The sequence below is a fragment of the Streptomyces sp. NPDC048506 genome, assembly GCF_040651315.1.
Taxonomy (GTDB): domain Bacteria; phylum Actinomycetota; class Actinomycetes; order Streptomycetales; family Streptomycetaceae; genus Streptomyces.
The window spans coordinates 1-115,343 of the sequence record NZ_JBEZIX010000005.1 but is presented as its reverse complement, the minus strand read 5'-3'; the positions used below and the strand labels follow the sequence as shown (position 1 = coordinate 115,343).

Genomic DNA, 115,343 nt, shown 5'->3' with positions numbered 1-115,343 from the left:
ACGGCTGGGAGGTCCCCGGACTGCGCACCACCCGCACCCGCGAGGCGCTGGCCGCGGCACACGCCGCCGGGCTGATCGACACCGAGGACGCCCAGACCCTGGACGAGGCCTGGGTGCTGGCGGCCCGGGTCCGCAACGCGGTGATGATCGTCCGGGGCCGCCCCGGCGACACCTTCCCGGTCGACGGCAGGGAGCTGGCCGCGGTGGGCCGCTACCTCGGCTACGAGGAGGGCCACGTCGGCGAGATGATCGACGACTACCGTCGGGTCACCCGGCGGGCCCGCGGCGTGGTGGAGCGGATCTTTTACGGGGCCTGAGCCGGGCCGGTCGGGTACCTCACCCACGCCGGCCGACGGCTCGTCACCGCACCCTACGCATGGCGGGTCATCCGGTGCGGCAGCGCCCCGAACCACAGGTACGCCAACCCGAAGCCCAGGCTCAGGCAGAGCATCCCGCCGACCGCGTCCAGCCAGAAGTGGTTGGCGGTGGAGACGATGACCAGCAGGGTCGCGGTCGGGTAGAGCATGCCGAGGACCTTGCACCACACCGGCTTGGCCAGCAGGGCGATGGTGATGCCGCACCACAGCGACCAGCCGATGTGCATCGACGGCATCGCCGCGTACTGGTTGGACATCGAGGCGAGGTTGCCGGACGCCATCGAGCCCCAGGTCCCGTGGTCGATCAGGGTGTCGATGAAGCCGCCGTCCGGCATCAGCCGGGGCGGCGCCAGCGGGTAGAAGTAGTAGCCGATCAGCGCGACGCCGGTGGTGGCGAACAGGGCCAGCCGCGCCGCGGCGTAGCGGCCGGGATGCCAGCGGTAGAGCCACACCAGCACCCCGATCGTCACGATGAAGTGCAGTGTCGCGTAGTAGTAGTTCATCGACACGATCAGCCACGTCACCGAGTTCACGGCGTGGTTGACGGTGTGCTCGACGGCGATGCCGAGGGCGTGCTCCGCCTGCCAGATCCAGTCGGCGTTCCGCAGCGCCTTCGCCTTCTGCTCCGGCACCGCGTTGCGGATCATCGAGTAGATCCAGTAGCTGACCGCGATCAGCAGGATCTCGAACCAGAGCCGGGGGGTGCGGGGGGAGCGCAGACGGGCCAATCGGCCCTCGCCCTCCGGCTGCTCGGCAACGTCCCCCTTGGGTGGCGGGGTGGTCGGCAGGCCGTCCAGAGTCCTCGTGTTCGCATCACCCATAGGCAGACAGTCTGCCAGAAAGGGGTGTCCCGGCGATCATCCTTCGGTCGGGTATTCGACCCTTTGTATCGGTCCTGAGACGGACACCGCCGCCGTACTTCTGAGGGGTGCGCCCTAGGGGAGACACCCCTTGGGTCCGCCGGCCCTCACGTGGCGCGCAACGGGCGGGGAATCCGGACGGCCTTCGGTACCGAGGCGGTCGAGCCGCGGACCACCAGCTCGGGGTGGAAGACGAACTCGCTGTGCGGCGTCGGGGTGCCCCCGACCTCCTCCAGGAGTGCGCGCACCGCGGCCTGCCCCATGGCCGTGACCGGCTGACGGATCGTGGTCAGCGGCGGGTCGGTGAAGGCGATCAACGGGGAGTCGTCGAAACCGACGACGGAGATGTCGCGCGGGACGTCCAGCCCGCACTGCCGGGCCGCCCGGATCGCCCCGAGCGCCATCATGTCGCTGGCACACACGACGGCCGTGGCGCCCCGCTCGATCAGCGCACTCGCCGCGGCCTGCCCGCCCTCCAGGGTGAAGAGGGAGTGCTGGATGTACGGCTCCGCCTCGGCCGGACCGATGTCCAGCCGCTCCTGCATGGCCCGCACAAAGCCCTCGATCTTGCGCTGGACGGGCACGAACCGCTGGGGGCCGAGGGCCAACCCGATCCGCCGGTGGCCGAGCGCGCTGAGGTGGGTGACGGCCAGGTCCACCGCGGCCCGGTCGTCCGGTGAGACGAACGGCGCCTGCACCCGGTCGGAGAAGCCGTTGATCAGGACGAACGGCACGCCCTGGCCGCGCAGCTGCTCGTAGCGCTGCATATCGGCGGAGGTGTCGGCGTGCAGTCCGGAGACGAAGATGATGCCGGCCACCCCTCGGTCGACCAGCATCTCGGTCAGCTCGTCCTCCGTGGAGCCGCCCGGAGTCTGCGTCGCCAGGACCGGGGTGTAGCCCTGGCGGGTCAGCGCCTGCCCGATGACCTGGGCGAACGCGGGGAAGATCGGGTTCTCCAGCTCGGGGGTGATCAGCCCGACCAGGCCCGCGCTGCGCTGCCGCAGACGTACCGGGCGCTCGTAGCCCAGTACGTCGAGGGCGGCAAGCACGGACTGGCGGGTGGTGGCGGAGACGCCGGGCTTCCCGTTGAGAACCCGGCTGACGGTGGCCTCGCTGACACCCGCCTGCGCTGCGATGTCGGCCAGCCGGGCGGTCATGAAGGGGACCTTACCGTCCGGCTGTCAGATTGCCCACCAGGTGCAGCTGTCACCGGGCAGCGCGGTCGTCGTGCCGTTGACGGTCACCGGCGCGGTGGAGAGCAGCGGGGTGCCCGAGGGCGGGAGTTCCACGTCGTGGCTCCGGGTGTTGACGGTGCACAACAGTCCGGGACGGGTGAACGCGAGGACGCCTTCGGGGGCCGGCTGCCAGGTCATCTCGCCGTCGCCCAGGCCCGGCAGACGGCGCCGCAGCCCGAGGGCGGTGCGGTAGAGCTCCAGGGTGGAGGCGGGGTCGCCGGTCTGCGCCGCGACGGTCAGGCCGCGCCAGTCGGCGGGCTGCGGCAGCCAGCTGCCGCCGGGCCCGAAGCCGTACGGCGGCGCCTCGCCGGACCAGGGGAGCGGGACCCGGCACCCGTCACGGAAGCCGTCCTGGCCGCCGGCCCGCCGGCCGCGGAAGAACGCCGGGTCCTGGCGCGCCTCGTCGGGCAGGTCGGTGACCTCCGGCAGGCCCAGCTCCTCGCCCTGGTAGAGGTACGCCGAGCCGGGCAGCGCCAGCATCAGCAGGGTGGCCGCACGGGCCCGGGCGAGGCTGCCGCCGAGTCGGGTGGTGTGCCGCACCACGTCGTGGTTGGAGAGCACCCAGGTGGTGGGGGCGCCGACCGAGGCGGTGGCGGCGAGCGAGGCGTCGATGACCGAGCGCAGCGCGTCGGCCCGCCAAGGGGTGTTCAGGAACTGGAAGTTGAAGGCCTGGTGCAGTTCGTCCGGGCGGACGTACAGGGCGAGGCGCTCGGCGGTGGGGGCCCACGCCTCGGCGACGCCGATCACCTGCTTGTCGTGGGTGTCGCCGTAGCCGTCCAGCAGGCGGCGCCAGGTGCGGTGGATGGCGTGCACCCCGTCCTGGTCGAAGAACGGCAGCACCTGGTTGCCGATCAGCTTGGCCTGCTCGCCGTGCCCGATGTCCGGCAGTCCGGGCGCCTTGACCATGCCGTGGGCGACGTCCACCCGGAAGCCGTCCACACCGAGGTCGAGCCAGAAGCGCAGGACGGCGGCGAATTCGTCGTGCACGTCCGGGTTGTCCCAGTCCAGATCGGGTTGTTCGGGGGCGAAGAGGTGGAGGTACCAGTCGCCGCGGTCGGTACGGGTCCATGCCGGGCCGCCGAAGACCGACTCCCAGTCGTTGGGCGGGAGTTCGCCGTGCTCGCCCTTGCCGGTGCGGAAGACGTAGCGCTGCCGGGCCAGCTCCGGCTCCTGGAACCACGGGTGCCGGTCGGAGGTGTGGTTGGGCACGATGTCGACGATCACCCGCAGGTCCAGGTCGTGGGCGGTGCGGATGAGGTCGTCGGCGTCCTGGAGGTTGCCGAAGAGCGGGTCCACGGCGCGGTAGTCGGCGACGTCGTAGCCGCCGTCGGCCTGCGGGGAGGCGTAGAACGGCGTGAGCCAGACGGCGTCCACGCCCAGGTCCTTGAGGTACGGCAGCCGCGCGCGGACCCCGCGCAGGTCGCCGACGCCGTCGCCGTCGCTGTCGGCGAACGAGCGGACGTACACCTGGTAGATGACGGCGTCGCGCCACCACCGCGGACCTCGGTCCGGTCCGGGCTCGTGGGGGGCGGGGCTGGGGGATGTGAGCTCCTGGGTCATCTGCCGTCCCTGTCGAGGTCAAGAGGCGAGGCCGTGTCAGAGGTGTGGACGCGGGGATGTGCGTTCACGGGGTCAACGCTCGGGCGGTCACGGGGTGACGGTGCCGCCGGCTCCTCCAGGGTCCCGTTCGGGCCAGCTCGCTGCAATTCCTTCCAGCAAACTTGCAGCAATTTGCCGCAAGGTCTTTCGGTTTGTTTGCTGCGCTGTTACGTTCCTGACCGCCATCTGAGGCATTTCCCTAAGGAGTTCACATGCGGCGTGGCATACGGGGCGTTACCGCCACCGCGCTGGTAGCGGGCCTGGCACTGGCGGCAACGGCATGCGGTGGCGGAGGTGACAACGGCAGCACCGACAGCGGCGGCGAACTCTCCGGAACCGTTACCTTCTGGGACACCTCCAACGACGCCGAGAAGGCGACCTACCGCAAGCTTGCCGAGGGTTTTCAGAAGGAACACCCCAAAGTCCACGTTCAGTATGTGAACGTCCCCTTCGGTGATGCCAACGCCAAGTTCAAGAACGCCGCCGGCGGCAACTCCGGTGCCCCGGACGTGATGCGCACCGAGGTCGCCTGGACCGCCGACTTCGCCAACCTCGGCTACCTGGCCCCGCTCGACGGCACCCCCGCCCTCGACAAGACCGACGACTACCTCCCGCAGGCCGTCGGCTCCACCAAGTTCAAGGGCAAGACCTACGCCGCGCCCCAGGTCATCGACACCCTCGGCCTCTTCTACAACAAGAAGCTCCTGAAGGACGCCGGCGTCGAGGTGCCCAAGACCTTCGCCGAACTGTCCACCGCGGCCAAGAAGATCAAGGCCAAGACCGGCGCCACCGCCCTCTACCTGCGCGGTGACGACCCGTACTGGTTCCTGCCGTACCTGTACGGCGAGGGCGGCGACATGGTCAACGCCCGCGACAAGGTCGTCCAGATCGACGACGGCGCCGGTGTGAAGGCGTTCAAGACCATCAAGGACCTGGTCGACTCCAAGGCCGCGGTCACCGACGCCACCGACGGCCAGGAGAACCAGCTCAAGGCCCTCAAGGACGGCACCGTCGCGATGGCCGTCGACGGCCCCTGGGACATCGAGGGCGCCCGCGCCGGCAAGGCCTTCAAGGACAAGGAGAACCTCGGCGTCGCCCCGGTACCCGGTGGCAGCTCCGCCCAGGGCTCCCCGCAGGGCGGCTGGAACCTCTCCGTATACGCCGGCAGCAAGAACCTCCGGGCCGCGTACGCCTTCGTGAAGTACATGAGCTCGGCCAAGGTGCAGCAGGAGACCACCGAGAAGCTCAGCCTGCTGCCCACCCGCACGTCCGTGTACGACGTACCGGCCGTCAAGAAGAACGAGATGGTCAAGTTCTTCAAGCCCGCCGTCGACGGTGCCGTCCAGCGCCCCTGGATCGCCGAGGGCAACTCCCTCTTCGAGCCCATCAAGGTCCAGATGAACAAGGTGCTCACCGGCTCCGCCACGCCCGAGGAAGCCGCAAAGGCGACCGGCGACGCCTACCGGAAGCTGCTCAAGGACTACAAGTGACCCTTGCCGTACGGGTGCGCCGGACGCTCGGCACCCACTGGTACGCATGGACGATGGTCGCCCCGGTGGTACTGGTCATCGGGGTGATCATCGGCTATCCGCTGGTGCGCGGCGTCTTCCTCTCCCTCACCGACGCCAACGAGGCCAACGTCGAGCGGAACATCGGCGTCAACCACATCCCCGCCACCTACACGTTCACCGGGCTGGACAACTACCAGGCGGTGCTCACGGACGGCGTCTTCTGGGACCGCCTCGGCTGGACCGTCGCGTGGACCGTGGCCTGCGTCGGCCTCACCTTCCTGATCGGCCTGGCGCTGGCGAACATGCTCAACCGGACGCTGCGCGGCCGCACCTTCTACCGCCTCGCGCTGATCCTGCCCTGGGCCGTCCCCGCGTTCATCTCCGTCTTCACCTGGCGGATGCTCTACAACGAGAAGAACGGCATCCTCAACAAGCTGCTGGCCGGCGGCGGCATCGACGCCGTCCCCTGGCTGAACGACCCGACCTGGGCCAAGCTCTCGGTCATCGCCGTCAACATCTGGCTGGGCGTGCCGTTCATGCTCGTCGCCCTGCTCGGCGGCCTTACGTCCATACCGGGCGAGCTCTACGAGGCGGCCGAGATGGACGGCGCGAGCGCCTGGCAGCGCTTCCGCAACATCACCCTGCCCGGCCTGCGGTCGGTCAGCAGCACCGTGATCCTGCTCTCCGCCATCTGGACCTTCAACATGTTCCCGGTGATCTTCCTGCTGACCCGGGGCGGCCCCGGCGACTCCACCGAGATCCTGGTGACCTACGCCTACCGGCTCTCCTTCGTCGACAGCCCCCGCAACTTCTCCGAGTCCGCGACCTGGGGCGTCCTGATCCTGGTCCTGCTCTCGGTCGTCGCGGTGGTCTACCGCCGGGCGCTGCGCAAGCAGGGAGAGGTGTGGTGACCACCATGAACCGCAAGCGCAACCAGCGGTCCCGTCCGGCCTCGGTCGGCCTGCACGCGGGCCTGCTCATCGCCGCCGTGGTGGCGGTCTTCCCGCCGCTGTGGCTGCTGGTGACGTCGTTCAAGCCGAAGAACGACGCCTTCTCCACCAGCCTCGTCACCCACTTCACCCTCGGCAACTACACCCACGTACTGGCCGACACGGAGTTCCTGACCTGGTTCAAGAACTCCGTGATCATCGTGGGGCTGACCACCGTCCTGGGCGTCTTCATCGCCGCCACCACCGGATACGCCGTCAGCCGCTTCCGCTTCCCCGGAATGCGTCCGTTGATGTGGCTGCTGCTGATCACCCAGATGTTCCCGGTCGCGGTGCTGATCGTGCCGCTCTACAACCTGCTGGCGAGTCTCGGCCTGCTCAACCAGCCGGCGGGCCTGGTCATCACCTACCTGACCATCGCCGTCCCGTTCTGCGCCTGGATGATGAAGGGCTTCTTCGACACCATCCCCGTGGAGATCGACGAATCGGGACGGGTCGACGGGCTCAACCCGTTCGGCACCTTCTGGCGGCTGGTGCTACCGCTGGCCCGCCCGGGCCTCGCCGTCACCGGCTTCTACACCTTCGTCACCGCCTGGGCCGAGGTCGCCTACGCCTCCGCCTTCATGACCGGCGAGGAGAACCTGACCCTCGCCGGCGGGCTTCAGACCTTCGTCAACCAGTACACCAACGACTGGGGTTCGATGACCGCCGCCGCCGTGATCATCGCCGTACCGGCCGCGCTCGTCTTCGCCTTCGCCCAGCGCCACCTCGTCGCCGGACTGACCGCCGGCACCACCAAGGGATGAGATGACCCACCAGCACAACGTCACTCCCGCCACCGACTGGTGGCGCGATGCGGTGATCTACCAGGTCTATCCGCGCAGCTTCGCCGACGGCAACGGCGACGGCATGGGGGATCTGGCCGGCGTCCACAGCCGGCTGCCGTACCTGCGCGACCTGGGCGTGGACGCCGTCTGGCTCAGCCCCTTCTACGCCTCCCCGCAGGCCGACGCCGGCTACGACGTCGCCGACTACCGCGCCATCGACCCGATGTTCGGCACCCTGGCCGACGCCGAGGCGGTGATCACCGAGGCCCACCGGCTGGGCCTGCGCATCATCGTCGACCTCGTCCCCAACCACTGCTCCGACCAGCACGAATGGTTCCGCCGCGCACGGGCGGAGGGCCCCGGTTGCACGGCCCGCGAGCGCTTCCACTTCCGCAAGGGGCGGGGCGAGAACGGCGAACTGCCGCCCAACGACTGGGAGTCCCTCTTCGGCGGCCCGGCCTGGACCCGGGTCCAGGACGGCGAGTGGTACCTCCACCTCTTCGCCCCCGAACAGCCCGACTTCAACTGGGACCACCCCGCCGTCCAGGACGAGTTCCGCTCCATCCTGCGCTTCTGGCTGGACCTGGGCGTCGACGGCTTCCGGGTGGACGTGGCGCACGGCCTGGTGAAGGCCCCCGGCCTGCCCGACATGGGCCACGCCGGGCAGCTGAAGCTCCTCGGCAACCAGTCCCTGCCCTTCTTCGACCAGGACGGGGTGCACGCCGTGTACCGCTCCTGGCGCGCCGTCCTGGACGAGTACTCCGGCGAGCGGATCGCGGTCGCCGAGGCCTGGACGCCCACCGCCGAGCGCACCGCGCTCTACCTCCGCCCCGACGAGCTGCACCAGGCCTTCAACTTCCACTACCTGAACACGGGTTGGGACGCGGCCGCGCTGCGCGAGGCGATCGACTCCTCGCTCGACGCGATGCGCCCGGTCGGCGCCCCGACGACCTGGGTGCTCTCCAACCACGACGTGGTGCGCCACCGCACCCGCCTGGGCGGCGGCCCGGACCGGGCCCGTGCGGCCACCCTGCTGATGCTGGCGCTGCCCGGCTCGGCGTACCTCTACCAGGGCGAGGAGCTGGGCCTGCCGGAGGTCACCGACCTGCCCGACGAGGTCCGCCAGGACCCGTCCTTCTTCCGGGACACCGGCCAGGACGGTCTGCGCGACGGCTGTCGGGTGCCCCTGCCGTGGTCCGGCGAGGCGCCGCCGTACGGCTTCGGCGCCGGCGGCAGCTGGCTGCCCCAGCCCGCCGACTGGGCTCCACTCAGCGTCGCGGCGCAGACCGGCGACCCCGCCTCCAGCCTGGAGCTCTACCGCAGCGCGCTGTCCCTGCGGCGTACCCACCCCGGCCTGGGCGCCGGTGACGCGGTCGGCTGGTTGGACGCCCCGGACGGCGTCCTGGCCTTCCGCCGGCCCGGCGGCCTGGTCTGCACCGTCAACACCACCGCGGCCCCGGTCCGGCTGCCGACGCCGGGACGGCTGCTGCTGTCCTCCCGCGAGGGGTTCGCGCAACCGGACGCCTCCGCGGGCGAGTTCACCCTCCCCGCGGACACCACCGCCTGGTGGGAGGAGTGACCCTGCCCGGTCCCCATCCGGCCCCCCGGCTGTCCGACATCGCCGCCCAGGCGCAGGTCAGCGAGGCGACCGTGAGCCGGGTCCTCAACGGCCGGGCGGGCGTGGCGGCGAGCACCCGGCAGCGGGTGCTCGCCGCGCTCGACGTCCTCGGCCACGAGCGGCCGGTGCGCTTACGGCGTCGCAGCGCGGGCCTGGTCGGGCTGGTCATCCCGGAGCTGACCAACCCGATCTTCCCGGCCTTCGCCCAGATCATCGAGCAGTCGCTGGCCGGCCACGGCTACACCCCGGTGCTGTGCACCCAGATGCCGGGCGGTGCCACTGAGGACGAACTGGTCGAGCAGCTGGAGGAGCGGGGGGTGACCGGCATCGTCTTCCTCTCCGGGCTGCACGCCGACACCCGCGCCGACACCGGGCGCTACGCCCGGCTGACCGCCCGCGGCGTCCCGTTCGTCCTGATCAACGGCCACAATCCGCGGATCGACGCGCCGTTCGTCTCGCCCGACGACGGCGCGGCGGCCCGGATGGCGGTGCGGCACCTGGCCGAGCTGGGGCACGAGCGGATCGGGCTGGCCGTCGGGCCGGCCCGTTACGTGCCGTCCCGCCGCAAGGCCGAGGGCTTCGTGGCGGCGCTGGGGGAGTCGTTCGGCCTGTCGAGGGGGCAGGCCGAACGGCGCATCCAGCACACGCTGTTCAGCGTCGAGGGCGGCCATGCGGCGGCCGGCGCACTGCTCGACGAGGGCTGCACCGGCATCGTCTGCGGCAGCGACCTGATGGCGCTCGGCGTCGTCCGGGCGGCCCGCGGGCGCGGGCTGGACGTACCGGGGCAGCTCTCCGTCGTCGGGTACGACGACTCCCAGCTGATCGCCTTCACCGATCCGCCGCTGACCACGGTGCGCCAGCCGGTCCAGGCGATGGCGACCGCCGCGGTGGGCGCCCTGATCGAGGAGGTGCACGACCGGGCACAGGGCCGGCGCCCCACCCAGCGGACGGAGTTCATCTTCCGGCCGGAACTGGTCGTCCGGGGGTCGACCGGTCCGCTGCGCGAATGACCTCCGGCGCCGGGCCGGCTCCTGCCACACTGGGTGCGCTGTGGTGTACGACCGGTGACCGGGAGTGGGTGTGTGATGAGCGACGAGGCGCGTCCGTACACGAGGGAAGAAGTGCTGCACGGCGTGGCGCTCATCCAGGCACACCTCGCGGAGGACGAGGACGCGGTCGCCGCTCTCTACGACGAGGACGACGAGGACGCGGCGGTGGAGGCCGCGCGTGCGATGTTCGCGATGGCCCACATCATCGTGCACGGGCTGATCATCCCCGAGATGTGGGTCATCAAGAAGGGCTTCAGCTACGGCGACACCCGCAACGTCCCGGAACTGAACCTGGCCCTCCATGTTGTCAAGAACATGGCGGAGCGGGTGGAGATCGCCAAGGTCTGGCCCATGGTGATCGCGGTGTCGGCGGGTGAGGTGATGGGCCTGATCGTGCAGTGCACCGACACCCCGATGGAGGAGGTGCCGGCGTTCCTCGACACGGTGCGGGAGCGGGTGTTGCTGTCGATGGCGCCGTGACGCACGGCCCGCGGCCGGCTCCCGGCCGGCGCGGGCCGCGCGTCACGGACCGGTTCAGACCGCGGTGCGGCGGGCGTGGAAGAGGCCCCAGCGCAGCAGCCCCCGGCGCGTGATGTCCGTCCACAGGGGAAGGTTGGCCAGCAGGTCGTCGACGTAGGCCGGGCTGATGGTGCGCCGCAGCTCGGCCGCTCGGCGGTGCACCTCCGCGTCGAGGCGCGCGTAGTGGGTGGCGACGTCCCCGGTGCGGTCGTCGAAACGGGCCTTGAGGCCGAGCTCGGACAGGTGCTCCAGGTAGCGGGACGGCGTCGCCAGGGTCTGGACGCCGAGGCGGGACAGCGCCGGCCGCACGGCCTCCACCGGTGCCTCCTCGGCCACCATGATGTCGGAGAAGACCAGGCCGCCGTCCGGCTTCAGCACGCGTACCGCCTCGTCCAACGCGGCCTCGCGGTCCGCCACATGGCACAGGACCTCCAGGGACCACACGACATCGAAGCGGCCCGCCTCGTAGGGGAGGTCGAGGAGGGAGCCGGTGACGACGTCGATCAGGCCGTCCAGTCCCCGCCGGGCGTTGGCCGCGCGGTGGCGCCCGTTGTGCTCCTCGCTGAGGTCGAGGGCCACCACGCGGCAGCCGAAGCGCTCGGCGAGCGCCCGGGCCGAACCGCCGTACCCCGAGCCGAGGTCGAGCACCGTGGCGTCCGGGCCGAGCAGGTCGGCGACCTGGTCCGCCGTGTGCTGCACGGTGCGGTGCGAGGCGTCCGCGACCGCCTCGTCGGCATGGGCGTAGATGCCGATGTGGATGTCCTCACCGCCCCAGACGGCGTCGTAGAAGGCGTCGACATCGCCGGTCTCGTAGTAGCGCCGGGTGGTTTCGTCGCGGTCGGACGGGCTGGTCTCGTCCCTGGTGTTGTCGGCCATGGCGGGTGGATTCCCCAGATCTCCGAGGTCGATTCGTCCCACCTGTCGGTATCGGTGACTATCCGCCAGACGGCCGCGGGGTCGGTGACCGGGGCGGTCCGGCCGGCCGGGCGCGTAGGGCCCGTTGTGGCGGACCGACGGCCGGCCGGACCTGCTCCTACGGGAACGTAACACCGTTGCAATGTCTTGCGAAAGGTCTTGCAACGAGGAATCGCCCCGACTAGAACCATGACCCATGTCCTCCACCACCCGCCGGTCCACCCGGCGCCCGGCCGCGGCCCTCGCCCTGACCCTCGGCGCGGCGGCCCTGCTCGTCCCGTTCCCGCAGCAGCCGGCCCAGGCCGCCCCGTCCGCCCCGGGCCAGGCCCTGGCGCAGTGGATCGACCGCGACACCGTCGTCTGGAAGGGCGCCGAACGCGCCGACGTCCAGCTGGAGTTCGGGGACCCCGGGTCCCCGACGGCCGGCCGCATCCGCCTCACGCCCGGCTCCCTCACCCCGGCCGAACGCAACGCCTTCCCCCACCTGACGGGCTATCCGGCCTTCACCGTCGCCCCCGGCGACCGCGACCTGGCCCGCACCGCGCTGCGCGGCCCGCTGACCGCCGCCCAGCGCACGGCGGACGGGCGGCGCACCACAACCGGCGTACAGATCCCCGGAGTCCTGGACGACCTCTACGGCGCCCGCGCCCAACACACCCGACTCGGCCCGGTCTTCCACCACGGGCGCCCCACGCTCTCCGTCTGGGCCCCCACCGCCCGCACCGTCGCCCTCGAACTCGACGGCCGCACGGTCCCGATGACACGGGACGACGCGAGCGGCGTCTGGCGGGTGCGGGGCGCGCGCGACTGGGCCGGCAAGCCCTACCGCTACCGCGTCACCGTCTGGGCCCCCACCGTCGGAAGGACCGTCACCAACGAGGTCACCGACCCCTACTCCACCGCGCTCACCGCCGACTCGGCCCGCAGCCTCGTCGTCGACCTCGACGACCCGGGGCTCGCCCCCAAGGGCTGGGCGGACCTGCGCAAGCCGGCCGCCGTGCCGCTGCGCCGGGCCCGCATCCAGGAGCTGCACATCCGGGACTTCTCCGTCGAGGACCGCACCTCCCGCCACCCCGGCCAGTACCTCGCCTTCACCGACCGCCGGTCCGACGGCATGCGCCGGCTTGCCTCCCTCGCCGCGGCCGGAACGTCGTACGTGCACCTGCTGCCGGCCTTCGACGGCGCCACCGTCCCCGAGAAGCGCGCCGACCAGCAACGCCCGGACTGCGACCTCGCCTCCTACGCCCCGGACTCCGAGAACCAGCAGCAGTGTGTGACCCGGACCGCCGCCCACGACGCCTACAACTGGGGCTACGACCCGCTGCACTACACCGTCCCCGAGGGCTCCTACGCCTCCGCCCCCGAAGGACCCGCCCGCACCGTCGAGTTCCGCCGCATGGTCCAGGGCCTGAACGGCGCCGGACTGCGCACCGTCATGGACGTCGTCTACAACCACACCGCCGCGAGCGGCCAGGACCCGCACTCCGTCCTCGACCGCATCGTCCCCGGCTACTACCAGCGGCTCCTCGACGACGGTAGCGTGGCCACCTCCACCTGCTGCTCCGGTACCGCGCCCGAACACGCCATGATGGGCAAGCTCGTCGTCGACTCCGTCGTGACCTGGGCCAAGGAGTACAAGGTCGACGGCTTCCGCTTCGACCTCATGGGCCACCACCCCAAGGCCAACATCCTCGCCGTCCGCAAGGCCCTGGACGCCCTGACCCCGCGCAAGGACGGGGTCGACGGCAGGTCCGTCATCCTCTACGGCGAGGGCTGGAACTTCGGCGAGGCCGCCGACGACGCCCGCTTCGTCCAGGCCACCCAGAAGAACATGGCCGGCACCGGCATCGCCACCTTCGACGACCGGGCCCGCGACGCGGTGCGCGGCGGCGGCCCGTTCGACGCCGACCCCCGCCTCCAGGGCTTCGCCTCGGGCCTGTTCACCGACCCCAACTCCTCACCGGCGAACGGGGATTCCGCCTCCCAGCGGGCCCGCCTCCGCCACTACCAGGACCTCATCAAGGTCGGCCTCACCGGCAACCTCGCCGACTACACCTTCACCGACAGCGACGGCCGCCGCGTCAAGGGCTCCCAGGTCGACTACAACGGCGCCCCGGCCGGCTACGCCGCCGCCCCCGGTGACGCCCTCGCATACGCCGACGCGCACGACAACGAAACCCTCTACGACGCGCTCGCCTACAAACTCCCGCAGGGCACCAGCGCCGCCGACCGCGCCCGGATGCAGGTGCTGGCACTCGCCACCGCAACCCTCTCCCAGGGCCCCGCGCTCTCCCAGGCCGGCTCGGACCTGCTCCGCTCCAAGTCCCTGGACCGCAACTCCTTCGACAGCGGCGACTGGTTCAACGCCCTGCACTGGAACTGCGCCGACGGCAACGGCTTCGGCCGCGGACTGCCGCCGGCCGCCGACAACAAGGACAAGTGGCCCTACGCCCGGCCCCTGCTGGCCGACCCCGCCCTTCGCCCCGGCTGCGCCGCCATCGACGCCACCGCCGCCGCCTACCGCGACCTGCTCCGCATCCACGCCACCGAACCGGCCTTCGGCCTGTCCACCACCGCCGCCGTCCAGTCGGCGCTCTCCTTCCCGCTCTCCGGCACGGACGAGACCCCCGGCGTGCTCACCATGCGCCTCGCCGACCTGGTGATCGTCTTCAACGCCACCCCGCACCGGCAGGACCAGGCCGTCCCCGCCCTCGCCGGTGCGCCCTACCGCCTCCATCCGCTCCAGGCCCACGGCGCGGACCCCACCACCGCCACCGCCTCGTTCGCCCGCGCCACCGGCACCTTCACCGTGCCGGGCCGCACGGTGGCGGTCTTCCGTCGGGGCTGAGGCGGACTGGCGCCCTCACACCAGCCGCTTCTCCAGCAGGGTGACGGCGTACGGACTGCCGCCGCCGTCCGTCTTGGCGGACTGCTCCCCGACGACGGCGTACCCGGCACCCTCGTAGTACGTGCGCAACCGCGGGTTGGACGCCACGCAGTCCAGCCGGGACCACTCCCTGCCCGCCGCGGCGATCCGCCGCTCGGCGTGCGCCAGCATCGCCCGCCCGGTCCCGGCCGGCGCCCGCCCGCGGTCCACCATCAGCCGGTGCACATACCCCGCCTCCGCCGGCCGCGGTCCCCACGCCGGCTCGTCCCGCCACCACAGTTCGAAGGCGCCCACTATGTGCCCGGCCGCCTCCGCCAACCAGACCTCACCCTCCGCCATCCGCTGCCGGAAGTGCTCCACGCCCTTCCCGCCCGGCTTCCACTGGTCGATGCCGGACTCCTGCATCCACCGCGCCGCGGCGTCGTACAACTCCACCAGAACGACCGGGTCGGTGTCGTCGGCCAACCGAAACATGATCTCTTCCATACGGATCATTCTGGCTTCCCACGCTTTCGTCTGCGGCGCCGCGCTTCTTCTCGCCGTGGCCTTGGCGGCCGGCGTTCTCCGCACGTTGTTGGCTTTCCCGCCGTGTGTCGTCTCGCCGTGGCGCCTGCGGCGGGCGTGGGTTGTTGGGTGCGGTGACGGTCCTGCGGGGCAGGGGTGTGGGACTGCTTCGCTTTACGTCCCACACCCCTGCCCCTCCGGCCCGTCCCCTCCCGTGAGTGGGAGGAAAAACGGTGGTGGGGGCGGGCGCGAGTGGTCCACTGCGCGCAGTCAAAGACGGCCCTCGCCCAGATCAAACGGGTTGCGGCAATGCCATGAGTCGGCCCACGAGGTCCGCGAACATGCCGTCCGCCGGTTCGTCCACGAGCATCTGTCGGACCACCTGGGCCATCCGCTCGTCGTACGCGGCGCTCACCGCGGCCAGTGCCGCGAAGTCGTGGACCAGCTGGCGTTCCAGCTCGGCGCGGGGTACCCGGCGGCCGTCCAGCCAGAGCAGTGCGGTGGTCTCGGCCAGCGAGATCCACGAGCGGACCACCATCTCCAGCCGCGGGGGCGGGTCACAGACGCCGAGGTGGGCGACGATCTGCTCGAAGGCGGCCTGCCGTACGCCGTCTATCATCGCGCTGGTCCGGCTCGAACCGATCGCCGGGCCACCGCGCATCAGCGCCGCGAAGCCGGGCCCGTGCTCGTCCACGAAGTCGAAGTACCGCTCCATGACCCGCAACAGTCGGGCGCCGAGCGGGCCTTCGTGCGGCTCCACGAACCGGGCCGTCAGCTCGTCCGCGGCGCGTCGCAGCGCGGCCTCGTACAGCTGCTGCTTGCCCGGGAAGTAGTGGTAGACCAGCGGCCGGGAGATGCCGGCCGCCTCGGCGATCTCGTCGATCGAGACGTCCTCGGGGGAACGGTGGCTGAAGAGGTCGAGGGCGACCGCGATCAGCTGATCGCGCCGTTCCTCGACGCCCATCCTGCGGCGCGCCCCGGTCGTCATGCGCACCACCCTAACGACCCGGGGCGCGGCGCGGAATCACAGATCCAGCACGAGCCCGCCGTCGCCCCGCGCCCGCGAGACGCAGATCAGCATCGAGTCCGCGCGCTCGGCGTCGGTGAGCAGTTCGTCGCGGTGGTCCACCTCGCCGGCCAGCACCCGCTGTTGGCAGGTGCCGCAGAACCCCTGCTCACAGGAGTACGGCAGATCCGGCAGGGCCTGTTCGCGCAGGGCGCGCAGCACGCTGGTGTCCGCGGCCACCGGGACCGTGCGGCCGGTGCGCCGCAGCTCCACCTCGAACGCCGCGTCCGCACCGGACCGCGCCGGGGTGGCCGGCGCGAACCGCTCGGTGTGCAGGGTCAGGCCCTCGGGCCCGTCCGGCAGCAGCGCGGCGACCGCGTCCATCAGCGGCTCGGGGCCGCAGCAGTAGACGGCCGCGTGCGGCGGCGCGTCGGCGAGGGCGGTGGCCAGATCGGGCCGGCCGTCCTCGTCCTCGGCGACCACCGTCACCCGCGGTGCACCGGCCCCCGCCAGCTTCTCGACCTCCGCCAGGAACGGCATCGAGGCCCGTGACCGGCCGGCGTACAGCAGCCGCCACGGCACCCCCTCCCGTTCGGCCTGCCGCACCATCGGCAGGATCGGGGTGATGCCGATGCCGCCCGCGACGAAGAGGTAGGCGTGGCTGTCGCGGAGCGGGAAGCGGTTGCGCGGTCCGCGGACCGCCACCTCCGTCCCCTCGTGCAGCTGCTCGTGCACCTCGCGCGAGCCGCCCCGGCCGTCCTCGATCAGCCGGGCGGCGATGGTGTACGAACCGGACGTCGCGGGGTCGCCGCACAGCGAGTACTGGCGCACGGCCCCCGACGGCAGCACCAGGTCGACGTGGGCGCCCGGTTCCCATGCCGGCAGCCCCGCGCCCTCCAGACGGAGCCGTACCACCCCGTCGGCCTCCTCCGTCCGATCCACGACCAGCAGGTTCCGGACCGCCTCCGGGCCGCCCGCGCCCCGGCGACCCCGCCCCGAGAGGGGCTCCTCCAGCGCCGGCATCGGCCACAGCGGCGACGCCGCCACCCGTCGGCGCATCGCCCGCCGGACGACCAGCGCCGCCGCGGCAACCACCACGACCGTCCGCATTCGGGGCATCTCAGGCACCTCCGGCGGTACGGGCCTCGGCGGCCGTCGCGGCGGGGGACCCGGCGAGATAGGCGACGGCCTGTGCGGTGTCGCCGTGCCGGGAAGGGTGGTACCGGCGGCTGAGGTACTGGGGGATGGAGCGGGCCATGGCACCCGCGGTGGGCAGCACGCCCTGCCGTCCGGCGCGGAAGAACTCCCGGAAGCTGGCCCTGCCGTCGATCAGCGAGGGGTCGTGCGTCATGAAGAAGCGGGTGCCGCGCTGCCAGAGGAACACCAGCGCGGTGAACGCGGTGGCCCAGGTCCGCACCCGCCGCCGGTAGTCGCCGTCGAGGTGCATGAACAGGTCGAACGCGACGGAGCGGTGCTCGACCTCCTCGGCGCCGTGCCAGCGGAGCAGGTCGAGCATCGTCGGATCGGCGCCCCGGGCGTCCAGCGCCTCGGCGTTGAGCACCCAGTCGCCCAGGAACGCGGTGTAGTGCTCGATGGCGGCGATCATCGCCACCCGCTCCAGCAGCCACCACCGGCGGGCCCGGCCCGGTGGCAGCGTGCGGTCGCCGAGCAGCTTCTCGAACAGCCAGTCCACCTGCGCGGTGTACGGCGTCGGATCCAGCCCCTGCGCCTTGAGGTGCGGCAACACCTCGTCGTGCGCCTGCGAGTGCATCGCCTCCTGACCGATGAACCCGATCACGTCCTCGCGCAGCCGAGGGTCGCGGATTGCGGGCAGGGCCTGCTTGTACACATGCACGAACCAGCGTTCGCCGGCCGGCAGCAGCAGGTGCAGGACGTTGATGGTGTGGGTGCTGGCGGGATCGCCGGGTATCCAGTGCAGCGGGGTGTCGGACCAGTCGAAGGCGACGTTGCGGGCCTTCAGCGGGGTGTGCTCGGACGCGACCGGCTGGGGCCGCAGCGAGGCCGTATTAGACATGGCGTCAATGTACTGGTGGGTAAGGAATGTCGATACCCCTCGGACGTGGAAAGGCGCCCTTTCCGAGTCCGAGGGGGCGGCGCCTCCTAGCGCAGTGCCCCGATCCGCCCGCCGTTCGCCAGGCGTCCCGCCAGCTCCGCCCGGTCGCCCGCCTTCGCCGGCAGCGACACGAAGCGCCCCGGTGTCCGCCCGTGCACCCCGCCGGTCGCGGTGATCGACGTGACCTGGTCGCTGCCCGCGGCGAGCAGCCACCACTGTCCGCTGCCGGCCTTCCACAGCACCCCGGCCAGCGCCCTGGGCGACCGCGGGCCGCAGGCCGTGCCGCCCTCGGCGCGCGCCGCCACCGCCCCGGCCGCGAACGGCTGCCCGCTCGGCGCCGGCGGCTGGATCTGGGCCGTGGCCCGGCTGCCCGCCCCCCGCCAGGTCTCGGCGCGGGTGCACAGCCAGGCCGCGCTGCCCGCTCCGCCGGGGAGCGGCTGCCGGGCGAATTCCCAGGCGTTCACCGTACGGACGCCCCGCCCGCGCATCTCGGTCAGTTGGCAGCCCGTCCGCGCCCACGCCCCGGTGGCCTGCGGACCGCTCACCTCGCCCGGCCTGCGCGGGGAGCCGTACGTCAGCCGGGCCGGGGTCAGCTCGCCCAGGTCGGTCAGCAGATGGCCGCCCATCCGCAGCGCGGGCCAGGCCGCGCACGTCTCGGTGGGCCGCGGCGTCGGCACGGGAGCCGTCAGCCCGCTCGCGTCCAGGTGCACCGGCTGGCCCACCACGTTCGGCTTCAGCAGATCCACCAGCCCCGCCGACTTCACCCACGGGGCCGTCAGATAGCGGACGTTGGCCTGGGTGCGGCCCACCACCAGCGCACTCGCCGAGTCGACCGCCGCCCCGTCCGTCCGGGCGAAGTCCAGCGCCGCGCCGGTGCCGGGGGTCTGGCCCTCGCCGTCCGCCGCCTCGGCGTAGCGCACCACCCGCAGGCCGTCGTGGAGGAGCACCACCACGGCGTGGTCCACCACCCCCGCGAAGAGCAGCTGCGCCGGCCCGGCGGCCGGGCCGGTCGCGGTGCCGGGGGTAGCCGAGACCGGCACCCCGGCGCCGGGCCTGGCCCAGACCGCGAGCGCACGACGCAGCAACGCCTTGTCGTGGACGCGATTGCCGCGGGCCGGCCACACGGAGAAGTCCTGCCGGGCCGCCGACTTCCAGGCCGTCGCCGGGGCCGTCGTCACCTTGCCGGGATCCAGGGCCGCCTCGGCCGCCGCGTTCTGCGCGTACGGCGGGGCCGCCGCGCCGTCCGGGCCCCAGCCCTCGCCCGGCAGCCCCAGCAGCGCCCCGCACACCAGCACCGCCGCGCCCGCCGCCAGTACCGCCCGCCCGTGCTGCCGCCGCCGGATCAGATCCGTCGGCCGGGCCTGGAGTGCGCACGGGTCGAACTCCGGCGACTCCAGCAACAACCGGTCCCGGCTGCCGGCCGGCGTCTGCGCCTGCTCCGCCTCCTCCAGCGCCTCCCGAGGGTGCGCCACCCCGGCGGACTCCAGCAGCCGGCGCGTCTCGGGGGCGCTCAGCCGCTCCAGGTCGCGCAGCACGAACGCCGCTCGGGCCGGCGCGGACAGCGCCGACAGCGCTTGGTCCAGGGCGAGTTCATCGGCTCCGCCGGAGCGGGGGAACATCCGCAGGCCCCACACCTGGGGCAGCGCCGGTGGTAGCGCCCGTCGGCGGCCGGTGGCCAGCGCGGTGCGCAGGACCCGTAGCCGTACGAAGGCGTAGCCGGGGTCGATGGCGGCTTCCGTGCCGGTGCGCTGGGCGGGCAGTCCGAGGCCGCGGGTGGAGGTGCGCTGGCGCGGCAGGGTGCGCTGCACCACGCCGTGGGCGGCCAGCACCCGGCGGCTGCGGCTCTGCCCGGGCGGCAGCACGAGGTAGGCCAGCCGGACCAGCCGGGGGTAGTGCTCGACCAGCGCCGCCTCGGCCTGTTCGACGTCGATGACGTCACTGGTCCCAGTGACGTCGTCGACGCTGCCGGGAGCGGCGTGGTCCGGACGCTGCGGTGTCGCCTGCTGCTGTGTCACGTTCGGTGAAACGAGTGAATCCTGTGCGGGTCACCGACGCGCCCGGAGCCCTGACGGGTGACGCGCTACGTGAGGTCGAACTCGCCGTCCCGCGCGCCGAGGACGAACGCCCGCCACTCCGCCTCGGTGTAGCGCAACACCACATCCGGGTCGGTGGAGTTGCGCATCGCCACCGCCCCGCGCTCCAGGAAGGCGACCTCCACGGCCTCCTCGGCCTCGCCGGGGGCGCGCTGCCAGGTGGCGTCGGAGATGTCGAGGGCGTAGAGCCACTCTTTCTCGGCTGCGGCACTCATCCGTCGTTCCCCTCGCTCGTGATCCGTTCCGGCACTGGCCGGTCGGGTCAGCGTACGCGTCGGCCAGGTGTGCTGCCAGTGAGCGACCAGTGGCGGAACGCAGCCGTACCGCGGTTCCCGGCAGCGGAGTTGGCGGCGGACTGGTGCAGCCCGGTGTCCTGTCGGGCGGCGGCCCCGGGGACGCCGACGGTGCCGATCTCGCGCCAGCTCGCGCCGCCGTCGATGGAGCAGGAGCCGGTGTACGTACCGGAGTTGGCGCCGTCCGGGCCGCGGGACAGCCGCAGCAGGACGGGTGCGGTGATGTCGGCGAGCCGCCGGTAGGTGTCCAAGGTGCCGTCGCCGTCGGCGTCGTAGGACAGGACGATGCCGTTGCCGGGCGTCGCGGAGAGATTGAGGAAGCCCCGGGCGTCCGACGAGCCGGGGGCGGGGGCGGCGAGGCGGTTGCGGACGACGATGCCGGCGCGGGCCCAGGGGCCGGTCGGGTCCTGCCGGGTCACCTCGACGACCACCGTTCCGCCGGCGGCCAGTGCGCCCGGCCGGTAGACCGCGCCGAACTCGGTGGTGGCCCGCCACAGGTCGGCGCCCGCGCCGTTGATCGCGAAGCGGTCGTCCAGCTGACCGAAGACCGCCTCGTTCGTCGTCACCGTCCTCAGGCCCGGGGCCAGTGGCCCGGCCACGAACAGCGTGCCGTGCTGCGCGGCCGTCACCCGCGGCTCGCCCTCGGGGCCGTAGGCGACGCTGAGGTCGTAGGGGAGGGGCCGCAGCGGTTCGTCCGGGGGACCGGCCGGTGCGGTGACCCGCCAGCGGGCCGTGCCGGTGCCGCCGGGCGGGACAGCGGGCAGGGACAGCGGCCCCGAGGCGGTGGCGTCCAGGCCCGTCAGGGCGAAGTCGACGCGGCCCGTCGCGCGCAGCCCGTTGACGTTGCGCAGCGCCGCGGTGACGGTGCCCCGGCCGCCCGGCGGCAGCGCGGACGGGGCGGCGGTGACCGTGACCTTGCCCTGGTAGGGGGCCGTGGCGAGGACGTCGTGGACCCGCTGTGCGGTGCGGTGCGGATCGGCGGTGGGCCGCAGGGGATGGTCGTTGCGCGCGTGGGTCCAGGGCTCCTCCGCGGCGTACCAGTCGAAGGCCCTCGGCGGCCGGTCCGCCGCCAGCGCGTCCGCGAGCTCGTCCAGGTACGCCTGCCACTGCGGGAGGTGGACATCGCCGATCAGGCCGTGCCAGTCGCGGTTGGCGTAGTTGGCGAGGTGTCCGCCGTCCGCGGTGTCCCGGTCCGCCCAGGTGGTGATCAGCGCCCGGGCGCTGTGCTCCAGCCGGGCCGCCTCCTCGTCGTCGGACGCCATGGCCCGGGCGTCCGCCAGCCACGGCCCGAGCAGGAACTGCCGGTGCGCGCCGGTGACCTCCTCGCTCAGCCGCATCAGCCGCAGCCACAGCCCGGACAGCGCCCGGAACGTGGACAGGTCCCGGCGCCGATGGGCGGTGTACAGCTGGGGGAGCAGCTGCCAGGACCGGTTGGCGAGGGACTGCCGTGCGGCGTCGACGAGGTCGTGCCGGTAGGCGTCGCTGCCGCGCAGCGCGGGGCGGACGGCGAGCAGCGCGGCGAAGGCGGTGTCGAAGGCGGCCGGGTCGAAGGCCGGGGTCTGGGTGGCGTACGTGGTGCCGGCGCGCGCGGTCAGGCTGGGGCGGGCGGCGAACAGCGAGTCGTGCGGCCGGCCGTCCTCGCTGGTGATCTCGTACGCACTGGTGCGCAGCGCGGCGAACGCGGCACGGGCCTGCCCGTCGCGTCCGCCGTAGCGCAGATCGGCGTAGCGCGCGAACCACGCCGCGCGGTCCACCGGGCGCTTCCGCCAGGCCAGTTCGCTGAACAGCTCGAAGGCCGCCGGGTCCCGTTCGGCGGCCTCCGGCATGTACGCCGTGCCGACGAGCCGGCTGCCCGGTCTGTCGCGCCAGACCGGGAAGCGCTCGGCCCAGACGTGGGTCTTGGCGCCGATGGTGGTGCGGCCCCCGAAGTTGGGGATGGAGCCGAAGGCGTACGGCACCCCGCCCCAGTCCCGCTCCCGGTCGGTGACCGTGTCCAGGTCGCTGAGGCCGTCCACGATCAGCATCCGGTCGTGGTCGACCGCGTCCAGCAGATCGCGCCGCGGGTTCTGCTGCCAGCCCAGGATCACCCAGGTCGCGCCGGGGCGGGCGGTGCGCAGCGCCTGTTCGACGGCGCGGGCGGCGTCCGGCACCGGAACGTCGCCGGGGTCGCCGCCCTCGTGCAGCAGGTCCATCTTGAAGTGGTCGGCGGGGCCCAGCAGGCGGTGCTGGTGGCGGTAGAAGGCGGCGGCCACCTCGCCGAAGACCGCGGTCCGCGGATCGAGCCAGTCCGGGCGCGGCAGGCCCGACCAGGTGCCCTGTGGCACGGTCCGGGCGCCGGGGTTGCGGGCGGCGAATCCGTCCGGGACGGTGCCGAAGTAGCCGGGCAGCACCGGACGCATGCCCAGTTCCCGCAGCCGGTCGCAGATCCTTCGCCCCAACTTGGCGCGTTTGTCGAGGAGTTGACCGCTGACCGGGCCGCCGTAGCGGCTCATGTTCTGTAGCAGCCACCACGGCTGGTGCGAGGGCGCCGGGAGCCAGGCGCGGGCCTCGGCGTCGGAGTAGCCGAAGTCGGTCAGCAGCCGGTGGTAGACGGCCTCGGTACCCGGGGTGACCAGCACCTCGTTCACGCCGTGCAGCGCCAGGACGTCGATCATCCGCTCCCAGCGCGGCCAGTTCGCGTAGGGGGCGGTGTAGCCGTCGTGGGTGTCGTTGAGGGCGAAGCGGTGCGGCAGGGCGGTGGCCCGCTCGACCGGGGAGGCCGGGGCGGGCAGTCGCTCCGGCAGGTCGAGCTGGTCGCCCGCCCAGGAGACGTGGGCCCGGCAGGTGTACTTGAGATACCAGTGGACGCCGCACAGCAGCACCGCCGGAGTGGTCCCGGCGACCGTGATCCGGCCCGCCGTGCCCTCGACGCGGAACCGGTCGGTGGAGCCGTCCGCGGCCAGCGGGACGAGCCGGAACTGATCGACGTGGTCGGGCAGCACCCGGGCCAGCGCCGCCCGGGCCGGAGCGGTGTCGTACGGAGCGCTCCGCGCCGGCCCGCGCAGGGGAATCCCGGTCGCAGCGGCCCCGCCGAGCGCGGCCCGCGCACCGAGCGCTCCGGCGGTGCCCAGCAGGTTGCGTCGACTCACGTCCACGTGTCCTCCCACGTTGTCGTCTGCGGCGGGCGTTGTGCGTCGTCTGCGGTGCCACTCCTTTGGACTTCGTCCTGCGGAGCGGCGCCTCCCGTGAGTGGGGTGATCTTCTCCTGGTGCGGGTGCGGTCTGTCCACTGACGCGCACGTGACCCTTGGCGGTTACCCCCACCGGTCTTCTTCCACCCACTCACCGCACCCGACAACACCACGCCCGCCGCGTGGGGGTACCTCCCACGCCCTTTAGGGGTGGGAACCGCATACGCCAGGAAGGGGCCGCGGTGAGGTTCCGGTGCTGGTCAGGGCCGGTCCGTGGTGGGACTGACGCGGATCGGACCGCTAAGAGGTCGCGCCGAAAGGTGATTGTCAACGGCGTCGGTCAGGCCGGTTGGCCCAACGGTAGGTCGACCAGGCTTGGCGGATCAGACTGCGGATCGTGATGATGGTGTCGGCAAGGTCGAAGAACGCATCGACGATGGTCATTTGGCGTTCGTAGCAGCGGGCGAGTCGGCCAAAGGCGTTGTGCCAGGCGTTGGTCCGCTCGATATGCCAGCGCTGACCCGCTTGAACGGGGGCCTGGTCGCCCTTGTGTGCGATCTCGCCGGTCAGGCCGCGGCGGTTCAGTTCATCGCGGGTCTTGCCGGAGTCGTAGCCGGCGTCCAGGTGGACTGTGATGTCAGCGGGCAGCGGGCCGAGGTCGTCGATCTTGTCGAGGGTGGGCGCCAGCAGGGGCGAGTCGTTGCGGTTGGCCGGCGCCAGCACTCGACCGAGCGGGATGCCGTAGCCGTCCACCAGCAGCGAGCGTTTCATCCCCTGCTCACCCCGGTCCACCGGGGACCGTCCGGCTAGCTCACCTCCGCCGGGTGCCTTGGTGATGCAGCCGTCTACCGCGATGTGCTCCAGCAACAGCCCCACGACCCGGTCGTAGGCATTCAGGGCGATCTGCTTGAGCTTCGTAAACACGCCGGTTTTGATCCACTCATCGCGGCGGTTGCGGATCGTGGTCGCCGAGCAGGTCGAGTCGGCGATCGCCTCGTACGAGCAGCCGAACCGCAGCAGCTGGATCAGCTTGTCGAACACGACCCGGTCGGCGATCCGCCGCCTATGGCAGCCCAGCGGATGCGAGAGGGCATACGGCGGCCGAGCGGGAATGAAGGGCCTCGAACTGAGCCCATAACGGGTCGACCAGCCAAGCTGGAAGCGCAGGCACTCACGATCCTCGTTCTTGATCACAGGTGTGGACGGTTCGGTGATCTTTTAGTTGCGCCTGCGCAACTCCTCGCGTCGGCCTGCGGCCTGTCTGGCCGTCTGCATGGACGGGCTTCGGGGCGGTGGTTGTGCGTCGGTGGCCGGCTTCACCGGGAGGCTGGTCGGAGCCGTCCCGGCAACGGGGCGCGGACTCCAAGCAGCCTGGCCGCCAGCAGTAGGGCGGCGGCGAACACCAGGGGGCCGATCGTCTGAGGGACCTGATGGTGGGCCGCGCCGATCACCGCGTCGGCTAGCTGGACCACTCCGTTCAATGCCAGTAGCAGGCCGAGCGGTCGCCAGGCGCGTACGACCAGCAGCCAGACCATTCCGCCGAGCAGCACGATGCTGCGGGCGGCCAGGTAGGCGGCGTAGGTCCTGGCCGCGGCCTGGTCGCCCCCGTGCACCAGCCCGCCCGGGTCCACCAGGCCGGATACTGCGAAGTAGCCGGACGCGACCGTGGTGAGGAGTGCGACAAGCCCGCCGAACCGACGGGCATTTAGTGAGGGGGCCATATTGTTCGGTTGCCGAATCATATGGCTAGGCTAACGTTGACCACGTGGCGACGGAAGAGTCTTTGACCAACACAGTGGGTTTCTTGTTGGGCAAGCTGGGCCGGGAGGCGAACGGGCGGTACGCGGAGCGGCTGGCCCCGCTCGGTCTGCGCCCCCGGCACTGTGCCGTCCTGGAGCTTCTGTCCAGCGGGCCACATGCACAGCTCGAACTGGCCAAGGCCGTCGGTGTGACCGCGAGTGTGGTTGTCGACATGCTCGACGAACTTGAGGAACTCGATGCCGTACGACGGGTACGGGATGCCGCCGACCGTCGGCGTCAGCTCATCGAACTGACGCCGACCGGCCGGGAACTACGGCGCCAGACGCTCTCACTGGCACGGCAGAACGATGAGGACCTGCTGAGCGCGATCGGCCCCGCCGAGGCGGCGGCCCTACGCCAGACCCTCAGCCGGATCGCCACCGCGACCGGCCTCATTACGAAGTGACGCCCACTGGAAGGTCAGTGTTGGCGCCATCATCACGATCCGCAACCTGATCCACCTGGCCTGACCACCCATCGCTGGGGCACCCGCCCCGAACGACGCCGCTGACAATCACCTATCTGCGCAACCTCTAAGCGGCGTCGGCAGGCCGTGCGTGAGCATCTGGGCGTGAAGTATGAGGCGGCGGCTCTCCCGGCGCGGGTGCGGCAAGCGTTGCCGGCAGGGACGTCGCGTTGCGGGCAGGGGTGGCGTTCGACCGCGGCCGCGGCATCTTTGGGTCCGAGTCGCGTACCTCCGGTCTCTCAGAACTCTGCCAAAACGAGGGGAAGTTGTGAGAGGTGTTGTGCGAATCGCGACATGATGAGTTGAGACATCTATCCCGTTGTGCGAATCGACATTTTATGACCTCTGCCAGGGGTCAGTACGGTCGGATTCATGGAGTGGAACTTTCAGACGGCAGAAGAACTCGCGGCTGCCTTGCGTGCCGGTGAAGTGACCTCGGCGGAACTGACCGACGAGGCGATTGCCCGTATCGAGCGCGACGACAAGGCGATCAACGCGATCTGTGTGCCGGACTTCGACCGTGCGCGGGCCGCCGCGCGCGGTGCCGACCAGGCGCGCGCCCGCGGCGAGGACCGGCCGCTGCTGGGTATTCCGGTGACGGTCAAAGAGTCCTACAACATCGCCGGGCTGCCCACGACCTGGGGCATGCCGCCGCAGGCGAACTTCATGCCGGCCGAGGACGCGGTCCAGGTGTCGCGGCTCAAGGCCGCGGGCGCGGTGGTGCTCGGTAAGACCAATGTGCCGGTGGGGCTGCAAGATATCCAGAGCTTCAACGAGATCTACGGCACCACCAACAACCCGTGGGATCACGGTCGCACGTCGGGTGGGTCCTCGGGCGGATCAGCGGCGGCCCTGGCGTCCGGGTTCGGCGCGCTGTCCATCGGCTCCGACCTCGCCGGCTCGTTGCGCACCCCCGCGCATTTCTGCGGCATCTACGCGCACAAGCCGACGCTCGGACTGGCGGCAACCCGCGGCATGGTCGCGCCGCCGGCACCGCCATTGCCGGTCGACCTCGACCTCGCCGTCGTCGGTCCGATGGCGCGCACCGCCCGCGACCTCACGCTCCTGCTCGACGTCATGGCCGGACCGGACCCGCTGACGCACGGTGTGGCGTACGACGTGACGCTGCCGCCCGCGCGCCACGAGCGGCTCGGCGACTTCCGAGTCCTGGTGATCGAGGAGCATCCGCTCATTCCGACCGGGTCCGCCGTGCGGGCGGGCGTGAACCGGGTGGCCGACGCGCTTGTCGACGGCGGCGCCCGCGTCGAACGGCACACTCCGCTGCTGCCCGATCTGACCGAAGCCGCCATGCTTTACAGGCAGTTGCTTTTTTCGGGCTCTGTCGCACGTTTTCCCGTCGACTCCTACGAGCAGCTACGGACCCGCGCCGCCGGACTGAGCGCAGACGACCAGAGTCTGGATGCGGCGGTGCTGCGCGGGATGGTGTCGAGCCACCGCGACTGGATCGAGGCGAACAGCCGTCGCGAGCTCCACCGTCACGGCTGGCGGCAGCTCTTCGCCGAGTTCGATGCCGTGGTGTGTCCGATCACGCCGACTCCCGCGTTCCCGCACGACCACAACCCCAATCCGCTGGAACGCCGGATCGGCATCGACGGCGTCGAGTACCCGTACTTCGACCAGCTCGTCTGGGCCGGTCTGGCCACCATGCCCGGCCTGCCCGCCACCGCCATACCAGCGGGCCGGTCCCCCGAGGGTCTGCCGGTGGGAGTGCAGCTCATCGGTCCGATGTTCGAGGACCGCACCCCGCTGCGGCTGGCCGAACTGCTTGAGCAGAAGATCGGCGGCTTCCAGGCACCGAGGTAGGGCGTACTACCGGGTGTCCGTCGAGGACGAGGTGCGGATGACGAGCGAGGGCCGGGGCCTGGTCCTGACGCTCGCGGCCTGGCACGCGGGACCGGCCATGCCGGCTGTCCAGTCGCCTCGACAGCCGGATCGTGTTCGCATCAGACGCGAAGCCTTCGCGTCTGATGCGAACACCGAAGGTCCACCAAAGATGTTGTCTCTCCACTGACCAGCGGGAACAACCGCCACGGCCCCTTTCTCGTGTATTCGGTTCCCAGCCCCTTTGGGCAGTGGGGGAGCGACGGCGAGACACCACCACGGCGGGAGAGCCGAAAACGTGGGGAGACGGTCATCCGCTCGCCCCCTGGGCGTTACGTGCCCGGCCGTCCCCCCGGGGAACAGTCTGCCCCGGAGAGAAGGGCAGGAGGGCTCCCATGAGCATCGCACCGACCGCGTCCGGCACCGTCCCCGAATCGCCGGCGGCGCCAGCCGCCACCGCTCCCACCACCGGATACACCGCGCAGATCGCCGACACCCTGACGCAGATCCGCGCCGCCCAGCGGCTGCGCCACCAGGTCTTCGCCGGAGAGCTGGGCGCCACCCTGCACAGCCCGTTGGCCGGCCACGACATCGACGCCGTCGACGAGCTCGCCGACCACCTCGTCATCACCCACACCGCGACCGGTGACGTGGTCGGCACCTACCGGCTGCTGCCGCCCGGCCGCAGCTCCCGGCTCTACTCCGACGGGGAGTTCGACCTCGGCGCCCTGGAGGCGCTGCGCCCCTCGCTCATCGAGGCCGGCCGGTCCTGCGTCCACCCCGACCACCGCGACGGCGCGGTGATGACCCAGATGTGGGCCGCGCTCGCCCGCTACACCCTGCTCTCCGGCCACCGCTACCTGGCCGGCTGCGCCTCCGTCCCGCTCGCCGACGGCGGCACCGCGGCCGCCCACGCCTGGGCGCTGGGCCGCACCCGCTATGCCGCACCGCCGGAGCTCCAGGTCACCCCGCACCACCCCTGGCACGCCACGGTCCCGGTCCCGGAGCGGCCCAGCGTCGCGCAGCTGCCCCCGCTGCTCCGCGGCTACCTGCGCATCGGCGCCGTCATCTGCGGTGCGCCGGCCCACGACCCCGAGTTCGACGTGGCCGACTTCTTCGTGGTCCTGGACATGGAGCGGCTCGGCGACCGCTACCGGCGCTACTTCCTGGGGGAGCGGTGAACGGCCCCTTCGACATCTGGTCCGACTGCACCCCGGGCTGCGCCGCGCACGCCCTGCCGCAGATGCCGGCGGCCGGTATCGCCCGGCGCTCCGCGGTCTTCGCCCACCGGGTGCGCCGGGCGCTGACCGACGGCGAGCGGATGGCCGATCCGGCGCGGCTGCGCGCCCACGCCGGGGCGCTGCTCGACGCGCTGGACATCCGCCGGGAGGGCCCGGAGCCGGGTACCGGCGCGCTCACCGCCCCGGGCGACGGGCCCGGCACCCTCGTCGTCGTCAACCATGTCTCCTGGCTCGACATCCCGGCCCTGCTCGCCGTCGAACCGGTCACCCTGCTCGCCAAGCGCGAGGTCGGCGGCTGGCCGGTCGTCGGCGGGCTGGCCCGCCGCGCCGGTACGCACTTCATCGACCGCACGAACCCCCGCCAACTGACCAACTCGGTACGGGAGTTGGCCGAGCTGCTGGGGTCCGGGCGGTCGGTGGCGGTCTTCCCGCAGGCCACCACCTGGTGCACCCCGGACCAGGGCACCTTCCGCCGGGCCACCTTCCAGGCCGCCCTCGACGCGGGCGCGCCGATCCGGCCGGTGACCGTCGAGTACGCCCAGCAGGGCCGGCCCAGCACGGTGGCCGCCTTCTGCGGCGAGGACACCTTCCTCGCCTCGCTGCGCCGGGTGCTCGCCGCCCGCGCGCTGACCGTACGCCTCACCGCCCATCCGCTGCTGACGGCCGCGGAGCGCGATCCGCGCCTGGGGCGGCGGGAGTTGGCGGCGCTGGCGGCCCGGGCGGTACTGGGCGGCCGGCCGTCGGCGGGCGCGGCGGTACCGGCCCCGGAGGGGCGGCACGCGCCGGTGCCCGCCGTGGATGCACGGGACGCCCCGGTCCATGTTTGATCAGCTGGACCAGTTCGCCGAGCCGCTGCGGGGCATGGTGGGTTCGCCCTGGTTGTGGCTGGTCGTGCTGGTGGTGTCCGGGCTCGATGCCCTGTTGCCGTTCATGCCGAGCGAGACCACCGTCGTGCTGGTCGCCGTGCTCATCGGCCCCGACCTGCCGTTGCTCGCCCTGTTGGCGGGTGTCGCGGCGGCCGGGGCGCTGGCCGGTGACTGCCTCGGCTATGCGGTGGGACGGTACGCCGGCCCGCGGGCGATCGCCCGGCTGCTGCGCGGGGAGCGGGGCCGGGCCCGGCACGCCAGGGCCCGTGCGCGGGTCGAGCGGCACGCCGCGCTGCTCGTCGTCGCCGGTCGTTTCCTGCCCGGTGGCCGGGTCGTCGCCGCGCTGTCGACCGGCAGCGTCCGCTTCCCGCTGCGCCGCTTCGTCCTGCTGGACGCGGTCGGTGCGGGTCTCTGGGCGCTGTGCAGCGCGGCGCTCGGCGGCCTGGGCGGCGCGGCGCTCACCGACTCCCCGGCCAGGGGCATGCTGCTGGCCTCCGGGATCGGGCTCCTGGTGGCCGGCGGTGTGGGGTGTGCGCAGCGGTGGGGCACCGGCACCCTCCCGCGCCCGAACGGGCGGGAGGGCGCCTGCCCGCGGTAGTCCGGCTCAGGCGCTCGGCACGTACTTGTAGCCGACCCGGCGCACCGTCACGATCGACGACCGGTGCGCGACGCCCAACTTGCGGCGCAGCCGGGCGACATGGACGTCGACGGTACGGCCGTCGCCGACGTGGCCGTAGCCCCACACCGTGGTCACCAGCTGGTCACGGGTGTGCACCCGGTGCGGATGCGCGACCAGGTGGGCCAGCAGCTCGAATTCGAGGTAGGTCAGGTCCAGCAGCCGGCCCTGGACCCGCGCGGTCCGCTGCTCGGGGTCGATCCGGACGATCGCGTCGCCGGTCGGTGCGGGAGCCGCGGGTCCGGCGTCCGGCTGCGGGTCGGCCGCGGCGACCTGCTCGGCCGGTACCAGGACGAGGTAGCCGACCATCGGCGGCTGGCCGGGCAGGACCGGCAGGCTGTGCTGGGGCGCCGGGAGCCAGGTCGCCCCGGAGTTCAGCAGCTCGGCGACCTGCTCGACCGTGTGGCGGGCGGGGAGCCCTCCCGGACGGAGCCCGGGGGAGCCGCCGCCCGGGGGCGCGGCGGGCGACGGGAGGGCCTCGTCGGGGGCCACGGCGCGCAGTCGGTGGCGGTGCGGGGGAGGGGTGGTGCGGGTGGAGAGGGGAGCCGTCGTGGAGTCGGCGGTCAGGGTACGGACGTTCGTCATGGGGAGTCAGCTCTTTCGCGCAGAAGGGGCGTCGGGGACGTCGTGCGCGCGGGCAGGGCTGGGGACGCCGGTCAGCGGCGTCGGTGAGGAGTGTGCGGGCCCGCGCTCAGTGCGCGCGGCAACACAGACGATCGAATGCGTGCGCCTGCCGGGACGGCCAGAAAGGCTCAAGGTCGCTGCGACCCGTCGCGGTGTCTGTAAGGCTGGCCATGCCCCCCATTGAACCAGACAGTCGGTGATCTGTCCCCGGTGTGGGTGCCGCGGTGACGGGATTCGGCCGGGCCGGTGATGCGCAGGCGGTGGGACCGGCGGTGATCCCGTTCCGACTGGGCCTCGGCGCAACGGAGTTGGGGAGCCGAGGGAAGGCGGAGGGGACGCGGAGGGCGGGCGGACGGTGACCGGAATCCACTCCGGGAAGGGAATCCACTCCGGGAAGGGAATCCGCTCCGGGACGTATCCGGCCCGCCGCCCCCCTGCTGCGTCGGTCGCCCCCTCACCCCGCCGTGCTGCGGTGACCGCGCCCGGCCGCCCGCATTCCGTGCCCCATCGCCACGCCGAGCGCCAGCGCCACCAGATGTCCGGTGTCGGTGAACGTCCGTCCGCGTCGCAGCACGGGACGCGCCCCCAGTGCCAGCAGCCCGGCCGTCGCCGCCGCCCGGGCGCCGCGGTGCGGGACCGTCGCGGCGAGGGCGCCCAGCGTCGCGTTGAAGCCGTAGCTCGCCCCGACGTCTATGGCGCGCGCGGTGGCGTCGGGCGGGTCGGTCCGCACCCGGCCGCGCAGCCCCGCGTAGACCAGCAGGCTGGCGCCTATGTGGCCGGTGGCGAACACCCCCGCGGCACGCGCGGTGCCCCAGCGGACCTCGGCCGCACCGAGGGCCGCGAGCAGCCCGGCGCCGTACGGCAGCGGGAGCGGCTCCTCAACGAACGCCGCGCTGGTGATCAGCGTCGCCCACCGACCCGCGCGCAGATTCGCGACGTTGGTGGAGTTCCGGCGCAGCAGCTCCGTACGCTCCGGCTGCGGCAGCCGGGCGGTGGCACGGGCGGTGAGCTGGACGGCGCCGACGTACAGCGGTGCGGCCCAGGGAAGGCGGAGCGGCATCTCAGGCCCCCGTCGGCAGTCGCTTGCGCCAGTCCAGCGGGGAGACGTCGATCACCCGGTCCGGGTCGCCGTCCCACTGCACCGGCAGGCCCGCCGCGGTGAGCGCCGCCACCGCCGTCCGCCCGACCGCGGTCCGCGCCTCCGCTGAGGCGTCGTCCTCCCCGGGCTCGGCATAGGCGCCGTACCGGACCGCCAGCCCGTGGCCCTCCGCGGCAGCCTCGGTGTCCTGGTAGTGGAAGAAGACGAAGCCCCGGTCGCCCTCGGCCCGTTCGGCGGCTATCTCGCCCAGTGCGCAGCCGCTGCAACAGCTGAAGTTCATCCGGGCGGTCAGCCCCTTGGCCGCCAGCGCGGCGAAGGCCTGCGCCACCCGGTCCGGGTCGGTCACCTCGGGCCACTCGGCCTGTTCGGCGAGCCGCCGCTCCCACAGGCCCGCGACGATCCGCCGTGCGTCGTCCAGCGATATCTCGGTGTCCTTGGGGTCGAAGGAGTCGCAGACGCCCTGCGCCACCTCGTGGACGTCCCAGAAGCCGGACCGTATGTCCTTGCGGGCCTGCTCCTCGGCGGCCTTCCGGGTCTCCGGGTCCAGCGCGGGCGTGGAGTACAGGTCCGCCGGCCGCCAGTCGAGCGCCGTACGCCACGACTCCCCGCCGTGCGCCCAGTCCACGAACACCTCGACCACCCGCTCGACGTCCTCGGTCTCGGTGGCGAAGTGCCGCTCGGGTGCGCCGTCGCGGTACTCGACCCGGAACGGCCCGGCCCCGTCCCGCCAGGTCTGCACGTACACGTGCGTCTCGTCGGGCAGCCGCTCGGCGACCACGAAGTGGTCGTCGTCGGCGCCGATACGGCGGAGCAGTCCGGCCAGTTCGGCGGCCGTCGGGCGCGAACGGCCCGGCCCGGTCTCGGTCTTGACGCTGATCGCAAGCATGTCCCCCAGCGTGCCAGGCGCCACTGACAATCTGCCGCGCGGCTCGTGCACCGAGCGGCGCCGGACGCGCGAAGGGGCCGGACCCGCCCGGTCCGGCCCCGTCGGGGCGTGCTCCCGCTCGTCTCAGACCTGCTCGCGCCGGGCCAGCTCCGTGCAGCAGGTGTCCACGATCAGCCGGGTGACCACGTACGGGTCGACGTTGGCGTTCGGCCGCCGGTCCTCGATGTAGCCCTTCTTCTCCACCTCGACCTGCCAGGGGATGCGCACCGAGGCACCGCGGTCGGAGGCGCCGTAGCTGTACTCGTCCCAGGGCGCGGTCTCGTGCGCACCGGTGAGCCGCTCCTCGATGCCGGTGCCGTACTGGCGGACGTGCTCCAGCGGCTTGCCGTCCGCGCCCAGCGCCTCGCAGGCGGTGATGATCGCGTCGTAGCCCTCGCGCATCGCGCGGGTGGAGAAGTTGGTGTGCGCGCCCGCGCCGTTCCAGTCGCCCTTGGCCGGCTTGGCGTCCAGCGACGCGGTGACGCCGAACTCCTCCGCGGTGCGGTGCAGCAGCCAGCGCGCCACCCACATGTGGTCGGAGACCTCCAGCGGCGGCAACGCGCCGACCTGGAACTCCCACTGGCCCGGCATGACCTCGGCGTTGATGCCGGACAGGCCGAGACCGGCCGCCAGGCACAGGTCGAGGTGCTTCTCGACGATCTCCCGGCCGAAGATCTCGCCCGCGCCCACGCCGCAGTAGTAGTCGCCCTGCGGGGCCGGGTAGCCGCCGCCCTCGGGGAAGCCGAGCGGACGCTCGCCCTTGAGGAAGGTGTACTCCTGCTCGATGCCGAAGATCGGCTCCTGGCCGGCGAACTTCTCCGCCACCGGGCGCAGCCGCGCACGGGTGTTGGAGGAGTGCGGGGTGAGGTCGGTGTTGAGCACCTCGCACAGCACCAGCAGGTGGTCGCCGCCGCGGATCGGGTCCGGGCAGCTGAACACCGGCTCCAGGACGAGGTCCGAGGAGTGGCCCTCGGCCTGGTTCGTGCTGGACCCGTCGAAGCCCCAGCGCGGCAGCGTGGAACCATCCGCGAGGATCTTGGTCTTGGAACGGAGCTTGGCGGTCGGCTGGGTGCCGTCGATCCAGATGTACTCGGCCTTGATGGTCACGGGGTCCTCTTATACGGGTCGGTGCGGGTACGCGTGCGGGGCGTACGTTCGCACTCTCGCAACGGGCCATTTCCCGTCCGTTGCCCATATGTGAACCACAGGTTACTCAGTCGGACATCCTGTCGATCCAAGGGTGGTGTGCCCTATATGCCTTGGAATGCATGGATGTGAAATGCGGCATTTGGGTGGCTATGACCCTCGCGCTGTGGCGCAGGACTCACCCGTTCCGCTTCAGCAGCCCCTCGAATCCGAGGTGGTGGACGCGCCGCACCAACTCCTCGCCGCCGATCCCCATCGCCTCCGCGGTGCGCCCCACGTGCCAGTCGTGCGCGGCGAGCCGGTGCAGTACGTGGCCGCGCCGGACCTGCTTGTCGCTCAGCCGGAAGGTCTTGAGGTAGCAGACCCGCCCCTTCCCGTCCGTGATCATCTCGCCGATGTGCTGGGTGCGGTGCAGCGCGAACGGCGGCAGGAAGCGCGACAGCCGGAACCGCCCCATCCGGTACACCTGCCGCACGTCGTAGGACGCGTCCAGCAACTCCGCCGCCATCAGGCCGTCATGCTGCGCCTCCCACTCCTGCGCCTGCCGCACGGCGGCGGACCGCAGCTCCGCGAGCGAGGTGACGTACTCCGCCGCGATGCGCGCCGTGAACTCCGCCACCGGCCCGCCGTAGAGGGCGTACTGGTACATCAGCTCGCCGTACAGGTCCTGGAGCAGCGACGGGTGCAGCGCCCGGTAGTCCTCCGGATGCGGCACCACGAAGGCGGCGGCCAGCGCATCGGCGACGTACACCATCACCCCGCACTGCCCCGGATGGATCTCGAAGATCCGCAGCGCATCGTCGAGCCCGGGCATGCGCTCGCCCCGGTACGCCCGCTCCGCGCGCGGCGAGAGCCCCGCGCGCACCGCCCGTCGGGTCCACTCCTGCCACACGATCGACGGCCCGCCGAAGTGCAGCGCCAGATAGCCGTCCAGCGCCAGATGGAGCGGCAGGAAGCGCAGCCCGCCCGAGCCGCCCCCGGACGCCCGCCCCTTGCCGCGCTGCCTCTGGACGAGCTTGCGCGGCAGGTGCAGCGGCGCATGGGTCACCGGGCCGTGCTCGTCGCTGAGCTGCGAACCGTATGCGGCGGCCGGCGACCCGTCACCCGTCCAGTTCGCCACGAAGCCGTGCGGAACGTACGCGGTGTAGGACGCGCCCCCGCCGGCCCGCACCGTCACCGGGCCGGCCGGCGCGGCGGAGCCGATCGCCCCCTCCTCGAACAGTTCGCGGTGCAACCGCAGGTCCTCGATCGGCTCCGCGCGCACCAGCGGCACCAGCCGTACCGCGCCCCACACCTGTGGCGGGCGGGCGGCCAGCCCGCTCAGGTCCAGCCGGCTCATCCCGTGCCCCCCGTCCGCTCCTGGTCGTCCCCCAGGAACTGCCGCACCCGGTCGTCCAGATGGGCCCGCAGCTCCGCGAGCCCTGTCCGCCCCTCGGCGAACCGCGCCAGCTGCACCAGCGCCGGCAGGTCCTCCGCATCGCGCACCCCGGCGGTCGGCACCGCGGCCGAAAGCCGGCGCACCGTGAAGTCCCCGGCGTCGTATACGGGGTTGAGGTGCACCACGGAGGTGCGGTGTTCGGGGTCGAGCCGGGTGCGCCACACCCGGAGCACCTCACCGGCCAGCCCGGGCGGCGCGTTGTCCCACCCGTCCGAGACGATCACCAGCCGGTCCGGCGCACCCTCCAGCGCGTCCACCAGCCGCATCCCCAGCGGCGTCGGACCGAACGGGCGGGCCAGCAGAGCGTCCTGCCGCCCCGACGTCCACAGCGGCAGGTACCACCCCGCCAGCGCCTCCAGCAGGAAGTGGCAGGCCAGCGCGGTCGCCAGCGGCCGGTGCCGCTTCTGCCGGGACCCGGAGGCGGAGAAGCTGTCGTCCAGCACCGCCGCCACCCGGCCCCACGTCCCGGCCTGCGCACCCGCCGTGCGCCGCGCCGCCGCCCGCAGCGCACCGGTCAGCTCGGCCCGCCGCGCGACCCGCTCGTCGAGCGAGCACCCCAGCACATACGAGGCGAGCCGGGTCAACGGCATCCCGGCGAGGTCGACGGCCACCGTGGCGCGCCGGGCACCGGCCGACTCCTGGAGCCGCAGCCGCTCCAGGCGCGTCATCCGCGGGGCGATGCGCTCCAGGAACGTCCGGCGCCCGATGCCGTGCGCCGCCGCGAAGCCCTCCGCGACCGTGAACGGCAGCTCGTACAGTGCGCGCTGTTCGTAGTGCGCCCGGCGCCAGGCGTCCAGCAGCGGGGTGTCGAAGTGCGTGCGGCGGCCCGGCGCGAAGAGGAAGTCGCCCAGCTCATCGCCGGCCTGCCCCGGACCGTCCCACGACAGATGGGCGTGCCGCGCCGCGCACTTGAGGCCGGCGCGGTACTTCACCGCGTCCAGGGCCGGGTCCGGGCGCCCGGCCAGCCAGTCCCGCATGATGGCACGGGTGCGCCGGTTGTTGACCCGGGAGGTGCGCAGCGCGCGGAACAGCCGGTAGACGCGCGGGGCGGGCAGCCGCGCCAGCCGGGCCGCGATCAGCCGCCCCTCGGCGCGCCGCTCCTCGGCCGTGGCCTCGCCCGCCGTCTCCAGCAGGCGGCGCACGATCAGTGCCGCATTGTGGTCGTTGATGTCCAGCGCGAGCGAAGCGGCGTACAGCGGGCGGTAGTTGATGCGCACATACGTGTGCAGGAAGTCCAGCGACAGCTGCTGCTCGTGCTCGTCGGAGTGGAATTCGCGCTGGCCGGTGGCGGTGATCGCGGCGTTCACGAACAGCAGCACGTCCTCGGCCGCCATCAGATCCCGGTGGCTCTCCACCCCGTCCTCCCCGTCGATCGGATGCCGGCCGGGGAATGGGGGCACGAGCAGCGAATCGTTGCTTTGCAGAGCAGGTCCGGAAGTCGCACCGGAGTCCCGCGGCCGGCGGGGGAAACGTAACACCGGCCGGACCGACGGGGCATGCGGATTACCCGCGGGCGCACGGCCGGGGCACGGCGTCCGGCACCACCCCCCGCGGGAGACTGGCCCCATGACGACCACGCGCATCGGACTCCTCGGCACCGGCCCCTGGGCGCGCAGCGTGCACGCCCCCGCGCTCGCCGCCCACCCGGGCGTCGAGCTCACCGGCGTCTGGGGGCGCAGACCGGAGGCCGCGGCCGCGCTGGCCCAGGTCCACGGCAGCCGCCCGTACGCCACTCCCGGCGAGCTGTTCGCCGACTGCGACGCCGTCGCGTTCGCCCTGCCGCCGTCCGTCCAGGCCCCCTTGGCGGTACGGGCGGCCGCGGCCGGCTGCCACCTCCTCCTGGACAAGCCGGTCGCCACGTCCGTGCCCGAGGCCCGCGCCGTCGCCGATGCCGCCGATCGCGCCGATATCGCCTCGGTGGTCTTCTTCACCGCGCGCTTCGGGGAGCAGGAGGGCGAGTGGATCGCCGCCCAGGCCGCCCTCGGCGGCTGGTTCACCGCACACGCCGACTGGCTCGCCCCGGTCTTCGTCGAGGGCACCACCAGCCCCTACGCCCACTCGCCCTGGCGCCGCGAGAAGGGCGGCCTGTGGGACGTCGGTCCGCACGCGCTGTCGGTGCTGCTCGCGGTCCTCGGTGACGCGGAGGCGGTCACCGCCGCCCAGGGGCCCGCGGACACCGTACTGCTGACGATGCGTCACAGCAGCGGTGCGGCGAGCTCGGCGACGGTCGGCCTGACCGCGCCCGCCGCCGCCTCCGGCGTCGAGGTCACCCTGCGCGGCACCGCCGGCACCACCTCCCTGCCCCGCCGTCTGCACGGCCCCGAGGTGGCCTACCACCGGGCCGTCGAGGCCCTGCTCGCCGCCGCCCGGAGCGGCCTGCCGAACGCCTGCGACGTCCACTTCGGCCTGCGGGTCACCGAAATCCTGGCCGGTGCGGAGGAGAGCCTGCCCCCGGTCATGCCCCGGGAGTCATGACCACATGGCGGATTTGGTCGTGGAAGGCATGAGCGAACGCCCGTAGCGTCAAAGTCATCGCCGGGCCCCGCACCGGCCCGCGCACCGGCCCGCCAGCGCACCAAGGGAGCACCACCGCCATGACGCCCGCCACCGGCTTCACCAGCTACGTCGACACCGTCCTCGCCGCCCTCGCCCGCGACCCGGACCGCCCGGCACTCACCGGCCCGGAGCCACTCCCGGGCACCGCCGGCACACCGGGAGCCGGGGCCCGCCCCGAGATCACCGCCGGCGCCTTACACGCCACCGTCCACCGCATGGCCGCGGTGCTCGCCGACCGCGGCATCGGCCGCGGCCGCACCGTCTGCCTGCTCAGCGGCAACCGCCACGAGGTGCTCGCCGCCCGCTACGCCACCAACCTCCTCGGCGCCCGCGTGGTCTTCCTCTACGACGGCATGGCCGCCGAGACCCTGGCCCGGATCGCGGAGAGCGTCGAGGCGGCCCTGCTCCTCGTCGACCCCGACCTGCACGACACCGCACGGACCGTCCTTGCGCACCTGGAGGGCCCGCTCCCCGAGGTGATGACCTTCGGTCCGGCGCCCACCGCCCTCGGCCCCGACCTGCTGGCCGCCTGCGCCGCCCTGCCCACCACACCCACCGTCCCGAGCGCCGCCGGCCCGGAGGACGACTGGTGCATCCGGCACACCGGAGGAACGACCGGCATCCCCAAGGGCGTCCGGATGGCGCACGCCCCGTACGCCGCGATGATCGCCCAGCAGCCGCCGACCGCGGCCGGCGCCCCGCCCCGCTTCCTGGCCTGCACCTCCCTCGCCCACCTGGCGGGCATCCTCGCCGACGTCGCCCTCGCGGCCGGCGGCACCGTCGTCCTGCACCGCGGCTTCGTCCCCTCGGCGGTGCTCGCCGCCATCGCCCGGGACCGGATCAGCCACCTCTGGCTGCTGCCCCCGCTGCTCTACCGCCTGCTGGACGACCCCGCCCTGCCCACCACCGACCTCGGTTCGCTCACCAGCATCACCTACGGCGGCTGTGCCGCCTCGCCCTCCCGGCTGGTGCAGGCCGCCAAGGCCTTCGGCCCGGTGCTGTACGGGATGTACGGCATGTCCGAGGCGATGTCGATCACCGTGGCGCTCCCGGAGGACCACACCCCGGCCGGCCCCGACGGCCGGATCACCGTCGGCCGTCCCCTCCCGGGCGTCGAACTGGCCATCCGTGACGCGGACGGGCGGGAGGTGCCGACGGGGGAGCAGGGCGAGATCCATGTGCGCTCGGCCGGCGTGATGTCCGGCTACTGGAAGCAGCCCGAGGCGACCGCCGCGGCGCTGCCCGGGGACGGCTGGCTGCGCACCGGCGACGTGGGCTGCCTGGACGAGGAGGGCCGGCTCTACATCGTCGACCGGGTCAAGGACCTGATCATCGTCGTGGGCGGCCATGTCCACCCGGCGGACGTCGAGGACCTGCTGCACACCCACCCCGCGGTCGCGCTCTGCGCCGTCTTCGGGGTGCGGACGGCCGACGAGGCGGAGGAGGTGCACGTCGCGGTGGTGCCCGCCGCGGACCACACCGTGGACCCCGATGTGCTCCGCGCCTTCGTCACCGAGCACAAGGGCGCCATGTACGCCCCCACGGGCGTCCACGTCGTCGACGCGATCCCCCTCACCCCCGTCGGCAAGCCCGACAAGACCCTCCTGCGGGCGACGGTCCAGGCCTCCTGAAGGAGCCTTGGGCCAGCCCGTGAACGACACCCTGGCGGGGGTCCAAATCGCCTCTGGCCAGGGGCTTTTGTCAGTGGTGGCCGGTAGAATGGGAACCAGTCAGTGAGGGTTTTTCCACGCTCCAGGAGGTCGCCGATGGCCGCTGCCACACTCATGACGAAGCCTCTCCCGGCCCACCCGCTGCCCAAGAAGCCGCTGCCCGCCGGGTGGCCGCGCGAACGGTACGAATCGCACAACCGCCGCCTGAAGGCCATGCGGCTCGCCATAGCCCTGCTCGACACCGGTGTCTACCGCCCCGAGCAGGCCACCAACCGCACGATCCGCAGCACCGCGACGCTGATCGGGGTGCACATCCCCTCCGAAACGACCTGCCGCCTGGTGCGCGCCCTGCTCTACGACAACTGCTGAGGCCCGACGACCACCGCCGGAGGTCCGCGTCGACCGCTGACCGACCGCTGACCGACGGCTGCTGACGACGCAACGGCGGGCGGCCCGGGATCACTCCCCGGGCCGCCCGCCCTCCGCCTTGTCCTCGACCTCCGCCATGTCCTCGACCTCCGCCAGGGCCTCCTCCAGCCACTGAACCCAGAAGGTCTCCAGCCCGATCCCGGCCCGCAGCACGAGCCGCCGCAGCCGGTCCTCCGGCTCCGCCGCGGCACCGAAGTCGCGGTCCTCGATCCCCTCGTACTCCGCCAACTGCCGCTGGTGCAGCGCGAGATGGCGCCGCAACTCGGTGTCCAGCCCGGCCCGCCCGACCACCGCGGCCGCCCGCAACCGCAGCACCAGCGCATTGCGGATCGGCTTGGAGTCCTGCTCGCCGGACGCCCATGCGGTCAGCTCCGCACGGCCCGCCGGCAGCACCTCGAACTCCTTCTTCTGCCCCCGGGACGGCTGCTCGGACGGCAGCGCCCGGATGAACCCGGCCTGCTCCAGCTTCCCCAGCTCGCGATAGATCTGCTGGTGCGTGGCCGGCCAGAAGTACCCGATCGACCGGTCGAACCGGCGGGTCAGCTCCAGCCCCGACGACGGCTTCTCCAACAGGGCGGTGAGGATCGCATGGGGGAGTGACATGGGCGGAAGCCTAGGGCCTGTCCCATGGGGCAGGGCCGGGTCCGCGGGACACGACGCCGGCCCGGCCGCCGGTCACAGGGCCGCCGCCAGCTCCGTGCCCTGCTTGATCGCGCGCTTGGCGTCCAGCTCGGCGGCCACGTCCGCCCCGCCGATCAGGTGCACCGCCCGCCCCTCGGCGCGCAGCTCCTCGTACAGGTCCCGCCGCGGTTCCTGCCCCGTGCACAGCACGACGGTGTCCACGGCCAGCGTGCTGGCCACGCCGTCCACCGTGATGTGCAGCCCCTCGTCGTCGATCCGGTCGTAGGTCACCCCGGCCGTCATCGTCACGCCCCGGTGCCGGAGCTCCGTGCGGTGGATCCAGCCCGTGGTCTTGCCCAGTCCGGCGCCGACCTTCGACGTCTTGCGCTGCAACAGGTGGACCCGGCGCGGGGCCGTGGGCCGCTCGGGCGCCCGCAGCCCACCGCGCTCGCCGTACGCGGTGTCCACGCCCCAGGAGCGGAAGTACGTCTCCGCGTCCTGGCTCGCCCCGTCGCCGGCGTCGGTCAGGAACTCCGCGACGTCGAACCCGATGCCGCCGGCCCCGATGATCGCCACCCGCTCGCCGACCTCCGCGCCGTCCCGCAGCACGTCCAGGTAGCTGACGACGCTCGGGTGGTCCACGCCCTCGATCTCCGGCACCCGCGGTGTCACGCCCGTGGCGACCACGACCTCGTCGTAGGCGGACAGATCACCCGCCGCCACCGGGGTGTTCAGCCGGACCTCCACGCCGCGCCGGGCGAGCTGGGTCCGGTAGTAGCGCAGCGTCTCGTCGAACTCCTCCTTGCCCGGCACCCGCTTGGCGATGTTCAGCTGCCCGCCGATCTGCTCCGCCGCGTCGAACAGCGTCACCTGGTGCCCGCGCTCGGCCGCCGAGACGGCGCAGGCCAGCCCGGCCGGTCCGGCGCCGACGACCGCGAGCCGCTTGCGCAGCCGGGTCGGCGCCAGCACCAGCTCGGTCTCGTGGCAGGCCCGCGGGTTGACCAGGCAGGACGTGATCTTCCCGCTGAAGGTGTGGTCGAGGCAGGCCTGGTTGCAGCCGATGCAGGTGTTGATCTCGTCGGCCCGCCCCTCCTTCGCCTTGTCGACGAAGTCCGGGTCGGCGAGGAAGGGCCGGGCCAGCGACACCATGTCGGCCCGTCCGTCGGCGAGCAACTCCTCGGCGACCTCGGGGGTGTTGATCCGGTTGCTGGTGACCAGCGGCACCGAGACCGACCCCATCAGGCGCTTGGTCACCCAGGTGTACGCGCCGCGCGGCACGGACGTCGCAATGGTCGGGATGCGGGCCTCGTGCCAACCGATGCCGGTGTTGATGATCGTCGCACCCGCCGCCTCGATCTCCTTGGCGAGCGCGACGACCTCCTCCAGCGTCGAACCGCCCGGCACCAGGTCCAGCATCGACAGCCGGTAGATCAGGATGAAGTCCGTGCCCACCCGCTCCCGGGTCCGCCGCACGATCTCCAGGGGGAACCGCACCCGGTTCTCGTACGACCCGCCCCACCGGTCCGTGCGGTGGTTGGTCGCGCCGGCGATGAACTCGTTGATCAGGTACCCCTCGGAGCCCATGATCTCGACCCCGTCGTACCCGGCGGCCTTGGCCAGCTCCGCCGCCCGTACGTAGTCCTCGACGGTCTGCTCCACCTCGTCGTCCGACAGCGCATGCGGCGTGAAGGGGCTGATCGGCGCCTGGATCGCACTGGGGGCCACCAGGTCGGGGTGGTAGGCGTACCGCCCGAAGTGCAGGATCTGCATCGCGATCCGCCCGCCCGCGGCGTGCACCGCGTCGGTCACGGTCCGGTGCTGGGCCGCCTCGGCCTCGGTGGTCAGCTTGGCCCCGCCGTCGTACGGCCGTCCCGCCTCGTTCGGCGCGATGCCGCCGGTCACCATCAGGCCGACGCCGCCCCGTGCCCGGGCGGCGTAGAAGGCGGCCATCCGCGCGAAGCCGTTCTCCGCCTCCTCCAGGCCGACGTGCATCGACCCCATGAGCACCCGGTTGGGGAGCGTGGTGAACCCGAGGTCGAGCGGGCTCATCAGGTGCGGGTAGGGGTTCACGGGGCTCATCGGGCCTCCTAGCGCGGTGGACGTACGCACCGTTGTAGACGAGCCGCACGCCGTTATGCAACAAGTTGCAAAAACTGTGAGCGAGGCGACGCCGGGCCCCGCCCCTGCCGGGCCGCCCGCGGTGAGGTGGCCCGACCGCCACCGGCGCCACGACCTCCCTCCCTCCTTACTTCCCCCCGAGCCGCCGGGTGGCCCGCTGTACCGCCCTTCCGCGTACCCACCGTGTGTCGTGTCACAGACAACCCCCCAGTCCCTGTGGCAGCGTCAAATCCACTTCCTGTCAAGGAAGTTGATGCACGTGGCCAGGTATGCGGAAAGGAACCAATGAGCACCTTGGAAGCCATGACGCTGGACCAGGTGGTCGACACGGCCCGGTACCCCCTGCTGGAGCCGGAGGGCGCACAGGCGCAGGCGGTGGTGTCCCGCGCCCGCCACGAGCTGTCCACCCACGGCTGTACCGTCCTGCGTGACTTCGTCCACCCCACGCAGCGCGACGTCCTCCAGCAGGAGTGCGCCGCCCTCGCGCCCCGCGCCCACTTCGACGTCGAGACCGTGAACGTCTACAACATCGCCGTCGACCCGTCCCTCCCGGCGGACCACCCGGGCCGCACGCCCTTCGCGCGCGGCAACGCCTTCGTTGCCCGCGACCGCATCCCCACCGGCGCCCTGATCAGCCGGCTCTACCGCCACGACGCGTTCCAGCGCTTCCTCGCCCGCTGCTTCGACCTGCCACAGCTGCACGAGCTCGCCGACCCCTACTCCGGGCTGGTCCTCAACGTGATCGAGCCCGGCAGGGAACACCCCTGGCACTTCGACACCAACGAGTTCACCGTGAGCATGCTCACCCAGGAGGCACAGGCCGGCGGCGTCTTCGAGTACTGCCCGCACATCAGGTCCGCGCAGGACGAGCGCTTCGACGACGTCCGGGACGTGCTGGCCGGCCGCGGCGAGCGGCTGATCCGGCGCCTCCCGCTCCGGCCCGGCGACCTGCAACTCTTCAAGGGCCGGTACGCGCTGCACCGGGTCGGCCCGGTACGGGGCGGGACCGCCCGCCACTCGGCGATCTTCGCGTACAGCGAGCGCCCCGGCGTCATCGGGAGCGTGGCCCGCACCCGCCAGCTCTTCGGCCGGGTGGACCCCGCCCACCTGGCCGCCGAGGGCCGGGCCGTACGGGGCGACCGCTTGCTCGACTAGCCGGGCCCCGGAGCTCGCGCAGCCCCGGAGCCGCCGCAGCCCCCATGGGCTGCGGCATGGCACGCCCACCCCGCGCGCACCGCAGCCCCCACGGGCACCGCAGTCCCCGCCCCACCCCGCATCCAAAACCTGTTCAAACGCCAACGTTCCGCCTCCCGCCGGAGGCAGGCTCTGGTAGATCCCCCGGGGTGTCCTCCGTGTCCCCCAGGGGCGTTGCCCCGCACCCGTACGCACCGACGACCCGAATCGAGACCGGACGTGACCCACAGTCAGGGCTCTTCCGCCACCCCGACGACCCCCGCTGCCCCCACCCCTCCCGACACCCCCACCTTCGCCCTGGAAGACACCCTCCCCCGCGTACCGCTGCCCACCCTGGAGGAGAGCTGCGCGCGCTTCCTCGCCTGGTGCGCGCCGCTGCTGACCGCCGACGAGCTGGCCGCGACCGAGGCCGAGGTCACCGCGTTCCTCCGCCCCGACGGCCCCGGCCGCACCCTCCAGGCCGCCCTTCAGGAGTACGACGCCACGCCCGGCGTGCACAGCTGGCTCGACACCTTCTGGCCGTACCGCTACCTCGGCCGCCGGGACCGCATCGCCCTCAACGCCAACTTCTTCTTCCTCTTCCAGGACACCGGGCAGCCGCAGCTCACCCGGGCCGCGGGCCTGATCACCGCCGCCCTCCACTACAAGCGCCGACTGGACCGGGAGGCGATCCCGCCCGTGGTCCAGCGCGGAGTGCCCCAGACCATGGAGCAGAACAAGTTCCTGTTCTCCACCACCCGCATCCCGGGCCGGGAACAGGACACCGTCCGCGCCCCGTACGGCGACGACCGGCCCGGCCCGTCCGACGCCCGCCACATCGTCGTCTTCTTCCGCGGCGGGATGTCCAAGCTGGACGTCCTCGGCCCCGACGGCGTACCGCACAGCCCCAAGGACCTGGAAGCCGGCCTGCGCGCGGTCATCGAGACCGGCACCGGTGCCCGGCCGGCCGGCGCGGACGCCCCGGTCGGCCACCTCACCACCATGGCCCGCGCCGAATGGGCGGAGGCCCGCGCGTCCCTCCGGGACCTCCACCCGCACAACGCCGCGGCCCTCGAAGACGTCGAAACCGCCCTGTTCTGCCTCTCCCTTGAGGACTTCGCCCCCGCTGACACCCAGCGGACCTGCGACGAACTGCTCTACGGCGACCGCGGCAACCGCTGGTTCGACAAGGCCGTCACCTTCGTGGTCTTCGCCGACGGCCGCGCCGGCATCAACGTCGAACACTGCGAGCTCGACGGCACCACCATCCTCAGCTTCGTCGACACCCTGCTCGCCACCCCCACCGAGGAGCACGCCCGACGGTCCGGCGCCCGTTCCCAGGGTGCCCCGGTACCGGAACCCCTCACCTTCCACCTCGACGACGCCCTCCGCGCCCGCGTGCACTCCGCCGCGACCGCGTTCGCCCAGTACGGCGCCGACACCGCCACCCGGACCGTCTCCTTCGACGACTTCGGCGCCACCACCGCCAAGTCCCTCCGGATCTCCCCGGACGCCTTCGTCCAACTCGCCTACCAACTGGCCCACCAGCGCGCCAAGGGGCACCTCGGCGCCACCTACGAGTCGATCGCCACCCGCCAGTGGCGCCGCGGCCGCACCGAGGCGATGCGCGTCGTCACCCCCGAGATCGTCGCGTTCGTCGCCGCCATGCAGGACCCGACCGAGGACGCCGACACCCGCCGCACCGCCCTGCGCACCGCGGCCCGGGCCCATGTCACCCGCGCCAAGGAGTGCCAGGCCGGCGACGCCCCCGAACAGCACCTCTGGGAGCTCGAACTCATCCAGCGCCGCCGCGGCCCGGAACTCGGCGTGACCGAACAGCCCGCCCTGTACCGCACCCCCGGCTGGCTGACCATGCGCGACGACTACCTGAGCACCAGCTCCGCCCCCTCCGCCCACATCCAGTACTTCGGCTTCGGCTCCACCAGCAGCCGTTGCATCGGCGTCGCCTACGTCCTGCTCCCCGACCGCTTCAACGTCTACCTCTCCACGCCCCGCCCCGTGGCCGCCCCGATGCACGCCTTCGCCGACCACCTCCGAGCGGCGGTCGACGAACTCCGCGAGCTGCTGGCGTCGGACCGCACCGCGGACTGACGCCCCACGCCCGCACCGGCCGGGGGCCGCCGCCCGGCGGCGGCCCCCGGGACCGCTCGACGGTTTCGGGAAGGAAATGTGGAATCCGATCCCCGGCCCCGCACCGTGGATTACCTTTCCTCCGTGGACCAGTTGATCTCCTCAGACCCGACGCACATAGGCCCGTACCGCCTGATCGCCCGCCTCGGCGCCGGCGGCATGGGCCTGGTCTACCTGGGCCGCTCCGAGGCCGGGCGGACCGTCGCGGTCAAGGTCGTCCAGGAAGAGCACGCACAACACCCGGAGTTCCGCAGGCGCTTCGCCCGCGAGGTGGCGGCCGCCCGTCGGGTGGGCGGCTCCTGGACGGCGGACGTGCTCGATGCCGACACCGACGCCGCGGTGCCCTGGGTGGCGACCCAGTACATCCCAGGGCCCGACCTGACCACCGTGGTGGCGAACGACTTCGGGCCGCTGCCCGAGAACTCCGTACGGGTGCTGGCCAACCGCCTCGCCCTCGCGCTACAGGCGGTGCACGAGGCGGGCCTGATCCACCGGGACCTCAAGCCGTCCAACGTGCTGGTGACGGTCGACGGGCCGCGGGTGATCGACTTCGGCATCGCCCGGGCCATGGACAGCCTCGCCGGAGACAGCCTGCACACCCGCACCGGCATGCTGATCGGCTCCCCCGGCTTCATGTCGCCCGAGCAGGTGCGCGGCCTCGAACTCACCCCCGCCAGCGACGTGTTCTGCCTGGGTGCCGTCCTCGTCTACGCCGCCACCGGACGCCTGCTCTTCGGCGCCACGGAGACCGGGCTGAACGCCCACCTCTTCCGGATCGCCGAGGAGGAGGCGGACCTGACTGGCGTACCGGAGTCGCTGCTCGATCTCGTACGCGAGTGCCTCGCCAAGGACCCGGCCGAGCGGCCCACCCTCCAGCAGGTCGCGGCCCGCACGGAGGCGGACGCGGACGGGGGCGAGGGCACAGACGGGAACGAGGGCACGAACGGGGGCAAGGGCACGGACGAGGAGTGGCTGCCGGGCGCGGTGCTGGCCCAACTCGGCCGTCATGCGGCCAAGTTGCTGGACTACGCCCCCGAGACGGCGGTCGGCACACCCGCCACCGCACCCACCGGAGCGCCGGTGCCCGCCGCGGACCCGCGCCTCCCGTCCGGGCCGCCGCAGTCGTCGGCACCCCCGCCGCCCGCGTACGCGCCCACGGCCCCGGCGGACCTCGTCCCCCCGCAGGGGTTCGGACCACCCCCGGGCATGGCCCCCCACGCCTGGCCCGCGCCCCCCTCCCCGGCCCACCTCCAGGACTCCCCGTTCCCGCACCCCAGGCGCTGGTGGGGCCTGGCGGTGGTCGCTCTCGTGCAGCTGTTCGTGCTGTTCGACGCGGCGTCCCTCCGCATGGCGATGCCGTCCATCATGGCCGCCCTGAACCTGCCCGCCGACCAACTCAACCTGATGTTCACCGCCTATGAACTGGCTTTCGGCGGGCTGCTGTTGCTCGGCGGGCACCTCGCGGACCTGGCGGGCCGCAAACGGATGCTGCTCATCGGGCTGGCCGGCTTCGCGGTGGCTGCCGCGATCGGCGGGTTGGCTCCCACTGCCGGCGCGCTGGTCTGCGCCCGCGCCCTCCAGGGCGCCTTCGCCGCGCTGCTGACGCCGGCCGCACTGGGCCTGGTGGTGGTCAACTTCACCGATTCCACGGCACGACGCCGGGCCTTCGGGGTCTACGCCGCGGTCGCCGTCGGCGGCTCGACGGCGGGCCTGCTCGCCGGCGGCTGGGTGCTCGAAACCCTGGACTGGCGCGTATGCCTGTTCGCCGACGTCCCCCTCGCCGTGATCGCCGTGGTCGGCGTGGCCACCCTGGTCCACGACCGCGCGGTCCGCCCCGGCCCCGGCTTCGACCCGCTGGGCCTGCTGCTCGGCTCCGCCGGGATCGTCGCCCTCGTCTACGGTCTGCACGAGACCGAATCGCGCGGTTGGCTCGACCTCCTCGTACTGGCCCTGTTCGCGCTCGGCGTCGTCCTGCTGCTGGCCTTCGCATGGTGGCAGACCACGACATCCGATCCGCTCCTACCGCCGTACATCATCAAGGACCGCAATCGCGTCGGCTCCTTCCTCGCCCTGTTCCTGGCCGGCGCCGGCGCGTTCGCCCTTCTCTCGACCCTGACGGCGTACCTGGAGAGCATCCGCGGCGACTCCCCGACCGGCACCGCCACGTCCCTCCTGCCCATGGTCGCCGCGATCGTCATCGGCTCCACCCAGGTCTCCGCCCGCCTGCTGCACCGCGTGGCGCCGCGCAACCTGGTCGTGCCGGGCCTGCTGCTCACCGCGGTCGGCCTGCTGCTCCTGACCCGCATCGAGCCCGACAGCGGGTACGCCACCGTGATCCTGCCCGGCATCGTCCTCGCCGGCCTCGGCCTCGGCACGGCCCTGATGCCACTCTTCTCCATCGCGACGGCCGGCATCACCGCGCCGCACTCCGGTGGCGGCGCGGCCGCGACCAGCGTGGCCCACCAGGTGAGTGGCGCGCTCGGCGCGGCCCTGTTCGGCAGCGTCCTCACCTCGGGCATCGCGGCCCGACTGGAGACCGTACCCGGGCTCCCGCCGACCTTCGCCGCCGCGGCCCGCAGCGGCCACGTCATCAGCCCGCTGGGGGCTCCGCCCCAACTGGCCGAGGTGATCCGCAAGGCAACGCTGGGCGGCTATACCGACACCCTGTGGTGGTCGACCGGCCTCACGCTGCTCGCAGGCCTGGTCGCGGCCCTGCTGGTCAGGTCCGCCGACCCGACGGGCCCCGAACTCACCGGCCCGACCTTCCCGACCTACGACCAACTCGGCGCCCGCTGACCCCACACGCTCCGTCGCCCCCACCACCACCGGCAGCTGCTGCGGTTCATGTGGCGGCCCGTCACATCCGTCGGTCGCGCTGCTCCTGGACCCGCCGGGCGTGCCCCTCGCGTTCCAGCGCGTCGAAGGGCCCGGCGACGCCTCGGTGCTGCTGGATGCGGGGGAGAGCATCAAGGCTCTTGCCGAGTACCTCGGCCACTCAGACCCCGGGTTCACGCTGCGGACGTACACGCACCTGATGCCGAACAGCCAGGACCGCGCCCGCAAGGCAATCGACGTTGCGTTCGGCGCGGCCGACGAGGACGAAGGCGACGACGGAGCGGTACCGGTCGCCGCCTGAGCAGCACCACGAAAGAGGCCGTCGGCCGCGCCTTCCGAGAGCGGAAGAGCACGGCCGACGGCCCACAGACGGCCCAGGAGAGCGAAAACCCGCTCTGACCTGTGACGTTCTTAGATGTCGAAGTACCGCACGAGAAGTGCTCTGACCTGCACGGATATGGTCTGAAGGCTGGGTGGGTGCACGACCGGTGCACGTCGTGGGTGAGGCGGAGCACCTGGTGCGTGTCCGACCATGACCCGCATACGCACGACTAGGCGACGGCGTTCGTGGGAAACGCGCCACGTGAGGGCTCATAGGGCACTTGAGAGGCCGTTCGCCCAGCTGGAAGTATTTTCTCATCCAAGAAATGGTCAACGGGGGAGTGTTTTTTCGTGGGTGTAGTGCTGCCTGGCTGGGCGGACGAAGTACTCGACATCATCGGAGTCTCATGGCCGAACGTCGACGAGGACGACTACCGGGACATGGCCGATGCCATGCGGGAGTTCGCCGATGACATCGACCACGGTGCCAACGAAGCGCACACGGCCATCCAGGGATTGGTGGGGTCAGCGGGTGGCTCGTTGGCTGTCGAGGCGCTCAACGCTCACTGGAACAAGATCAATGGCACTCACCTCAAGAATCTGGGGGAGTGTGGCCGCATGGCGGCCACTGCCATGGATGGTGTGGCGGTCCTCATCGAGGGCGCGAAGATCGGCGCAATTGTCCAGCTGGGCATCCTCGCCGCAGAGGTGATCGCCGCGCAGGCGGCGGCACCGTTCACGCTGGGCCTTTCCGAAGTCGGTGCGCTGGCCGCGACCCAGGCGACCCGGGTAATCGTCAAGCGCCTCTTCAAGGAGGTGTGCCAGCAGGTCGCTGAACAGGTCATCAGCATCGCCCTGACGCCCGTTGAGGAGGCCCTGGGCGCAATGGTCGGCGACCTGGTCGTCCAGATCGGCGCCAACGCCCTCGGAGTCAAGGACGGAGTGGACCTGGGGCAGACCGCCAAGGCGGGCAAGGACGGCTTCCATCAAGGCGTGCAGGACGCCAAGGACTCCGCGAAATCGGCCGCGGCCAACCCGATGGAACTCCTCAGTGCCGGCGGTGGCAGTGGGGGCGGAGGCGGCGGAGGCGCCGGCGGAGGGTTCAGTTTCGACCCGGATGAGCACGACCGCGTAGTGACGGGTCTGCAGAGCGCCGGTGGCACCTTCCGCAACAAGGCCGGCGGCAAGATCGGCCGGGCCAGAAGTCACCACGGGCGCACTCGTGGCAAGGACGCGATCGCTGACGCGGCTAACGCGATGTTGGACAAGGTCATCGACGGCATCGAGGACGGCGTCAAGAAGACCGCCAAGCACCTCGACGACAACATGACCCGTGGTGTGAAGCAGATGGCCAAGAACCATCAGGACAACGACCGTAAGCTGGCCGACCACTTCACAGGCATGGGCAAGGGAGACGAGAAGGACCCCAAGGCGCCGGGGAGTGGCATCGGCGGGACGGGTAGCCGCGCCGGCGGCAAGAATCCGGGAAGGGGCGCACCGAAATCGCCCCTGCGGAACGGGGCGGCAGAACCGCACAAGACCAGCACTCCAGCGGACGACCGCAACTGTCGAAGCGACCCGATCGACATCGCCTCGGGTGAGATGGTCCTGGCTCAAGAGGACGTCAGCCTGCCGGCCGTTCTGCCGCTACTGCTCGCGCGAACCCACGTGTCCTCCTACCGCTGCGGTGGGTGGTTCGGCCCGTCGTGGTCTTCGACCCTCGACCAGCGCCTCGAAGTCGATGACGAAGGTGTCGTCTTCGCTGCTGAGGACGGCATGATCTTGGTCTACCCGGTCCCCGGGCACGATGAGCCGGTCCTCCCCGTCGAGGGTCCCCGATGGCCGCTTAGCTGGGATCCGGAAACGCCCGATGGACTCCGCATCAGCGACCCGCAGGAGGGACGCTCCTGGCACTTTGCCAAGCCGGCCAGCGTTACGGGTGAGCCGAGTGGGTCGAGCTCCGCACAGCTCCCGCTGACGGCGATCACCGACCGTCACGCGAATCAGATCGACATCGACTATTCCGACGACGGCACCCCCAGCGAGGTCTGGCACAGCGGCGGGTACCGGATCCGAGTCGAGACCGCAGGGCTACGGATAACCGGGCTGCGCCTGCTGGGTGCGAGGAGTTCGGACGCGGTGGCACTGGCCGCCGAGCCAACCGGTAGTGCGGAGGCCGAGGGCGACTCCGCGGTGGGACTGCTGCTGACCGCATTCGGCTATGACGGCAACGGGAATCTCATCGAGGTCACCAACTCGTCCGGTGTACCGATGCGCTTCGCGTATGACCAGGACGGCCGGATTACCTCCTGGACCGATCGCAATCGGCATCGGTACGACTACCTCTACGACGCTGCTGGGCGCTGTGTCGAGACCCGCGGCGAGGGTGGTTTCCTCGATGCCGTCTTCGTGTACGACGACGAGGCGCGCTGCACCCGGGTGACCGATGCACTGGGACAGGTCACTGTCTACCAGCTCAACGAGCGTGGTCAGACGACAAGGGAGACCGATCCCTCAGGCGCGGTCACCACCTTCGAATGGGACCGGTACCGCCGACTGCTGCGGCGTACGGACCCGCTGGGCCGTACGGTCACGATGGAGTATGACGCGGCGGGCAACGCCACCGCGGTCACCCGCCCCGATGGCTCGCGGATGACCGCTGTCTACAACGACCTGCACCAACCCTTGCTCATGGTCGGTGCGGACGGTGCGGGCTGGCAGTACGCGTACGACGATTGCGGAAACCTGCTGCAGATCACCGATCCCGTCGGGGCCACCACCAGCTTCGAGTACGGCTCTTTCGGTCATCTCACAGCCGTCACCGACGCAATCGGTCAGACAACCCGGCTCGCCACCAACGCCGCCGGATTGCCGGTGTCTGTCACCGACCCTCTGGGAGCCGTGAGCAGATGCGAGCGGGACGCCTTCGGTCGACCCCGGCTGGTGACCGATCCGATGGGCGCGGTGACGGCGTTCGGCTGGACGGTGGAAGGACAGCCGGCTTGGTGCACTCGGCCCGACGGTCACACCGAGCGGTGGTCCTACGACGCCGAGGAGAACCTGCTCCAGCACGTCGATGCGGCTGGCGGAACCACGTCCTTCGAGTACACGTTTTTTGACCGAGTCTCCGTCCGTACGGGCCCTGACGGTGCCAGGTTCACCTTCGCCTACGACGCTGAGCTGCGACTCATCGCCGTCACCAACCCGCAGGGACAACTGTGGCGCTACACCTACGACTCGCTGGGCCGGGTGGTGCAGGAGACCGACTTCAACGGACGGCACATCAGCTACACCCACGATGTGGCGGGTCGGCTGACGTCGCGGACCAACGGTGCGGGCCAGACCGTGCGCTACACCCGCGACCTGCTCGACCGTGTTGTCCGCGAAGGCACGCAGACCGGCGGAGCGCGATTCCACTACGACGCCGAAGGCCGTCTGCTGTACGCGGCGAACGGCGCCACGGACCTGGCTTTCACGTACGACCCAGCAGGTCACTTGCTGACGGAGCAACAGGGCCTGGCGGTCATCGAGTTCGGCTACGACGACCTGGGTCGGCGCACCCTGCGCCGTACCCCCAGCGGTGTTGAGAGTCGGTGGACCTACGATGCGGCCGGTCGGCCGGCAACGCTGGTCAGCGCGGGGCGAGAGGTCAGGTTCGGCCACGACCTCGCCGGCCGGGAGATCCGCCGCAATCTCGGTGCGGCGGTCCTCTCCCAGACCTGGGATCCGGCCAACCGTATGACGGCCCAGACCCTCTCAGGTATGTCGGCCACGCCTGGTGCCGCCATACCTGAGACTGCGCTACGACACCGCACCTTTGCCTACCGCCCGGACGATCAGCTGCTCGGTTTCACGGACACCATGCTGGGGACGCGAGCCTTCGATCTGGACCCGGTGGGGCGGGTCACCAGCGTCTCGGGGCACAACTGGTCCGAGACCTATGCCTATGACACTGCGGGCAACCTGGCCTACACGGGAGGTCAGACCGCCGGGCAGGCGAGCCTGAACGACACCGCGGGGACGAGGTCCTACGACGGCACTCTGCTCCGCCAGGCAGGCCGCACCAGCTATGAGTACGACGGCCAGGGACGGGTCATCAAGCAATGCCGCAGGCTGCTCTCCGGCGGCACCCGCAGCTGGCACTATTCCTGGGACGCAGACGACCGCCTCACCACGGTCACCCTCCCGAACGGCACCCTCTGGCGCTATCACTACGATCCCCTCGGGCGCCGCATCGCCAAGCAGCGGCTGAGCGGCGACACCACCACTGTGGTGGAGCAGACCACGTTCACCTGGGACGGCACCGTACTTGCCGAGGAACTGCGCAGCGGTTCAGCGTCGGCTGGTGTCCAGGTCACCAGCTGGGAGTGGGATCCGGTCGGCTACCGCGTCCTGACCCAGGTGGACCGAACCGCCGGCGGATCCGAGCCGGCGCAAGAGGAATTCGACGAGCGCTTCTACTCCATCATCACTGACCTGGTCGGCACACCCACGGATCTTGTCGATGAAGAGGGTGCGATTGCCTGGCACTCCAGGTCCACGCTGTGGGGAACACCGCATCCCGCTGATCCCCGCGAGGCTGTGGTGGAGTGCAGTCTCGGCTTCCCAGGTCAGTACCACGACCGTGAGAGCGGCCTGCACTACAACCTGTTCCGCTATTACGACTCACTCACCGGCCGATATCTCAGCCCCGATCCGCTCGGCCTCGGGCCCGCCCCCGACCCACACGGTTACGTCGACAATCCCTTCGCCGAGATCGATCCACTCGGCCTGGCGAAGAAGAAGTGCCCAGTCATCATCGAACGCTACGGCAGCGAGGCGGAAGCGAAGGCGAGTGCCGCAGTGAAGCCGAATGGGGGCCTTGTTCCGAGGCCCGGCCACGAACGGCAGCCAAAGTGGATCACCCAGACCGGCAAGGTCAACCCCGGCACGCTGGGCAAGAGCAAGAATTACACCCACAAAATGGAGTTCCACTGCAAGCCAGAGGTGTTGGCCTGGCTGAAACAGTACGAGATCAAGCCGACCAACGAGCCGGGTCGCTATGCGGTGCCGGCCGACAAGATCGATGAGTTCAACAAGTACGTGGAGAAGACGACCGTCCAGCCGCTCGACTCAGGCGGCGGCCGTAGGAGGAGACGATGAATCCGTCATCGCCGCGCGGACGCTTGCGCGATGCCCTGCTGTGTGTCGGCGAAAGGGGTGACGTAAACGAGGCCGGCCTCAGTGCGGCAGTCACCACCGCGCTGCGCGAACTGGCTTCGGAGGCGCTGGGCGAGCGATCACGCGCCGAACTGGTCACCGTTGGCGCTGAGGACCACCCCTGGGGACGAAGCCTGGGTCTTCGGCTTGCGGACTATGACGTAGAGCTGCCGGACGTGCTCTTGTACGCAGACCAGAGCGACCTTCCGCCCCAGGTGCAGGAGAGTTTCCCGACTCTGAGCCAGGAGGAGTGGGAGGCCGTACTGCTGGTCTCCAAGCTCATCTTCCTGGGGCTCCAATCGGAGCCCGAGCCTGTAAGCGACGTTGCCGGCCAACATCCACAGGTCACCCCGAGGCCGCCCCGGTCGGTAGCGAGAGAGCAGTTCTGCCAGGCGCTGGCTGACATTCCGGAACGCGCTGACCTGCACCACGACGAACTCACTGCGCAATTGCGGGCCGCGTTCCTGAACTTCGCGTCGGAGACACCCGACAACAAGGACGCCGCTCAGCGCATCGCGGTGCTGCACACCGGGGAGCCCCACCAAGGGCCGCGCTTGTGCCTCAGCCGCTCGGGGTTGGCCTTCGCGAAGGTAGTGCTGAGCGCTGGTGGCTGTCCTGTCCCCAGCTGTGTACTGGAGGAATTCCCGGACTTGACCCAGGACGAGTGGAACGCCGTCATCCACGTCACAGCACTGACGCTCATGGCGTTCGAGCCCGAGCCGGCCCGCGACGTGGAATAGCGTCCGTGTCGCATTGACGGTCCCGGTTCGGCAAAAGACAGTCGGTAACCAACAGAGGGGTCGCGACAGACGACGAGCGGTTGCCTCCACCCAGGTGGTGGAGGCAACCGCTCTGAGCATTTCCGTCGGCTGCCGAGTCCGAGCTTTACTTTCTAGATGTCGAAGTACAGCTATACGGACGCTCTGACCGGCGGAGATTCGTGCTCATCGACGGGTCCGGTGCACAACCGGTGCACACCATGGGGAAGAGAGGCGTTCGTCTGAGTCTGCCGCCCGGCACCCGCAGCCGGGCCATGGCCTGTGCGAAGGAGGGCGCATCGTCGGCCGCCGCCAACCGGAGGCGAGCCCCATTCGTCGGAAGCTCTCTGAGTGCTACCGGGCGGCCTTGGCGCACGGTGAGCCGCTATGGGGGACGACCCTGATGCGGGCGTCCTCCAGCCGGATGCTCGTCTTCCGGCTTGTGGCAGGATCCCAGAACTCGACCCTGTCACCGGATTGCCCGAAGATCACCACTGGATGGTCGTGAGGAGGCGGGGTCCCGTAGTACGGCGCTTCGGAGGAGGTCGGCTCTAGGCACGCGTACTCGGCGCTGACGCCGAAGTACTCCGAGATGTCGCGGCCAGCCAAGGCGAGCGCGCGGTGCTCCGTGCCATTGCGCGCTGCGGTTTGGAGGATGAGCAGGCTGAACACCATGCCCATGCCTATGCCCAGGGTCACCGCAGGCGCCCAGGACAGCCACGGCCCCTGGACCCGCAGGGAGGGAGCGAGGAACCGCATCCAACCCAGGTACGCCACCGGCAGCAGCGAGGCCGCGACGAACACGCACAGCACCCAGAGCCCCGCCTGGATGTCGCCCAACCCGTCTTTCCCCGGCGCGAGGAGCACCCCGAACGGCGACAGATATGCCCGCTGGACGAGCGTCCCGAGCCACGGCACGAGGGGAACCGCGAGGGGCACCGCCAGCGGGACCAGCCACGGAAGCGCGCGGTGCGTGGGGGTGCGCCGCACCGCCAGATACGTTCCGCCTAGCAGGTAGCCTGCGACCAGGACCACAAGCGGACCGCCGACCCGTGGGCTGTCCGCGCCGAACGTGGGCCAGAGCCCGGCGCCGAGCAGGCAGATCGCTGCCGCAGTGACGACGAGCGTCAGGAAGGCCAGGGCGTGCCAGCCCCGGGACGCCGAGGGCCTGCCGATCTCATGGACGTCCGGGTCCAGCCGCCGCAGTACCAGCGGGTGGTGCGAAAGCTCAGCCCGGGCAGCACGCCGGGTGCGCGCCAGACGGCGCGCCTGGGGTTCGTCGAGCCTGGCCGGGACGCGGACCAGCCGGACAGTGCCCGCATGCGGATCGTGCTCGCCGGTCCGTGTGGCCACGTGGAGCGCGTGGTGGAGCCGTAGGCTCACTGGCCCCCGCCTGCCCCGCAGGTGCCACTCGATCTGCGGCCGGTGAACGCGCTCCACGAGCGTTGCGTCACGGCAGTGCAGGGAGAGTTCGGCGTTCTGAGCCAGTGTGTCCAGGGTGGCGACCGCCTGTTCTACCGCTGTCTCGCGGACCCCGCGGATACGGACCTCGATCACGCGCAGCGTCCAGCCCGTGTCCGTGGTCACCGTGGTCTCCCCGGCCAGCGGCTCGCGTAGGGGCCAGCCCATCGCGTCGCACACCTGCTGGAGCAGGTCCAGTTCCTCAGGGCGGTCCAGGACCGCGGCGACGACGTGGACACGGCGATTGAATGGCTGCCCGTCTGGGCGCGATGCGGAAGTCGACGTGCTCATAAGGGGATTCTGCCGTCACATCCCTGCGCACTGCCCGGCCGAGCCGCTGGCGGCCCTGTGTGGTGGGCTGTCCCAGAACATGCCGGACAAGGGATGCGACTGCGACCACCTGCGTCGATGGCTTCGCAGACAAGGCATCCAACACCGCATCGCCCGCAAATGCGTTGAGCCTCGCAGCAACTGAGCCGACACCGCTGGGTGGTTGAGCGGACCGTGTCCTGGCTGGCTGCCGACGCCTGCATCGTCGCTACGGGCGCAAGGCCGAGCACTTCCTCGCCTTCGGCTCTCGCTCTGCTGCTGCCCGTCGGGGTCCCGCCAGCGCGCCAACCAGCGCTTACCGCGCCCGTGCTCGCGGGAAGGCACCTTGCCGTGGGCCCTGCACTTTTCCTCGCCCGGCTCCGGCCGCTTTTTGTGCCAGCGGTCGTAGGGCTCAGCCACGGTGACCCGCTTCCGGAGCGGCACACGATGGCGGCAAGAGGGCCATGGGAGAGATGCCGAGGGCTGCAGCGATGGCGGCGAGGTCGTCGACGTCGCAGCGTCGGCGCATGCGCTCGATGCGAGAAATCGCGGTATGGGACAGGGGGCGGCGTAGCTCGGCTACGAGGGCGGCGAGCTGGCGTTGGCTGACGCCGCGAGCGAGGCGGAGGCTTTCTATGTTGTGGGCGGTATGGATTCCGGTGGAGCCGATTTCGACGGCGCGTTTTGGCATGGCGGTGTTGTAGCTCGTGTTCCCGGGTTTGGGGAAACCGGATTTCCGCTGTATATGGAGGTGCCCTTCGCGTCGCGTGGGTGCTGTCGCTGTGCGTCTGGATGGTTACGGAATTAACGGCCGGGTTCTGTGATATGTTCCCGCGCCTTGCGCCAGAATGGGGCTTCCGGTGGTTCGTCACACCTCCACGGCCTGGCACTTCAGGCAGGATCCGGCGATAGGCGGAGCGCAGCAGGGTGTCGCGAAGCTGACATGACGAAGTGGCCTGGTCGCTCTCGGCTGTGTGGAATATGGCTCGCTCTCCCGATCGGCGGTTCGGATCCGCGGTTTTCGATGTCCTGTGTGGATGCCGTTTGGTGCGGCCGCGAATTGTCTGCAATATGGCGCTGGATGTTGCGGAAGATGCGTGGCTATGTTGTCCACGCCGCCCGCCCAATTCAGCGAAGGGGAAGCGAATGAAGCACACTGAGTCCCGCCAGGATGCCGCCAAGCACCGTCGCGCGCTGGCGAGCCCGCAGGAGATCTCCGACTACCTCGGCATCCCGGTGCGGACCCTGTACCAGTGGAAGTACCGGGGCACCGGCCCGAAGGTCCACAAGGTCGGCAAGCATCTGCGCTACCGGTGGACGGAGGTCGACGCGTGGCTCCAGGCCCAGTCCCTGGATCTGGTCGCCTGAACCGTCGCACGACGAAGCGGCCCTCGGCGCGTCAACGCCGAGGGCCGAAGAGTCCCCAACCGACCGCCCGTACCTGAACGATGACGACGGTGGTGCGGAGCCTGCACGCTGCGTACCACCGGGTGAGGAACGTCCTTGAACCACCCTATGACGGCGCAGCCCGCCGCCGCATCCCACCAACCCACCTGGCCACCGGTCGCCATCCCCGGGCAGGTCGGTATCCACCGCGCTGCAGTGCCCACCGGTGACCGGGATTCGCCGACCCCACTGGGCAGTGCAACGAGTGCCTCGGACACCGACGGCAGCCCGACCGAGAACCGGTCAACGGAGAGCGCTGACCGTCCAGCCACCCCGTTCGTTGGCCCGCTGACCGAGGGCGCTGCTCTGCTGGGTGAACTGCGGTCAGCGATCGAGACGTTCGTGGTTCTGCCCCACCGGCAGGCTCTGAACGCGGTCACCTTGTGGGTGGCTGCCACGCACCTGCAGCCCGCCTGGCAGCACGCCCCGCGCCTGGCGGTGGTGGGCCCAGCGAAGCGCTGCGGCAAATCGAGGCTGCTGGACGTGCTGCACGAGACCGTCCACGACCCGTTCATCACGGTCAACTCGACCCCGGCGGCCATCTTCCGCTCCATCACCGCCAACCCGCCCACCCTCCTGGTGGACGAGGCAGACACCATCTTCGGCAGCCCGAAGGTGGCGGAGAAGAACGAGGAGATGCGAGGTCTGCTCAACTCCGGTCACCACCGCAACCGGCCAACCACCCGGGTCGCGGGAAATGACCACCAACCCACCAAGTTCCGTACCTTCGCGATGGCTGCTCTCGCCGGCATCGGTGACCTGCCCGACACGATCATGGACCGGTCGGTGGTCATCCGCATGCGCCGCCGTGCACTGGGGGAGAGCGTGCGGCCCTACCGCTCACGCCGCGACACACCTGCCCTCAACGCCCTGCGGCAGCGGCTGGCGGTCTGGCTGGGCCCGCACCTGGAGGAGGCTGCCGACTCCGAGCCGGTCATGCCGGTCGAGGACCGCGCGGCTGACACCTGGGAGCCGCTGATCGTCATCGCCGATCTGGCGGGAGGCCCCTGGCCCGCCTGGGCCCGTACCGCTTGCCAGATGATGACCGCATACGAGCAGGGCCAGGAGGAGGACCACGGCGGGCTGAAGATCCGTATCCTGACGGACATCCGGCAGGTCTTCGCCTCCTATGGCAACCCCGACGCACTGCCCACCGAGAGCCTTCTCGCCGCCCTGCGCGCCGATACCGAAGGACCTTGGGCTGAGTACGGCAACGGCGGGCTGAGCGCACGCGGCCTGCAACTCCTCCTGGGCGACTACCAGATCAGGTCCGCCAACCACCGCTTCGGAGACATTGGTCAGCGCAAGGGCTTCTCGCGCAACCAGTTCACCGACGCTTGGATGCGCTACTGCCCTCCACCCGCGCGCACTGCCCCGTAACCCGGCCTCACTCGTCCCACCCGTCCCCGCGCAGGTCAGCGCGGGGACGACTCTCTGGGTGGGACGAGTCCACCCGTCCCGCGTATCGGACCGACCGTGCGCCGATATGAGTCGACTCGTACCACCGGATGCGACCCTCCGCGCCCTGACCAGGCATGCAACGGGTGGGACGGGTGCGAGGCCACCCGGCACGGAAACCGACGAGCCAGCCACGCCCAAACCTGCGCAGCAAGCTGTAGCTTCCGAAACTCCTCCGCAGCCCGTGGCCGCGGAGGAGTTTCGCAAGCGCATGCCCCGCCTGGGAAGGGGCGGCCCGGCACCAGGGGGCGCCGGACGTGGAGGCAGCGACCGGGGCCGATCGCAGCAGGGATGGAGAACAGCCCACCTGGAAGGTGGCCGCCAGGACGGTCTCTCAGGCGGTCCGGAGCCGTTGGAGGAATTCGGGTACGCCGTCCACCTGCTGGTAGGGCTTGAAAGCAGGGGCGAGCTCGCGGACCAGCGCAACGCAGCGGTCGGCGCCGATGCGGGTGGCGAGGTCGAATGACTCAGTGCTGACGACGAGGGCTTGTTCGACCTCGCGAGCCTGGAGCAGGCTTCGGGCCTCGTAGGTGCGGAAGACCCCGCGCGTCTTGTCCCGGGCCCGTGGGAGCAGGGTCAGTCCCTCGTCAATGCGGGCGCGCGCCTCGTCGGTTCGGCCAAGGTCGAGGAGACACTGGCCGGAGTCCACGGCCAGATCTGCTGTGCTCATCCATCGGCACCAGCCGGGGGCGGGGTCGGCCGCGTCGGTCAGCAGGGCGGTCTCAGCGGCGGCGAGGTCGCGGTGGCAGTCGGCAGCGGCGTCCAGAGCGGCGTGGGCTCGGGCCCTGCGCAGGTACAGCAGCGACCGGGCGGTGGGGTGGGACGTATGGATCAGGGCCTGGCTCAGGGGTTCCACGGCGGACCCGGGATGGCCGAGCCAGATCGACTGGTAGGCGAAGTCGGACAGGACACCAGCTCCGAGATCCCGGTTGCGGGATGCGTGCGCGTTGGTGAGAGCGGCGTTCCACAGCTTGCCGGCCGCGTAGTGCTGACCCTGGTCGAAGCGGTACCAGCCGCAGGTGCTGGAGAGGGAGGCCGCCAGGTGGTGCAGGCGGCGGCCGGTGGCCTCGCTGTACCGGGCGCCTTCGAGAAGGTCGGTCACAGTCGTGAGGTGGGCGTCCATCAGCTTGATGGTGTGCTGGCGTTGCTCGGTCGGCAGGGCAGTCAGTTTGGTGCTGGTGTCCTCCAGCCAGTCCACCAGTTCGTCATCGACGCGGCGCCCGCCGAGCGCGGTGGTCAGGCGGTCGGGTTCCAGCGTGGCCCACTGGGAGGCCAGCCCGGCCAGGGCGAGCGCGCTGTAGGTCAGGAACGTACGACGTTCACGGTTCATCGCGGCTCTCTGTGCATCTCGAAGTGCTTGGACGGTGTACGCCGCCCCGAGCGGGGCCGGGTCGTCCCGGCCCGGGAGCCAGTGGGGCCAGGGGTACCGCTCCAGGTCGGAGACCGGCACGTCGAAGGCGTCCGCGATCAGGAGCTGGGATTCGATGTTCGGCGTTTTGCGGCCGTTCTCCCACTTGCTGACGGCCGCCTTGTCGGTGCCGGAGCGGAGACCCTCGGGCCGCATCGCGGCAGCGCGGTGCAGGCGCGCGACGAGGTCGTTCTGGGACCAGCCGCGTAAGAGGCGGGCGTAGGCGAGGGGATGCCTGATCGGGTCGTCCACGGGAGCAATCCCATCATCGACGGCGACGGCCAGACTACCGCGCGTACAGGCGGGACAACCCCGGGACTACAGCCAACACCTAGGGCCTGAGCTGGAGTTGGCGCTGTACTCGTCATCACCCGACACGTTCCTCCGTGAAGTGGAAGGAGAACGCGCATGAAACGACGTGCTGCGATCATCGGCCTTGGCCACCAGGCCGCCGAGGATCACCTGCCCGGCCTGCTCGGCTCCAGCCGGGCCGAACTCGTCGCGGTGTGCGACAACAACCCGGACGTCCTGCACCAGCGAGCGGACACCCTCGGAGTGCCCGGGTTCACCCGGGCCGGTGACCTACTGGATGACGCCGCCCCGGACTTCGTGATCATTGCCGTCCCGCACCACGCCGGGCGCGCGGTGACCGAGGAGTGCGCCACCCGGGGCGTCCACGTCCTCAAGGAGAAGCCGTTCGCCACCTCCATAGAGGAGGCTCGCGAGCTGGCCGGGATCTGCCACAAGGGCCGCGTGGAACTGATGGTGACGCTCCAGCGCCGGTTCAACCCGATCTACAGCAGCGTGGCCGGGATGCTGGACCAGATCGGCACCCCGTTTCTCGTTGGCGGGCACTACTCGTTCCACACGCCCAACCCCGGCGCCGGCTGGCGCGGGGACCTCAAGCAGGCCGGTGGCGGCTGCATCCTCGACATGGGCTACCACCTGATCGACCTGCTCCTGTGGTACTTCGGCCTGCCCAGCAGGGTCATCGCGGAGTTCTCCACCACGGCCCTGCCCGAAGGCGGCTACGACGCGGAGGACACCGCCGTCGTCCAACTCGGCTACGACTCCGGCTTGTACGGATCGCTGGTCCTGTCGCGGTGGATGGCGCCGAAGACGGAGTTCATGCGGGTCGTGGGAACGGCTGGCTCGGTGGTGCTGACGAAGGGAGCGGTGCAGCGGCTCGCCCTGGACGGAACGGTGGTGGAGGAGCTGACCCGACCGCACGCCCCCAGCGTCGCCACCGCACAGATCGACTACTTCTGCCGGGTCCTGGACGGAGAACGGCCCAACATCTCTGGCCCCGACCAGCACCTCTCCCACGCCGCGTTCATCGCGTCCTGCTACCGGTCCAAGACTGCGGGCCGCTACATCGACCCGAAGGAGATGCTGTGACCAGCCTGCTCGCCCTTCACGGCGGCACCCCGGCTGTTACCGATGCCGGCCCCCACTTCACCTGGCCCCCGATCGACGACAACACCCGCACGAAGGTTGTCTCCCAGCTGGATTCGGCAGTCTCCCTCCCCGGCCGGTCCGGGATCGTCGCGGACCTGGAAGACGCCCTCCAGGACTACTTCGACGTGAGGCACGCGATCACCACCAGCTCCGGCACCGCCGCCCTGCACGCTGCCTACTGGGCCGCCCGCATCAGGCCCGGCAACGAGGTGATCGTCCCTGCCTGGACCTTCCACGCCACCGCCTCACCCCTGTTCCAGCTCGGCGCGGTACCGGTCCTCTGCGAGACGCGCCCGGACGGCAACATCGACCCCGGTCGGGTGGCAGAACTGATCACCCCTCGCACCCGCGCGATCATGGTCACGCACCTGTGGGGCAAGCCCGCCGAGATGACCGACCTCACCACGCTGGCCAGGGACCGTGACCTGGACCTGCTGGAGGACGGCTCACACGCTCACGGGGCGAGTCACGGCGGCCAGAAGGTCGGCACGTTCGGCCTGGCCGGTGCCTTCTCCCTCAACGGCCCCAAGCCCTTGTCCGGGGGTGAGGGCGGCTTCCTCCTCACCGACGACGATGACACCTACTATCGCGTTCTCACGTTCGCGCACTACAACAAGCGGGCCAGGAACGAGATCCCGGAAGGCCATCCGCTCGCGCGGTACGCGGTCACCGGGGCCGGACTCAAGCTCCGTATCCACCCCCTGGCCGCCGCCCTCGCCCACGACCAGCTCTCCCGCCTGGATACCTACCTCGCCGGCCGCGAGGAGATCGCCGCCTACCTGATCCGAGAGCTCGGGCAGATACCCGGGCTGGAGGTGAGCCCGATGCCCGCGGGGGTGAAGTCATCCTGGTACGCGTTGACGGCCACCTACCGGCCCGACCAGCTGGGCGGCCTGCCCTTCGATCGTTTCCACGCGGCCCTTGTCGCGGAGGGCGCGACCGAGTTCGACCGGCCCGGCTCCACCCGCCCCCTGAACCAGCTCCCGCTCTACCAGCATCCCTCCCATCTCTTCCCCGGCTACCCGAACATCCGCAGCCGATACCGGGAGGGTGACTTCCCCGTCGCTGAGAAGGCGCACGCGAACACGATCAAGCTGCCGGTCTGGCACCGTGAACAGGATCTGAAACTGGCCGAGCAGTACGTCAGCGCGGCCAGGAAGGTCAGCGAACACCACAAGGAGCTCTTGTGACCGTCACCTCAGACCTCGCCCGAACTTTGGCAGAGGAGGCAGAAGCCGAAGGCATCACCACCTTCGTGGCCGCGGCCGTAGTCACCGACGCCGACCGCATCCTCCTGGTCCGCCGCAAGCCGGACGACTACATGGGCGGCCTGTGGGAGATCCCCTCCGGTCATGTGGACGCCGGAGAGAGCATCTTGGACGCGGCCCGCCGCGAGACGCTGGAGGAGACCGGCCTGACCGTCGCCTCCGTGGACCGCTACCTCGGGCACTTCGACTACGAGAACAGCCGAGGCACCACCACCCGCCAGTTCAACTTCGCCGTCACCGTCTCCGAGACCGGGCCGGTCATCCTGACCGAACACGACCTGCACCAGTGGGCCGCCCCCGGCGACCTGCCGGGCGTCACCGACGGCGTACGGGAGGTCCTGGCCTGCGCGTAAGCCACAGGAGGCCGGCCAAGCCAACGAGGGCCGCTACCCCGGATATGGAGTAGCGGCCCTCGTGCCGTTTCTGACATCGGGTCAGAGAACTGGCCAGGCGGTGCACACACGGTGCACAAGGGGGCGGAAAACAGCTGTGACCTACGAGAACTCACGAGAAGAGTTTCCGCAGGTCACAGCTGGTTTTTCAGATTTACGCCCAGTTCGCCGGGCGCCGGCTCTTAGATGTCGAAGTACAGCTCGAACTCGTGCGGGTGCGGGCGCAGCTGGATCGGGGCGATTTCGTTGGTGCGCTTGTAGTCGATCCAGGTCTCGATCAGGTCGGCGGTGAAGACGCCGCCCTGCTGGAGGTACTCGTTGTCCTCTTCGAGGGCGTCGAGGACGGCCGGGAGGGACGTCGGGACCTGGGGGACGCCGGCGTGCTCCTCGGGGGCGAGCTCGTAGAGGTCCTTGTCGATCGGCTCGGCGGGCTCGATCTTGTTCTTGACGCCGTCGAGGCCGGCCAGGAGGAGGGCCGAGAAGGCGAGGTAGGGGTTCGAGGACGGGTCCGGGGCGCGGAACTCGACGCGCTTGGCCTTCGGGTTCGAGCCGGTGATCGGGATGCGCATGGCCGCGGAGCGGTTGCGCTGGGAGTAGACCAGGTTGACCGGGGCCTCGAAGCCGGGGACCAGGCGGTGGTAGGAGTTCACCGTCGGGTTGGTGAAGGCGAGCAGCGAGGGGGCGTGCTTGAGGATGCCGCCGATGTAGTAGCGGGCGGTGTCCGAGAGGCCCGCGTAGCCCTGCTCGTCGTAGAAGAGGGGGGCGCCCGCCTGCCACAGGGACTGGTGGACGTGCATGCCGGAGCCGTTGTCGCCGAAGATCGGCTTGGGCATGAAGGTCGCGGTCTTGCCGTTGCGCCAGGCGACGTTCTTGACGATGTACTTGAACAGCATCAGGTCGTCGGCGGCGGCGAGCAGGGTGTTGAACTTGTAGTTGATCTCCGCCTGGCCGGCGGTGCCGACCTCGTGGTGCTGGCGCTCGACCTGGAGGCCGGCCTTGTCCAGCTCCAGGGAGATCTCGGCGCGCAGGTCGGCGAAGTGGTCGACCGGCGGGGCCGGGAAGTAGCCGCCCTTGTAGCGGACCTTGTACCCGCGGTTGTTCTCCTCGGAGCCGGTGTTCCAGGCGCCGGCCTCGGAGTCGATGTGGTAGAAGGACTCGTTCGACTTCGTCTCGAAGCGCACGTTGTCGAAGATGTAGAACTCGGCCTCGGGACCGAAGTACGCGGTGTCCGCGATACCGGTGGAGGCGAGGTAGGCCTCGGCCTTCTTGGCGATGTTCCGCGGGTCACGGCTGTACTGCTCGCCGGTGATCGGGTCGTGGATGAAGAAGTTGACGTTGACCGTCTTGTCGCGGCGGAACGGGTCCACACGGGCGGTAGACAGGTCGGCGCGCAGGGCCATGTCGGACTCGTGAATGGCCTGGAAACCACGGATCGAGGAGCCGTCGAACGCCAGCTCTTCGGCCGGGTCGAAGGCCGCTGCCGGGATCGTGAAGTGCTGCATCACACCGGGCAGGTCGCAGAAGCGGACATCGATGAACTTGACGTCCTCGTCCGCGATGAACTTCTTGGCCTCGTCGGCGTTCTGGAACATCCAACTCCTCCTAGCCCGGTCACCGGTCGGCGGACGCGGGATAGCTGCTCGGAACACGGCCATGTGCGGTGGCGCGCTCGCCCGACCATAGGCAGGCGGGATTTCCCAAGCATGACCCATTTGTTTCGCCGAGGTTAACCGCCGCGCGGTCGTCCTTACCCCCCAGTGTGCGCCAAATCATCACATTACGGCCCCGTGTCGTCGGTCGCCTTTTGCCGCCCGTACGGCCCGCCGCCGGCCCCCGCCGGACCTCCGCGAAGCGCAGGCAGACCGTCGCAGTACCGTGGACGGGTGGACAACAGGCAAGCAATCGGATCGTGGATCTCCGGGCCCCGCGCGGCAGCCGAGGACATGGGTGTCGAGTTCGGCTACCGCGGGCAACGGCTCGGGCTGCCGGAGGAGGGGCCGGGCTCACTCGCCCGCCCGGGGCGGCGCTTCGCCGCGCTCTTCATCGACTGGGCGCTGTGCATGCTCATCGCATACGGACTGCTCAGCGGAGGCAAGGCGCAGGCCGCGAGCAACTGGGCGCTGGTGGTCTTCGCGGTGCTCAGCGTGCTGACGGTCGGTACGGTCGGCTGCACGCCGGGCAAGCGGTTGCTGGGCCTGCGGGTGGTCGCCGAGGGCGGCGGCCGGATCTCGGTGCCGCGGGTCGTGCTGCGGACGCTGCTGCTCGTCGTCGTCATCCCGGCCGTGGTCTGGGACCGGGACGGCCGGGGGCTGCACGACCGTCTGGTGCGTGCCGTACAGGTCCGGATCTGAGCGTCGGCGGTACTCGCGGACGCGTTCGCATCTGGTCGCGAGCCGGTTACGCGTCCGCATCTGGCCGTCAGCCGGTGCGCGTCCGCAGCTGATCATCAGGCGTGGCGCGCCCGCAGCTGGCCGTCAGCCGCCGTACGCGTCCACATTCAGCCGTCAGCCGTCAGCCGTCAGCCGTCAGCCGTCAGCCGTACGCGTCCGGATTCGACCGCCGCGGGTCGGAAGGCGGAGGCGAACGGAAAGGCCGAAGGAAGAGCCGAGCGGAAGAGCCGAACGGGAAAGTCGAGCGGAGAAGCCGAACGAAACGGGTGGGCCCGGGACCGCTGTGGTCCCGGGCCCACCCGGTTCTCGTGTGTACGAGTCGTGCGGTTCAGCGCGACTTGCCGCCGCCCTTGGGCATCCGCATGCCCTTCGGCATCGGGCCCTTCGGGATCGGCATGTTGCTCATCAGGTCGCCCAGTGCCCGCAGCCGGTCGTTGACCGCGGTGACCTGGGCGCCGGGCAGTACGCGCGGCAGCTTCAGCAGGGTGTTACGGAGCTTCTTCAGCGGCACCTGGCCCTCGCCGTCGCCCACCACGATGTCGTGGACGGGGGCGTCCGCGACGGTGCGCGCCATCCGCTTCTTCTCCGCGGCCAGCAGGCCCCGGAGACGGTTCGGGTTGCCCTCGCCGACCAGCACGATGCCGGCCTTGCCGACGGCGCGGTGCACCACGTCCTGGTTGCGGTTCATGGCCACCGCGGGGGTGACCGTCCAGCCGCGCCCGACGTTTTCCAGCACGGCCGCCGCCGCACCGGGCTGGCCTTCCATCTGCCCGAAGGCGGCCCGCTCGGCGCGCCGCCCGAAGACGATCGCCATCGCGAGGAAGGCCAGGACGAAGCCCAGGATCCCTGCGTAGACGGGGTGGTCGATCCAGAAGCCGAGGGCGAGCAGAACGCCGAAAACGACGATGCCCACGCCAGCGACGACAAGACCGACCTTGGAGTCGACCCGACGGGTCATCTTGTAGGTCAGGGCGATCTGCTTCAGTCGCCCGGGGTTCTCAGCGCCGGCAGCGCCGTTGGAGTTTGCCTTCCTCGCCATACAGCGAAGTTTACGTGGCGTGCGGGTGCTCGGTCGCCGCGGCCTCCAGTACGTACTGGGCCTCGTGCCGGTCCTTGGCGCGGCGGCGGTCCTCAAGGACCGACGTCCAGGCGTTGCGGCGGGCGGTGCGCTGCCCGCCGCGCATCAGTACCGCCTCGACGGCACGCAGGGCGCCGGTGACGGACGGGATCGGGAGGGCGGGGGTGGCGCGGAGCGGCGCGGCCTGCATCGTGGGTGACTCCCTCTGACTATCGGTGAAGCAGGTGTGAGTGAGGTGCGGGAGCGGTGCGTGCATCCATCGTCACGGAAAGGTGTTACCAACGGATGACCTGCGGGTCAAACACCTATGAAACGTTGACGCGGCCCGCCACGCCCCCCGTCATGGGGGAGTGCGGGCCGCGTGTCTCCAGCATGTGCCACGTTTCACAAGATGGCGCGCCGGGAAACTCAAACCGCCTGACTGGAGTCCTCGACCTCGCCCTGCTGCGCAGCGCCTGATAGACGCTGCTGGACGGCCTGCTGGTAGAGGCGGCCGGCGCGGTACGAGGAGCGGACCAGCGGGCCGGACATGACACCGGCGTAGCCGATCTCCTCGGCCTCCTCCTTGAGCTCGACGAACTCGGCCGGCTTGACCCAGCGCTCGATGGGGTGGTGGCGGACCGACGGGCGCAGGTACTGCGTGATCGTGATCAGCTCACAGCCCGCGTCGTAGAGGTCCTGGAGCGCCTGGCTGATCTCCTCGCGCTCCTCGCCCATGCCCAGGATCAGGTTGGACTTGGTCACCAGGCCGGCCTCGCGGGCCTTGGTGATGACCTCCAGCGAGCGCTCGTAGCGGAAGCCGGGGCGGATCCGCTTGAAGATCCGCGGGACGGTCTCGACGTTGTGGGCGAGCACCTCGGGGCGGGAGGAGAAGACCTCGGCGAGCTGCTCGGGCACCGCGTTGAAGTCGGGGATCAGCAGCTCGACGCCGGTGTCGGGCATCGCGGCGTGGATCTGCCGGACGGTCTCGGCGTAGAGCCAGGCGCCGCCGTCCTCCAGGTCGTCGCGCGCGACGCCGGTGATCGTGGCGTACTTCAGGCCCATGGTCTGCACGGACTCGGCGACCCGGCGCGGCTCGTCGCGGTCCAGCTCCTGCGGCTTGCCGGTGTCGATCTGGCAGAAGTCGCAGCGGCGGGTGCACTGGTCGCCGCCGATGAGGAACGTCGCCTCGCGGTCCTCCCAGCACTCGTAGATGTTGGGACAGCCCGCCTCCTGGCAGACCGTGTGCAGGCCCTCGCTCTTGACCAGGCCCTGGAGGTGGTTGTACTCGGGACCCATTTTCGCCCGGGTCTTGATCCACTCGGGCTTGCGCTCGATGGGGGTCTGGCTGTTCCGGACCTCCAGGCGCAGCATCTTGCGTCCGTCGGGTGCGACAGCGGACACGTCCGGCTCCCTACGACTTCGTTTCCTTGGCGTACACCAGGGTACGCCCGTCAATTCGCACGTCTTTACGTGCTGGGCAACCCCTTGCGACAGGGGCGCATTCCCTTACCCGGGCTTCAGACCGCCCGGGGCAGCAGCTCGGCGTGCTCCAGCACGTCCTTCAGGTGCTTCTCGACGACCGGCAGCACCTCGGCGATGGTGATGTCGCGGCCGAGCTCCCCGGCGAGCGAGGCGACGCCCGCGTCCCGGATGCCGCACGGCACGATCTTGTCGAACGAGGTGTTGTCCGGGTTCACGTTCAGCGAGAAGCCGTGCATCGTGACGCCCTTGGCGACGCGGATGCCGATCGCGGCGAGCTTGCGGTCCTCACCGCGCTGGCCGGCGTTGGACGGCGCGTACTCGGGGCCCATCAGCCGTGCGTCGTACGTCTCGTCGTCCGCCGCCCGCGGAGCGAAGTCGAGGTTCAGGCCGCCCAGGACCGGCCGCTCCTCCACCGGGTCGCCCAGCACCCACACGCCGCTGCGGCCCTCGACCCGGGTGCCCTCGATGCCGAACTCGGCGCAGACCCGGATCAGCGCGTCTTCGAGGCGGCGGACGTGGGCGACGACGTCGACCGGGCGCGGCAGCTTCTGGATGGGGTAGCCCACCAGCTGGCCGGGGCCGTGCCAGGTGATCTTGCCGCCGCGGTCCACGTCGACGACCGGGGTCCCGTCCAGGGGGCGCTCGTCGTCGGTGGTGCGCCGTCCCGCGGTGTACACCGGCTGGTGCTCCAGCAGCAGGCAGGTGTCCGGCACCTCGTCGGCGAACCGGGCGGCGTGCACCCGGCGCTGCTCCTGCCAGGCCGTCTCGTACTCCACGGCCTCGGTGCCGAAGCCCAGGTGCACGAAGCGCAGCCCCTCGGGTACGGGGGTCGCCCCCCGAGAGATCGCAGTCACGGCAGCTCCTCTTCGAACTTGTTGCCCGTCGCCGCGCGCGCCGACGGTGCCTTTGCGCCCATGCCACTGTACGGCGGCCGGTTCCGGGCCCGTCGGGCGGCCGGTGTACCGGCCATCCGGAGGACCCCCGCCCCTGCTCACACGATCGGATGAACGCGTGGCTGAGGTGGCCAGAAAGGCTCCGAAGGCCGTTACATTCACGCCGTTCCACAAGGGCGATGAGCATGCCGGACAGGGTCCGCCGAACCCGGCTGCCCGGCCCGGAAGGCAGGAGACCGGTAAAGCTGATGACGGAACGACCCCCGCACCACACGCCCAACCGCCAGCTCGCCGCGCTCATCGCCGAGGCGGGATTTTCCAATGCCGGGCTGGCCAGACGCGTCGATCAGCTCGGCATCGAGCACGGCCTCGACCTCCGTTACGACAAGACCTCGGTGACCCGCTGGCTGCGCGGCCAGCAGCCGAGGGGCACCACCCCCGCGCTGATCGCGGAGGTGTTCACCCGCCGGCTGGGACGCCGGCTCTCCGCCCAGGACCTCGGCCTGGACGCCTGTGCGCCGGTGTACGCCGGCCTGGAGTTCGCCTCCACGCCCAGCGAGGCGGTGGACATCGTCAGCGGTCTGTGGCGCAAGGACTCCGGCAGCCATGCCGAGCTCCGCAAGATCGCCTTCACCCCGGCCGGGCTCGTGGTGCCCAGCCGGGACTGGCTGATCGGCCGCCCCGACGAGCGTGTCGCCCACGGTGAGGCGCCCGCCGCCGAGGGATCGGGCCGGGTGCCGATCCAGGCCAACCGGGCCTCGGTGCCCCGCCAGCGCCGCACGGACCGCGTCGACCGCACCCAGGGCTCCCGGGTCACCTCCGGTGACATCGCGGCCCTCCGCTCGGTCGGCGAGCTCTTCCGGGCGCTGGACCACGCCTATGGCGGCGGCCACGCCCGGCAGGCCCTGGTGCGCTACCTGGAGCACGAGGCCGAGCCGATGCTGCGCGGCACCTACGGGGAGGCCACCGGCCGCCGGCTGTTCGCAGCCGCCGCCGATCTGACCCGGCTGGCGGGCTGGACCTCGTACGACATCGCCGCACACGGCCTGGCGCAGCGGTACTTCGTGCAGGCACTGCGATTGGCACAGGCCGCCGGCGACCGGGCGTACGGCTCCTACGTCCTGGTGACGATGAGCCGGCAGGCCGTCTATCTGGGGCACGGCAGGGAGGCCGTCCAATTGGCGCGCGTCGCCCAGCAGGGCATCGGCGGCAGCGCCCCGCCCGCCGTACAGGCGCTGCTGCACTCCGCGGAGGCGCGCGGCCACGGCGTGATGGGCGAGGTCCGGGCCTGCACCGCGGCGCTGGCCCGCGCGGAACGGGCGCTGGAGACCGCCCGCCCCGGCGACGACACCCCGTACTGGGCGCGCTTCTTCGACGAGGCGCAGCTCGCCGACGAGCTGGCGCACTGCCACCGCGATCTCCAGCAGTACCGCGCGGCCTCCCAGCACGCCGAGCGCTCCCTCCAGCTGCGCGCCGCAGGGTTCGCCCGCAGCCGGCTGTTCTGCCGGGTGGTGCTGGCGACCGCGCGGCTGGGCCTGGGCGAGCTGGAGCAGGCCTGCACGCTGGGCGCCGAGGCGGCGCTCCAGGCCTCCGAGATGCGGTCCGTACGCGCCCACGAGTACGTCCGGGAGTTCGAGCGCCGTCTGGAGCCGTACCGGGACGCCGCGGCGGTGCGCGGCTACAAGGAGCGGGTGGCGGCGCTGGGCTGAGCCGGGGCGGTGAGCGGCCCGGCCGGGCCGGACCGCTCACGCCGTACCGTGCTGATCCTCCGTCAGCCGTCAGCTGTCAGCTGTCAGCCGTCAGCTGTCAGCCGTCAGCTGGGGGCTCCCCGGGTCGCGCCCGCTCACGCCGCCGTGCGCAGCATGTCGTCCGGCTCCGTTGTCAGGGCCGGCAGGCCGAAGTCCTGGAGGACGGCGCGGGCGGCCCGGCGGCCCGAGTTCAGCGCGCCCTGGAGCGTGCTGGTGTCCCGGTGGTCGCCGCACACATACAGCCCCGACAGCACCCGGACGGAGCGCTCCGGATCGTGCGGCGCGGGCATCGCCGGTACCGCGTACGGATCGTGATGGCCGGTCAGCAGCTGCCAGTCGTCGGTCCGCGCCCCGTGGAGCCGCTCCAGCTGCGGGCGGATCGTCTTGTCGAGGACGGACAGCGGCAGCGCCGCGGCCGCACCGAGCACCGTCGTGGTGATCAAGGATCGGCCGGGCGGCGTACGGGACGGGTCGATCGCACCGGCGAGGTAGCTGTATCCGATCGGGCCGTCCGTCGGGAGGATCAGCGTCCGGTCGCGGGACGGCCCGCCGCGGCCCCCGGATGCCGCACTCGTGGTGTGGTGCAGCACGGTCAGCGGATGGAAGGCGGGCATCCGCAGCCCCGGCAGCAGCTCGGCCGCATCGCGTGCTCCGGTGGCCACCAGCACCGCCCGACAGGGGACATGGCCGTGCCCGGCGGTGCTGACACCCGTGGTCGAGACCGCGGTGACCCGGACGGACGTGCGGACCGTACCGGGCGGCAGTGCGGCGGCGAGCAGTTCGGGAACGGCCGCGGCGCCGCCGGCCGGCAGCCACAGGCGGCCCTCCGCGTACGCGCGCAGCGCCGCCGCCGCGCCCCGGCTGGAGCCGCGCAGCTGCGGGTCGCACAGCAGCGCGGCCAGCAGGGGCCGCAGGAACGCGTCGTGGCCGCGGGGCGGGAAGGCGGGGCGGCTCGCCAGGGCGGCGCGGATCGGGCGGTCGGGCGGGGCCGTCGCCGGGGACGGCCCGAAGGCGGCGGACGCGGCCGCGGTGGGCGCGGGACGGTCCGCACGGCCGGCGGCGCGGCGGTCGGCGTGCGGTGGGATCCGGCGGTCGGCGCGCGAGAGGGCGCGTGCCGCGGAGAGTGCGCCCCGCGTGCTCCGGGGGGCGCTGATCCGGTGCATCCGTTGGCCGTTGTGGATGCCCAGACCCGGCGCGAACGGACGGAGCGTCAGATCCGCCAGCCCCGGAGTGCGGCGCAGCTCGGCGACGGAGACGGCCAACGGCCGGCCGCAGCGGTCCAGCCGGAAGCCGTCCAGCCGGTCGGTGACGGACCGGCCGCCGATCCGTTCCGCCGCCTCCAGGACGGTGACCGACACTCCCGCGCCGGTCAGATGGCGGGCGGCGGCGAGACCGGCCGGGCCGGCTCCCACGATGACGACGTCCACGGTCGATACGGTGCGCAGCACATGCCCCTCCCGGAGGTCGGTCCCAGCTGTGGCGCACGGGTGTCATGCCCGCGGGCGCGGTGTGGGATGCCGAGTGGTGTGTGCGAGGACGGTAGGGAGCCGGCGGCCGGTACGACAGGGGGCGTCCGGGGCGCGTCGGAGCGGCGTCGGCCGACGGCCGGCGGGGCGGGGGTGTCTACACGGGCTGGACGGGGCCGGGCGGCACGCGGCCCGGGACGGTCACGCGGGAGTCGAGGACGGTCACGGGGGATCCCGGGACGGTCATGCGGGAGCCAGGGACGGTCACGCGGACCGCACCGCGTCCATGATGCGCGGATGGTCGAAGGTGAAACCGGAGTCCAGCAGCCGCCGCGGCACCACCCGCTGGCTGCCCAGCACGTCCTCGGCGAAGTCCCCCAGGGCGATCCGCAGCACCGGCGCCGGGACGGTGAACAGCGTGGGCCGGTTCAGTACGCGGCCCATCACGGCGGTCACCTCGCGGTTGGTGACCGGCTCCGGGGCGGTGAGGTTGACCGGCCCGCTCAGCTCCTCGGTGTCGATGAGGTGGCGCAGCGCCCTGATGTGGTCGTGCAGCGAGATGAAGCTCCAGTACTGGCTGCCGTCGCCGAGCCGCCCGCCGAGGCCGAGCCGGAAGATCGGGAAGAGTCGGCCCCAGGCGCCGCCGGAGCGCGCCACGACCAGCCCGGTGCGGGCGAAGACGGTGCGGATGCCCGCGTCCTGCGCCGGCTTCGCGGCCTGTTCCCAGGCCACGCAGACCTCCGGCAGGAACCCCGAGCCGGCCGCCCCGTCCTCGTCCGTCCGCCGGTCACCGGTGTCGCCGTAGTAGCCGATCGCGGTGCCGCAGACGAAGACCCGCGGCGGGGTGTCCATCGAGGCCAGCGCGGTGGCCAGGGTCCGGGTGCCCAGGACCCGGCTGTCGCGGATCTCCTGCTTGTACGCCGCCGTCCAGCGCCGGTCGCCGACGCCGGCACCGGCCAGGTGCACCACCGCCTCGCAGCCGGCCAGCCCGGCCGTGTCGACCTGCTGCCCCTTGGGGTCCCAGCGCACCTCGTCGGCGGCCGCCGGCTCGCGGCGGACGAGCCGGACGACGTCGTGGCCGTCCGTGCGCAGGGACCGTACGAGCGCGTTGCCGATGAGTCCGGTCGAGCCGGTGATCGCGATCCGCATGGGGCCATACTGCCCGCAGCGCCGGGCGGGTGGCGGCATCTGCGTCCGTTCCGCCCGGACTGCCGGGTCCGGACGGCCGGGCGGAACGGACCGTGCCGGCGTCCAAGGCCCCCTCGCCTGGCGTGAAACGGACCGGCCCTATGGCCGGAAACGGTCACACAGGGTGGGGAAACGCTCCGCCATGCCCTGGGCGTCGTCGAAGTCGACGTAGGTGCCGAACGGTTCGCGGGGCGGCGGGGGCAGCCCCAGGTCGGGCATCACGCCGCCGGTCATCTGCTCGTACGCCTCGTCGGCCGCGTAGCCCAGGTCCTCGGCGTCGCCGTCCACCGACTCGTCGAAGTCGTCCAGCAGCTCGGCGAGCTGGTCCGGGTCGTGCAGCGCGCCCTCGAAGACCTCCCGGCCCTGCCCGATCAGCCAGCAGCGGAAGTAGTCGAAGGCGTCGTCGCTGGCGCCGCCCAGGAGCACCGAGGCCGCCGCCCACAGGTCCCACGAGTACGCCCGGTTGTAGCGGGATTCGAAGTGCCGGGCGAAGTCCACGACGACGTCCGGGTCGAGCGCGAGCAGCCGCTCGACCAGCGCGTCGGCCTGCTCCTCCGGGTCGCCCTCGGCGACCTCGCGGGAGGCGTCGATCAGCTCCCAGAACTCCGTCTCGTCCATCACCGCTCCAGCATCTGCCCTGCCGCCGCGCGCCGCATGCGGAGCGCCCCAGATGCGATGGGGTCGTTATCGGGGCCGCGGCCGGCCGGGTCGACGACGGGTCGACGACGGGTCGACGACGGGCCGACGACGGGCGGAACGGTCGCCGTGCGGCGCTCCGCGGGGTGCTCCGTAAAGGTGATCCGCCGCGTGTGACCGTCCCAAGAATCACTCGTTGGAAGGCGTGCAACGAGCAAACGACGGCATAGAAGGCAAAACCACCACTTCGTGAAGGGCTGTTCCCGGCCATGCCCATGGATGAACACACCCGGGCCGATGTCGAACGGGCCGAGGCGGCCATCGTCGAGCACTACCCACGACTGGTCCGCCTCGCCTACCTCGTACTGCCCCCGTCGATGGGCCGCCACCGCCGGGTCCTGACCGCCCACGGCCTGGTCCAACGGGCGCTGCCGCGGGCCCGCCGGCGCCGGCCGGCCCGCGGGCTGCCGGCGCAGCGCGGTCCGCTGCCGGAGTCCGGCTACGACCTGGTGCGGCTGCGGACCCTGCGGCTGGCCCTGGCGTACGAGGGACGGCCGGGCGGCGGGCTGTCCCTCGTCCCCGTCGTGTGGGGGCTGCGGCTCTTCCCACGGGCCGGTGGCGCCGATGAACTCGCCCTGGACCGGGCGCTGTCCGCCGCCCCGGCGTCCGTGCGGGCCGCCATCGGGCTGTGGCACCTGGAGGGCCTGGACGAGGACGCGGTGCGCGCCGTGCTGGAGCGGGCCGGGGTCGAGGAGCCGGAGGCGGCGCAGCGGGCGGCCGCGCACCTGGACGCGGAGACCGGTGGTGGCGCGGCGGCGCTGCTGAACTCGGGGGAGTTCGACCCGTGCACGGTGCAGGCCCGGCCGACGGATCTGCTGCGCCGCCGGCAGCGGGTGCGGGTCTCCCTCGCGCTGGCTGCCGTACTGGCGATCGGCGGGGTGGCGACCGGGGTGTGCGGGGGAGGTGACCGCTCCGGCCGCGCCGAGACCCCCGCCCAGCAGGCGCTCGACCCGACCCGGCTGGTGCGCACCCCCAACGAGCAGTGGGCCGACACCTCCCGGGTGGACTTCACCGCCTGGCCCGCCCGCGGGCGGCAGGCCGGCGACCAGGAGCTGCTGGGGCGGGCGCTGCGGGTCTGGGCGACGCCGCCCGACGACGCCCGGATCACCGCGACCGCGGGGACCTCCACCCGCCCGCCCGACCATCCGCCGCAGCTGTTGTACGCGGGCCTGATCGACAACGTCATGGTGGTGGTCCTGCACGACGGCGAGCGTCTGGTCCGCTACGCCGAACCGGAGGACGCCACCCCCACCCTGCACTTCGCCCGGGTCGACGACGCGGACCTGACGACCGGCGCGGGCCTGGTGATCGGGCGCGGCAACGGCTGGATGCGCTATCTGCTCGCGCCGTGGATCGCCGACGTCAGCACCCGCGACCTGCTGGCACCGGGCGCACCGCCGCACGGGCTGCACGTCGCCCCGGACGGCGTCACCGACCGGATCGCCACGCCGCCCGCGGCGGGCGCCGGCTGCGGACGCTGGCCGGTGGCCCAGTTCCGCCCGTCGACCCGGCTCGGCACGGTCCCGCCGGCCTTCCTGCTCGCGGACCTCGACGACCTCGTCCCGGTCCATCTGACGTACCTGCCGCCGCCCGCCGCCGGTCAGTCGAACCCGGCCGGTCAGCCGACCCCGGCCGGTGGGCCGCGCGAGGCGACCGACCCGCAGGCGCTGCGGAGCTGGGCCCGTACCGCCTGCTCGCTGGGGGCGCTGCGGGGTGCCGGCGTACGGTCCGTCAACGACTGGGCGTTCGCCGAGCAGCAGCTGCCCGAGGGCGCCGGCCGGGCGACCTGGGTGTGCTCCCGCGCCGAGACCTGGCGCGGCCCCGGCAGCGTCACCGTCCACTTCCTGCCGCCCGCCGCCCGGCCCACCGACCCCGGCCGGATCGCCGGACGGGCCGCCGACACCGCCGCGTGCAGCCGCTTCGGCCCGTACGTCGTCGGGGACGTCCACTGGCGGGCGGGGTCGGGCCGGTGGTACCTGCTGGCGGCCGGCAGCCGGGACGTGGGCGCTCTCGACGCCACGGGCGGCGTACGGGCCGCCGGCCCGACCGGCACGCTCGCCGCGCCCGCCGGGCCGGACGCCCGGGCGGAGGTCGTCGGACGGCTGCGGGACGGCAGGAGCGTCCGCGCGGTCCGGCCGTAGGCGCGCGCCGGCATCCCGACGGAGCCGGAACCCGGATCCCCGTACCCGAATCCCGACCCCTGATATCCCGACCCCTGAATCCCGATTCCGGAATCACGACCCCTGAACCCCGATGAATCCCGACAGAAGATGTCGGGATTCGCTGTCAGGGTCGCGCTGTACGGGGGCGGCACCGGCCACCGGCACCATCCGACAGCGAGGAGCGACAGACATGACGGGCCATCAGGAGCAGCGGGCGGCGGGGCGTACGGACCGGGCCGGGACGGGGGATCTGACCGGGCGCGTGGCCCTGGTCGCCGGGGCGACCCGGGGCGCGGGCCGGGCGATGGCGGTGGAGCTGGGACGGGCCGGCGCCCTGGTGTACGTCACGGGGCGGACGACCCGGGAGCGGGTCAGCGAGGTCGGCCGGCCCACGGAGACGATCGAGCAGACCGCGGAGCTGGTGACCGCGGCCGGCGGCACCGGCATCGCCGTACCGACCGACCACCTGGAGCCGGCGCAGGTCAAGGCGCTGATCGAGCGCATCGACGAGGAGCAGGGGCGGCTGGACGTCCTGGTCAACAGCGTCTGGGGCGGCGACCGGCTGATCGAGTTCGACACCAGGCTCTGGGACCTCGATCTGGACAACGGCCTGCGGATGTTCCGCCTCGGCGTCGACACCCACGTGATCACCAGCCACTACGCGCTGCCCCTGCTGATCAGGCGGCCCGGCGGGCTGGTCGTCGAGGTCACCGACGGCACCGCCGCGTTCAACCGCACCTACCGCGACAACCTCTGCTTCGACCTGACCAAGAACGCCCCGCACCGCATCGCCTTCGGCCTCGCCGCCGAGCTGACGGAGTACGACGGCACGGCGGTCTCGCTCACCCCCGGCTTCCTGCGGTCCGAGGAGATGCTGGACCACTTCGGGGTGACGGAGGAGACCTGGCGCGACGCGATCGCCAAGGAGCCGCACTTCGCCATCGCCGAATCGCCGGCCCTGATCGCCCGCGCCGTGCGGGCACTCGCCGCCGACCCGGACAAGCGGCGCTGGACCGGGCAGTCCCTCTCCAGCGGCCGGCTGGCGAAGGAGTACGACTTCACCGACACCGACGGCTCGCGTCCCGACTGCTTCGGCTACTTCGAGGACGTGGTCTTCGGCGGGCAGGACGGCACCGCGGCGGACTACCGCTAGACAGAGGGGAGTTCGACGACTGGACCCAGGGCTCGTCGGCGCGGCCCCGCCGGCGGCTATGCGTACAAGGCGGCCGTCCGCCGGGCGGCCGCCGCGAAGCGCTCACGCAGCTCGGGGGGCGCGAGCACTTCGCCCTCCGGGCCGAGCGCCAGCAGCTGGGCGTAGGCGACGTCGGCGGACTCCACGGGCAGCGTGACGGTCAGCCGGCCGTGTTCGTCGGGGCCGCCGCCGGCTTGCGCCGCGTCGATCGCCTCGCGGGCCGCGGCGCGCTCGGTGACGTACGGCAGCTGCCGCACACCGCGCGCGGAGAGTCGCAGCACCACCTCCTCGCGCAGGATCGAGCGGGCGAACTGCGCGGCCCGCTCGGCCCAGAACGCCGGCAGGTCGAACGTCGCCTCGCGGTCGAACCGGCCACCGTCCTCGGCGCGGTCGACCGATGCGAAGCGGTCCACCCGGTAGACCCGGAAGTCGCCCTGCGCCCGCGCCGCCAGGTACCAGACCCCTGCCTTCAGCACGAGTCCGTACGGCTCCAACTCCCGCTGCACCTCGGTGTCCTTGCGGAGGTAGCGCGTGACGATCCGGTGGTCGTCCCAGACCGCGTCCGCGACGGCGGGCAGCAGGGCGGGCGTCTCGGGCTCCTGGTACCAGGCGGGCGCGTCCAGGTGGAAGCGCTGGGCGGCGTCCGTCGCGGCGTCCCGCAGCTCGGGCAGCAGCGCGGCGGACACCTTCAGCCGGGCGGCCGACGCGGCGTCCGCGAGGCCCATCTCGCGCAGGGCGGAGGGCACCCCGGACAGGAAGAGCGCCTCCGCCTCGCTCCGGCCGAGGCCGGTCAGGCGGGTGCGGTAGCCGCCTATGAGGCGGTATCCGCCGGCCCGCCCGCGGTCGGCGTAGACCGGCACCCCGGCCTCGGAGAGGGAGAGCACGTCCCGGGCGACCGTACGCTCCGAGACCTCCAGCTCCTGCGCCAGCTCGGGACCCGTCATCGACGGCCGCGACTGAAGCAGCAACACCAACTTGATCAGCCGTGCAGCACGCATGTCCCCATGATGCCGTCGCCCACCGACAACGCCCCGCGGGCCGAGCTCCGGCCGGCCTTCGGACCTTCTGGCCTTTCTGGCCTTCTGGCCTTCCGGGCTCCGGAAAAGGAAGGGGCCCGGCCGAGTCAGGGCGTGGCCGGCCGGGCCGTGGGTTCCCGTGCGGAGGCACCGGGCGCGGGAAGGTCGCCTCCGCACGGGAGTTGGGGTCCCCCTCAGGGGGGCGGGCGGCGCCCGGTGTCGGCCGGGGCCACCCGGGGGCCGGAGCCGGCGCCGGCACCGCATCCGTTCGCGGACGGCGGCGCCGCGCCCTCACCGGCCGTCGCGCTCCGGGCCGCGGAGCCCGTGGCGCTGCCGGCCTCAGAGCCCGTAGCGCTCCCGGGCCTCCTTGACCGCGGAGGCCTGCACCTCGCCGCGGCGGGCGAGCTGGGCCAGCGCGGCGACCACGATCGACTCGGCGTCGACGCCGAAGTGGCGACGGGCCGCGTCACGGGTGTCGGACAGGCCGAAGCCGTCCGCGCCGAGCGAGCTGTAGTCCTGCTCGACCCACTGCGCGATCTGGTCGGGGACCTGGCGCATGTAGTCGCTCACGGCCAGGACCGGGCCCTCGACGCCGCTGAGCGCCTCGCGGAGGTACGGGGTGCGCTCCTCGCCGCGCAGGGTGGCCTCGTCGGCCTCCAGCGCGTCGCGCCGCAGCTCCGTCCAGGAGGTCGCGGACCACACGTCGGCGGCCACGCCCCACTCCTCGGCGAGCAGCTGCTGGGCCTTGAGCGCCCAGTGGATCGCGGTGCCGGAGGCCAGCAGCTGGACCGCCGGGGCGTCGGCGGGCGCCGAAACGCCGGCCGTGGCCGCGGTGTTGAAGCGGTACAGGCCGCGGACGATGCCCTCGTCGACGCCCGCGGGCTTCGCCGGCTGGGGCATCGGCTCGTTGTAGACCGTGAGGTAGTAGAAGACGTTCGGGTCCTCGCCCGGGGCGGCCTCGCCGTACATGCGGCGCAGACCGTCCTTGACGATCGCCGCGACCTCGTACGCGAACGCCGGGTCGTACGTCAGCGCCGCCGGGTTCGTCGCCGCGATCATCGGCGAGTGGCCGTCCGCGTGCTGGAGGCCCTCACCGGTCAGCGTCGTACGACCGGCCGTGGCGCCGACCAGGAAGCCCTTGCCGAGCTGGTCGCCGAGCTGCCACATCTGGTCGGCGGTGCGCTGCCAGCCGAACATCGAGTAGAAGATGTAGAAGGGGATCATCGTCTCGCCGTGCGTGGCGTACGCGGTGGCGGCGGCGATGAAGTCCGCCATCGAACCGGCCTCGGTGATGCCCTCGTTGAGGATCTGGCCGTCCTTGGCTTCCTTGTAGTACATCAGCTGGTCGCGGTCGACCGGCTCGTACGTCTGGCCCTTGGGGGAGTAGATCCCGAGGGACGGGAAGAGCGACTCCATGCCGAACGTGCGCGCCTCGTCGGGGACGATCGGCACCCAGCGCTTACCGGTCTCCTTGTCCCGGACGAGGTCCTTGACCAGGCGGACGAAGGCCATGGTCGTGGCCACGGACTGGCTGCCGGAGCCCTTGTCGAAGGCGGCGAAGGCCTTGTCGGCCGGGGCCGGCAGCGGCGCGAGGGGGTGGACGCGGCGGGCCGGGGCCGGGCCGCCGAGCTCCGCGCGGCGCTCCTGGAGGTAGCGGACCTCGGGGGAGTCGGCGCCCGGGTGGCCGTAGGGCACCTTGCCGTCGACGAAGTCGCTGTCGGAGATGGGGAGTTCGAGCAGATCGCGCATGGCCTTGAACTCGTCCACCGTCAGCTTCTTCATCTGGTGGTTGGCGTTCTTGGACTCGAAACCCTTACCGAGGGTGAAGCCCTTGACCGTCTGCGCGAGGATGACGGTCGGGGCGCCCTTGTGCTCCAGCGCGGCCTTGTACGCCGCGTACACCTTGCGCGCCTCGTGGCCGCCGCGCGAGAGGTGGAAGCACTCCAGGATCTTGTCGTCGCCGAGCAGCTTGGCCATCTCGACGAGGGCGGGCTCGGCGCCGAAGAAGTGGTCGCGTATGTAGGCCGCGTCGCGGGTCGCGTAGGTCTGGAACTGGGCGTCCGGTACCTCGCGCAGGCGGCGGGCGAGCGCGCCGGTGGTGTCGAGCCGGAAGAGCTCGTCCCAGGCGGTGCCCCACAGCGTCTTGACGACGTTCCAGCCGGCGCCGCGGAACTGGGCCTCCAGCTCCTGCACGATCTTGAAGTTGGCGCGGACCGGGCCGTCCAGGCGCTGGAGGTTGCAGTTGATGACGAAGGTGAGGTTGTCCAGGCCCTCGCGGGCGGCGAGCGCCAGTGCGGCGGTCGACTCCGGCTCGTCCATCTCGCCGTCGCCCAGGAACGCCCAGACGCGGGAGGCGGAGACGTCCTTGATGCCGCGGTTGGTCAGGTAGCGGTTGAAGCGCGCCTGGTAGATGGCGGAGAGCGGGCCCAGACCCATGGAGACGGTCGGGAACTCCCACAGCCAGGGCAGCCGCCGCGGGTGGGGGTAGGACGGGATGCCCTTGCCGCCGGCCTCGCGGCGGAAGTGGTCGAGGTGGTCCTCGGTGAGGCGGCCGTCGAGGAAGGCGCGGGCGTAGATGCCGGGCGCGGCGTGGCCCTGGATGTAGAGCTGGTCGCCGCTTCCGTCGCCTTCCTTGCCGCGGAAGAAGTGGTTGAAGCCGGTCTCGTAGAGCCAGGCCGCGGACGCGAAGGTGGCGATGTGGCCGCCGACGCCGTACGGGGCGCCGCGGGTGACCATCGCGGCCGCGTTCCAGCGGTTCCAGGCGGCGATCCGGGCTTCCATCGCCTCGTCACCCGGAACGGCGGGCTCGGCGGCGGTGGGGATGGTGTTCAGGTAGTCGCTCTCCAGGAGCTGGGGCAGTGCGAGCCCCGAGTTCTCCAGGGTGCGGCGCATCAGGTAGGCGGCGCGGTGCGGGCCGGCCGCCTCGGTGACGGCGTCCAGGGACTCGCGCCACTCGGCCGTCTCCTCGGGGTCGCGGTCCGGGAACTGGTCGAGCTGGCTGTACGGCAGGCGCACGGGGTCGGGCATGGGTGGCCCCTTTCCGGACGGGAGGGTAGCTCGGGGGTGTCGTCGAGGCCGGGCCGTGTTTCGCGGCGTACGGCGGGATCTCGACGACACCCGTCTGCGAGTTCGGCAGTTTCGGCAGGCAGGGTGTCGCGCCCCGACAGAGGACGATACGCCTGTGATCGATGATCGATCAACGCTCAACGGGTGAAAAACCGCAGGTCGGCACCGGGTGTCGCAAATCTCGGCACGCGGTGCCAGCCCGGAGCCCGCCTCCGCTACGCCCCGCAGTCCCTTCCGAACCCTCGGTGTGCGCCGGGGGCCCGGGGCGGGGGCGGCTCGCTCAGACCCTCGGTGCGCAGCTCAGCACATGCGCCTTGAGCAGGGTGCCGATCTTGGGGTCGCGCCGCCGGAACGCGTCCACGATCTCCTGGTGGTCCTGGGCGTGCGAGCGCGGCTCCGGGCTGAACCAGCGGATCGACAGGGTGGTCCAGACCTCGATGCCCAGCGACTCCCAGGTGTGCAGCAGGACGGAGTTCCCGGCCGCCCGCACGATCTCCCGGTGGAAGGCCACCGTGTGCCGTACCTGCGCCTCCCCGTCCGCCGCCCGGTCCGCCTCCCGCAGCGCCGCCACCTCCCGCTCCAGCGCCGCGGTGTCCTCGGCCAGCCGCCCGGCGGCCAGCTCCGCGGCCACCTGCTCCAGCCCGGCCCGCACCGGGTAGCTCTCCCTCAGGTCGTCCGCGGTCAGGTTCCGCACCCGGACGCCCTTGTTGGGCGCCGACTCGATCAGCTGGAGCGACTCCAGCTCGCGCAGCGCCTCCCGTACGGGCGTCTGGCTGACCTCCAGCTCCACCGCGATCCGCCGCTCCACAATCCGCTCGCCCGGCTGCCAGCGGCCGCTGACGATCCCCTCAAGGATGTGCTCGCGGATCTGCTCGCGCAGCGAATGGACGACGGGCGGGGTCATGAGGTGCTCCTTCAGAGCGGGTGGTGGCGAGGGGGCCATTATCCGGGACGGTGACGCGCAAAGGGGTCGGCCCCGGTTCGTACGCGGACGAACCGGGGCCGACCCCTGCTACACGCCTGCCGAGTGGCTGCCGGAACTCACAGCCCGCTCTCGGTCTCGTTGCGATCCTCGGTCACCCGGGAGAGCGACCGGACGCTTCAGAGACCGATCTCGGTCTCGAACTCGGCGGCCTCCAGGATCTGCTTGACCGTGGTCAGGTAGCGGGCGGCGTCGGCGCCGTCCACCAGACGGTGGTCGTAGGAGAGCGCGAGGTAGGTCATGTCGCGCACCGCGATGGTCTCGCCGAGGTCCGGGTGGTCGATGACCACCGGGCGCTTGACGGTCGCACCGATGCCCAGGATACCGACCTGGTTCGGGGGCACGATGACGGTGTCGAACAGGGCGCCGCGCGAACCGGTGTTGCTGATGGTGAAGGTCGCACCGGACAGCTCGTCCGGCGTGATCTTGTTCGCGCGGACCTTGCCCGCCAGGTCCGCCGTCTTGCGGGCGATCCCGGCGATGTTGAGGTCACCGGCGTCCTTGATGACCGGGGTCATCAGGCCCTTCTCCGCGTCCACCGCGATACCGACGTTCTCGGTGTCGAAGTAGGTGATGGTGCCCTCGTCCTCGTTGATCCGGGCGTTGATGACCGGGTGGGCCTTCAGCGCCTGGACGGCGGCCTTGACGAAGAACGGCATCGGGGAGAGCTTGACGCCCTCACGCTGCGCGAAGGCGTCCTTGGCCTTGTTGCGCATCCGCATGATCGCGGTGATGTCCACCTCGACCACGGAGGTCAGCTGCGCCTGGCCGTGCAGGGCCTTCATCATGTTGTCGCCGATGACCTTGCGCATCCGCGGCATCTTGATGGTCTGACCGCGCAGCGGGGAGACCTCCAGCGCGGGGGCCTTGGAGACCGCGGCCGGGGCGGCCGGGGCCGGCGCTGCGGCCTTGGCGGCCTCGGCGGCGGCGATGACGTCCTGCTTGCGGATCCGGCCACCGACACCGGTGCCCTTGACCGTGGCGAGGTTGACGCCGCTCTCCGCGGCGAGCTTGCGCACCAGCGGGGTGACGTACGCGCCCTCGCCCTCACCGGCGGCCGGAGCCGGGGTGACGGGCGCCGGGGCGGCAACCGGGGCCGGCGCGGGGGCCGGAGCCGGAGCGGCCGGGGCGGGCGCGGGCGCCGGGGCGGCAGCGACCGGAGCCGGAGCCGGCGCGGGAGCCGGAGCCGGGGCGGCGGCGGGGGCCGGGGCAGCCGGGGCGGGCGCGGCGGCCGGAGCGGCACCGGCGGCACCGATCACGGCGAGCTTGGCGCCGACCTCGGCGGTCTCGTCCTCACCGACGACGATCTCCAGCAGGGTGCCGGAGGCCGGGGCCGGGATCTCGGTGTCGACCTTGTCGGTGGAGACCTCCAGCAGCGGCTCGTCGGCCTGCACCTCCTCGCCGACCTGCTTGAGCCAGCGGGTGACGGTGCCCTCGGTGACGCTCTCGCCGAGCGCGGGGAGGACGACGTCGGTGCCCTGGGCGCCGCCCGCGGGGGCGGCGGCGGGCGCCGGGGCGGCAGCCGGAGCCGGGGTGGGCTCGGGCTGGGCGGCCGGGGCGGGGGCCTCGGCGGCAGCCGGGGCCGGCGCGGCGGCCGGGGCGCCGGTGCCGTCGTCGATGATGGCCAGCTCGGCGCCGACCTCGACGGTCTCGTCCTCGGCGACCTTGATGGAGGACAGGACGCCGGAGGCCGGGGCCGGGATCTCGGTGTCGACCTTGTCGGTCGACACCTCCAGCAGGGGCTCGTCGGCTTCGACGCGCTCACCCTCGGCCTTCAGCCAGCGGGTGACGGTGCCCTCGGTGACGCTCTCGCCGAGCGCCGGAAGGGTTACGGAAACCGCCATGGTTTCGGTTGCTCCTTACAAATTGCGGATGTGGTCGTCGCGCCCGGATGGGGTCAGTCGTGGGAGTGGAGGGGCTTGCCGGCCAGGGCCAGGTGGGCCTCGCCGAGCGCCTCGTTCTGCGTCGGGTGCGCGTGGATGAGCTGCGCAACCTCGGCCGGCAGGGCCTCCCAGTTGTAGACCAGCTGGGCCTCGCCGACCTGCTCGCCCATACGGTCACCGACCATGTGGACGCCGACCACGGCACCGTCCTTGACCTGGACGAGCTTGATCTCGCCCGCGGTCTTGAGGATCTTGCTCTTGCCGTTGCCCGCGAGGTTGTACTTCAGAGCGACGACCTTGTCGGCGCCGTACAGCTCCTTGGCCTTGGCCTCGGTGATGCCGACCGAAGCGACCTCGGGGTGGCAGTACGTCACGCGCGGCACGCCGTCGTAGTCGATCGGCACGACGTTCAGACCGGCCAGCCGCTCCGCCACCAGCATGCCCTCGGCGAAGCCGACGTGCGCGAGCTGGAGGGTGGGGACGAGGTCGCCGACGGCCGAGATGGTCGGCACGTTGGTCTGCATGTACTCGTCGACCAGAACGTAGCCGCGGTCCATCGCGACGCCCTGCTCCTCGTAACCCAGGCCCGCCGAGACCGGCCCGCGGCCGATCGCGACCAGCAGCACCTCGGCCTCGAAGGTCTTGCCGTCGGCCAGGGTGACCTTGACGCCGTCGGCGGTGTACTCGGCCTTGTCGAAGAAGGTGCCGAGGTTGAACTTGATGCCCCGCTTGCGGAAGGCCCGCTCCAGCAGCTTGGAGCTGTTCTCGTCCTCGACCGGGACGAGGTGCTTGAGGCCCTCGATGACGGTGACGTCGGTGCCGAAGGACTTCCACGCCGAGGCGAACTCGACGCCGATCACGCCGCCGCCCAGGATGATCGCGGACTTCGGCACGCGGTCCAGCTTCAGCGCGTGGTCCGAGGAGATGATGCGGTTGCCGTCGATCTCCAGGCCGGGCAGCGACTTCGGCACGGAGCCGGACGCCAGCAGGACGTGGCGGCCCTGGACGCGCTGGCCGCCCACGTCGACGGAGGTCGGCGAGGACAGCCGGCCCTCACCCTCGATGTAGGTCACCTTGCGGGAGGCGACCAGACCCTGAAGGCCCTTGTAGAGGCCCGAGATCACATCGTCCTTGTACTTGTGGACGGCGTCGATGTCGATGCCCTCGAAGGAGGCCTTGACACCGAACTGCTCGGCCTCACGGGCCTGGTCCGCGATCTCACCGGCGTGCAGCAGTGCCTTGGTGGGAATGCAGCCGTTGTGCAGGCAGGTGCCGCCGAGCTTGTTCTTCTCGATCAGGGCGACGTCCAGGCCCAGCTGCGCCCCGCGCAGGGCAGCGGCGTAACCACCGCTACCGCCTCCGAGGATCACTAGGTCGAAAACGGTGCTGGCGTCGTTCGCCACGTCACGTCCTCCATGCATGGGTGCGCCGGAGCCGGTCGTCGATGACCGGACCGCGGCTGTTGTTCGGCCGCTTTAACTCGGCCCTGGGTAAGGGGGGCCCTGTCCTGCCGAGAACCCATCTTCGCACTTGTTCAACGAAGCCGGGACGGCGGGCCGGGCTCTGGGCGGCCGATCAGCCGCCCGAAGCGGGTTACCGGTGCGTACGGGAGTGCGGATTTCGTTGAGGGCGAACACGGTGCCGTACGCACACCGACGGCCCCGGGCTGTGAGCTCGGGGCCGTACGGGCAAAGCGGGACAGACGGAACGGCGTCAGCCGAGGTCGCCCGCCGCGGTGCGCTCGGCGAGCCGCACCAGGGTGCGCACGGCGGAGCCGGTGCCGCCCTTGGGGGTGTAGCCCCAGGGCGCGCCCTCGTGGAAGGCCGGGCCCGCGATGTCCAGGTGTGCCCAGGTGATGCCGTCGCCGATGAACTCCTTCAGGAAGAGGCCGGCCACCAGGCCGCCGCCCATCCGGTCACCCATGTTGGCGATGTCGGCGACCGGCGAGTCCATGCCCTTGCGGAGGTGGTCGGGCATCGGCATCGGCCAGGACTGCTCGCCGACCTCCTCCGCGATCTCGTGGATCGACGTACGGAAGGCGTCGTCGTTCGCCATGATCCCGAAGTGGCGGTGGCCCAGCGCCAGCACCATCGCACCGGTCAGCGTCGCGACGTCCACGATCGCGTCCGGCTCCTCCTCCGAGGCCCGGGCCAGCGCGTCGGCCAGCACCAGACGGCCCTCGGCGTCGGTGTTCAGCACCTCGACGGTCTTCCCGCTGTACATGGTCAGCACGTCGCCGGGGCGGGTGGCGGAACCGGAGGGCATGTTCTCGGCGAGCGCCAGCCAGCCGGTGACGTTCACCTCCAGGCCCAGCCGGGCCGCGGCCACCACCGCGGCGAAGACCGCGGCGGCACCGCTCATGTCGCACTTCATGGTCTCGTTGTGGCCGGCCGGCTTGAGCGAGATGCCGCCCGAGTCGTACGTGATGCCCTTGCCGACCAGCGCCAGGGTCTTGTCGGCCTTGGGGTGGGTGTGGGCGATCCGCACCAGCCGCGGCGGCGCCTCCGAGCCCTGGCCGACGCCCATCAGGCCGCCGTAGCCGCCCTTCTTGAGCGCCTTCTCGTCCAGCACCTCGACCTTGAGGCCGAACTCCTTGGCCGCGGCCTGCGCCTCGGCCGCGAACGCCTTCGGGTCCAGGTCGTTGGAGGGGGTGTTGATCAGGTCGCGGGCGCGGTTGATCTCCGCGGCCAGTGCCTCGGAGCGCGCGGCGGCGGCCTTGAACTCCTTGTCGCGCGGCTTGCCGCCGAGGAGCGCGACCTCCGCCAGCGGCTGCGACTTGGCGTCGTTCCGCTTGCCGCCCTTGGCGTCCTGGCCGTTGCCGTTGCTGCGGTACGCGGTGAAGGTGTACGCGCCGAGCAGCGCGCCCTCGCCCACCGCGGCGGCCGCCTCGGCGTCCTCGACCGGCAGCGCGAAGCCGGCCTTCTTGCTGCCGGTCAGCGCGCGGGCGGCGCTGCCCGCGGCGCGCCGGAGTGCCTCGTTGTCGTAGGCGTCGCCCTTGGCCGGGGCGTCGCCCAGGCCGACCGCCAGCACGACCGGCGCCTTGAGGCCGTCGGCGGCGGGCAGCTTGGTCACCTCGCCCTCGGCACCACTCGCGCCGAGGGTCTCCAGCACACCGGCGAGCTTGCCGCCGAAGGCCTTGTCCACGGCCTCCGCGCCGGGAGCGACAACGACGCCCTTGGCGCCCTTGGCCACGCCGACGACGACGGCATCCGCACGCACCGTTGCGGCGGAAGAAGTACTGAGGGTCAGTGCAGTCACGGTGATGAGAGTCCTGTTCCGTCCGGGAATCCGTTCGCGCCCACGGCGCGCTGCTGCGGCTGAGCCTACGCTCGGCTGCGCCCCGAGGCCCGGCCTGAGGGGCTATCGGATGCCGCACCGCGTCGCGACGGCGCCCCCGGACCGGTGCCCTGTGCAACGAACTGGCCACCGCAGAAAGGGAGTTGGGCGGAAAACAGGGTCACCCGAGGGTCAGCACGATCAGCGCCACCAGCCCCGCGGTCTCCGCCAGCGCGCCGAACACGTCCCCGGTCACCCCGCCGAACCGCCGCCGGCAGTGCCCCAGCAGCAGTTCGCCGGCCGCCAGCCCGAGCAGCGCCGCGCCCGCGGCGTGCAGTGCGCCGTACGCGCCGAACACCGCGCCCGCCGCCGCGCACCCGGCGACGACCAGTGCGGCACACACCCCCGCGGCCCGCACCGGCACGGCCCCCGCGACCGCCGCGCCCAGCCCCTCCGGGCGGGCCGCCGGCACCCCCGCGCGGGAGGCCAAGGTCAGCGCGGCGCGCCCGGTGACCGCCGCCACCGCCGCCGCCAGCGCCCCCTGCGCCCAGCCCGCGGCGAACTGCTCGGCCAGCGCGGCCACCTGGGCCAACAGCGCGAACAGCAGGGTGATGACCCCGAACGGACCGATGTCGGACTGCTTCATGATGCGCAGCGCGTCCTCGGCGGGCTTGCCGCTGCCCAGCCCGTCGGCGGTGTCGGCGAGCCCGTCCAGGTGCAGGCCACGGGTGAGCACGGCGGGCACCGCGGCGCTGCCGACCGCGGCGAGCAGCGGCCCGCCGCCGAGCAGCAGCAGCGCCCCGCCGAGCGCCGCCGCGGCCAACCCGACCACCAGCCCGGCCAGCGGTGCGCAGAGCATCCCGCCACGCGCCGCCGCCCGGTCCCAGCGGGTGACCCGCACCGGCAGCACGGTCAGCGTGCCGAACGCGAAGCGCAGGGCGTCGGAGGGGGCCGGGGGAGCGGGGGACTCGGTCACCGCGGCAGGCTATCCGGGCGCCCGCCGCGTTTGGTTCCCGCCCCCGGAGGCCTGGAAGGGGCCTAATGGTCAGCAGGGGCCGACGGCCCCTGCACGTCGGATGTCCTCACGCCGGATCGGGACGGGAGCGGGCGGGATGGGCCACTGGTGGTACCGCAACATCGTCGAGCCGGGGAAGCTGCCGCTGCTGCTCGCCCTGGCGTCCTTCGTGCTGACCTTCCTGGTGACCCGGGCCATCACCCGGCTGATCCGCGCGGGCAAGGGCCCGTTCCGCAACATCTCCCCCGGCGGCTTCCACGTCCACCACGTGGTGCCCGGAGTGGTGCTGATGGTCGTCGGCGGCTTCATCGCCATCGGCGGCGGCGGCCGGCCCGGCTTCGGCACCGGCCTCGCGGCCGTGCTCTTCGGGATGGGCGTCGGGCTCGTCCTGGACGAGTTCGCGCTGATCCTCCACCTGGACGACGTCTACTGGAGCGAGGCCGGCACCAAGAGCGTCGAGATCGTCATCCTCACCGCCGCCCTGGTCGCCCTGGTCCTCGGCGGCTTCCTGCCGTTCGGCGTCAACGAACTGACCCCGGAGGAGACCACCGACCGCTTCACGGTGGTCCGGACCGTCGCCGTCAACTTCCTCTTCGCACTGATCGCGCTGACCAAGGGCAAGGGGCGGATCGCCGTCATCGGGGTCTTCGTGCCCTTCGTCGCGCTCTTCGGCGCGGTCCGCCTGGCCCGGCCCAACTCGCCCTGGGCCAGGCGCTTCTACCGCAACCGGCCGAAGGCGCGGGCCCGTGCCCAGGTCCGCGCCTACCGTCACGACCTCCGCTGGTCCGCGCTCCGCCGCAAGGTCGAGCACCTCATCGGCGGCGCCCCCAACCACTGACCCGCTGGGCGTCCCGCGGCTTCGAGGGCCGCCACACCTCCCACAGCCCACACACCATCAGCACCCCGAGGAGCGCCGCGATGTGCTCCTTGCCGGCCAGGTTGCTCTTGATGAACACCACTTCGAAGACCATCGAGAGCACCACCAGCGCACCGGTGAACCACGCCCGGTAGCGCCAGCAGACGAAGAGCGCCAGCCCCACCACGGCCGCCGACGGCCCGGTGTCGACGACGTACTTGTCCGAGTCCGGCAGGCCCAGGGGGCTCTGCGGGCCGATCCAGATGCCGATCCGCGCGTACATCGTCCCGGCGAGCGTGGCCACGTACGCGATCAGCAGTGTCTGCCGCCAGCCCACGCAGATCTCCGCGATCCCGAAGACGATCAGGATCTGGGCCAGCGCGCCCCACACCGGGAGGTCCAGCGCCGGCACGAACAGCGACAGCGGAGTGCGCAGCAGCGCCACCCACAGGTGCTCCCAGGCCTGTACGGAGCCGATGTCCTGCACCGTCTGGTAGCCCCAGGGCTGGTTCTGGACGAACTGGAAGACCACCGTCAGACAGACCGCGGCGAGCGTCACCGGGATCGCCCGCAGCTTCCTCGCGACCAGCGCGGACCACACCGTCAGCAGGAGCGGCCCCCACTCGGCACGCGCCGCGCGGCGCACCAGGGACGCCTCCCGCCGCTCCGGCACCACGACTTCCCGCCGCCCCGGTGCCGTCTCCTCCCGCCGCCCCGCACGGCGTCTGCTCATCTGACGTTCTCCAGGTGCTTGCGGTTCAGCCACTTGGGCAGGCCGGGCGCTTCCAGGAAGCCTTCCGCCCGGCCGGCGGCGATACCGATCCGCAGCAGGTCGGTGCTCTTCTCGAAGAGCATGTACCGCGGCTCCCAGATCGGCCGGTATTTCGCATTGGCGCGATAGAGCGATTCGATCTGCCACCACCTGGAGAAGAAGCTGAGCAGCGAGCGCCACAGGCGCAGCACCGGGCCCGCGCCGAGCCGCGATCCACGTTCGAAGACGGAACGGAACATCGCGAAGTTCAGCGAGAGCTGAGTGATCTCCACCTCTTTCGCCCGCTGGATCAACTCCAGGACCATGAACTCCATCAGCCCGTTCTCGGAGTCCCGGTCCCGCCGCATCAGATCCAGTGACAGGCCCTTCTCGCCCCACGGGACGAAGCTGAGCAGCGCCCGCAGTTCGCCGTCGGCACCGGAACACTCCAGCATCACGCAGCGCCCGTCACCCGGGTCGCCGAGCCGGCCCAGCGCCATCGAGAAGCCGCGCTCGGTCTCCCCGTCGCGCCAGTCGTCGGCCAGCCGCAGCAGATGGTCCATCTCCTCGGCGGGGATGTCCTCGTGACGCCGGATCCGCACGGTGTAGCCGGCCCGCTGGATGCGGTTGTACGCCTGCCGCACGGTGCGCATCGCCCGGCCGTCGAGCGTGAACTCCGAGGTCTCCACGATCGCTTCGTCGCCGAGCTCCAGCGCGTCCAGACCGTGCCGGGCGTAGATCGTGCCGCCCTCCTCGCTCGCGCCCATCACGGCCGGCGCCCAGCCGTGCTCCCGGGCCTCGGCCAGCCACCCCTCGATCGCCCCCGGCCAGGCCTCCGGATCGCCCAGCGGATCGCCGGACGCCAGGGACACCCCACCCACCACGCGGTAGGTGACCGCCGCCTTGCCGCTGGGGGAGAACAGCACGCTCTTGTCCCGGCGCAGCGCGAAGTAGCCCAGCGAATCGCGGTCACCGTGCCGGGCGAGCAGGGCGCGCAGCCGCTCCTCGTCGTCCTCGGTGATCGCCTCGGTGCTGCGCACGGACCGGAACGCCGCCCACAGGACGGCCACCAGCAGCAGCGTGCTCAGCACGTTGATCGCGACGTTGACCCAGTTCGGGGTGGAGATCCCGGGGAAGTGCCGGTCGTCGGCGGCCAGCGACACCAGCCGCATCAGGCCGTAGCGCCACCGCTCGACGAACGTCGAGGAGGCGTCCTGCGCGGTGTTGGTGACGGTCACCAGCAGCGCCGCCAGCAGCGAGGTGACCAGCAGCCCGCCGACCGCGACCGCCGCCGCCAGCTTCGGGTTCGACCGGTCGCCCTTGGCGTAGAACTCCCGCCGGCCGACCACCAGCGCGCCCACGAACGCCAGCGTCACCACCAGCGACACCCAGTTCTGCGGGTGCTCCCGGAAGTCCGGGGCCGCCGCCAGCGCGAAGCCGAACGCCAGCGACAGCAGCCCGGACAGCACCAGGTTCAAGATCCATGCCGCCCGCTTGCGCCGCCGCAGGGTGACCGACAGGAACAGCGAGAAGGCCCCGGACGCGAAGCCGGCGGTCAGCAGGTACGGAGTGAAGTACTCCTCGATGTTGTGCCGGCGGATGTCGTTGCCGAACGACACCCACACCGCGCTCAGCAGGTTGATGAACGTGACCGTGCGCAGGTACCAGATGCCGAAGGCGGCACCCCGCCGTGACCAGGGACCGCGGTTGCGGTCTTGACGGTCTTCGTCCCGACTCAAGCGATGTCTCCCATAAAAACGTGTAAAGCCGTGATCTTATGGGGAGCCGCCGGATGGTCCGGTACGGGCATGAAGCGAGGGGCGCCCCGGTCCGGGCGCCCGTCCGATCGCTCCTGACGACGGCCGGCCCGTGGTGGGCCGGCGGCACGTCAGTCGCGTACCGGCAGTTCTGCCGCCAGGGCCGCAGCCGCCTGCACCAACGGCAGAGCGAGCAGCGCCCCCGTCCCCTCGCCAGCAGTGACGCCGTGGTCGAGCAGAGGGTTGAGTGCGATCCGGTCCAGCGCCTTGGCCTGCGCCGGTTCGCCGCTCGCCTGGCCGGCCAGCCACCAGTCCGGCGCCCGGAACGCCACCCGCTGCGCCACCAGCGCACAGGCCGCCGAGACCACCCCGTCCAGGATCACCGGCGTCCGGCGCACCGCGCTCTGTAGCAGGAAGCCGGTCATCGCGGTCAGATCCGCGCCGCCGACCGTCGCCAGCAGCTCCAGCTGGTCGCCGAGCACCGGCCGCGCCCGGCGCAGCGCGTCCCGGATCGCCGCGCACTTGCGCATCCAGGCCAGGTCGTCGATCCGGGCCCCGCCCCGCCCGGTGACCACCGAGGCGTCGGTGCCGCACAGCGCCGCGATCAAGGTGCTGGCGGCCGTCGTACCGCCGACGCTCAGATCGCCCAGCACCACCAGGTCGGTGCCGGCGTCCGCCTCCTCGTCGGCGATCGCGGTCCCGGCCCGGAACGCCGCCTCGGCCTCCTCGGCGGTCAGCGCGTCCTCGATGTCGATCCGCCCCGAACCGCGCCGCACCCGGTGACGGGTGACCTCCTCGGGCAGCTCCTCCGGGTCGCAGTCCACCGCCATGTCCACCACGCGCAGCTGCGCCCCCGCGCGACGGGCCAGCACCGCGGCCGGGCTCGCCCCGTCCAGCACGGCCCGTACGAGGTCCTTGGTGCCGCCGGCCCGGCGGGCCGACACCCCCAGCTCCGCCACCCCGTGGTCACCGGCGAACAGCAGCACCCGCGGCCGCTCGACGGGCCGTACCGGCACCTGCTGCTGCGCCGCGGCCAGCCACTCGCCCAGCTCGTCGAGCCGGCCCAGCGCTCCCGGCGGCACGGCCAGCCGCGCCCGCCGCTCCTCGGCGTCACGGCGCACACCGCCGTCGGGGCGCTCGATCAGTTGGGCGAAGTCATCGAGGTTCAGGCTGCTCATTGGCCGCAGATTACCGGCAATGCGTTCGGCATGCGGCAGGGTCGCCGGGGCCACCCGGCGGCCGCCGCCGCTCGGGTCCGACACCCCTCGGCCTTCGGTCGGGGTGAGCCCCACGCCGCGCCCGCTCATGCCGCCGGCCCCCGCCCGCCGTGCCGCCCCGCCCCCGCGCCCCGCCGCGCCGCCGCGAACCGGACCTCCCACACCGCCGGCAGCAACGCCCGCAGCCCCGGCAGACGGTGCCCGAGCCCGGCCGGCCGCCGGGCGCGCACCGCCGCGACGCCCGGGTGCCCACCGGTCACGCCGGTCGCCCACCATGACGGTGCGTCAAAGACCAGCGCGCCACCGGGAAACCGCTCCGCGCACGCCGTCACCAGCGCCCGCACCGCGGGCGCCGGCAGCCGCACCAGCACACCCGGCGCCGCCACGACCACCCCGCGCCGAGGCTCCCGCACCGCGTCCAGCCAGCGGTGATCGGCCACCGCACGGGCGACCGTACGCCGCCGGGCGCCGTCCGGCAGCAGCATCCGGCGCACCGCGGCGGTCTCCGGCGGCTGCACCGTCAGCCAGCTCAGCCGTCCGTTGTCCAGCCGCCAGAAGCCGGTCCCCAGCCCCTCGCCGAGCGCGACCACCGTCGCGTCCGGATGCCGCGTCAGATAGGCGCGTACCGCCGCATCGGTCAGATCCGTTCCGGTCACGGGTCAAGAGCACCCGGCGCCGCGCCCCCGGGCAAGCGGACACGGGCCCCGGCGGCCGGCGTTCAGCCGCGCAGCGCAAGCGCCTGGCCCGCCACCACCAACAGCACCTGCTCGCACTCCGCGCCGAACGCCGCGTTCAACCGGCCCAGTTCGTCCCGGAACCGGCGGCCCGCCGCGGTCGCCGGCACCACCCCCGAGCCGACCTCGTTGCTGACCGCCACCACCGGCCGGTGAGTCTCCCGCAGCGCCGCCACCAGCGCATCGGTCCGCTCCCGCAGCGCCCGCCGCCCCCCGGCCTCCCAGGTCGCGTCGTCCCACGCCCCGACCTCGTCCATCGCATGCGTCAGCCACAGCGCCAGACAGTCGATGAGCAGCGGCGAATCCTCGGCCGCGGCGTCCGGCCCGGCGCCTCCGAGCGCCGGCCCCGCCGCCCCGCGGTCCGGCCCCGCCCCCTCCAGCAGCGGCACCAGGTCGCAGGTCTCGACGGTCCGCCAGCTGCTGGGCCGCCGCTCGCGGTGCAACGCGATCCGCTCGGCCCACTCCTCGTCGCCGCCCCGGGTGCCCCCGGTCGCCACGTAGACCACGTCCGGGAAGGCCGCCAGCCGCCGCTCCGCCTCCACCGACTTCCCGCTGCGCGCCCCGCCCAGCACCAGCGTGCGCCGCGGCAGGTCCGGCACCGCGTGGTACTCCCCGACCACCAGCGTGCTGCCGTCCGGCACCGTCCGGGCGCCCATCGCCGCCAACCTGCGGTGCAGTTCGGCCCCCGGCGGCACACCGTGGTCGATGTGCACCGCCACCACGTCCGTCGCCGCGTCCACCGCCCCGCTCGCCCGCAGCCGGGCCAGTGCGTCCGGCCGCTCCAGCACGTCGAGCAGCACCAGGTCGTACGGCCCGGCGCCGCCCGTGCCGTCATGGCCGCCGTTGCCTTCGAGCCCGGCCGGTGCGGCGCCCGGCGGCAGGTACAGCAGGCGCTCGCCCCCGGTGCCGGAGATCTCGTACCCGGTCCCGGGGATGTCCACGGCGAGGGCCCGCACCCGGTGCCCGTCCAGCAGCGCCAGCTCCCGCCCGTCGGCGACCCGGCCCGGTGTGGGCAGCCCGGCCGGCACCTCCAGCGCCGGCCCGTTGTGCGGATGCGACAGCAGCACCTGCCGGACGCCCGCCAGCGACTGCCCGGCCCGGGCCGCCGCGAAGGCCGGGCCCGGTGTCAGGTCGATCAGCAGCGCACCGTCGACGAGCAGCGCGGTCGCCGCCCGCGCCTCGTCGCCGACGGCGGTCGCACAGGCGGCACACGGGCAGCCGGGGCGCGGCAGCCCCTGCGGGGCCCCGGTGCCGAGGAGAGTCACATCCACACCGCCGAGTTTCTCGCGTCCGGTCGCGGTGAGCGCGACGGGGGCGGGCTCGACACGGCCGTTAGGCTGCCGATCAGCACGGAAGCACGACATGGCGGAGTGCGCCTGGCGCGGTCCGCGGTGGCACAGACACGTACTCGGTGGGATCCAGGAGGCGCACATGGCGTGGACGTGGCGGTTCGAGAAGGCCGACGGTACGGAGACGGCGCCGGCCGTGGAACCGGAGGAGTTCACCACGCAGGGCGACGCGGAGTCCTGGATCGGCGAGGAGTGGAAGGCGCTGCTCGACGGCGGCGTCGACCAGGTCCGCCTCTTCGAGGACGGCGACGAGATCTACGCGTCCCCGATGAGCCTGCAAGAGGCCGCGGAGAGCTGAGCACCGCACAACGACGCCGGGCCGGCCCCGAAAGGGACCGGCCCGGCGTCGCACAACCAGCCGGAACTACGGCCGCTGACCCCGCTTGACCTGCGGCTTCGGCAGCCGCAGCCGCCGCATCTGGAGCGTCCGCATCACCGCGTACGCCTTCACGCCCTTGAGGTTCTCCTTGGGGAACCGCTCCTGGAGCTGCTTGCCCAGGCGGAACCAGATCAGCACCGAGTCGAGCACGATCAGCACGATGATCACGAGCCACAGCAGCAGCGCGATGCTCTGGATCGACGGCACCCGGATCATGGTGAGCACCAGGATCACCACAGCCATCGGCAGGAAGAACTCCGCCACGCACCAGCGGGAGTCGACGTAGTCACGCACGAACCGGCGCACCGGCCCCTTGTCGCGCGCCGGCAGATACCGCTCGTCGCCGTTGGCCAGCGCCTCCCGCTGACGAGCCATGTCGGCGCGGCGGGCCTCGCGCTGGGCCTTCGAGGCGTCCTTGCGGTTGGTCGGCGTGTGCGCACGGGACCTGCGCTGCGACTGGGCGTCGCTGCGCTTGGGTGTCGGGCGGCCCTTGGGGGCCTGCGGGTCGCGGGGCTGCTGGGGCTGGTCCGCGGTCACCTTGGCGGTCGCGGCCTGCTCATCCTTCGAACGGCTTCGGAACACAACACCCAAGGGTACGTGCTCGGCGTCGACGGTCCAGGGTCCGACGGGCACGATCCGGCAACGGCGCCGCCCGCAGACCGCGTCGTACCTGGACGGAGCAGGTTTTCAAACAGGGCAGAACGGACACCGCGCGGCGCCTCCGGAGGGTCCCTACTCCTTGCGCCGGAGAAGATGCGCTCGCCGATCGTCCTGGAGGAGGAGCGCATCCGGCCGCGAACAGTGCGGTAATGGAACCAGGGCCCGTACTGTGGGGTCTGTAGATGTGCTGGAGCCTAAGCCCGAGGTGACTCGGTCAGAAGGGGGCGCGCGAGGCCCATGAGCGATGGTGTCATGAAGCGGATGGGGATGATCTTCCGCGCGAAGGCCAACAAGGCCCTGGACCGGGCCGAAGACCCGCGCGAGACCCTCGACTACTCGTACCAGAAGCAGCTCGAACTGCTTCAGAAGGTACGCCGCGGCGTCGCCGACGTGGCGACCTCCCGCAAGCGCCTGGAGTTGCAGCTCAACCAGCTCCAGGGCCAGTCCGCCAAGCTGGAGGACCAGGGCCGCAAGGCGCTGGCGCTCGGCCGCGAGGACCTGGCCCGCGAGGCGCTGACCCGACGCAGCGCGTTGCAGCAGCAGGTCACGGACCTGGAGACGCAGCACCAGACGTTGCAGGGAGAGGAGGAGAAGCTCACGCTCGCCGCGCAGCGGCTTCAGGCCAAGGTCGACGCCTTCCGTACGAAAAAGGAGACGATCAAGGCCACCTACACGGCGGCCCAGGCGCAGACCCGGATCGGCGAGGCCTTCTCCGGCATCTCGGAGGAGATGGGCGACGTCGGCCTGGCGATCCAGCGCGCCGAGGACAAGACCGCACAGCTACAGGCCAGGGCCGGTGCCATCGACGAGCTGATGGCCTCCGGAGCGCTGGACGACCCGACCGGCATGGCCAAGGACGACATCACCGCCGAGCTGGACCGGCTCTCCGGCGGCAGCGACGTGGAGCTGGAGCTCCAGCGGATGAAGGCCGAGCTCGCCGGCGGCTCGTCGGCCGGTCAGCAGGCGCTGGAGAGCGGCCAGGGAAACCAGGCCCAGCCCCACCCGCAGCAGGACCAGCCGCGTTTCGACAAGCAGTGACGGCCGGCGGCGGTTAGCCTCGCAGAGATCGTCGGGACCGGACCAAGGGAGACCGTCGTGATCGTACGGATCATGGGGGAGGGCCAGGTGAAGTTGGACGACTCCCACTTCATCGAGCTCAACAAGCTGGACGACGAGCTGCTCGAAGAGATGGAGAGCGGCGACGAAGCGGCCTTCCGGCGCACCCTCGGCGCCCTGCTGGACGCGGTGCGCCGGCTCGGCACCCCGCTGCCGGACGACGCCCTGGAACCGTCCGAACTGATCCTGCCGGCTCCGGACGCGACGCTCACCGAGGTACGGGAGATGCTCAGCGACGACGGTCTCATCCCGGGCTGAGCGTCCGGTCCCCGAGGCCGCCGTTCGATCTCCCGGGCCCCTGCCCTCGCATTCCCTGCCGCAGCACCCTCCAGCGCATACGGCACACGGCGCCCCGGTCCCTCGTCGGACCGGGGCGCTACCGTTTGCTCTTGTGAGTCTCCTCGACCCCGGTCCGGACGGGCCCCGCGCCGCCGGCCGCTTCCAGTGGCACCGGACGCACCCGCTCGCGTTCGACGCCCTCCTGGCGGTGGCCGCCTTCGGGTGCATCCTGTTCGGCGCGGTGGTCGACCCGCACCGCAGCCAGGGCCCGCGGTTCGCGCCGCACCAGCTCACCGCGGTGACCGTGGTGCTGGCCGCGCTGGCCTGCACCGCCCTGGTGTTCCGCCGCCGGCTGCCCCGTACGGTCCTGGCGGCCACGGGCTCGCTGACCATCGTCGAACTGGTCGCCCGCGCCACCGACCCGCGCGCCCCGGTGGCCGCCGCCGCGGTGATCGCGCTCTACACCGTCGCCTCGCGCACGGACCGGCCCACGACCTGGCGGGTCGGCGCGCTGACCGCCGTCGTACTGACCGCCTCCGCGATGCTCTACGGGCCCAGCCCCTGGTACGCGCAGGAGAACATCGGCATCCTCGCCTGGACGGGCATGGCCGCGGCCGCCGGTGACGCGGTCCGCAGCCGCCGGGCCTTCGTGGCCGCCATCCGCGAGCGCGCCGAACGGGCCGAGCGCACCCGTGAGGAGGAGGCCCGCCGCCGGGTCGCCGAGGAGCGCATGCGCATCGCCCGTGAGCTGCACGACGTCGTCGCCCACCACATCGCCCTGGTCAACGTCCAGGCCGGAGTGGCCTCCCACGTCATGGACAGCCGCCCCGACCAGGCCAAGCAGGCCCTGGCGCACGTCCGCGAGGCGTCCCGCTCGGCGCTCGACGAGCTGCGCGCCACGGTCGGCCTGCTGCGGCAGTCCGACGACCCCACGGCGCCCACCGAGCCCGCCCCGGGCCTGGGCGTCCTCGACCAGCTCGTCGAGGGCTTCGTCCGCACCGGCATCCCGGTCGACCTGGACCTCCCGGACGAGCTCCGCAAGCTGCCCGCCTCCGTCGACCTCACCGCCTACCGCGTGGTCCAGGAGGCGCTGACCAACGTCCACAAACACGCCGGGGAGGGCGCCCGCGCCACGGTCCGGATCGTGCAGTCCCAGACCGCGCTGACCGTGACCGTCCTGGACGACGGCGCCGGCCGGGCCGGGGTACCGCGCCAGAAGGGTGGCGACCGGCCCCTCATGGAGGCCGACCGGTCCGGTGAGCCGGCGGAGAACGGCGGCGGCCACGGCCTGATCGGCATGCGCGAGCGGGTCTACGCGCTGCGCGGCACGATCGTCACCGGCCCGCGGGCCGCCGGCGGCTTCCAGGTGCGGGTCACCCTTCCGCTCCAGACCGTCCGTATGGGGGAGACGACATGACGATCAAGGTACTGCTCGCCGACGACCAAGCGCTGCTGCGCAGCGCGTTCCGGGTGCTGGTGGACTCCGAGCCCGACATGCGGGTGGTGGCGGAGGCCTCCGACGGCGCCCAGGCGTACGAGCTGACCCGGGCCGAGCGGCCCGACGTGGTCCTGATGGACATCCGGATGCCGGGGGTGGACGGCATCGCCGCGACCCGCATGATCAGCGAGGACCCGGAGCTCACGGACGTCCGGGTGGTGATCCTCACCACCTTCGAGGTCGACGACTACGTGGTGCAGGCGCTGCGCAACGGCGCCAGCGGATTCCTCGGCAAGGGCGCCGAGCCGGACGAGATGCTGGGCGCGATCCGCGTCGCCGCCGCCGGCGAGGCCCTGCTGTCCCCCACCGCGACCAAGGGCCTGATCGCCAAGTTCCTCGCCCAGGGCGGCAGTTCGTCCGACGGCGGGCCCGGCGACCGGGGCGCGGAGCGGCTGGCGACGCTGACCGGCCGTGAGCGCGAGGTGCTGACCCTGGTGGCCGGCGGGCACTCCAACGACGAGATCGCCGAGCAACTCGCGGTCAGCCCGCTCACGGTCAAGACGCATGTCAACCGCGCCATGGCGAAGCTGGGCGCCCGCGACCGCTCCCAGCTGGTCGTCATCGCATACGAGTCGGGGCTCGTACGCCCACGGGTGCAGTGAGGGTGGAGTAGCCCGTACTCCGAACGCGGTACGAGGCGCGGCCGGAAACCGACCTGCGAGCGAGGAAAACCGGACTGGCCATGGCGGAAGGTGGTATCCGGGCCACCCAAGGCCCCCGCCGCCGGGCCCACGCGGGCTCCGACGGCCTTCCACAAGCCCGTAAGCCCACAAGCCCGTACGCCCGCCTCACGTCCGTAGGCCCGCCTCACGTCCGTGGGACGCCTCCTCGTGAGCACCGTCTTCAGAACAGAAGAGAGAGACCCCACCCATGTCCTGGCTGTCCCGGCTCAGCCTCGTACAACGGGGCCTGATAGCGCTGATGTCGATCGTCGCGATCGCCTTCGGCGCCATCGCGATACCCCAGCTCAAGCAGCAGCTCCTGCCCTCCATCGACCTTCCGATGGTGTCCGTGCTCGCCCCGTACCAGGGTGCCTCTCCCGACGTCGTCGAGAAGCAGGTGATCGAGCCGCTGGAGGACGGTGTCCGGGCGGTCGACGGCATCAAGAGCGTCACCTCGACGTCGAGCGAGGGCTCGGGCGTCATCATGGCGCAGTTCGACTACGGCAATGACTCCAAGCGCCTGGTCGCCGACGTCCAGCAGGCGGTCAACCGCGCCCGCGCCAAGCTCCCCAAGGACGTCGACCCGCAGGTGGTGGCCGGCTCGACGGACGACATCCCCACCGTCGTCCTCGCCGTCTCCTCCAAGGACAAGGACCAGCAGACCCTCGCCGACCAGCTCGACCGCAGCGTCGTGCCGGACCTGAGGAACATCGACGGCGTCAGCCAGGTCACCGTCAGCGGCGTCCAGAAGCGGATCGTCGCGGTCACCCCCGACGACAGGAAGCTCGCCGCCGCCGGGCTGACCGCCCAGGCACTGGGCCAGGCGCTGGAGGCCGGCGGCACGTCGGTGCCCGCCGGTTCGTTCGCCGAGCGCGGGCAGAGCAAGACCGTCCAGGTCGGCGCCGGCTTCACCTCCGTCGCTCAGATCAAGGACCTGACCGTCGCCCCCACCCCGACCCCGGGCGGCGGCGGGGCGGCGGCCGGCGGCCGGGCCGAGCCGGTCCGGATCGGCGACGTCGCCACCGTCAAGGAGGAGCAGGCCACCCCGACCTCCCTCACCCGCACCAACGGCAAGCCCAGCCTCGCCGTGACGGTGACCATGGACCAGGACGGCAGCGCGGTCGCGATCTCCGACGCGGTGAAGGACAAGCTCCCCACCATCCGTCAGGACCTGGGCAAGGGCGCCGAGGTCACGGTCGTCTCGGACCAGGGCCCGGCGGTCTCCAGGTCGATCGAGTCGCTGACCACCGAGGGCCTGCTCGGCCTCGTCATGGCCGTCATCGTCATCCTGGTCTTCCTGCTCAGCCTGCGCTCGACGCTGGTCACCGCGGTCTCCATCCCGCTGTCGGTCGTCATCACCCTGATCGTGCTGTGGACCGGTGACCTCTCCCTCAACATGCTCACCCTCGGCGCGCTGACCATCGCGATCGGCCGCGTCGTCGACGACTCGATCGTCGTCCTGGAGAACATCAAGCGGCACCTGGGCTACGGCGAGGAGCGCCGGGAGGCCATCCTCTCCGCGGTCAAGGAGGTCTCCGGGGCGATCACCTCCTCCACCCTCACCACGGTCGCGGTCTTCCTCCCGATCGGTGTGGTCGGCGGCATGGTCGGCGCCCTCTTCGGCTCCTTCTCGCTGACGGTGACCGTCGCCCTGCTCTCCTCGCTGATCGTCTCCCTGACGGTCGTCCCGGTCCTCTCGTACTGGTTCCTGCGCGCCCCGAAGATCCCCGAGGGCACCACGGCGGACGAGCTGCGCCGCAAGGCCGAGGAGAAGGAGACGCGCAGCCCGCTCCAGCGCCTCTACGTCCCGGTCCTGCGCTTCGCCACCCGCCGCCGGGTCACCAGCCTGGTCATCGCCGTCGTGATCCTCATCGGGACGTTCGGCATGGGCCCGCTGCTGAAGACCAACTTCTTCGACCAGGGCGACCAGGACACCCTCACCGTCAAGCAGGAGCTCAAGCCCGGCACCAGCCTCGACGCGTCCGACGCCGCGGCCAAGAAGGTCGAGAAGCTGCTCGCGGCCAACGACGACATCGCCGACTACCAGGTCACCGTCGGCTCCTCCGGCTTCATGGCGGCCTTCGGCGGCGGCACCGGTGCCAACCAGGCCTCCTACCAGGTCAAGCTGAAGGACGCCGCGGACTCCGGCAAGGTCACCGACGCGCTGCGGGCCTCGCTCGACAAGCTCGGGAAGTCCATCGGCGACACCTCCGTCACCGCGGGCGGCGGCTTCGGCAACCAGAACCTCAGCGTGGTCGTCAAGGCCGCCGACGCCGACGTCCTGAAGAAGGCCAGCGAGCAGGTCCGCACGGCCGTCGCCGGGCTCGACCACGTCACCGACGTCCAGAGCGACCTGGCGCAGAGCGTCCCGCGGATCTCCGTGACGCCCAACGCCAAGGCGGCCGCGGCCGGTTACAACCAGACCGCGCTCGGCGCGGCGGTCGCCCAGGCGGTCCGCGGCACCACCAGCGGCCAGGCCGTCCTGGACAACACCGAGCGCGACATCGTCATCAAGTCCGCCCACCCGGCCACCACCGAGGCCGAGTTGAAGGACCTCGCGGTCCCGACCCCGGCGGGCCAGGTCAAGCTCGGCACCATCGCCACCGTCAAGACCGTGGCCGGCCCGGTCCAGATGACCCGGATCGACGGGGCCCGCTCGGCGACCATCAGCGCCAAGCCGACCGGCGACAACACCGGCGCGGTCAGCGCGGATCTACAGAGCAAGATCAAGGCCCTGAAGCTGCCGGACGGCGCCACCGCCACCATCGGCGGCGTCTCCCAGGACCAGACCGACGCCTTCTCCTCGCTCGGCCTGGCCATGCTGGCGGCCATCGCGATCGTCTTCATGCTCCTGGTCGGCACCTTCCGGTCGCTGATCCAGCCGCTGATCCTGCTCGTCTCGATCCCCTTCGCGGCGACCGGCGCGATCGGCCTGCTGATCGCCACCGGCACCCCGCTGGGCGTCCCGGCGATGATCGGCATGCTGATGCTGATCGGCATCGTGGTCACCAACGCCATCGTGCTGATCGACCTGATCAACCAGTACCGCGCCCAGGGTTACGGCGTCGTCGAGGCGGTCGTCGAGGGCGGCCGCCACCGCCTCCGCCCGATCCTGATGACCGCACTGGCCACGATCATGGCGCTGCTACCGATGGCGATGTCCATCACCGGCGACGGCGGCTTCATCTCCCAGCCGCTGGCCGTGGTCGTGATCGGCGGTCTGATCACCTCCACCCTCCTCACCCTCCTCCTCGTCCCGACGCTCTACGCGATGATCGAACTCCGCAAGGAGCGCAGGGCGAAGAAGAAGGCCGCCAAGCGCGCCAAGAAGGCCGGCGCACAGCCCGAGGAGCACGACCGCACCCCGGAGCCCGCGGGCGTCTGACCGCCACCGGGCCGCACACCAGGAGCCCCCGCCGCCGTCCAAGCCGTACGGCAGCGGGGGCTCCCGCGTATGTGGGTGACGTCCCGTCCCGTCCCGGTGGTCGGTTGGGACGGGGTGAACTGGGCTTTTAGTGGCCGGACTTGAGGGAGTCGATGAACTCCGTCCACGCGTCGGCGGGTATCGCCAGCGTGGGCCCCGCGGGGTTCTTGCTGTCCCGCACGGGGACCACGCCGGGGAAGCCGTCGGCGACCTCGATGCAGTGGCCCCCGTCGTCGTTGCTGTAACTGCTCTTTCGCCAAGTCGCAGTGCTCAGTTCCGCATTGGGTTGCATGCCTCGTACCCCTCCATCGCCTTCCGGATCCTCGCAGCAGAGTCCCGTGGTGATAGAGCGTATGCCCGAAGCTTGTCGTAGGCGGCGCTGAGGCGGTTCACATCGTCCGGGTCCTCGAAGAGACGGCCGTGCCGGCGGCCTTCTTCATACGCCACGGTCTGTCCAACCGTGTTCTTGACGAGCACCAGTGGATTGCCCATCAGGTAGTAATTGCCGCACTCGAAAGGCAGCACCTGGATCGTGCTGGTCGGTGTATCGACCAGCGCCAACAGTAAGTTCAGCTGCGCGTGCATGACCTGGGGGCCGCCGACGGGTCGGCACAGGATTGCTTCGTCCAGGATCGCCCAGTGTCGGGTGGACGGAGAGGAACGCAGGTGCTCTTGGCGGCTGAGTTGGGCCAGCACGCGCTCTTCGGCCTGTTCTGGCGTCACGTCGGGGGGTGTGCTCAACAGGGCGCGGGCGTATGCCTCGGTCTGTAGCAGCCCAGGTACGAACTGCACCTCGAAGGTCTCGATCGCCGCAGCCTGCGTCTCAAGTTCCAAGAACCGCCGGTAGTAATCAGGATGGGTCTCCTTCTTGGCCAGCTGATACAGCCCGTAGAAGTGGTTGTCCGTGCCGAACGCCGCGTCCAGCGCGGCCGGCAGCTCCGGCGGCGGCAGCAACTCCGCGAGCTCCACGCGAGCCAGCGCACTCTTGCTGAAGTTGACCACGCCGGCCAACTGCGCCAGCGACAGCTTTGCGCGCTCCCGATGTCTCCGCTGCTCCGAGCCGAAGTAGTGGCGGGCGGACAGGTACGGGGTCAGTTCCTTCGGCGTGAACTTCACGCGGATCACCTCTGGGTCGTCCCACTCGTCCCACGCTCAACAGGTGGACGCAGAACCCCTGTTGAGGCCATGCCTCATAGGGCAACTATGGCGATACACACGGTAATCGGCAGGGCAATTGCGCGAAAGCAGGTCATATGTTCGAGGGTTCGCCTCCGCGGCTGTTGCCGTGGACCAGGCCGGACGGTGCTCCCTGTTACCTCATCACCGATGACCCGGAGAGCCATCTGTCGCTCCTCGCCGACGGCATCGAGGAGGACATGCTCGCCGCCGCCGAGGCCGCGCTGAACGACTCCGAAGCCACCATGGCCTACCTGCGCAAGGTGCTGCGCGATGTCGTGCGCGTCGCGTTCAGCAGGGGGGAGCGGTTGGCTCACGCATACGGCGGTACATCTCGCGCCGTGTGCGAGGAGTAGCGGCACGGTGGCTTTCAACACCGCTGTGCTCCCGTGACGAAAGGCAGGGAAGAGGACCGTGCGCTCCGCCCCGGCCGGTACGGTCGGCCTCGCCCTCACTCTCGCCGCTCTCGCGCTCGCCGGCGCTCCGCCCGCCGGCGCGGGGGGAGTCGGCGCCGTGGTGCGGGTGGCGGTCACGGGCGGGGCGTTCACCGCCAGCTCGGGACTGGTCCATACGTTCGCCCGGCCCGAGTGCGCCGCCGACGACGGGAGGCCGACCCCGCTCACCGCGCTCTTCGACGCCGCCCGCCGGTACCGCCTCGGCGGGGTGTGGGTGCGGTGGGACGCCGCCACCCAGGACTACGTCGTCCTCCGCATCCGCGGTGACGCCGCGGACAGCACCCGGGTGTGGAACGCGTATGTGAACGAGAAGAAGATCACCACCACCCCCTGCCGCACCGCCATCAAGGACCGCGACAAGGTCCGCTGGACGCTGGAGGCGCCGTCGGGGGCGGCCAAGAAGAGCTGACCGGCCGCCCTGCCCCTGAGGGAGGAGCGGGCGGCCGGTCACCCACTGGTGCTGCCGCGGACTACGGCAGCGCCAGCATCCGCTCCAGCGCCAGCTTGGCGAAGCTCTCGGTCTCCTTGTCGACCTCGATGCGGTTGACGACCTTGCCGGCCGCCAGCGACTCCAGCGTCCACACCAGGTGGGGGAGGTCGATCCGGTTCATGGTCGAGCAGAAGCAGACCGTCTTGTCGAGGAAGACGATCTCCTTGTCCTCCGCGGCGAAGCGGTTCGCCAGGCGGCGGACGAGGTTCAGCTCCGTGCCGATGGCCCACTTCGAGCCGCGCGGGGCGGCCTCCAGGGCCTTGATGATGTACTCCGTCGAGCCGACGTGGTCCGCGGCCGCCACGACCTCGTGCTTGCACTCGGGGTGGACCAGCACGTTCACGCCCGGGATGCGCTCCCGCACGTCGTTCACGGAGTCGAGGGAGAACCGGCCGTGGACGGAGCAGTGGCCCCGCCAAAGGATCATCTTGGCGTCCCGCAGCTGCTCGACGGTCAGGCCGCCGTTCGGCTTGTGCGGGTTGTAGACCACGCAGTCGTCCAGGGACATGCCCATGTCGCGGACGGCGGTGTTGCGGCCCAGGTGCTGGTCGGGCAGGAAGAGGACCTTTGTCGAACCGGGCTCTCCCTGCTCGAAGGCCCAGTCCAGCGCCCGCTTGGCGTTGGAGGAGGTGCAGATCGTGCCGCCGTGCTTGCCGGTGAAGGCCTTGATGTCGGCCGAGGAGTTCATGTACGAGACCGGCACGACCTGATCGGCGACGCCGGCCTCGGTCAGCACGTCCCAGCACTCGGCGACCTGCTCGGCGGTGGCCATGTCGGCCATCGAACAGCCGGCGGCCAGGTCGGGGAGGATGACCTGCTGGTCGTCGCCGGTGAGGATGTCGGCCGACTCGGCCATGAAGTGCACACCGCAGAAGACGATGTACTCGGCGTCCGGCCGGGCGGCGGCGTCCCGCGCGAGCTTGAAGGAGTCGCCGGTGACGTCGGCGAACTCGATGACCTCGTCGCGCTGGTAGTGGTGCCCCAGGACGAAGACCTTCTCCCCGAGCTTCGCCTTGGCCGCGCGGGCGCGCTCGACGAGGTCGGGGTCGGAGGGGGCCGGCAGATCGCCGGGGCACTCCACGCCGCGCTCGCTCTTCGGGTCGGCCTCGCGGCCGAGGAGGAGCAGGGCCAACGGGGTCGGCTGGACGTCCAGGGGCTGGGCGGTGGTCACAACACGCACCCTCTCTTCTCTACAGACAACTCTTAGGCACGCGCCTTTCTCGGGAGCATGCCTTTTCGTCTATTTGACGCTATCTATCATAGCTGCTTCACGTCACTTTGACGACGGCCATAGTGTCGATGTGACGCATCAGCACTCCGCCATGTGCGCTCGGCCACTGGTTCCCGGCCGCCGGTGTGCGAGCATGTGGAGAGAAGTGCGCGAGCCGGAATTAATCCGGGACGTCATCGGTTCTGCCAGGTGCATCCGATGACAAGCGGTCCGTACAACCCGGGAGAGATGTAGATGAGCGTGCAGGACGAGAAGACCACCGTCAGCGACGGCATCATCCTGTCCGACGCGGCCGCGTCGAAGGTCAAGAGCCTGCTGGAGCAGGAGGGCCGGGACGACCTCGCGCTGCGGGTGGCCGTTCAGCCCGGTGGCTGCTCCGGCCTGCGCTACCAGCTCTTCTTCGACGAGCGTTCGCTGGACGGCGACGTCGTCAAGGACTTCGACGGCGTCAAGGTCGTCACCGACCGGATGAGCGCCCCCTACCTGGGCGGTGCCTCCATCGACTTCGTCGACACCATCGAGAAGCAGGGCTTCACGATCGACAACCCGAACGCCACGGGCTCCTGCGCCTGCGGTGACTCCTTCAGCTAAGGATCACGGGTACGACGCGTACGTCGGGAACGACGAGTACGTCACACGAAGGCGGCGCCCCCATCGAGCGGGGGCGCCGCCTTCGTCGTGTGCGTGACCCAGCGGTCTCGTCATCCTGACCCGGCAGGTCTCCTCGTGTTCCCGACCCGGTGGGCGGGCTACTGCTTCGGCACCGCCTGCCCGGTCGACACGTCGATCACCTTCCGGCCGTCCAGCGGCTCCTGGAGCGCCACGGTCCTGGTGAACTCCTTGGCGATCTTCACGCAGATCTGGCCCGGATTCTTGTCCCGGCCGACGACCTCGACCTTCACCGTCGAGGCCGACTGCTCCGCGCTCACCGAGTAGACGCTGCACACCCCGCCCCAGAAGTGCACGGTCAGCCGCTTGCCGCCGTTGCCCACGTCGTACGACTCCAGCGCCATCGCCCCGGGCTTCCCGGACGGGCCCTTGGGCGTCGGGCCCCGGTGGGTCAGGTACTTCGGGTTCACCGCGGGGTGGGCGATGGTCGTCGTGAGGTCCGGTCCGGTGCCGGGCTGGCGGACCTGGTACAGCCAGGACGGCACCAGCGCCTGGCCGCCGTCCACGTACTGCACCGCGAGCCCGAAGACGGCGCCGGTCACCTCGGCCGGCTTCTGCGCCCTCGTCGGGTCGGGCTCACAGCGGGCGATCCCGCCCTTTCCGCTGTCCTTCTTGCCGTCCTGGCCGGGCGTCGAGGGGCAGCCGGCCGGTGTGCGGCCACCGCCCGAGTTCAGCCGGTCCAGCGTCTGGTCGGCGCTCAGCACCGGGTACACCGCGCCCTTCACCGGCTGCGCCAACTGGCCACTGCCGCCGACCACTTGACCGTCCGAGCCGACCTGGAGGTCGCTCTGCCAGCCGTACGTCGGCAGTCCGCCGAGCACCGGATTCGCGGTCACGATCCGCACCGCGCCGGACAGCCCGCTGGCATCGAGCCTGGCGTTCTGCTGGCCGAGCGCCTTGAGCACCGGCTGCACCGCCTGCTTGGCCTTCGCCGGCGACACCGCCCCCTTGCCGCTGCCGTCGTCCTGCGTCGCGATGTCCCCGCCACCGCGGTACGAGGGGCAGCCGGGCCGGCTCGCCGCACTGCCGTCGCCCGCCCGCTCCTGGCCGGTGCCGCCCTTGGGGGAGGCGGGCAGCGCACAGTTGATGCCGCCGGGGGTGCCGTACTGCGAGAACGTCCAGGAGCCGGAGCCGGTCTTGTTCACCTGGAGGATCGGCCCGCGGGAGTCCGGGGTGACCTCGCCGACCTTCCAGGTGGTGCCCTCGGAGTGGACCTTTCCGGCCACATCCAGCGCCTTCGCCAGCCGTTCCACCGCCTCCCGGCTGATCTCGCCCTTGGGGCGGTAGACCGGCGCGGAGTCCGGCCCGTCCGGCAGCTTCACCACGGCCTTGTACTTCGCGCCCTGTGGATTGGGCTCACCGGCCGCTATCGACCCGCCCGTATAGCCGTCGAGGGCGAGTGGCGGAGGATCGTTCCGGCCCGCGGAGCCCGCGGCGGAGCCCTCGTGGCTCGACGCGGACGAGGCCCAGTACGCCGCGCCGCCCCCGGCCAGCAGCACCGCGGCCGCCACCGAGGCGATCAGGGCCGGGCTGCGCCGGCTGCGCCCCTGGGGTCGGTCCGGGGTCTGGGGGGTGTCCTCGGTGTTCACCGCATCGCTCCTTCAGCTCCGCTGAACATCTGACGTGCCGTCCATGGTGGGTGGACGTCGATGGGACGGAGCGGGGGCGCGCGCGGTTCCCTGTGAGCCTTCGGGGCGCCGCCGGGCGACCGCCCGCTCACGGGCGAGCGCCCACCCGGCACCCGAACGGTTCAGCCTCCGATCAGCGGTTTCATGCGGTTTCAGTCGTCGTTTCAGTCGCCGTACTCGGACATGCCGTCCAGTAGCTCGGCGGAGGTGGCGGGCACCTTGACCCCGTGCAGATCGGAGGCGCGGCCCGGCGTCGGCGCGGGCCCGCGCCCGGCCTTCCAGCGCCCCGCCATCCGGGCGCAGTCACCGCGCAGCTCGTCGAGCGACTCCGGTTCGGCGGCGGGCTCGGTTGCGGCGGGCGACGCGGTGCCACGCGGTGTGACGGCTTTCACAGGCTTGGTCATAGGTGCACGGTACGCAGTCACATACTTGGGAAAAAGGCCTACTATTGGGTAGTTTCCGTCGTTCCGTGTGGCCGGGATGACCGGGTGGCCACGCCCCCCGCGCGGTAGCGTTGCTCCACGTCCGCCCGTCCCTCCGCCACCCGCAGGAGCAGACCCGCCGTGCGTATCGCAGTCACCGGCTCCATCGCCACCGACCACCTGATGACCTTCCCCGGCCGCTTCGCCGACCAGCTGGTGGCCGACCAGCTGCATACGGTCTCCCTCTCCTTCCTGGTCGACCAGCTCGATGTCCGCCGTGGTGGGGTCGCCCCCAACATCTGCTTCGGCATGGGCCAGCTCGGCATCGAGCCGGTCCTGGTCGGTGCCGCGGGCAACGACTTCGAGGAGTACCGCGCCTGGCTCGACCGCCACGGCGTCGACACCCGCTCCGTCCGCATCTCCGAGGTCCTGCACACCGCGCGCTTCGTCTGCACCACCGACGCCGACCACAACCAGATCGGCTCCTTCTACACCGGCGCGATGAGCGAGGCCCGGCTGATCGAGTTGCAGCACGTGGCCGAGCGGGTCGGCGGGCTGGACCTCGTCCTGATCGGCGCGGACGACCCCGAGGCGATGATCCGGCACACCGAGGAGTGCCGCACCCGCGGCATCCCCTTCGCCGCCGACTTCTCCCAGCAGATCGCCCGGATGGACGGCGACAACATCCGCGCCCTCATGGAGGGCGCCACCTACCTCTTCTCCAACGAGTACGAGAAGGGCCTGATCGAGTCCAAGACCGGCTGGACCGCCGAGGAGATCCTCGCCAAGGTCGGCACCCGGGTCACCACCCTGGGCTCCAACGGCGTCCGCATCGAGCGGGTCGGCGAGCCCACCATCGAGGTCGGCGTCCCGGAGGAGAAGCGGAAGGCCGACCCCACCGGCGTCGGCGACGCCTTCCGCGCCGGCTTCCTGTCCGGTCTGGCCTGGGGCGTCGGCCTGGAGCGGGCCGCGCAGGTCGGCTGCATGCTGGCGACGCTGGTCATCGAGACCGTCGGCACCCAGGAGTACGAGCTGCACCGCAGCCACTTCATGGACCGCTTCACCAAGGCCTACGGCCACGAGGCCGCCGCCGAGGTCCAGCAGTACCTGGCCTGATCCGGCCGCACCGTCCCGTCAGACGCGGCGCCGCACCACATACGCGGCGCCGCGTTCTGCTGCCCGCTCGCCGACGTACTCCTGGTCGCGCATCGCGCACCAGGCGGGGATGTCCTGCCGGGCCGCCTCGTCGTCGGAGAGCACCGTCACCGTCCCGCCGACCGGCACCTCGCCGATCACCTTCGCCAGCTCGATGACGGGGATCGGGCACCGCCTGCCGAGCGCATCGACGACCAGCCCCTCGGGCTCGGGCCCCTCCGGCACGACGGGCCCCTCCGGCGCCGCGGGCCCGTGCGGCGCTGCGGGCCCCTTTGGTGCGGCGGCCGCTTCCGCCGGCCGCTCCGGTGCGGCCGGCACCCCCAGCCGCTCCCGCACCGACCGCACCACGCCGGGCAGCACCTCCAAGAACCGCTCCACATCCGCCTCGGCCGTCCCGTACGGCAGCGAGACCCGGACGTTCCCCTCGGACAGCACGCCCATCGCCCGCAGCACATGGCTCGGCGTCAGGGTGCTGGACGTACAGGACGATCCGGACGAGACGGAGAATCCGGCGCGGTCGAGCTCGTGCAGCAGAGTCTCCCCGTCGACATAGAGACAGGAGAAGGTGACGAGATGGGGGAGGCGGTGCACCGGGTCGCCGACCACCTCGACCTCCGGCACCAGTTCCGGCACCCGCACCCGGATCCGGTCCACCAACTGCCGCAGCCGTGCCGCCTCGGCGTCGGTCCCGGCGTCGGCCCGCAGCGCCCGCAGTGACGCCGCCGCGGCCACGATGGCCGGGATGTTCTCGAACCCGGCGCTGCGCCCCGACTCCCGCTCGTCCACGGGCCCCTGGGGCGCGAAGCGGGTGCCCTTGCGGACCACGAGCAGCCCCACCCCGGGCGGGCCGCCCCACTTGTGGGCGCTCGCCGTCAGCAGCGACCAGGCGCCGGGCACCCGCCCCCAGGTCAGCGACTGCGCGGCGTCCACCAGGAGGGGCACCCCGGCCTCCTGGCAGAGCGCGGCCACCTCGTCGACCGGCTGTTCGGTACCCACCTCGTGGTTGGCGGACTGGAGCGCGACCAGCGCGGTGTCCTCGGTGAGCGCGCCGGCGACGTCCTGCGCCGCCACCCGGCCGGTCCGGTCCACGGACAGCTCCGTGCAGGTGCCGCCGGCCGCCGTGTGCACCTCGGCGGCGTGCAGCACGGCGGAGTGCTCGACGGCGGAGTACAGCAGCCGCCGGCCGACCCGCCGCCGGCCCGCCAGTGCGCCGAAAACTCCCGAATGCACGGCCTGCGTCCCCGATGGGGTGAAAACCAGCTCGTCGGGACGGCAGCCGACCGCCTCGGCCGCGGCCTCCCGCGCGGCGTCCAGCAGCAGCCGGCCGCGGCGCCCCTCGCGGTAGAGGCGGGCCGGGTCGGCCCAACCCTCGTCGAGCGAGGCGAGCAGTGCCTCGCGGGCGACCGGGTGCAGGGGAGCGGCGGAGGCGGCGTCGAAGTAGGGCACGTATGAGACGTTAGCCCAGTGCCGCCCGCGTCGGGGCGGTCGCCGGGCAGGTCGTCAGATGCCTGGTGAGGGCGGGTATTCGGGGGTTCGGGCGGTGCCCCGCGGGGGGCCTGGCCACCCCTTAGGGGTGCGTCGCGGCGCGTTGGGCACCCTCCCCGCGCGACCCCAAATAGCGTCCAGTAGGGTTTGGTCCGCATAAACATCCAAACCCCTGCCCGACGCAGGGCGGCGACCGACCAGCGAGTAAGGCCGCAGCCGACCGCGCGGGCGAGACTCTCGGGAAGGCGCTACGTGAGTCCCAACGGCTCCGACCGCTCGTCGCGGCGCCCGATGCGGCGGAAGCTGCCGCAGGTGCTTGCTGCGGGCCTGGTCCTGGCGACCGCTACTGGTTGCACATACAAGGACTTCCCCCGCCTCGGCATGCCAACGCCCGTCACCGACGAGGCGCCGCGGATCCTCTCTCTTTGGCAGGGCTCCTGGGCCGCCGCCCTCGCAACGGGCGTGCTGGTGTGGGGCCTGATCATCTGGAGCGTGATCTTCCACCGCCGTAGCCGGACCAAGGTGGAGGTCCCCGCGCAGACCCGGTACAACATGCCGATCGAGGCGTTGTACACGATCGTCCCCTTCATCATCATCGCGGTGCTGTTCTACTTCACCGCGCGTGATGAGAGCGCGCTCCTGAAGACCTCCAAGAAGCCGGACCACGTGATCAACGTGGTGGGCTTCCAGTGGAGCTGGGCGTTCAACTATCTGGAGAACGTGGACGGCAACAAGTCGACCACGAACATCAACTCCAGTGCGCTCTCCGCGATCCCGGACAAGTGGAAGAAGACCGCGCCGGCCGGTGCCGACGGTGTCTACGACACGGGTGTCCCGGGCGAGCGGAACCCGCAGACCGGTAACCCCGGCCCGACGCTGTGGCTGCCGAAGGGCGAGACGGTCCAGTTCGTGCTGACCTCGCGCGACGTCATCCACTCCTTCTGGGTGGTGCCGTTCCTGATGAAGCAGGACGTCATCCCGGGCCACACCAACGTCTTCGAGGTGACTCCCAACAAGGAGGGCACCTTCATGGGCAAGTGCGCCGAGCTCTGCGGTGTCGACCACTCCCGGATGCTCTTCAACGTCAAGGTCGTCTCCCCTGAGCGTTACCGGGAGCACCTGAAGGACCTGGCGAAGAAGGGCCAGACCGGATACCTGCCGTCGGGCATCGCGCAGACGGATCACGCCAGGAATGCGGAGACCAAGAACCAGTGAGCATCCTCAACGAACCTCAGGGTGCCGCCGCCGACACGGCTCCGGCAGCACCGCCCGTACGCAAGAAGCAGCCAGGCATCGCTGCCGTGAAGTGGTTGACGACCACTGATCACAAGACCATCGGCACGATGTACCTGGTCACGTCGTTCGCGTTCTTCTGCGTCGGCGGCATCATGGCGCTGCTGATGCGGGCCGAGCTGGCCCGCCCCGGCACGCAGATCATGACGAACGAGCAGTTCAACCAGGCGTTCACGATGCACGGCACGATCATGCTGCTGATGTTCGCGACGCCGCTGTTCGCCGGTTTCGCGAACTGGATCATGCCGCTCCAGATCGGCGCGCCCGACGTGGCGTTCCCGCGGCTGAACATGTTCGCCTACTGGCTGTACCTCTTCGGCTCGCTGATCGCGGTGGCCGGCTTCCTCACCCCGCAGGGTGCGGCCGACTTCGGCTGGTTCGCCTACTCCCCGCTGTCGGACGCGGTCCGCTCGCCGGGTGTCGGCGCGGACATGTGGATCATGGGTCTGGCCTTCTCCGGTTTCGGCACGATCCTCGGTTCGGTCAACTTCATCACCACGATCAT

Annotated in this window: 93 protein-coding genes and 3 pseudogenes (1 of these 96 running past the window's edge); 45 read left to right on the top strand and 51 right to left on the bottom strand. The window is 71.7% G+C overall.

What is annotated here, in order from left to right; genetic code table 11:
- Window positions 1–317, top strand: the 3' end of a protein-coding gene (locus tag AB0C96_RS05440) for a bifunctional [glutamine synthetase] adenylyltransferase/[glutamine synthetase]-adenylyl-L-tyrosine phosphorylase (protein WP_362913936.1). It extends 2,707 nt beyond the left edge of the window; 317 of the gene's 3,024 nt are visible here — the last part of the coding sequence; the start codon falls outside the window, past its left edge; it ends in the stop codon at window positions 315–317.
- Window positions 318–370: 53 nt separating this feature from the next.
- On the opposite strand, the gene AB0C96_RS05435 is transcribed toward AB0C96_RS05440, so the two are convergent.
- The 3 genes from AB0C96_RS05435 to AB0C96_RS05425 all read right to left on the bottom strand — a co-directional run bounded on the left by AB0C96_RS05435 (window position 371) and on the right by AB0C96_RS05425 (window position 4,032).
- Window positions 371–1,198 carry a phosphatase PAP2 family protein gene (locus AB0C96_RS05435; RefSeq protein WP_362913934.1) on the bottom strand — a complete coding sequence of 276 codons (828 nt, stop codon included), beginning with the start codon at window positions 1,196–1,198 and terminating at the stop codon, window positions 371–373.
- Between the two features lie 146 nt (window positions 1,199–1,344).
- Complete coding sequence (locus tag AB0C96_RS05430) at window positions 1,345–2,394, bottom strand: LacI family DNA-binding transcriptional regulator (RefSeq protein ID WP_362913932.1); 1,050 nt, start codon at window positions 2,392–2,394, stop codon at window positions 1,345–1,347.
- 24 nt (window positions 2,395–2,418) lie between these two features.
- Window positions 2,419–4,032, bottom strand: a complete 1,614-nt coding sequence (locus tag AB0C96_RS05425) for an alpha-amylase family glycosyl hydrolase (RefSeq protein WP_362913930.1) — start codon at window positions 4,030–4,032, stop codon at window positions 2,419–2,421.
- Window positions 4,033–4,283: 251 nt separating this feature from the next.
- On the opposite strand from AB0C96_RS05425, the gene AB0C96_RS05420 reads away from it, so the two are divergent.
- The 6 genes from AB0C96_RS05420 (at window position 4,284) to AB0C96_RS05395 (ending at window position 10,503) form a co-directional block, all read left to right on the top strand.
- Complete coding sequence (locus tag AB0C96_RS05420; RefSeq protein ID WP_362913928.1) at window positions 4,284–5,561, top strand: extracellular solute-binding protein; 1,278 nt, start codon at window positions 4,284–4,286, stop codon at window positions 5,559–5,561.
- Entirely contained in the window at window positions 5,558–6,493 is a 936-nt protein-coding gene (locus tag AB0C96_RS05415; RefSeq protein ID WP_362913926.1) for a sugar ABC transporter permease, read from the top strand. The genes AB0C96_RS05420 and AB0C96_RS05415 overlap by 4 nt, the downstream gene beginning before the upstream one ends.
- A 5-nt stretch (window positions 6,494–6,498) precedes the next feature.
- Window positions 6,499–7,335 carry a carbohydrate ABC transporter permease gene (locus AB0C96_RS05410; protein ID WP_362914123.1) on the top strand — a complete coding sequence of 279 codons (837 nt, stop codon included), beginning with the start codon at window positions 6,499–6,501 and terminating at the stop codon, window positions 7,333–7,335.
- A gap of 1 nt (window position 7,336) precedes the next feature.
- On the top strand, window positions 7,337–8,935 hold the full coding sequence (locus AB0C96_RS05405) for a glycoside hydrolase family 13 protein (RefSeq protein WP_362913924.1): 1,599 nt from the start codon (window positions 7,337–7,339) through the stop codon (window positions 8,933–8,935).
- Window positions 8,932–9,984: a LacI family DNA-binding transcriptional regulator gene (locus AB0C96_RS05400; protein WP_362914121.1), complete on the top strand. Its 1,053-nt coding sequence runs from the start codon at window positions 8,932–8,934 to the stop codon at window positions 9,982–9,984. Before AB0C96_RS05405 ends, AB0C96_RS05400 begins: the two co-directional genes overlap by 4 nt.
- Before the next feature lie 75 nt (window positions 9,985–10,059).
- The gene (locus tag AB0C96_RS05395; protein WP_362913922.1) at window positions 10,060–10,503 is read left to right on the top strand and encodes a DUF6224 family protein; all 444 of its coding nucleotides are present in this window, start codon (window positions 10,060–10,062) and stop codon (window positions 10,501–10,503) included.
- 54 nt (window positions 10,504–10,557) lie between these two features.
- Here AB0C96_RS05395 and AB0C96_RS05390 read toward each other — a convergent pair whose 3' ends face one another.
- Window positions 10,558–11,418, bottom strand: a complete 861-nt coding sequence (locus tag AB0C96_RS05390) for a methyltransferase domain-containing protein (RefSeq protein WP_362913920.1) — start codon at window positions 11,416–11,418, stop codon at window positions 10,558–10,560.
- A gap of 235 nt (window positions 11,419–11,653) precedes the next feature.
- On the opposite strand from AB0C96_RS05390, the gene pulA reads away from it, so the two are divergent.
- Window positions 11,654–14,305, top strand: coding sequence for a pullulanase-type alpha-1,6-glucosidase (gene pulA / locus AB0C96_RS05385; RefSeq protein ID WP_362913918.1), 2,652 nt, complete (start codon window positions 11,654–11,656; stop codon window positions 14,303–14,305).
- A gap of 15 nt (window positions 14,306–14,320) precedes the next feature.
- Here the strand turns inward: pulA and AB0C96_RS05380 are convergent, their stop codons facing one another.
- From AB0C96_RS05380 to AB0C96_RS05340, 9 genes and pseudogenes are all read right to left on the bottom strand, one after another.
- On the bottom strand, window positions 14,321–14,830 hold the full coding sequence (locus AB0C96_RS05380; RefSeq protein ID WP_362913916.1) for a GNAT family N-acetyltransferase: 510 nt from the start codon (window positions 14,828–14,830) through the stop codon (window positions 14,321–14,323).
- 310 nt (window positions 14,831–15,140) lie between these two features.
- Entirely contained in the window at window positions 15,141–15,836 is a 696-nt protein-coding gene (locus tag AB0C96_RS05375) for a TetR/AcrR family transcriptional regulator (protein WP_362913914.1), read from the bottom strand.
- Window positions 15,837–15,872: 36 nt separating this feature from the next.
- The gene (locus tag AB0C96_RS05370; RefSeq protein ID WP_362913912.1) at window positions 15,873–16,973 is read right to left on the bottom strand and encodes a PDR/VanB family oxidoreductase; all 1,101 of its coding nucleotides are present in this window, start codon (window positions 16,971–16,973) and stop codon (window positions 15,873–15,875) included.
- Between the two features lies 1 nt (window position 16,974).
- Entirely contained in the window at window positions 16,975–17,889 is a 915-nt protein-coding gene (locus tag AB0C96_RS05365; RefSeq protein WP_362913910.1) for a metal-dependent hydrolase, read from the bottom strand.
- 86 nt (window positions 17,890–17,975) lie between these two features.
- Complete coding sequence (locus tag AB0C96_RS05360) at window positions 17,976–19,943, bottom strand: hypothetical protein (RefSeq protein ID WP_362913908.1); 1,968 nt, start codon at window positions 19,941–19,943, stop codon at window positions 17,976–17,978.
- Between the two features lie 65 nt (window positions 19,944–20,008).
- On the bottom strand, window positions 20,009–20,236 hold the full coding sequence (locus AB0C96_RS05355; protein WP_362913906.1) for a DUF397 domain-containing protein: 228 nt from the start codon (window positions 20,234–20,236) through the stop codon (window positions 20,009–20,011).
- 47 nt (window positions 20,237–20,283) lie between these two features.
- Window positions 20,284–23,448 carry an alpha-N-acetylglucosaminidase TIM-barrel domain-containing protein gene (locus tag AB0C96_RS05350; RefSeq protein ID WP_362913904.1) on the bottom strand — a complete coding sequence of 1,055 codons (3,165 nt, stop codon included), beginning with the start codon at window positions 23,446–23,448 and terminating at the stop codon, window positions 20,284–20,286.
- 362 nt (window positions 23,449–23,810) lie between these two features.
- Window positions 23,811–24,654 (bottom strand): annotated as a pseudogene (locus tag AB0C96_RS05345) (IS5 family transposase).
- Between the two features lie 145 nt (window positions 24,655–24,799).
- Entirely contained in the window at window positions 24,800–25,225 is a 426-nt protein-coding gene (locus tag AB0C96_RS05340) for a hypothetical protein (protein ID WP_362913902.1), read from the bottom strand.
- 41 nt (window positions 25,226–25,266) lie between these two features.
- Here AB0C96_RS05340 and AB0C96_RS05335 point away from each other — a divergent pair, with 41 nt between their 5' ends.
- The 5 genes from AB0C96_RS05335 (at window position 25,267) to AB0C96_RS05315 (ending at window position 30,296) form a co-directional block, all read left to right on the top strand.
- Window positions 25,267–25,689, top strand: a complete 423-nt coding sequence (locus AB0C96_RS05335) for a MarR family winged helix-turn-helix transcriptional regulator (protein ID WP_362913900.1) — start codon at window positions 25,267–25,269, stop codon at window positions 25,687–25,689.
- Window positions 25,690–26,121: 432 nt separating this feature from the next.
- Window positions 26,122–27,573, top strand: a complete 1,452-nt coding sequence (locus tag AB0C96_RS05330; RefSeq protein ID WP_362913898.1) for an amidase — start codon at window positions 26,122–26,124, stop codon at window positions 27,571–27,573.
- 413 nt (window positions 27,574–27,986) lie between these two features.
- A complete protein-coding gene (locus tag AB0C96_RS05325) occupies window positions 27,987–28,772 on the top strand; it encodes a GNAT family N-acyltransferase (RefSeq protein WP_362913896.1) in 786 nt (261 codons plus the stop codon).
- Window positions 28,769–29,659: a lysophospholipid acyltransferase family protein gene (locus AB0C96_RS05320; protein ID WP_362913894.1), complete on the top strand. Its 891-nt coding sequence runs from the start codon at window positions 28,769–28,771 to the stop codon at window positions 29,657–29,659. Before AB0C96_RS05325 ends, AB0C96_RS05320 begins: the two co-directional genes overlap by 4 nt.
- On the top strand, window positions 29,652–30,296 hold the full coding sequence (locus AB0C96_RS05315) for a VTT domain-containing protein (protein ID WP_362913892.1): 645 nt from the start codon (window positions 29,652–29,654) through the stop codon (window positions 30,294–30,296). The genes AB0C96_RS05320 and AB0C96_RS05315 overlap by 8 nt, the downstream gene beginning before the upstream one ends.
- A 6-nt stretch (window positions 30,297–30,302) precedes the next feature.
- Here the strand turns inward: AB0C96_RS05315 and AB0C96_RS05310 are convergent, their stop codons facing one another.
- The 6 genes from AB0C96_RS05310 to AB0C96_RS05285 form a co-directional block, all read right to left on the bottom strand.
- Complete coding sequence (locus AB0C96_RS05310) at window positions 30,303–30,959, bottom strand: winged helix-turn-helix domain-containing protein (protein WP_362913890.1); 657 nt, start codon at window positions 30,957–30,959, stop codon at window positions 30,303–30,305.
- A 493-nt stretch (window positions 30,960–31,452) separates the two neighbouring features.
- Complete coding sequence (locus AB0C96_RS05305) at window positions 31,453–32,058, bottom strand: rhomboid-like protein (RefSeq protein ID WP_362913888.1); 606 nt, start codon at window positions 32,056–32,058, stop codon at window positions 31,453–31,455.
- Window position 32,059: 1 nt separating this feature from the next.
- Complete coding sequence (locus tag AB0C96_RS05300) at window positions 32,060–32,983, bottom strand: hypothetical protein (protein ID WP_362913886.1); 924 nt, start codon at window positions 32,981–32,983, stop codon at window positions 32,060–32,062.
- A 123-nt stretch (window positions 32,984–33,106) separates the two neighbouring features.
- Entirely contained in the window at window positions 33,107–34,129 is a 1,023-nt protein-coding gene (gene glnII, locus AB0C96_RS05295; protein WP_362913884.1) for a glutamine synthetase, read from the bottom strand.
- Between the two features lie 217 nt (window positions 34,130–34,346).
- Complete coding sequence (locus AB0C96_RS05290) at window positions 34,347–35,507, bottom strand: hypothetical protein (protein ID WP_362913882.1); 1,161 nt, start codon at window positions 35,505–35,507, stop codon at window positions 34,347–34,349.
- Window positions 35,504–36,940, bottom strand: coding sequence for a hypothetical protein (locus AB0C96_RS05285; RefSeq protein ID WP_362914119.1), 1,437 nt, complete (start codon window positions 36,938–36,940; stop codon window positions 35,504–35,506). The genes AB0C96_RS05290 and AB0C96_RS05285 overlap by 4 nt, the downstream gene beginning before the upstream one ends.
- Before the next feature lie 232 nt (window positions 36,941–37,172).
- Here AB0C96_RS05285 and AB0C96_RS05280 point away from each other — a divergent pair, with 232 nt between their 5' ends.
- The 3 genes from AB0C96_RS05280 (at window position 37,173) to AB0C96_RS05270 (ending at window position 40,201) form a co-directional block, all read left to right on the top strand.
- The gene (locus tag AB0C96_RS05280; RefSeq protein ID WP_362913880.1) at window positions 37,173–38,081 is read left to right on the top strand and encodes a Gfo/Idh/MocA family oxidoreductase; all 909 of its coding nucleotides are present in this window, start codon (window positions 37,173–37,175) and stop codon (window positions 38,079–38,081) included.
- 119 nt (window positions 38,082–38,200) lie between these two features.
- Window positions 38,201–39,793: an AMP-binding protein gene (locus AB0C96_RS05275; RefSeq protein ID WP_362913878.1), complete on the top strand. Its 1,593-nt coding sequence runs from the start codon at window positions 38,201–38,203 to the stop codon at window positions 39,791–39,793.
- Window positions 39,794–39,928: 135 nt separating this feature from the next.
- Complete coding sequence (locus AB0C96_RS05270; RefSeq protein WP_362913876.1) at window positions 39,929–40,201, top strand: hypothetical protein; 273 nt, start codon at window positions 39,929–39,931, stop codon at window positions 40,199–40,201.
- Between the two features lie 90 nt (window positions 40,202–40,291).
- On the opposite strand, the gene AB0C96_RS05265 is transcribed toward AB0C96_RS05270, so the two are convergent.
- Both AB0C96_RS05265 and AB0C96_RS05260 read right to left on the bottom strand, forming a co-directional pair.
- Window positions 40,292–40,864: a PadR family transcriptional regulator gene (locus AB0C96_RS05265; RefSeq protein WP_362913874.1), complete on the bottom strand. Its 573-nt coding sequence runs from the start codon at window positions 40,862–40,864 to the stop codon at window positions 40,292–40,294.
- 72 nt (window positions 40,865–40,936) lie between these two features.
- Window positions 40,937–42,961 (bottom strand): NADPH-dependent 2,4-dienoyl-CoA reductase, encoded by a 2,025-nt coding sequence (locus tag AB0C96_RS05260; protein WP_362913872.1) that lies wholly within the window; start codon window positions 42,959–42,961, stop codon window positions 40,937–40,939.
- A 324-nt stretch (window positions 42,962–43,285) separates the two neighbouring features.
- On the opposite strand from AB0C96_RS05260, the gene AB0C96_RS05255 reads away from it, so the two are divergent.
- From AB0C96_RS05255 to AB0C96_RS05230, 6 genes and pseudogenes are all read left to right on the top strand, one after another.
- Window positions 43,286–44,155 (top strand): arpA protein, encoded by an 870-nt coding sequence (locus tag AB0C96_RS05255; protein WP_362913870.1) that lies wholly within the window; start codon window positions 43,286–43,288, stop codon window positions 44,153–44,155.
- 336 nt (window positions 44,156–44,491) lie between these two features.
- On the top strand, window positions 44,492–46,285 hold the full coding sequence (locus AB0C96_RS05250) for a choline/carnitine O-acyltransferase (RefSeq protein ID WP_362914117.1): 1,794 nt from the start codon (window positions 44,492–44,494) through the stop codon (window positions 46,283–46,285).
- A gap of 123 nt (window positions 46,286–46,408) precedes the next feature.
- Entirely contained in the window at window positions 46,409–49,120 is a 2,712-nt protein-coding gene (locus AB0C96_RS05245; protein WP_362913868.1) for an MDR family MFS transporter, read from the top strand.
- Between the two features lie 139 nt (window positions 49,121–49,259).
- Window positions 49,260–49,460 (top strand): annotated as a pseudogene (locus tag AB0C96_RS05240) (site-specific integrase); the annotation flags it as partial.
- 371 nt (window positions 49,461–49,831) lie between these two features.
- Window positions 49,832–54,622, top strand: coding sequence for a DUF6531 domain-containing protein (locus tag AB0C96_RS05235; protein ID WP_362913866.1), 4,791 nt, complete (start codon window positions 49,832–49,834; stop codon window positions 54,620–54,622).
- Window positions 54,619–55,419 carry a hypothetical protein gene (locus tag AB0C96_RS05230; protein WP_362913864.1) on the top strand — a complete coding sequence of 267 codons (801 nt, stop codon included), beginning with the start codon at window positions 54,619–54,621 and terminating at the stop codon, window positions 55,417–55,419. Before AB0C96_RS05235 ends, AB0C96_RS05230 begins: the two co-directional genes overlap by 4 nt.
- Window positions 55,420–55,791: 372 nt before the next feature.
- Here the strand turns inward: AB0C96_RS05230 and AB0C96_RS05225 are convergent, their stop codons facing one another.
- Window positions 55,792–57,189: a hypothetical protein gene (locus AB0C96_RS05225; protein ID WP_362913862.1), complete on the bottom strand. Its 1,398-nt coding sequence runs from the start codon at window positions 57,187–57,189 to the stop codon at window positions 55,792–55,794.
- Window positions 57,190–57,274: 85 nt separating this feature from the next.
- Between AB0C96_RS05225 and AB0C96_RS05220 the strand changes: the two are divergent.
- A pseudogene (locus tag AB0C96_RS05220) lies at window positions 57,275–57,485 on the top strand (IS5/IS1182 family transposase); the annotation flags it as partial.
- 134 nt (window positions 57,486–57,619) lie between these two features.
- On the opposite strand, the gene AB0C96_RS05215 reads toward AB0C96_RS05220, so the two are convergent.
- The gene (locus tag AB0C96_RS05215; RefSeq protein WP_362913860.1) at window positions 57,620–57,898 is read right to left on the bottom strand and encodes a helix-turn-helix transcriptional regulator; all 279 of its coding nucleotides are present in this window, start codon (window positions 57,896–57,898) and stop codon (window positions 57,620–57,622) included.
- A 455-nt stretch (window positions 57,899–58,353) separates the two neighbouring features.
- Here AB0C96_RS05215 and AB0C96_RS05210 point away from each other — a divergent pair, with 455 nt between their 5' ends.
- Together AB0C96_RS05210 and AB0C96_RS05205 are read left to right on the top strand one after the other, a co-directional pair.
- Window positions 58,354–58,575, top strand: a complete 222-nt coding sequence (locus AB0C96_RS05210; RefSeq protein WP_362913858.1) for a helix-turn-helix domain-containing protein — start codon at window positions 58,354–58,356, stop codon at window positions 58,573–58,575.
- 147 nt (window positions 58,576–58,722) lie between these two features.
- Entirely contained in the window at window positions 58,723–60,033 is a 1,311-nt protein-coding gene (locus AB0C96_RS05205) for a DUF3631 domain-containing protein (protein WP_362914115.1), read from the top strand.
- Window positions 60,034–60,445: 412 nt separating this feature from the next.
- Here the strand turns inward: AB0C96_RS05205 and AB0C96_RS05200 are convergent, their stop codons facing one another.
- Complete coding sequence (locus AB0C96_RS05200; RefSeq protein WP_362913856.1) at window positions 60,446–61,771, bottom strand: helix-turn-helix transcriptional regulator; 1,326 nt, start codon at window positions 61,769–61,771, stop codon at window positions 60,446–60,448.
- Between the two features lie 156 nt (window positions 61,772–61,927).
- Here AB0C96_RS05200 and AB0C96_RS05195 point away from each other — a divergent pair, with 156 nt between their 5' ends.
- The 3 genes from AB0C96_RS05195 to AB0C96_RS05185 are packed head-to-tail and all read left to right on the top strand — an operon-like array spanning window position 61,928 to window position 64,598.
- On the top strand, window positions 61,928–62,917 hold the full coding sequence (locus AB0C96_RS05195) for a Gfo/Idh/MocA family oxidoreductase (RefSeq protein ID WP_362913854.1): 990 nt from the start codon (window positions 61,928–61,930) through the stop codon (window positions 62,915–62,917).
- Window positions 62,914–64,167, top strand: a complete 1,254-nt coding sequence (locus AB0C96_RS05190; protein WP_362913852.1) for a DegT/DnrJ/EryC1/StrS family aminotransferase — start codon at window positions 62,914–62,916, stop codon at window positions 64,165–64,167. The genes AB0C96_RS05195 and AB0C96_RS05190 overlap by 4 nt, the downstream gene beginning before the upstream one ends.
- A complete protein-coding gene (locus tag AB0C96_RS05185) occupies window positions 64,164–64,598 on the top strand; it encodes an NUDIX hydrolase (protein WP_189860791.1) in 435 nt (144 codons plus the stop codon). The genes AB0C96_RS05190 and AB0C96_RS05185 overlap by 4 nt, the downstream gene beginning before the upstream one ends.
- A gap of 221 nt (window positions 64,599–64,819) precedes the next feature.
- On the opposite strand, the gene glnA is transcribed toward AB0C96_RS05185, so the two are convergent.
- Window positions 64,820–66,229, bottom strand: a complete 1,410-nt coding sequence (glnA, locus tag AB0C96_RS05180) for a type I glutamate--ammonia ligase (RefSeq protein ID WP_362913850.1) — start codon at window positions 66,227–66,229, stop codon at window positions 64,820–64,822.
- A gap of 291 nt (window positions 66,230–66,520) precedes the next feature.
- Here glnA and AB0C96_RS05175 point away from each other — a divergent pair, with 291 nt between their 5' ends.
- Window positions 66,521–66,988, top strand: a complete 468-nt coding sequence (locus AB0C96_RS05175; RefSeq protein ID WP_362913848.1) for an RDD family protein — start codon at window positions 66,521–66,523, stop codon at window positions 66,986–66,988.
- Between the two features lie 367 nt (window positions 66,989–67,355).
- On the opposite strand, the gene AB0C96_RS05170 is transcribed toward AB0C96_RS05175, so the two are convergent.
- The 4 genes from AB0C96_RS05170 to lipB form a co-directional block, all read right to left on the bottom strand.
- A complete protein-coding gene (locus tag AB0C96_RS05170; RefSeq protein WP_362913846.1) occupies window positions 67,356–68,066 on the bottom strand; it encodes a DUF4191 domain-containing protein in 711 nt (236 codons plus the stop codon).
- A 10-nt stretch (window positions 68,067–68,076) separates the two neighbouring features.
- Entirely contained in the window at window positions 68,077–68,295 is a 219-nt protein-coding gene (locus AB0C96_RS05165) for a hypothetical protein (RefSeq protein ID WP_362913844.1), read from the bottom strand.
- A gap of 218 nt (window positions 68,296–68,513) precedes the next feature.
- Window positions 68,514–69,488, bottom strand: coding sequence for a lipoyl synthase (gene lipA, locus AB0C96_RS05160; protein WP_362913842.1), 975 nt, complete (start codon window positions 69,486–69,488; stop codon window positions 68,514–68,516).
- Window positions 69,489–69,604: 116 nt separating this feature from the next.
- Window positions 69,605–70,423 (bottom strand): lipoyl(octanoyl) transferase LipB, encoded by an 819-nt coding sequence (gene lipB, locus AB0C96_RS05155; RefSeq protein WP_362913840.1) that lies wholly within the window; start codon window positions 70,421–70,423, stop codon window positions 69,605–69,607.
- 287 nt (window positions 70,424–70,710) lie between these two features.
- Between lipB and AB0C96_RS05150 the strand changes: the two genes are divergently transcribed.
- Window positions 70,711–72,171 carry a regulator gene (locus tag AB0C96_RS05150; protein ID WP_362913838.1) on the top strand — a complete coding sequence of 487 codons (1,461 nt, stop codon included), beginning with the start codon at window positions 70,711–70,713 and terminating at the stop codon, window positions 72,169–72,171.
- A gap of 134 nt (window positions 72,172–72,305) precedes the next feature.
- Here the strand turns inward: AB0C96_RS05150 and AB0C96_RS05145 are convergent, their stop codons facing one another.
- The 3 genes from AB0C96_RS05145 to AB0C96_RS05135 form a co-directional block, all read right to left on the bottom strand.
- Window positions 72,306–73,658 carry an NAD(P)/FAD-dependent oxidoreductase gene (locus AB0C96_RS05145; RefSeq protein ID WP_362913836.1) on the bottom strand — a complete coding sequence of 451 codons (1,353 nt, stop codon included), beginning with the start codon at window positions 73,656–73,658 and terminating at the stop codon, window positions 72,306–72,308.
- Window positions 73,659–73,940: 282 nt separating this feature from the next.
- Complete coding sequence (locus AB0C96_RS05140) at window positions 73,941–74,825, bottom strand: TIGR01777 family oxidoreductase (protein ID WP_362913834.1); 885 nt, start codon at window positions 74,823–74,825, stop codon at window positions 73,941–73,943.
- A 138-nt stretch (window positions 74,826–74,963) separates the two neighbouring features.
- Window positions 74,964–75,482 (bottom strand): DUF4240 domain-containing protein, encoded by a 519-nt coding sequence (locus tag AB0C96_RS05135; protein WP_362913832.1) that lies wholly within the window; start codon window positions 75,480–75,482, stop codon window positions 74,964–74,966.
- Window positions 75,483–75,775: 293 nt separating this feature from the next.
- Here AB0C96_RS05135 and AB0C96_RS05130 point away from each other — a divergent pair, with 293 nt between their 5' ends.
- Window positions 75,776–77,701 carry a hypothetical protein gene (locus tag AB0C96_RS05130; RefSeq protein ID WP_362914113.1) on the top strand — a complete coding sequence of 642 codons (1,926 nt, stop codon included), beginning with the start codon at window positions 75,776–75,778 and terminating at the stop codon, window positions 77,699–77,701.
- Between the two features lie 211 nt (window positions 77,702–77,912).
- Entirely contained in the window at window positions 77,913–78,875 is a 963-nt protein-coding gene (locus AB0C96_RS05125; RefSeq protein ID WP_362913830.1) for an SDR family oxidoreductase, read from the top strand.
- A 56-nt stretch (window positions 78,876–78,931) separates the two neighbouring features.
- Here AB0C96_RS05125 and AB0C96_RS05120 read toward each other — a convergent pair whose 3' ends face one another.
- From AB0C96_RS05120 to AB0C96_RS05090, 7 genes are all read right to left on the bottom strand, one after another.
- On the bottom strand, window positions 78,932–79,912 hold the full coding sequence (locus AB0C96_RS05120; protein ID WP_362913828.1) for a WYL domain-containing protein: 981 nt from the start codon (window positions 79,910–79,912) through the stop codon (window positions 78,932–78,934).
- A gap of 357 nt (window positions 79,913–80,269) precedes the next feature.
- On the bottom strand, window positions 80,270–82,957 hold the full coding sequence (aceE, locus tag AB0C96_RS05115) for a pyruvate dehydrogenase (acetyl-transferring), homodimeric type (RefSeq protein ID WP_362913826.1): 2,688 nt from the start codon (window positions 82,955–82,957) through the stop codon (window positions 80,270–80,272).
- Between the two features lie 319 nt (window positions 82,958–83,276).
- Window positions 83,277–83,900, bottom strand: a complete 624-nt coding sequence (locus AB0C96_RS05110) for a GntR family transcriptional regulator (protein ID WP_362913824.1) — start codon at window positions 83,898–83,900, stop codon at window positions 83,277–83,279.
- A gap of 197 nt (window positions 83,901–84,097) precedes the next feature.
- Window positions 84,098–85,822, bottom strand: coding sequence for a 2-oxoglutarate dehydrogenase, E2 component, dihydrolipoamide succinyltransferase (sucB, locus tag AB0C96_RS05105; protein WP_362913822.1), 1,725 nt, complete (start codon window positions 85,820–85,822; stop codon window positions 84,098–84,100).
- 53 nt (window positions 85,823–85,875) lie between these two features.
- Complete coding sequence (gene lpdA, locus AB0C96_RS05100) at window positions 85,876–87,264, bottom strand: dihydrolipoyl dehydrogenase (RefSeq protein WP_362913821.1); 1,389 nt, start codon at window positions 87,262–87,264, stop codon at window positions 85,876–85,878.
- A gap of 310 nt (window positions 87,265–87,574) precedes the next feature.
- A complete protein-coding gene (locus AB0C96_RS05095) occupies window positions 87,575–89,119 on the bottom strand; it encodes a leucyl aminopeptidase (RefSeq protein WP_362913819.1) in 1,545 nt (514 codons plus the stop codon).
- Window positions 89,120–89,318: 199 nt separating this feature from the next.
- Window positions 89,319–90,113: an adenosylcobinamide-GDP ribazoletransferase gene (locus AB0C96_RS05090; protein WP_362913817.1), complete on the bottom strand. Its 795-nt coding sequence runs from the start codon at window positions 90,111–90,113 to the stop codon at window positions 89,319–89,321.
- A 136-nt stretch (window positions 90,114–90,249) separates the two neighbouring features.
- On the opposite strand from AB0C96_RS05090, the gene AB0C96_RS05085 reads away from it, so the two are divergent.
- Window positions 90,250–90,990 (top strand): hypothetical protein, encoded by a 741-nt coding sequence (locus AB0C96_RS05085; protein ID WP_362913815.1) that lies wholly within the window; start codon window positions 90,250–90,252, stop codon window positions 90,988–90,990.
- Here the strand turns inward: AB0C96_RS05085 and AB0C96_RS05080 are convergent.
- The 5 genes from AB0C96_RS05080 to AB0C96_RS05060 all read right to left on the bottom strand — a co-directional run bounded on the left by AB0C96_RS05080 (window position 90,965) and on the right by AB0C96_RS05060 (window position 96,738).
- The gene (locus AB0C96_RS05080; protein ID WP_362913813.1) at window positions 90,965–91,741 is read right to left on the bottom strand and encodes a hypothetical protein; all 777 of its coding nucleotides are present in this window, start codon (window positions 91,739–91,741) and stop codon (window positions 90,965–90,967) included. The two genes, AB0C96_RS05085 and AB0C96_RS05080, sit on opposite strands and share 26 nt — an antisense overlap.
- Window positions 91,738–93,498 carry a phosphatidylglycerol lysyltransferase domain-containing protein gene (locus AB0C96_RS05075; RefSeq protein ID WP_362913811.1) on the bottom strand — a complete coding sequence of 587 codons (1,761 nt, stop codon included), beginning with the start codon at window positions 93,496–93,498 and terminating at the stop codon, window positions 91,738–91,740. The genes AB0C96_RS05080 and AB0C96_RS05075 overlap by 4 nt, the downstream gene beginning before the upstream one ends.
- Before the next feature lie 149 nt (window positions 93,499–93,647).
- Window positions 93,648–94,694: a nicotinate-nucleotide--dimethylbenzimidazole phosphoribosyltransferase gene (cobT, locus tag AB0C96_RS05070; RefSeq protein WP_362913809.1), complete on the bottom strand. Its 1,047-nt coding sequence runs from the start codon at window positions 94,692–94,694 to the stop codon at window positions 93,648–93,650.
- Window positions 94,695–94,819: 125 nt separating this feature from the next.
- Window positions 94,820–95,389 (bottom strand): class I SAM-dependent methyltransferase, encoded by a 570-nt coding sequence (locus AB0C96_RS05065; protein ID WP_362913807.1) that lies wholly within the window; start codon window positions 95,387–95,389, stop codon window positions 94,820–94,822.
- A gap of 62 nt (window positions 95,390–95,451) precedes the next feature.
- Entirely contained in the window at window positions 95,452–96,738 is a 1,287-nt protein-coding gene (locus AB0C96_RS05060; protein WP_362913805.1) for a bifunctional adenosylcobinamide kinase/adenosylcobinamide-phosphate guanylyltransferase, read from the bottom strand.
- Window positions 96,739–96,898: 160 nt separating this feature from the next.
- Here AB0C96_RS05060 and AB0C96_RS05055 point away from each other — a divergent pair, with 160 nt between their 5' ends.
- Entirely contained in the window at window positions 96,899–97,114 is a 216-nt protein-coding gene (locus AB0C96_RS05055) for a hypothetical protein (RefSeq protein ID WP_362913803.1), read from the top strand.
- A 66-nt stretch (window positions 97,115–97,180) separates the two neighbouring features.
- Here the strand turns inward: AB0C96_RS05055 and AB0C96_RS05050 are convergent, their stop codons facing one another.
- On the bottom strand, window positions 97,181–97,777 hold the full coding sequence (locus AB0C96_RS05050; protein WP_362913801.1) for a DUF3043 domain-containing protein: 597 nt from the start codon (window positions 97,775–97,777) through the stop codon (window positions 97,181–97,183).
- A gap of 315 nt (window positions 97,778–98,092) precedes the next feature.
- On the opposite strand from AB0C96_RS05050, the gene AB0C96_RS05045 reads away from it, so the two are divergent.
- From AB0C96_RS05045 to AB0C96_RS05025, 5 genes are all read left to right on the top strand, one after another.
- Window positions 98,093–98,893: a PspA/IM30 family protein gene (locus tag AB0C96_RS05045; RefSeq protein WP_362913799.1), complete on the top strand. Its 801-nt coding sequence runs from the start codon at window positions 98,093–98,095 to the stop codon at window positions 98,891–98,893.
- 57 nt (window positions 98,894–98,950) lie between these two features.
- A complete protein-coding gene (locus AB0C96_RS05040; protein WP_362913797.1) occupies window positions 98,951–99,229 on the top strand; it encodes a hypothetical protein in 279 nt (92 codons plus the stop codon).
- A gap of 133 nt (window positions 99,230–99,362) precedes the next feature.
- Complete coding sequence (locus AB0C96_RS05035) at window positions 99,363–100,667, top strand: sensor histidine kinase (RefSeq protein WP_362913795.1); 1,305 nt, start codon at window positions 99,363–99,365, stop codon at window positions 100,665–100,667.
- Window positions 100,664–101,350, top strand: coding sequence for a response regulator transcription factor (locus AB0C96_RS05030; protein ID WP_362913793.1), 687 nt, complete (start codon window positions 100,664–100,666; stop codon window positions 101,348–101,350). Before AB0C96_RS05035 ends, AB0C96_RS05030 begins: the two co-directional genes overlap by 4 nt.
- 268 nt (window positions 101,351–101,618) lie before the next feature.
- The gene (locus AB0C96_RS05025; RefSeq protein ID WP_362913791.1) at window positions 101,619–104,795 is read left to right on the top strand and encodes an efflux RND transporter permease subunit; all 3,177 of its coding nucleotides are present in this window, start codon (window positions 101,619–101,621) and stop codon (window positions 104,793–104,795) included.
- Between the two features lie 127 nt (window positions 104,796–104,922).
- Here AB0C96_RS05025 and AB0C96_RS05020 read toward each other — a convergent pair whose 3' ends face one another.
- Window positions 104,923–105,126 carry a DUF397 domain-containing protein gene (locus tag AB0C96_RS05020; protein ID WP_362913789.1) on the bottom strand — a complete coding sequence of 68 codons (204 nt, stop codon included), beginning with the start codon at window positions 105,124–105,126 and terminating at the stop codon, window positions 104,923–104,925.
- Window positions 105,105–105,950 (bottom strand): helix-turn-helix transcriptional regulator, encoded by an 846-nt coding sequence (locus AB0C96_RS05015; protein ID WP_362913787.1) that lies wholly within the window; start codon window positions 105,948–105,950, stop codon window positions 105,105–105,107. The genes AB0C96_RS05020 and AB0C96_RS05015 overlap by 22 nt, the downstream gene beginning before the upstream one ends.
- A gap of 137 nt (window positions 105,951–106,087) precedes the next feature.
- Here AB0C96_RS05015 and AB0C96_RS05010 point away from each other — a divergent pair, with 137 nt between their 5' ends.
- Together AB0C96_RS05010 and AB0C96_RS05005 are read left to right on the top strand one after the other, a co-directional pair.
- Window positions 106,088–106,366 carry a hypothetical protein gene (locus tag AB0C96_RS05010; protein WP_362913785.1) on the top strand — a complete coding sequence of 93 codons (279 nt, stop codon included), beginning with the start codon at window positions 106,088–106,090 and terminating at the stop codon, window positions 106,364–106,366.
- A gap of 58 nt (window positions 106,367–106,424) precedes the next feature.
- The gene (locus AB0C96_RS05005; protein ID WP_362913783.1) at window positions 106,425–106,874 is read left to right on the top strand and encodes a hypothetical protein; all 450 of its coding nucleotides are present in this window, start codon (window positions 106,425–106,427) and stop codon (window positions 106,872–106,874) included.
- A 61-nt stretch (window positions 106,875–106,935) separates the two neighbouring features.
- Here AB0C96_RS05005 and nadA read toward each other — a convergent pair whose 3' ends face one another.
- The gene (gene nadA, locus AB0C96_RS05000) at window positions 106,936–108,135 is read right to left on the bottom strand and encodes a quinolinate synthase NadA (protein ID WP_362913782.1); all 1,200 of its coding nucleotides are present in this window, start codon (window positions 108,133–108,135) and stop codon (window positions 106,936–106,938) included.
- A 285-nt stretch (window positions 108,136–108,420) separates the two neighbouring features.
- On the opposite strand from nadA, the gene erpA reads away from it, so the two are divergent.
- Complete coding sequence (gene erpA, locus AB0C96_RS04995) at window positions 108,421–108,777, top strand: iron-sulfur cluster insertion protein ErpA (RefSeq protein ID WP_030070025.1); 357 nt, start codon at window positions 108,421–108,423, stop codon at window positions 108,775–108,777.
- Between the two features lie 158 nt (window positions 108,778–108,935).
- On the opposite strand, the gene AB0C96_RS04990 is transcribed toward erpA, so the two are convergent.
- Both AB0C96_RS04990 and AB0C96_RS04985 read right to left on the bottom strand, forming a co-directional pair.
- The gene (locus AB0C96_RS04990; protein WP_362913780.1) at window positions 108,936–110,444 is read right to left on the bottom strand and encodes a hypothetical protein; all 1,509 of its coding nucleotides are present in this window, start codon (window positions 110,442–110,444) and stop codon (window positions 108,936–108,938) included.
- Window positions 110,445–110,647: 203 nt separating this feature from the next.
- The gene (locus tag AB0C96_RS04985; RefSeq protein ID WP_362913778.1) at window positions 110,648–110,887 is read right to left on the bottom strand and encodes a hypothetical protein; all 240 of its coding nucleotides are present in this window, start codon (window positions 110,885–110,887) and stop codon (window positions 110,648–110,650) included.
- 159 nt (window positions 110,888–111,046) lie between these two features.
- On the opposite strand from AB0C96_RS04985, the gene AB0C96_RS04980 reads away from it, so the two are divergent.
- A complete protein-coding gene (locus AB0C96_RS04980; RefSeq protein WP_362913776.1) occupies window positions 111,047–112,021 on the top strand; it encodes a carbohydrate kinase family protein in 975 nt (324 codons plus the stop codon).
- Window positions 112,022–112,039: 18 nt separating this feature from the next.
- On the opposite strand, the gene AB0C96_RS04975 is transcribed toward AB0C96_RS04980, so the two are convergent.
- Complete coding sequence (locus AB0C96_RS04975; RefSeq protein ID WP_362913774.1) at window positions 112,040–113,506, bottom strand: aminotransferase class V-fold PLP-dependent enzyme; 1,467 nt, start codon at window positions 113,504–113,506, stop codon at window positions 112,040–112,042.
- A gap of 291 nt (window positions 113,507–113,797) precedes the next feature.
- Between AB0C96_RS04975 and coxB the strand changes: the two genes are divergently transcribed.
- Together coxB and AB0C96_RS04965 are read left to right on the top strand one after the other, a co-directional pair.
- Complete coding sequence (gene coxB, locus AB0C96_RS04970; RefSeq protein WP_362913772.1) at window positions 113,798–114,760, top strand: cytochrome c oxidase subunit II; 963 nt, start codon at window positions 113,798–113,800, stop codon at window positions 114,758–114,760.
- Window positions 114,757–115,343, top strand: a 587-nt coding sequence (locus AB0C96_RS04965) for a cbb3-type cytochrome c oxidase subunit I (protein WP_362913770.1), incomplete at its 3' end; no start/stop codon positions are given. The genes coxB and AB0C96_RS04965, both read left to right, overlap by 4 nt.

Excerpts from the sequence above, each read along its gene's own strand:
- AB0C96_RS05435 (WP_362913934.1), bottom strand. The coding sequence starts at position 1,198 with ATGGGTGATGCGAACACGAGGACTCTGGACGGCCTGCCGACCACCCCG.
- AB0C96_RS05430 (WP_362913932.1), bottom strand. The coding sequence starts at position 2,394 with ATGACCGCCCGGCTGGCCGACATCGCAGCGCAGGCGGGTGTCAGCGAG.
- AB0C96_RS05425 (WP_362913930.1), bottom strand. The coding sequence starts at position 4,032 with ATGACCCAGGAGCTCACATCCCCCAGCCCCGCCCCCCACGAGCCCGGA.
- AB0C96_RS05420 (WP_362913928.1), top strand. The coding sequence starts at position 4,284 with ATGCGGCGTGGCATACGGGGCGTTACCGCCACCGCGCTGGTAGCGGGC.
- AB0C96_RS05410 (WP_362914123.1), top strand. The coding sequence starts at position 6,499 with ATGAACCGCAAGCGCAACCAGCGGTCCCGTCCGGCCTCGGTCGGCCTG.
- AB0C96_RS05405 (WP_362913924.1), top strand. The coding sequence starts at position 7,337 with ATGACCCACCAGCACAACGTCACTCCCGCCACCGACTGGTGGCGCGAT.
- AB0C96_RS05395 (WP_362913922.1), top strand. The coding sequence starts at position 10,060 with ATGAGCGACGAGGCGCGTCCGTACACGAGGGAAGAAGTGCTGCACGGC.
- AB0C96_RS05390 (WP_362913920.1), bottom strand. The coding sequence starts at position 11,418 with ATGGCCGACAACACCAGGGACGAGACCAGCCCGTCCGACCGCGACGAA.
- pulA (WP_362913918.1), top strand. The coding sequence starts at position 11,654 with ATGTCCTCCACCACCCGCCGGTCCACCCGGCGCCCGGCCGCGGCCCTC.
- AB0C96_RS05380 (WP_362913916.1), bottom strand. The coding sequence starts at position 14,830 with ATGGAAGAGATCATGTTTCGGTTGGCCGACGACACCGACCCGGTCGTT.
- AB0C96_RS05375 (WP_362913914.1), bottom strand. The coding sequence starts at position 15,836 with ATGACGACCGGGGCGCGCCGCAGGATGGGCGTCGAGGAACGGCGCGAT.
- AB0C96_RS05370 (WP_362913912.1), bottom strand. The coding sequence starts at position 16,973 with ATGCCCCGAATGCGGACGGTCGTGGTGGTTGCCGCGGCGGCGCTGGTC.
- AB0C96_RS05365 (WP_362913910.1), bottom strand. The coding sequence starts at position 17,889 with ATGTCTAATACGGCCTCGCTGCGGCCCCAGCCGGTCGCGTCCGAGCAC.
- AB0C96_RS05355 (WP_362913906.1), bottom strand. The coding sequence starts at position 20,236 with ATGAGTGCCGCAGCCGAGAAAGAGTGGCTCTACGCCCTCGACATCTCC.
- AB0C96_RS05340 (WP_362913902.1), bottom strand. The coding sequence starts at position 25,225 with ATGATTCGGCAACCGAACAATATGGCCCCCTCACTAAATGCCCGTCGG.
- AB0C96_RS05330 (WP_362913898.1), top strand. The coding sequence starts at position 26,122 with ATGGAGTGGAACTTTCAGACGGCAGAAGAACTCGCGGCTGCCTTGCGT.
- AB0C96_RS05325 (WP_362913896.1), top strand. The coding sequence starts at position 27,987 with ATGAGCATCGCACCGACCGCGTCCGGCACCGTCCCCGAATCGCCGGCG.
- AB0C96_RS05315 (WP_362913892.1), top strand. The coding sequence starts at position 29,652 with ATGTTTGATCAGCTGGACCAGTTCGCCGAGCCGCTGCGGGGCATGGTG.
- AB0C96_RS05310 (WP_362913890.1), bottom strand. The coding sequence starts at position 30,959 with ATGACGAACGTCCGTACCCTGACCGCCGACTCCACGACGGCTCCCCTC.
- AB0C96_RS05305 (WP_362913888.1), bottom strand. The coding sequence starts at position 32,058 with ATGCCGCTCCGCCTTCCCTGGGCCGCACCGCTGTACGTCGGCGCCGTC.
- AB0C96_RS05300 (WP_362913886.1), bottom strand. The coding sequence starts at position 32,983 with ATGCTTGCGATCAGCGTCAAGACCGAGACCGGGCCGGGCCGTTCGCGC.
- AB0C96_RS05290 (WP_362913882.1), bottom strand. The coding sequence starts at position 35,507 with ATGAGCCGGCTGGACCTGAGCGGGCTGGCCGCCCGCCCGCCACAGGTG.
- AB0C96_RS05285 (WP_362914119.1), bottom strand. The coding sequence starts at position 36,940 with ATGGCGGCCGAGGACGTGCTGCTGTTCGTGAACGCCGCGATCACCGCC.
- AB0C96_RS05280 (WP_362913880.1), top strand. The coding sequence starts at position 37,173 with ATGACGACCACGCGCATCGGACTCCTCGGCACCGGCCCCTGGGCGCGC.
- AB0C96_RS05275 (WP_362913878.1), top strand. The coding sequence starts at position 38,201 with ATGACGCCCGCCACCGGCTTCACCAGCTACGTCGACACCGTCCTCGCC.
- AB0C96_RS05270 (WP_362913876.1), top strand. The coding sequence starts at position 39,929 with ATGGCCGCTGCCACACTCATGACGAAGCCTCTCCCGGCCCACCCGCTG.
- AB0C96_RS05265 (WP_362913874.1), bottom strand. The coding sequence starts at position 40,864 with ATGTCACTCCCCCATGCGATCCTCACCGCCCTGTTGGAGAAGCCGTCG.
- AB0C96_RS05260 (WP_362913872.1), bottom strand. The coding sequence starts at position 42,961 with ATGAGCCCCGTGAACCCCTACCCGCACCTGATGAGCCCGCTCGACCTC.
- AB0C96_RS05255 (WP_362913870.1), top strand. The coding sequence starts at position 43,286 with ATGAGCACCTTGGAAGCCATGACGCTGGACCAGGTGGTCGACACGGCC.
- AB0C96_RS05230 (WP_362913864.1), top strand. The coding sequence starts at position 54,619 with ATGAATCCGTCATCGCCGCGCGGACGCTTGCGCGATGCCCTGCTGTGT.
- AB0C96_RS05225 (WP_362913862.1), bottom strand. The coding sequence starts at position 57,189 with ATGAGCACGTCGACTTCCGCATCGCGCCCAGACGGGCAGCCATTCAAT.
- AB0C96_RS05215 (WP_362913860.1), bottom strand. The coding sequence starts at position 57,898 with ATGCCAAAACGCGCCGTCGAAATCGGCTCCACCGGAATCCATACCGCC.
- AB0C96_RS05210 (WP_362913858.1), top strand. The coding sequence starts at position 58,354 with ATGAAGCACACTGAGTCCCGCCAGGATGCCGCCAAGCACCGTCGCGCG.
- AB0C96_RS05205 (WP_362914115.1), top strand. The coding sequence starts at position 58,723 with ATGACGGCGCAGCCCGCCGCCGCATCCCACCAACCCACCTGGCCACCG.
- AB0C96_RS05195 (WP_362913854.1), top strand. The coding sequence starts at position 61,928 with ATGAAACGACGTGCTGCGATCATCGGCCTTGGCCACCAGGCCGCCGAG.
- glnA (WP_362913850.1), bottom strand. The coding sequence starts at position 66,229 with ATGTTCCAGAACGCCGACGAGGCCAAGAAGTTCATCGCGGACGAGGAC.
- AB0C96_RS05170 (WP_362913846.1), bottom strand. The coding sequence starts at position 68,066 with ATGGCGAGGAAGGCAAACTCCAACGGCGCTGCCGGCGCTGAGAACCCC.
- AB0C96_RS05165 (WP_362913844.1), bottom strand. The coding sequence starts at position 68,295 with ATGCAGGCCGCGCCGCTCCGCGCCACCCCCGCCCTCCCGATCCCGTCC.
- AB0C96_RS05150 (WP_362913838.1), top strand. The coding sequence starts at position 70,711 with ATGACGGAACGACCCCCGCACCACACGCCCAACCGCCAGCTCGCCGCG.
- AB0C96_RS05140 (WP_362913834.1), bottom strand. The coding sequence starts at position 74,825 with ATGCGGATCGCGATCACCGGCTCGACCGGACTCATCGGCAACGCGCTC.
- AB0C96_RS05135 (WP_362913832.1), bottom strand. The coding sequence starts at position 75,482 with ATGGACGAGACGGAGTTCTGGGAGCTGATCGACGCCTCCCGCGAGGTC.
- AB0C96_RS05130 (WP_362914113.1), top strand. The coding sequence starts at position 75,776 with ATGGATGAACACACCCGGGCCGATGTCGAACGGGCCGAGGCGGCCATC.
- AB0C96_RS05125 (WP_362913830.1), top strand. The coding sequence starts at position 77,913 with ATGACGGGCCATCAGGAGCAGCGGGCGGCGGGGCGTACGGACCGGGCC.
- AB0C96_RS05120 (WP_362913828.1), bottom strand. The coding sequence starts at position 79,912 with ATGCGTGCTGCACGGCTGATCAAGTTGGTGTTGCTGCTTCAGTCGCGG.
- aceE (WP_362913826.1), bottom strand. The coding sequence starts at position 82,957 with ATGCCCGACCCCGTGCGCCTGCCGTACAGCCAGCTCGACCAGTTCCCG.
- AB0C96_RS05110 (WP_362913824.1), bottom strand. The coding sequence starts at position 83,900 with ATGACCCCGCCCGTCGTCCATTCGCTGCGCGAGCAGATCCGCGAGCAC.
- sucB (WP_362913822.1), bottom strand. The coding sequence starts at position 85,822 with ATGGCGGTTTCCGTAACCCTTCCGGCGCTCGGCGAGAGCGTCACCGAG.
- AB0C96_RS05085 (WP_362913815.1), top strand. The coding sequence starts at position 90,250 with ATGGGCCACTGGTGGTACCGCAACATCGTCGAGCCGGGGAAGCTGCCG.
- AB0C96_RS05080 (WP_362913813.1), bottom strand. The coding sequence starts at position 91,741 with ATGAGCAGACGCCGTGCGGGGCGGCGGGAGGAGACGGCACCGGGGCGG.
- cobT (WP_362913809.1), bottom strand. The coding sequence starts at position 94,694 with ATGAGCAGCCTGAACCTCGATGACTTCGCCCAACTGATCGAGCGCCCC.
- AB0C96_RS05055 (WP_362913803.1), top strand. The coding sequence starts at position 96,899 with ATGGCGTGGACGTGGCGGTTCGAGAAGGCCGACGGTACGGAGACGGCG.
- AB0C96_RS05045 (WP_362913799.1), top strand. The coding sequence starts at position 98,093 with ATGAGCGATGGTGTCATGAAGCGGATGGGGATGATCTTCCGCGCGAAG.
- AB0C96_RS05030 (WP_362913793.1), top strand. The coding sequence starts at position 100,664 with ATGACGATCAAGGTACTGCTCGCCGACGACCAAGCGCTGCTGCGCAGC.
- AB0C96_RS05025 (WP_362913791.1), top strand. The coding sequence starts at position 101,619 with ATGTCCTGGCTGTCCCGGCTCAGCCTCGTACAACGGGGCCTGATAGCG.
- AB0C96_RS05020 (WP_362913789.1), bottom strand. The coding sequence starts at position 105,126 with ATGCAACCCAATGCGGAACTGAGCACTGCGACTTGGCGAAAGAGCAGT.
- AB0C96_RS05010 (WP_362913785.1), top strand. The coding sequence starts at position 106,088 with ATGTTCGAGGGTTCGCCTCCGCGGCTGTTGCCGTGGACCAGGCCGGAC.
- erpA (WP_030070025.1), top strand. The coding sequence starts at position 108,421 with ATGAGCGTGCAGGACGAGAAGACCACCGTCAGCGACGGCATCATCCTG.
- AB0C96_RS04985 (WP_362913778.1), bottom strand. The coding sequence starts at position 110,887 with ATGACCAAGCCTGTGAAAGCCGTCACACCGCGTGGCACCGCGTCGCCC.